The 113,547-nt window shown below is 61.4% G+C and carries 101 protein-coding genes, 1 tRNA gene and 2 pseudogenes (2 of these 104 only partly in view); 53 read left to right on the top strand and 51 right to left on the bottom strand.

The window, feature by feature from the left end; translation table 11 throughout:
• Positions 1–786, bottom strand: partial view of a sensor histidine kinase gene (locus tag ACZ5AC_RS02530; protein WP_464249391.1) — the 5' portion only. The gene continues 228 nt to the left of window position 1, outside the view; only the first 786 of its 1,014 coding nucleotides appear in the window; its start codon is at positions 784–786; the stop codon falls past the left edge of the window.
• A gap of 630 nt (positions 787–1,416) precedes the next feature.
• Between ACZ5AC_RS02530 and ACZ5AC_RS02535 the strand changes: the two genes are divergently transcribed.
• The 3 genes from ACZ5AC_RS02535 to ACZ5AC_RS02545 are packed head-to-tail and all read left to right on the top strand — an operon-like array spanning position 1,417 to position 4,361.
• Complete coding sequence (locus tag ACZ5AC_RS02535) at positions 1,417–2,406, top strand: TRAP transporter substrate-binding protein (RefSeq protein WP_464249392.1); 990 nt, start codon at positions 1,417–1,419, stop codon at positions 2,404–2,406.
• A 12-nt stretch (positions 2,407–2,418) separates the two neighbouring features.
• On the top strand, positions 2,419–2,967 hold the full coding sequence (locus ACZ5AC_RS02540; RefSeq protein ID WP_464249393.1) for a TRAP transporter small permease: 549 nt from the start codon (positions 2,419–2,421) through the stop codon (positions 2,965–2,967).
• Positions 2,964–4,361 carry a TRAP transporter large permease gene (locus ACZ5AC_RS02545; protein ID WP_464249394.1) on the top strand — a complete coding sequence of 466 codons (1,398 nt, stop codon included), beginning with the start codon at positions 2,964–2,966 and terminating at the stop codon, positions 4,359–4,361. The genes ACZ5AC_RS02540 and ACZ5AC_RS02545 overlap by 4 nt, the downstream gene beginning before the upstream one ends.
• Before the next feature lie 95 nt (positions 4,362–4,456).
• Here ACZ5AC_RS02545 and ACZ5AC_RS02550 read toward each other — a convergent pair whose 3' ends face one another.
• From ACZ5AC_RS02550 to ACZ5AC_RS02560, 3 genes are read right to left on the bottom strand one after another with little or no spacing between them, the layout of a single operon-like run.
• Positions 4,457–4,897, bottom strand: coding sequence for a Fur family transcriptional regulator (locus tag ACZ5AC_RS02550; RefSeq protein ID WP_464249395.1), 441 nt, complete (start codon positions 4,895–4,897; stop codon positions 4,457–4,459).
• Positions 4,894–5,703, bottom strand: a complete 810-nt coding sequence (locus tag ACZ5AC_RS02555) for a metal ABC transporter permease (protein ID WP_464249396.1) — start codon at positions 5,701–5,703, stop codon at positions 4,894–4,896. Before ACZ5AC_RS02555 ends, ACZ5AC_RS02550 begins: the two co-directional genes overlap by 4 nt.
• Positions 5,700–6,581, bottom strand: coding sequence for a metal ABC transporter ATP-binding protein (locus tag ACZ5AC_RS02560; RefSeq protein WP_464249397.1), 882 nt, complete (start codon positions 6,579–6,581; stop codon positions 5,700–5,702). The genes ACZ5AC_RS02555 and ACZ5AC_RS02560 overlap by 4 nt, the downstream gene beginning before the upstream one ends.
• A 230-nt stretch (positions 6,582–6,811) precedes the next feature.
• Here ACZ5AC_RS02560 and ACZ5AC_RS02565 point away from each other — a divergent pair, with 230 nt between their 5' ends.
• Positions 6,812–7,651 (top strand): nitroreductase family protein, encoded by an 840-nt coding sequence (locus ACZ5AC_RS02565; RefSeq protein ID WP_464249398.1) that lies wholly within the window; start codon positions 6,812–6,814, stop codon positions 7,649–7,651.
• The gene (locus tag ACZ5AC_RS02570; RefSeq protein WP_464249399.1) at positions 7,648–9,453 is read left to right on the top strand and encodes a bifunctional homocysteine S-methyltransferase/methylenetetrahydrofolate reductase; all 1,806 of its coding nucleotides are present in this window, start codon (positions 7,648–7,650) and stop codon (positions 9,451–9,453) included. Before ACZ5AC_RS02565 ends, ACZ5AC_RS02570 begins: the two co-directional genes overlap by 4 nt.
• A gap of 61 nt (positions 9,454–9,514) precedes the next feature.
• Here the strand turns inward: ACZ5AC_RS02570 and ACZ5AC_RS02575 are convergent, their stop codons facing one another.
• The 5 genes from ACZ5AC_RS02575 to ACZ5AC_RS02595 all read right to left on the bottom strand — a co-directional run bounded on the left by ACZ5AC_RS02575 (position 9,515) and on the right by ACZ5AC_RS02595 (position 15,105).
• Positions 9,515–10,564, bottom strand: coding sequence for a DUF6515 family protein (locus ACZ5AC_RS02575; RefSeq protein ID WP_464249400.1), 1,050 nt, complete (start codon positions 10,562–10,564; stop codon positions 9,515–9,517).
• Between the two features lie 174 nt (positions 10,565–10,738).
• Positions 10,739–12,079 carry a sigma-54-dependent transcriptional regulator gene (locus tag ACZ5AC_RS02580; RefSeq protein WP_464249401.1) on the bottom strand — a complete coding sequence of 447 codons (1,341 nt, stop codon included), beginning with the start codon at positions 12,077–12,079 and terminating at the stop codon, positions 10,739–10,741.
• Positions 12,076–13,386: a sensor histidine kinase gene (locus tag ACZ5AC_RS02585; RefSeq protein ID WP_464249402.1), complete on the bottom strand. Its 1,311-nt coding sequence runs from the start codon at positions 13,384–13,386 to the stop codon at positions 12,076–12,078. Before ACZ5AC_RS02585 ends, ACZ5AC_RS02580 begins: the two co-directional genes overlap by 4 nt.
• Positions 13,387–13,432: 46 nt before the next feature.
• On the bottom strand, positions 13,433–14,224 hold the full coding sequence (locus ACZ5AC_RS02590) for an ABC transporter ATP-binding protein (RefSeq protein ID WP_464249403.1): 792 nt from the start codon (positions 14,222–14,224) through the stop codon (positions 13,433–13,435).
• Positions 14,221–15,105 carry an ABC transporter permease gene (locus tag ACZ5AC_RS02595; RefSeq protein ID WP_464249404.1) on the bottom strand — a complete coding sequence of 295 codons (885 nt, stop codon included), beginning with the start codon at positions 15,103–15,105 and terminating at the stop codon, positions 14,221–14,223. The genes ACZ5AC_RS02590 and ACZ5AC_RS02595 overlap by 4 nt, the downstream gene beginning before the upstream one ends.
• 317 nt (positions 15,106–15,422) lie before the next feature.
• Here ACZ5AC_RS02595 and recQ point away from each other — a divergent pair, with 317 nt between their 5' ends.
• The 3 genes from recQ to ACZ5AC_RS02610 are packed head-to-tail and all read left to right on the top strand — an operon-like array spanning position 15,423 to position 19,785.
• A complete protein-coding gene (gene recQ, locus ACZ5AC_RS02600) occupies positions 15,423–17,690 on the top strand; it encodes a DNA helicase RecQ (RefSeq protein ID WP_464249405.1) in 2,268 nt (755 codons plus the stop codon).
• Positions 17,690–18,835, top strand: coding sequence for a tRNA nucleotidyltransferase (locus ACZ5AC_RS02605; RefSeq protein WP_464249406.1), 1,146 nt, complete (start codon positions 17,690–17,692; stop codon positions 18,833–18,835). Before recQ ends, ACZ5AC_RS02605 begins: the two co-directional genes overlap by 1 nt.
• The gene (locus ACZ5AC_RS02610) at positions 18,832–19,785 is read left to right on the top strand and encodes a TolB family protein (protein WP_464249407.1); all 954 of its coding nucleotides are present in this window, start codon (positions 18,832–18,834) and stop codon (positions 19,783–19,785) included. Before ACZ5AC_RS02605 ends, ACZ5AC_RS02610 begins: the two co-directional genes overlap by 4 nt.
• On the opposite strand, the gene ACZ5AC_RS02615 is transcribed toward ACZ5AC_RS02610, so the two are convergent.
• Positions 19,739–20,203 (bottom strand): hypothetical protein, encoded by a 465-nt coding sequence (locus tag ACZ5AC_RS02615; RefSeq protein ID WP_464249408.1) that lies wholly within the window; start codon positions 20,201–20,203, stop codon positions 19,739–19,741. The two genes, ACZ5AC_RS02610 and ACZ5AC_RS02615, sit on opposite strands and share 47 nt — an antisense overlap.
• A gap of 9 nt (positions 20,204–20,212) precedes the next feature.
• Positions 20,213–20,962, bottom strand: a complete 750-nt coding sequence (locus tag ACZ5AC_RS02620; protein ID WP_464249409.1) for a hypothetical protein — start codon at positions 20,960–20,962, stop codon at positions 20,213–20,215.
• A 190-nt stretch (positions 20,963–21,152) separates the two neighbouring features.
• On the opposite strand from ACZ5AC_RS02620, the gene deoC reads away from it, so the two are divergent.
• From deoC to ACZ5AC_RS02640, 4 genes are all read left to right on the top strand, one after another.
• Complete coding sequence (gene deoC / locus ACZ5AC_RS02625) at positions 21,153–21,917, top strand: deoxyribose-phosphate aldolase (RefSeq protein ID WP_464249410.1); 765 nt, start codon at positions 21,153–21,155, stop codon at positions 21,915–21,917.
• The gene (locus ACZ5AC_RS02630) at positions 21,899–23,140 is read left to right on the top strand and encodes a phosphopentomutase (protein WP_464249411.1); all 1,242 of its coding nucleotides are present in this window, start codon (positions 21,899–21,901) and stop codon (positions 23,138–23,140) included. The genes deoC and ACZ5AC_RS02630 overlap by 19 nt, the downstream gene beginning before the upstream one ends.
• A gap of 9 nt (positions 23,141–23,149) precedes the next feature.
• On the top strand, positions 23,150–24,322 hold the full coding sequence (locus ACZ5AC_RS02635) for an AI-2E family transporter (protein ID WP_464249412.1): 1,173 nt from the start codon (positions 23,150–23,152) through the stop codon (positions 24,320–24,322).
• 78 nt (positions 24,323–24,400) lie between these two features.
• Positions 24,401–24,817, top strand: a complete 417-nt coding sequence (locus ACZ5AC_RS02640; RefSeq protein ID WP_464249413.1) for a response regulator — start codon at positions 24,401–24,403, stop codon at positions 24,815–24,817.
• 106 nt (positions 24,818–24,923) lie between these two features.
• Here the strand turns inward: ACZ5AC_RS02640 and ACZ5AC_RS02645 are convergent, their stop codons facing one another.
• Together ACZ5AC_RS02645 and ACZ5AC_RS02650 are read right to left on the bottom strand one after the other, a co-directional pair.
• Positions 24,924–26,141 carry a TFIIB-type zinc ribbon-containing protein gene (locus ACZ5AC_RS02645; protein WP_464249414.1) on the bottom strand — a complete coding sequence of 406 codons (1,218 nt, stop codon included), beginning with the start codon at positions 26,139–26,141 and terminating at the stop codon, positions 24,924–24,926.
• Positions 26,142–26,143: 2 nt separating this feature from the next.
• Complete coding sequence (locus ACZ5AC_RS02650) at positions 26,144–27,283, bottom strand: SPFH domain-containing protein (protein ID WP_464249415.1); 1,140 nt, start codon at positions 27,281–27,283, stop codon at positions 26,144–26,146.
• Positions 27,284–27,387: 104 nt separating this feature from the next.
• Here ACZ5AC_RS02650 and pyrR point away from each other — a divergent pair, with 104 nt between their 5' ends.
• Complete coding sequence (gene pyrR / locus ACZ5AC_RS02655) at positions 27,388–27,918, top strand: bifunctional pyr operon transcriptional regulator/uracil phosphoribosyltransferase PyrR (protein ID WP_464249416.1); 531 nt, start codon at positions 27,388–27,390, stop codon at positions 27,916–27,918.
• 75 nt (positions 27,919–27,993) lie between these two features.
• Here pyrR and dapA read toward each other — a convergent pair whose 3' ends face one another.
• The 10 genes from dapA to ACZ5AC_RS02705 all read right to left on the bottom strand — a co-directional run bounded on the left by dapA (position 27,994) and on the right by ACZ5AC_RS02705 (position 37,924).
• Positions 27,994–28,872, bottom strand: a complete 879-nt coding sequence (dapA, locus tag ACZ5AC_RS02660; protein WP_464249417.1) for a 4-hydroxy-tetrahydrodipicolinate synthase — start codon at positions 28,870–28,872, stop codon at positions 27,994–27,996.
• Positions 28,873–28,920: 48 nt separating this feature from the next.
• Positions 28,921–29,760 carry a diaminopimelate epimerase gene (dapF, locus tag ACZ5AC_RS02665; protein ID WP_464249418.1) on the bottom strand — a complete coding sequence of 280 codons (840 nt, stop codon included), beginning with the start codon at positions 29,758–29,760 and terminating at the stop codon, positions 28,921–28,923.
• Between the two features lie 74 nt (positions 29,761–29,834).
• Positions 29,835–30,686 (bottom strand): UshA-like (seleno)protein family 2, encoded by an 852-nt coding sequence (locus tag ACZ5AC_RS02670; RefSeq protein WP_464249419.1) that lies wholly within the window; start codon positions 30,684–30,686, stop codon positions 29,835–29,837.
• A gap of 8 nt (positions 30,687–30,694) precedes the next feature.
• Positions 30,695–31,501 carry a MinD/ParA family protein gene (locus ACZ5AC_RS02675; protein WP_464249420.1) on the bottom strand — a complete coding sequence of 269 codons (807 nt, stop codon included), beginning with the start codon at positions 31,499–31,501 and terminating at the stop codon, positions 30,695–30,697.
• A gap of 1 nt (position 31,502) precedes the next feature.
• On the bottom strand, positions 31,503–32,321 hold the full coding sequence (locus ACZ5AC_RS02680) for a GGDEF domain-containing protein (RefSeq protein WP_464249421.1): 819 nt from the start codon (positions 32,319–32,321) through the stop codon (positions 31,503–31,505).
• A 22-nt stretch (positions 32,322–32,343) separates the two neighbouring features.
• Positions 32,344–33,454, bottom strand: a protein-coding gene (gene prfB / locus ACZ5AC_RS02685; protein ID WP_464249422.1) for a peptide chain release factor 2 whose coding sequence is annotated in 2 segments (ribosomal slippage) — positions 32,344–33,378 and positions 33,380–33,454 — 1,110 coding nt in all. Because the reading frame shifts where the segments join, the coding sequence is not laid out codon by codon here.
• A 13-nt stretch (positions 33,455–33,467) separates the two neighbouring features.
• Complete coding sequence (gene lnt / locus ACZ5AC_RS02690) at positions 33,468–35,033, bottom strand: apolipoprotein N-acyltransferase (RefSeq protein ID WP_464249423.1); 1,566 nt, start codon at positions 35,031–35,033, stop codon at positions 33,468–33,470.
• Positions 34,987–35,805: a hemolysin family protein gene (locus ACZ5AC_RS02695; protein WP_464249424.1), complete on the bottom strand. Its 819-nt coding sequence runs from the start codon at positions 35,803–35,805 to the stop codon at positions 34,987–34,989. Before ACZ5AC_RS02695 ends, lnt begins: the two co-directional genes overlap by 47 nt.
• Before the next feature lie 51 nt (positions 35,806–35,856).
• The gene (locus ACZ5AC_RS02700) at positions 35,857–36,903 is read right to left on the bottom strand and encodes a PilZ domain-containing protein (protein ID WP_464249425.1); all 1,047 of its coding nucleotides are present in this window, start codon (positions 36,901–36,903) and stop codon (positions 35,857–35,859) included.
• A 139-nt stretch (positions 36,904–37,042) separates the two neighbouring features.
• On the bottom strand, positions 37,043–37,924 hold the full coding sequence (locus ACZ5AC_RS02705) for a radical SAM protein (RefSeq protein WP_464249426.1): 882 nt from the start codon (positions 37,922–37,924) through the stop codon (positions 37,043–37,045).
• A gap of 131 nt (positions 37,925–38,055) precedes the next feature.
• On the opposite strand from ACZ5AC_RS02705, the gene ACZ5AC_RS02710 reads away from it, so the two are divergent.
• Positions 38,056–39,606 (top strand): DUF2868 domain-containing protein, encoded by a 1,551-nt coding sequence (locus tag ACZ5AC_RS02710; protein WP_464249427.1) that lies wholly within the window; start codon positions 38,056–38,058, stop codon positions 39,604–39,606.
• Entirely contained in the window at positions 39,603–41,006 is a 1,404-nt protein-coding gene (locus tag ACZ5AC_RS02715) for a GTPase/DUF3482 domain-containing protein (RefSeq protein ID WP_464249428.1), read from the top strand. The genes ACZ5AC_RS02710 and ACZ5AC_RS02715 overlap by 4 nt, the downstream gene beginning before the upstream one ends.
• A 14-nt stretch (positions 41,007–41,020) precedes the next feature.
• Here the strand turns inward: ACZ5AC_RS02715 and ACZ5AC_RS02720 are convergent, their stop codons facing one another.
• From ACZ5AC_RS02720 to ACZ5AC_RS02730, 3 genes are read right to left on the bottom strand one after another with little or no spacing between them, the layout of a single operon-like run.
• Positions 41,021–41,743 (bottom strand): 16S rRNA (uracil(1498)-N(3))-methyltransferase, encoded by a 723-nt coding sequence (locus tag ACZ5AC_RS02720; protein WP_464249429.1) that lies wholly within the window; start codon positions 41,741–41,743, stop codon positions 41,021–41,023.
• Positions 41,743–42,825 carry a glycine cleavage system aminomethyltransferase GcvT gene (gcvT, locus tag ACZ5AC_RS02725; RefSeq protein WP_464249430.1) on the bottom strand — a complete coding sequence of 361 codons (1,083 nt, stop codon included), beginning with the start codon at positions 42,823–42,825 and terminating at the stop codon, positions 41,743–41,745. Before gcvT ends, ACZ5AC_RS02720 begins: the two co-directional genes overlap by 1 nt.
• A 32-nt stretch (positions 42,826–42,857) precedes the next feature.
• Positions 42,858–44,570 carry a hypothetical protein gene (locus ACZ5AC_RS02730; RefSeq protein ID WP_464249431.1) on the bottom strand — a complete coding sequence of 571 codons (1,713 nt, stop codon included), beginning with the start codon at positions 44,568–44,570 and terminating at the stop codon, positions 42,858–42,860.
• Between the two features lie 201 nt (positions 44,571–44,771).
• Here ACZ5AC_RS02730 and ACZ5AC_RS02735 point away from each other — a divergent pair, with 201 nt between their 5' ends.
• Together ACZ5AC_RS02735 and mreB are read left to right on the top strand one after the other, a co-directional pair.
• A complete protein-coding gene (locus tag ACZ5AC_RS02735) occupies positions 44,772–45,803 on the top strand; it encodes a GAF domain-containing protein (RefSeq protein ID WP_464249432.1) in 1,032 nt (343 codons plus the stop codon).
• Positions 45,804–45,818: 15 nt separating this feature from the next.
• A complete protein-coding gene (gene mreB / locus ACZ5AC_RS02740; RefSeq protein WP_464249433.1) occupies positions 45,819–46,844 on the top strand; it encodes a rod shape-determining protein MreB in 1,026 nt (341 codons plus the stop codon).
• On the opposite strand, the gene ACZ5AC_RS02745 is transcribed toward mreB, so the two are convergent.
• The gene (locus ACZ5AC_RS02745) at positions 46,841–47,356 is read right to left on the bottom strand and encodes an NUDIX hydrolase (RefSeq protein WP_464249434.1); all 516 of its coding nucleotides are present in this window, start codon (positions 47,354–47,356) and stop codon (positions 46,841–46,843) included. The genes mreB and ACZ5AC_RS02745 overlap by 4 nt on opposite strands.
• Before the next feature lie 32 nt (positions 47,357–47,388).
• Here ACZ5AC_RS02745 and rimI point away from each other — a divergent pair, with 32 nt between their 5' ends.
• The 19 genes from rimI to ACZ5AC_RS02840 all read left to right on the top strand — a co-directional run bounded on the left by rimI (position 47,389) and on the right by ACZ5AC_RS02840 (position 66,248).
• Positions 47,389–47,850 carry a ribosomal protein S18-alanine N-acetyltransferase gene (gene rimI, locus ACZ5AC_RS02750; RefSeq protein ID WP_464249435.1) on the top strand — a complete coding sequence of 154 codons (462 nt, stop codon included), beginning with the start codon at positions 47,389–47,391 and terminating at the stop codon, positions 47,848–47,850.
• 50 nt (positions 47,851–47,900) lie between these two features.
• A complete protein-coding gene (locus ACZ5AC_RS02755; RefSeq protein WP_464249436.1) occupies positions 47,901–48,386 on the top strand; it encodes a peptidylprolyl isomerase in 486 nt (161 codons plus the stop codon).
• A 3-nt stretch (positions 48,387–48,389) separates the two neighbouring features.
• On the top strand, positions 48,390–49,376 hold the full coding sequence (locus tag ACZ5AC_RS02760) for a YheT family hydrolase (RefSeq protein WP_464249437.1): 987 nt from the start codon (positions 48,390–48,392) through the stop codon (positions 49,374–49,376).
• A 136-nt stretch (positions 49,377–49,512) separates the two neighbouring features.
• Complete coding sequence (locus tag ACZ5AC_RS02765) at positions 49,513–50,934, top strand: DegQ family serine endoprotease (protein ID WP_464249438.1); 1,422 nt, start codon at positions 49,513–49,515, stop codon at positions 50,932–50,934.
• 41 nt (positions 50,935–50,975) lie between these two features.
• Positions 50,976–51,860, top strand: a complete 885-nt coding sequence (gene ispE / locus ACZ5AC_RS02770; protein ID WP_464249439.1) for a 4-(cytidine 5'-diphospho)-2-C-methyl-D-erythritol kinase — start codon at positions 50,976–50,978, stop codon at positions 51,858–51,860.
• Positions 51,861–51,953: 93 nt separating this feature from the next.
• A tRNA-Gln gene (locus ACZ5AC_RS02775) sits at positions 51,954–52,029 on the top strand.
• A gap of 20 nt (positions 52,030–52,049) precedes the next feature.
• Positions 52,050–52,994: a ribose-phosphate diphosphokinase gene (locus ACZ5AC_RS02780; protein ID WP_464249440.1), complete on the top strand. Its 945-nt coding sequence runs from the start codon at positions 52,050–52,052 to the stop codon at positions 52,992–52,994.
• Positions 52,995–53,044: 50 nt separating this feature from the next.
• Complete coding sequence (locus ACZ5AC_RS02785) at positions 53,045–53,635, top strand: 50S ribosomal protein L25 (RefSeq protein ID WP_464249441.1); 591 nt, start codon at positions 53,045–53,047, stop codon at positions 53,633–53,635.
• Between the two features lie 79 nt (positions 53,636–53,714).
• Complete coding sequence (pth, locus tag ACZ5AC_RS02790) at positions 53,715–54,311, top strand: aminoacyl-tRNA hydrolase (protein ID WP_464249442.1); 597 nt, start codon at positions 53,715–53,717, stop codon at positions 54,309–54,311.
• A 96-nt stretch (positions 54,312–54,407) separates the two neighbouring features.
• Positions 54,408–54,938, top strand: coding sequence for a CarD family transcriptional regulator (locus tag ACZ5AC_RS02795; RefSeq protein ID WP_464249443.1), 531 nt, complete (start codon positions 54,408–54,410; stop codon positions 54,936–54,938).
• Positions 54,939–55,193: 255 nt separating this feature from the next.
• On the top strand, positions 55,194–56,441 hold the full coding sequence (gene rho, locus ACZ5AC_RS02800) for a transcription termination factor Rho (RefSeq protein WP_464249444.1): 1,248 nt from the start codon (positions 55,194–55,196) through the stop codon (positions 56,439–56,441).
• A 9-nt stretch (positions 56,442–56,450) separates the two neighbouring features.
• On the top strand, positions 56,451–57,353 hold the full coding sequence (nadE, locus tag ACZ5AC_RS02805; RefSeq protein WP_464249445.1) for an NAD(+) synthase: 903 nt from the start codon (positions 56,451–56,453) through the stop codon (positions 57,351–57,353).
• On the top strand, positions 57,353–58,768 hold the full coding sequence (locus tag ACZ5AC_RS02810) for a beta-barrel assembly-enhancing protease (protein WP_464250589.1): 1,416 nt from the start codon (positions 57,353–57,355) through the stop codon (positions 58,766–58,768). The genes nadE and ACZ5AC_RS02810 overlap by 1 nt, the downstream gene beginning before the upstream one ends.
• Before the next feature lie 82 nt (positions 58,769–58,850).
• On the top strand, positions 58,851–59,201 hold the full coding sequence (gene yajC, locus ACZ5AC_RS02815) for a preprotein translocase subunit YajC (protein WP_464249446.1): 351 nt from the start codon (positions 58,851–58,853) through the stop codon (positions 59,199–59,201).
• A 149-nt stretch (positions 59,202–59,350) separates the two neighbouring features.
• Positions 59,351–60,946 carry a protein translocase subunit SecD gene (gene secD, locus ACZ5AC_RS02820; protein ID WP_464249447.1) on the top strand — a complete coding sequence of 532 codons (1,596 nt, stop codon included), beginning with the start codon at positions 59,351–59,353 and terminating at the stop codon, positions 60,944–60,946.
• 10 nt (positions 60,947–60,956) lie between these two features.
• Complete coding sequence (secF, locus tag ACZ5AC_RS02825; RefSeq protein WP_464249448.1) at positions 60,957–62,030, top strand: protein translocase subunit SecF; 1,074 nt, start codon at positions 60,957–60,959, stop codon at positions 62,028–62,030.
• Positions 62,031–62,401: 371 nt separating this feature from the next.
• Positions 62,402–63,661 (top strand): sulfite exporter TauE/SafE family protein, encoded by a 1,260-nt coding sequence (locus ACZ5AC_RS02830; RefSeq protein ID WP_464249449.1) that lies wholly within the window; start codon positions 62,402–62,404, stop codon positions 63,659–63,661.
• A 183-nt stretch (positions 63,662–63,844) separates the two neighbouring features.
• Positions 63,845–64,474, top strand: coding sequence for a hypothetical protein (locus ACZ5AC_RS02835; RefSeq protein WP_464249450.1), 630 nt, complete (start codon positions 63,845–63,847; stop codon positions 64,472–64,474).
• 67 nt (positions 64,475–64,541) lie between these two features.
• Positions 64,542–66,248, top strand: a complete 1,707-nt coding sequence (locus ACZ5AC_RS02840; RefSeq protein WP_464249451.1) for a hypothetical protein — start codon at positions 64,542–64,544, stop codon at positions 66,246–66,248.
• 15 nt (positions 66,249–66,263) lie between these two features.
• On the opposite strand, the gene nadB is transcribed toward ACZ5AC_RS02840, so the two are convergent.
• From nadB to nadC, 3 genes are read right to left on the bottom strand one after another with little or no spacing between them, the layout of a single operon-like run.
• Positions 66,264–67,850, bottom strand: coding sequence for an L-aspartate oxidase (gene nadB, locus ACZ5AC_RS02845; RefSeq protein WP_464249452.1), 1,587 nt, complete (start codon positions 67,848–67,850; stop codon positions 66,264–66,266).
• Between the two features lie 10 nt (positions 67,851–67,860).
• Entirely contained in the window at positions 67,861–68,880 is a 1,020-nt protein-coding gene (gene nadA / locus ACZ5AC_RS02850; protein ID WP_464249453.1) for a quinolinate synthase NadA, read from the bottom strand.
• Positions 68,877–69,749 carry a carboxylating nicotinate-nucleotide diphosphorylase gene (nadC, locus tag ACZ5AC_RS02855; RefSeq protein ID WP_464249454.1) on the bottom strand — a complete coding sequence of 291 codons (873 nt, stop codon included), beginning with the start codon at positions 69,747–69,749 and terminating at the stop codon, positions 68,877–68,879. The genes nadA and nadC overlap by 4 nt, the downstream gene beginning before the upstream one ends.
• A gap of 174 nt (positions 69,750–69,923) precedes the next feature.
• Between nadC and ACZ5AC_RS02860 the strand changes: the two genes are divergently transcribed.
• From ACZ5AC_RS02860 to ACZ5AC_RS02875, 4 genes are all read left to right on the top strand, one after another.
• Entirely contained in the window at positions 69,924–72,527 is a 2,604-nt protein-coding gene (locus ACZ5AC_RS02860; RefSeq protein WP_464249455.1) for a tetratricopeptide repeat protein, read from the top strand.
• A 63-nt stretch (positions 72,528–72,590) separates the two neighbouring features.
• Positions 72,591–74,123 (top strand): glycosyltransferase family 9 protein, encoded by a 1,533-nt coding sequence (locus ACZ5AC_RS02865; protein ID WP_464249456.1) that lies wholly within the window; start codon positions 72,591–72,593, stop codon positions 74,121–74,123.
• A 61-nt stretch (positions 74,124–74,184) separates the two neighbouring features.
• Positions 74,185–74,802 (top strand): DUF8043 domain-containing protein, encoded by a 618-nt coding sequence (locus tag ACZ5AC_RS02870; protein WP_464249457.1) that lies wholly within the window; start codon positions 74,185–74,187, stop codon positions 74,800–74,802.
• Positions 74,795–75,145: a hypothetical protein gene (locus ACZ5AC_RS02875; protein WP_464249458.1), complete on the top strand. Its 351-nt coding sequence runs from the start codon at positions 74,795–74,797 to the stop codon at positions 75,143–75,145. The genes ACZ5AC_RS02870 and ACZ5AC_RS02875 overlap by 8 nt, the downstream gene beginning before the upstream one ends.
• Before the next feature lie 476 nt (positions 75,146–75,621).
• Here ACZ5AC_RS02875 and ACZ5AC_RS02880 read toward each other — a convergent pair whose 3' ends face one another.
• A complete protein-coding gene (locus ACZ5AC_RS02880; protein WP_464249459.1) occupies positions 75,622–76,359 on the bottom strand; it encodes a purine nucleoside phosphorylase YfiH/LACC1 family protein in 738 nt (245 codons plus the stop codon).
• A complete protein-coding gene (locus ACZ5AC_RS02885; protein WP_464249460.1) occupies positions 76,356–76,952 on the bottom strand; it encodes a 5-formyltetrahydrofolate cyclo-ligase in 597 nt (198 codons plus the stop codon). Before ACZ5AC_RS02885 ends, ACZ5AC_RS02880 begins: the two co-directional genes overlap by 4 nt.
• A gap of 66 nt (positions 76,953–77,018) precedes the next feature.
• On the opposite strand from ACZ5AC_RS02885, the gene ACZ5AC_RS02890 reads away from it, so the two are divergent.
• The 3 genes from ACZ5AC_RS02890 to ACZ5AC_RS02900 are packed head-to-tail and all read left to right on the top strand — an operon-like array spanning position 77,019 to position 79,062.
• Positions 77,019–77,687, top strand: coding sequence for a metallophosphoesterase family protein (locus tag ACZ5AC_RS02890; protein WP_464249461.1), 669 nt, complete (start codon positions 77,019–77,021; stop codon positions 77,685–77,687).
• On the top strand, positions 77,684–78,454 hold the full coding sequence (locus tag ACZ5AC_RS02895) for an exodeoxyribonuclease III (protein ID WP_464249462.1): 771 nt from the start codon (positions 77,684–77,686) through the stop codon (positions 78,452–78,454). The genes ACZ5AC_RS02890 and ACZ5AC_RS02895 overlap by 4 nt, the downstream gene beginning before the upstream one ends.
• Positions 78,455–78,492: 38 nt before the next feature.
• Positions 78,493–79,062 (top strand): TetR/AcrR family transcriptional regulator, encoded by a 570-nt coding sequence (locus ACZ5AC_RS02900; RefSeq protein WP_464249463.1) that lies wholly within the window; start codon positions 78,493–78,495, stop codon positions 79,060–79,062.
• A gap of 50 nt (positions 79,063–79,112) precedes the next feature.
• On the opposite strand, the gene ACZ5AC_RS02905 is transcribed toward ACZ5AC_RS02900, so the two are convergent.
• A complete protein-coding gene (locus ACZ5AC_RS02905; RefSeq protein ID WP_464249464.1) occupies positions 79,113–79,463 on the bottom strand; it encodes a DsrE family protein in 351 nt (116 codons plus the stop codon).
• Positions 79,464–79,662: 199 nt separating this feature from the next.
• On the opposite strand from ACZ5AC_RS02905, the gene ACZ5AC_RS02910 reads away from it, so the two are divergent.
• On the top strand, positions 79,663–80,400 hold the full coding sequence (locus tag ACZ5AC_RS02910; protein WP_464249465.1) for an RtcB family protein: 738 nt from the start codon (positions 79,663–79,665) through the stop codon (positions 80,398–80,400).
• A gap of 443 nt (positions 80,401–80,843) precedes the next feature.
• Here ACZ5AC_RS02910 and ACZ5AC_RS02915 read toward each other — a convergent pair whose 3' ends face one another.
• On the bottom strand, positions 80,844–81,533 hold the full coding sequence (locus ACZ5AC_RS02915; RefSeq protein ID WP_464249466.1) for a hypothetical protein: 690 nt from the start codon (positions 81,531–81,533) through the stop codon (positions 80,844–80,846).
• Between the two features lie 935 nt (positions 81,534–82,468).
• Here ACZ5AC_RS02915 and ACZ5AC_RS02920 point away from each other — a divergent pair.
• Positions 82,469–82,611, top strand: a pseudogene (locus tag ACZ5AC_RS02920) (IS5/IS1182 family transposase); the annotation flags it as partial.
• A 59-nt stretch (positions 82,612–82,670) separates the two neighbouring features.
• Here ACZ5AC_RS02920 and ACZ5AC_RS02925 read toward each other — a convergent pair.
• The 4 genes and pseudogenes from ACZ5AC_RS02925 to ACZ5AC_RS02940 all read right to left on the bottom strand — a co-directional run.
• Positions 82,671–83,648: a hypothetical protein gene (locus ACZ5AC_RS02925; protein ID WP_464249467.1), complete on the bottom strand. Its 978-nt coding sequence runs from the start codon at positions 83,646–83,648 to the stop codon at positions 82,671–82,673.
• Positions 83,645–84,742 carry an AAA family ATPase gene (locus ACZ5AC_RS02930; protein WP_464249468.1) on the bottom strand — a complete coding sequence of 366 codons (1,098 nt, stop codon included), beginning with the start codon at positions 84,740–84,742 and terminating at the stop codon, positions 83,645–83,647. Before ACZ5AC_RS02930 ends, ACZ5AC_RS02925 begins: the two co-directional genes overlap by 4 nt.
• Complete coding sequence (locus tag ACZ5AC_RS02935; RefSeq protein ID WP_464249469.1) at positions 84,735–85,895, bottom strand: DUF262 domain-containing protein; 1,161 nt, start codon at positions 85,893–85,895, stop codon at positions 84,735–84,737. Before ACZ5AC_RS02935 ends, ACZ5AC_RS02930 begins: the two co-directional genes overlap by 8 nt.
• 190 nt (positions 85,896–86,085) lie before the next feature.
• Positions 86,086–86,294 (bottom strand): annotated as a pseudogene (locus ACZ5AC_RS02940) (transposase); the annotation flags it as partial.
• A gap of 278 nt (positions 86,295–86,572) precedes the next feature.
• On the opposite strand from ACZ5AC_RS02940, the gene ACZ5AC_RS02945 reads away from it, so the two are divergent.
• From ACZ5AC_RS02945 to ACZ5AC_RS02975, 7 genes are all read left to right on the top strand, one after another.
• Entirely contained in the window at positions 86,573–86,908 is a 336-nt protein-coding gene (locus ACZ5AC_RS02945) for a type I restriction-modification system subunit M N-terminal domain-containing protein (protein WP_464249470.1), read from the top strand.
• Complete coding sequence (hsdR, locus tag ACZ5AC_RS02950) at positions 86,905–89,310, top strand: EcoAI/FtnUII family type I restriction enzme subunit R (RefSeq protein ID WP_464249471.1); 2,406 nt, start codon at positions 86,905–86,907, stop codon at positions 89,308–89,310. The genes ACZ5AC_RS02945 and hsdR overlap by 4 nt, the downstream gene beginning before the upstream one ends.
• Before the next feature lie 12 nt (positions 89,311–89,322).
• Complete coding sequence (locus ACZ5AC_RS02955) at positions 89,323–91,128, top strand: class I SAM-dependent DNA methyltransferase (protein ID WP_464249472.1); 1,806 nt, start codon at positions 89,323–89,325, stop codon at positions 91,126–91,128.
• Entirely contained in the window at positions 91,125–92,270 is a 1,146-nt protein-coding gene (locus tag ACZ5AC_RS02960; protein ID WP_464249473.1) for a restriction endonuclease subunit S, read from the top strand. Before ACZ5AC_RS02955 ends, ACZ5AC_RS02960 begins: the two co-directional genes overlap by 4 nt.
• A gap of 6 nt (positions 92,271–92,276) precedes the next feature.
• A complete protein-coding gene (locus ACZ5AC_RS02965) occupies positions 92,277–92,858 on the top strand; it encodes a hypothetical protein (RefSeq protein WP_464249474.1) in 582 nt (193 codons plus the stop codon).
• Between the two features lie 125 nt (positions 92,859–92,983).
• Positions 92,984–94,207: a DUF4297 family anti-phage-associated protein gene (locus ACZ5AC_RS02970; protein ID WP_464249475.1), complete on the top strand. Its 1,224-nt coding sequence runs from the start codon at positions 92,984–92,986 to the stop codon at positions 94,205–94,207.
• Between the two features lie 15 nt (positions 94,208–94,222).
• Complete coding sequence (locus ACZ5AC_RS02975; RefSeq protein ID WP_464249476.1) at positions 94,223–95,908, top strand: ATP-binding protein; 1,686 nt, start codon at positions 94,223–94,225, stop codon at positions 95,906–95,908.
• Between the two features lie 243 nt (positions 95,909–96,151).
• On the opposite strand, the gene ACZ5AC_RS02980 is transcribed toward ACZ5AC_RS02975, so the two are convergent.
• The 9 genes from ACZ5AC_RS02980 to ACZ5AC_RS03020 all read right to left on the bottom strand — a co-directional run bounded on the left by ACZ5AC_RS02980 (position 96,152) and on the right by ACZ5AC_RS03020 (position 106,608).
• Entirely contained in the window at positions 96,152–99,844 is a 3,693-nt protein-coding gene (locus tag ACZ5AC_RS02980; protein ID WP_464249477.1) for a hypothetical protein, read from the bottom strand.
• Between the two features lie 359 nt (positions 99,845–100,203).
• Positions 100,204–101,802 (bottom strand): nuclease-related domain-containing protein, encoded by a 1,599-nt coding sequence (locus tag ACZ5AC_RS02985; protein WP_464249478.1) that lies wholly within the window; start codon positions 101,800–101,802, stop codon positions 100,204–100,206.
• A gap of 360 nt (positions 101,803–102,162) precedes the next feature.
• Positions 102,163–102,834 (bottom strand): hypothetical protein, encoded by a 672-nt coding sequence (locus ACZ5AC_RS02990; protein WP_464249479.1) that lies wholly within the window; start codon positions 102,832–102,834, stop codon positions 102,163–102,165.
• A gap of 13 nt (positions 102,835–102,847) precedes the next feature.
• On the bottom strand, positions 102,848–103,711 hold the full coding sequence (locus ACZ5AC_RS02995; RefSeq protein WP_464249480.1) for a metallophosphoesterase family protein: 864 nt from the start codon (positions 103,709–103,711) through the stop codon (positions 102,848–102,850).
• Complete coding sequence (locus ACZ5AC_RS03000) at positions 103,708–104,391, bottom strand: metallophosphoesterase family protein (RefSeq protein ID WP_464249481.1); 684 nt, start codon at positions 104,389–104,391, stop codon at positions 103,708–103,710. Before ACZ5AC_RS03000 ends, ACZ5AC_RS02995 begins: the two co-directional genes overlap by 4 nt.
• Positions 104,388–104,657 carry a hypothetical protein gene (locus ACZ5AC_RS03005; RefSeq protein WP_464249482.1) on the bottom strand — a complete coding sequence of 90 codons (270 nt, stop codon included), beginning with the start codon at positions 104,655–104,657 and terminating at the stop codon, positions 104,388–104,390. The genes ACZ5AC_RS03000 and ACZ5AC_RS03005 overlap by 4 nt, the downstream gene beginning before the upstream one ends.
• Complete coding sequence (locus ACZ5AC_RS03010; RefSeq protein WP_464249483.1) at positions 104,632–105,435, bottom strand: DUF6088 family protein; 804 nt, start codon at positions 105,433–105,435, stop codon at positions 104,632–104,634. Before ACZ5AC_RS03010 ends, ACZ5AC_RS03005 begins: the two co-directional genes overlap by 26 nt.
• A 111-nt stretch (positions 105,436–105,546) precedes the next feature.
• Complete coding sequence (locus ACZ5AC_RS03015; RefSeq protein WP_464249484.1) at positions 105,547–106,269, bottom strand: metallophosphoesterase family protein; 723 nt, start codon at positions 106,267–106,269, stop codon at positions 105,547–105,549.
• Between the two features lie 3 nt (positions 106,270–106,272).
• A complete protein-coding gene (locus ACZ5AC_RS03020) occupies positions 106,273–106,608 on the bottom strand; it encodes a hypothetical protein (RefSeq protein ID WP_192624442.1) in 336 nt (111 codons plus the stop codon).
• A gap of 139 nt (positions 106,609–106,747) precedes the next feature.
• On the opposite strand from ACZ5AC_RS03020, the gene ACZ5AC_RS03025 reads away from it, so the two are divergent.
• Positions 106,748–106,975, top strand: coding sequence for a helix-turn-helix domain-containing protein (locus ACZ5AC_RS03025; protein WP_464249485.1), 228 nt, complete (start codon positions 106,748–106,750; stop codon positions 106,973–106,975).
• A 380-nt stretch (positions 106,976–107,355) separates the two neighbouring features.
• On the opposite strand, the gene ACZ5AC_RS03030 is transcribed toward ACZ5AC_RS03025, so the two are convergent.
• The 4 genes from ACZ5AC_RS03030 to ACZ5AC_RS03045 all read right to left on the bottom strand — a co-directional run.
• Positions 107,356–108,471 (bottom strand): tyrosine-type recombinase/integrase, encoded by a 1,116-nt coding sequence (locus ACZ5AC_RS03030; protein WP_464249486.1) that lies wholly within the window; start codon positions 108,469–108,471, stop codon positions 107,356–107,358.
• Between the two features lie 318 nt (positions 108,472–108,789).
• The gene (locus tag ACZ5AC_RS03035) at positions 108,790–109,299 is read right to left on the bottom strand and encodes a hypothetical protein (protein ID WP_464249487.1); all 510 of its coding nucleotides are present in this window, start codon (positions 109,297–109,299) and stop codon (positions 108,790–108,792) included.
• Position 109,300: 1 nt separating this feature from the next.
• Positions 109,301–111,361, bottom strand: coding sequence for a site-specific integrase (locus ACZ5AC_RS03040; RefSeq protein WP_464249488.1), 2,061 nt, complete (start codon positions 111,359–111,361; stop codon positions 109,301–109,303).
• Positions 111,354–113,547, bottom strand: partial view of a hypothetical protein gene (locus ACZ5AC_RS03045; RefSeq protein WP_464249489.1) — the 3' portion only. It continues 197 nt past the right edge of the window; 2,194 of the gene's 2,391 nt are visible here — the last part of the coding sequence; the start codon falls outside the window, past its right edge — the gene reads right to left on this strand; its stop codon occupies positions 111,354–111,356. Before ACZ5AC_RS03045 ends, ACZ5AC_RS03040 begins: the two co-directional genes overlap by 8 nt.

A 113,547-nucleotide genomic window follows, 5' to 3' on the forward strand; every position in this document is an offset into this window, starting at 1 on the left:
CGACAGCCCGAGCGTCACCTCGCCGCCGTTGCCGGTGGCCTCGAGGGCGTTGATGAGCATGTTGACGACGACCCTGCGCAGGAGGGTGTGGTCCGTGAGCACCGGGACATTTTCGGCCGCCGGGTCGAGGGTGATCCCCTTGCCGATGCACTTCGGGTGCCGGCGGAACTCGCCGGCGATGTTGCGGACGACCTCGAGCCCCTGCAGGGTCAGGAGGCTCACGGAATACTCGTTGCGTTCGAGGGCCAGCAGCTGGCGCTGCTTCTGGATTTCGTCCACCAGGGCGAAGAGGGACGAGCGCACGAGGGCGACGATCTCCCTGGACACGTCCGGAACCTCGTCCATGAGCATGTCGACGAGGCTCTGCGCCCCGCCCGCGGAGTTGAGGATGTCGTGGAAGAAGATCCTCTCCAGCACCTGCCTGCGCTTTTCGTGCCCGATGTCCAGGATCGTGGCCACGTAGTAGAGACCGGACTCGGTCTGCCAGGGGGATACGGTGAACTTCAGGTCCATGGCCGCGGTCATGCCGTCGGGGCCCGTGGCCAGGAGCTGACATTCGCGGGTCGCCTTGGCGTGGCCCGTGATCGACTCCAGGATGGCTAGCAGGGCCCCGCATTCGCGGCAGTTTTCGGACGTGCCGCATCCGGCCGGCCCGGTGCCCGCGAAAGCGCAGCCGGCCGCCTCGCCGGGCCGCTTCCCGAGAAACGCGTCGAGGGCGCCTGCGCCGAGCATTTCCATGCAGGCCCTGTTGGCCATGACGATCTGCCGTCTGGAATTCAGAACCATGAGCGCCGCGGGGAAGAACTCGAAGTACGACGCGCAGGGGTGGTTCAGCAGGTCCCGGCTGTCGGTCCGGACCTTGCCTGCGGCGTCCCGGGCGTGGAGGTCGTATGTCGGCGGGAACTGGGGGGGCGTTGCGCCCGCCGGGTCCGCGTTGTCGTCTTCTGGCGTCGTTCCTCGTGCCCGCGCCGGTTTGGCATGAATAAATCACGTTTCGAGAGATGAATCCACCCTCTCTTGTGACGATTCTTCACGCGACATGAAGCAGCAAAGGATCCTAGATAATCGATTTTTCCGAAAAATCGGACACAATGGGGGCAGGCAGGCTGGATATGTATCACTCTACATCATCAAATCAGATTTTGAAAAAATATGCATAGCAGATATACTGTTTTTAATTTTCGTATTGTTTTTACATACCAAGTTAAAATTGTAGAGAAAATTTTTATAATATAGTATAAGTTGCATTTCAATGTCTTTGTAAACACGTCTGATTGGTTGTGCGAACAGCTCAAATGGATGTCTCTTTGTTTTCGCTTGCGAAAAAAAACCGTGATTTTTTCGGAAATTCTTGCGCAGAGATGCTGCAATGGATACACAAGCGCAAACAAATTAACCGTATGGAGGGTATGAGGAATGTTGAAAGTGAAGACCATTCTTGCGTGTGCGCTGGTTGCGGTTTTTCTGTGTGCTGCTTCCGCCTTCGCTGCTCCCATCGTGATCAAGTACTCCCACGTCGTGGCCGAGGACACGCCTAAGGGCATCCAGGCCAACAAGTTCCGCGACCTCGTGGCCGAACGCCTGGCCGGCAAGGTCGTGGTCGAGGTCTATCCCAACTCCCAGCTCTTCGGCGACGGCAAGGAACTCGAAGCCCTGCTCCTGGGCGACGTGCATCTCCTGGCCCCCGCGCTTTCCAAGTTCCAGAAGTACACCCCCCTGCTGCAGATCTACGACCTGCCCTTCCTCTTCAAGGACATGGCCGCCATCGACCGCTTCCAGCAGGGCCCACAGGGCCGCGCGCTGCTCGCCTCCATGAAGGACAAGGGCATCATCGGCCTTGAGTACCTGCATAACGGCATGAAGCAGATTTCCTCCAGCAACCCCATCCGCGTGCCGGCCGACGCCGCCAACAAGAAGTTCCGCATCATGACCTCCGACGTCCTGGCCGCCCAGTTCGAGGCCGTGAACGCCATGCCCCTGAAGAAGCCCTTCGCCGAGGTCTTCACCCTTCTGCAGACCAAGGCCATCGATGGGCAGGAGAACTCCTGGTCCAACATCTACTCCCAGAAATTCTACGAGGTGCAGCCCTACATCACCGAGACCAACCACGGCATCCTTGACTACCTCGTCGTCAGCACCACCGAGTTCTGGGAGAGCCTGCCCGCCGACGTCCGCCCGGTCATCGAGGAGTGTCTCAAGGAGTCCATCGTCGTCGGCAACGAAGTCGCCGCCCAGAAGGACCTCGAAGACAAGCAGAAGATCATCGACTCCAAGCGTTCCGAGATCATCACCCTGACCGAGGAAGAGCGCGGATTGTGGGTCGAGGCCATGAAGCCCGTGTGGAAGAAGTTCGAGGACGCCGTGGGCAAGGAAAACCTCGAAGCCGCCATCGCCTCCAACAAGTAGTCTCCGGGAACCATGAATACCTTCATCAACAAGCTGGAGGAGGGGATCATCTCCCTCCTCCTGGCTTCCATGACGCTTCTGGTTTTCGTGGAAGTGGTGTTCCGTTTCGGCTTCAACGTGGGCATTCACTGGGCGCAGGAGCTGACGCTGCTTCTGTCCGGCTGGATGGTCATGTTCGGGGTGTCCTACGGCATCAAGGTCGGCTCGCACATCGGCGTCGACGCGCTCGTCAAGCTCTTTCCGGGCAATGTGCGGCGGGCCGTGACCTTTGTGGCCGTGCTGCTCTGTCTGACCTACTGCGGCCTGTTTCTCGTAGGCAGCTGGACCTATCTGGGCAAGCTGAGGAGCATCGGCATCCAGCTGGAGGACATCCCCGTCCCCAAGTGGATGGCCAACAGCATCCTGTTCTTCGGCATGATCATGATGGTCATCCGTCTCCTCGACCTCCTCTGGGCGGTCGTGCGGGGCAGGGCCGACGGGTTCAAGCTGCTGGATGAGGCCAAGGAGAGCATGTATCTGGCCCAAAAAGAGGGCACGGCCCTGGATGGAGACGACGAATGACCACAGCCGCCCTGTTCACCCTGCTCTTCCTGTTCATCGCGTCGGGCATGCCCATCGCCATCGCGCTGGGCCTGTCGAGCATCACCACGATCCTGTTCTTTTCCAACGACTCCCTGGCGTCCATCGCCCTGAAGCTCTTCGAGTCGGTTTCCGAACACTACACCCTGCTGGCCATCCCCTTCTTCATCCTGTCGTCCCAGTTCCTGTCGACGGGCGGCGTGGCCAAGCGGATCATCAACTTCGCCCTGGACTGCGTCGGACACGTCAAGGGTGGCCTGGCCATGGCCGGCGTCCTGGCCTGCATGCTCTTCGCCGCAGTTTCCGGCTCGTCGCCGGCCACGGTGGCGGCCATCGGCAGCATCGTCATCGGCGGCATGGTCCGCTCGGGCTACCCCGAGAGCTTCGCCGCCGGCGTCATCTGCAACGCCGGGACGCTGGGCATTCTCATCCCGCCGTCCATCGTCATGCTTGTGTACGCGGCGGCCACCCAGGAGTCGGCGGCCAGGCTGTTCATGGCCGGCTTCATCCCGGGCATCGCCTTGGGCCTTCTCCTGATGGTGGCCATCTATATCGTGGCGCGGATCAAGAATTACCCGTCCCTGGCATGGCCAGGCTTCAGGCAGATATTCCGCTCCGGCGGCAAGGCTCTGGGCGGGCTCATGCTTGTCATCATCGTGCTGGGCTCCATCTACGGCGGCATCTGCAGCCCGACCGAGGCGGCGGCGGTCTCGGCCGTCTACGCCTGGTGGATCGCGGTCTTCGTCTATCGCGACATGGGCCCCCTCAAGGAAGTGCCCCTGCGCAAGTTCGAGGAGAGCGTGGGCTCGGCCCTGACGCGCGGCCTGTGGCAGACCGTCTGGGCCATTCCCCGCTCCCTGACGCACCCCGAGGTCCGGCACGTGGTCCTGGACGCGGCCAAGGTCAGCATCATGCTGCTCTTCATCATCGGCAACGCCATGCTCTTCGCCCACGTGCTGACCACTGAGCGCATCCCGCACATGATCGCTGAGACCATCGTGGGTTGGGGCCTGCCGGCCTGGGGGTTCCTGATCGTCGTCAACCTGCTGCTCCTGGCGGCCGGAAACTTCATGGAGCCTTCGGCCATCACCATGATCATGATCCCGATCCTCTTCCCCATCGCGGTCAAACTCGGCATCGATCCCATCCACCTGGGCATCATCTGCGTGGTCAACATGGAGATCGGCATGATCACCCCGCCCGTGGGTCTGAACCTCTTCGTCACGGCCGGCATCACCAAGCGCGACCTGACCTGGGTCGTGCGCGCGGCCTTCCCCTGGCTGACGATCCTGCTCGGGTTCCTGGTCCTCATCACCTACGTCCCGCAGATATCCCTGTGGCTGCCGGAATTCATCGACAAGCTCAAAGGGTACTGAGGGGTTACCGAACACGAAACAGAGAACCGGGCTCCGCGAGGGGCCCGGTTTTTTTTGGGAGGGATTGCGCCCGGCGCACCGGGCTGGCCGAGAGGCTAGTCGTCGTTTTTGCGGCAGGCCGGGCAGATCCCTTCCAGGCGGATGTCCACGTGGCGGACATCGAGCGAAAGGGCCTCCAGGGCCTTCTGATCCAGGGGGAGTGTGTCGCAGTGCAGGCAGAGGTAGCGGTCGCAGCGCGTGCAGTGGAAGTGCGGGTGCGCGTCGTCATGGTCTTCGCGCAGGCAGAAGCGGCTCGACTTGTCGCCGAGGCCCAGACGGTTCAGCACCTCGTGTTCGACTAGCAGGTCGAGGATGCGGTAGACCGTGACCCGGTTGATGTCCGACTTGGCGCGAACCGCGTCGAGAATCTCCTGCGCGCTGGAGGGGTAGGGGGTGCCGCCCACGGCCATGAGCACGCGCATGCGGTGGTCCGTGGCTTCCAGGCCCGCGGCGGCGAGACGGTGTTCCGCCGCCTTGGCGGTCATTCGGGCCTTCACCCGAGCCTCCGCAGGCTGTGCGCTCCCCAGGCCAGGACATACCCGCCCGTGGCCATGGCGATGATGGACGCCCCGGACGTGATGTCGAAGTGGTAGGACACGGCCAGGCCGGCCAGGCAGAAGACGAGGCTCGCCAGGGTGGCCAAGGCCATCATTTTCCACAGGGAGTTGGTGAAGAGTTCGGCCAGCATGGGCGGGATGGTCAGCAGGGCGATGACCAGGATGAGGCCGGCCACCTGGATGACCATGATCACGGTCACGGCCGTCAGGACCTGCATCAGCGCGTAGAGCAGGCGCACGGGCACGCCCATGGAGCGAGCGAACTCCATGTCGAAGGACAGGGCCAGGAAGTCCTTGTACCAGAAGAAGACCACGGCCAGGATGAAGGCGTTGAGGACCGCCATGAAGACGATGTCTCCGCGGGGGACGGCCAGGATGCTGCCGAAGAGGTAGCTCATGAGGTCGACATTGTAGCCCGGGGTGATGTCCATGAGGATGATGCCGATGGCCATGCCCGCCGCCCACATGATGCCCACCACGGAGTCGCTGCGTTCGGCGCGGCCGAAGGAGGCCATGGCCATGGCCAGGGCGGCCAGGACCGTGAAGGCCACGGCGCAGGGCAGCACGGGCAGGCCCAGGAAAAAGGCCAGGCCCACGCCGCCGTAGGCCGTGTGGGCCACGCCCCCGGCCATGAAGACCTGGCGGTTGACGACCACGAGGGTGCCGATGACGCCGCAGGCCAGACTGGCCAGCAGCCCGGCCAGCAGGGCGTTGCGCATGAATTCCATGCCGAGGATGTCCATCATTTCGCGCTCCTCTGCCCGCCGGCGGTGAAAATCGAGGACATGCCGCGGATGTACTCGTCCAGGGGGCAGGTCGCGTCGTGGGTGCCGTAGATGAGTTCGAGCATGGTCGGCGTCAGCTCGCGGCCGCGGTTCTGGATGAGGCGGTTGTTGACCACGGCCACGCTGGTGATGCGCGTGGAGGCCGAGATGAGGTCGTGGCTGACCATGACGATGGTGATGGATGAGCTCAGGGCCGACAGCAGGTCGAAGAGGCAGACCTTGCCCTGGGGGTCGATGTTGGAGGTGGGCTCGTCGAAGAGCAGCAGGGCCGGGTCCGAGATCAGGGCCCGGGCCACGAGCACGCGCTGCTTCTGGCCTCCGGACAGGGCGTCGAAGCGCCGTCCGGCCAGGTCGGCCATGTCGACCATCTCCAGTGTGTCCAGAGCTTTGCGCTTTTCCTGCGCCGAGTAGCCGGGCCAGCGCCGGGTGGAGAAGAACCCCTTGCCCCGCCGCAGCCCCAGCAGGACCACGTCCCGGACCGTGACGGGAAAGCTCGGCTGGACAAGGGCGTGCTGCGGGACGTAGCCCACGGCGGGGCGCACGACGGCCGGGTCGGCCCCGAGGACGCGCACGGTGCCGCGCGCGGGCCGCAGAAGCCCGAGGATGATCTTGACCAGGGTCGTCTTGCCGCCGCCGTTGGGTCCGATGACGGCCAGGAAATCCCCGGCGCCGACGCTCAAGGTCACGTCCGAGAGGACCTCCCGGTCAGCGTAGGCGAAGCTCACGCCCGAGACCTCGATGACGGGGCCCCCGGCCAGCAGGCGTTGGAAGCGCGGTCCGGGCACGGACGTGTGCTCGTGGCCGGAGCAGGAGGAGCAGGTGTGGTCGGGTGAATGCATGTGTTTCCTTGCGGCCGGTTTGCGCGCCGGGAGGTGGGGCAGGGCCGCCGACGGCTCGGCTGACGGACCCGGATCGATTTTTCCCCATGATTTGGAATCGATATTTATGCAACAGGATTGCATGTCGTCAAGGGCCGCCACCTTGGCCGGCGGCCCTTGTGCATCGCCTCTTCAGGTCGTAGGAAAAGGGGGCGGCCGCGCCAAGGGCGGCCCGGATTTCAGGAGGTACCATGCTCGATTTTGCCATAGACGAGTCCCGCTGCATCCAGTGCGGCGAGTGCGCGGCCGACTGCCCCGTGCGCATCATAGACATGAGCCAGGGGCTGCCGCGCATCAGCGAACAGCGCCAGGGCCTGTGCATCAGGTGCCAGCACTGTCTGGCCGTCTGCCCCACGGCGGCCCTGTCCATCCTCGGAGTGAACCCGGACGAGAGCGCCGAGATCCTGCCGCCCTCGCCGGACGGCCTGGAGAACCTGATCAAGAGCCGCAGGTCCGTGCGGCGGTACCGGCCCGAGGCCGTGGAGCGGGCCGTCCTGGACCGCCTCATGGACGCCGTGGCCTACGCCCCCACGGGCAAGAACGAGCGCAAGGTCCGCTTCACCCTGGTGGACGACCCGGAGGTCATGGCCCGCATCCGCGTCCTGACCATGGAGGGCATCCGCCGGGCCGTGGACGAGGACGGCCTGCCCGACGGCATGGAGTTTTTTGCCAAGTTCCTGACCGCCTGGGACCAGGGCCGCGACATCATCTTCCGCGAAGCCCCGCACATGCTCATCGCCTCCTCGCCCCGGGAGGCCACCTCGGGCGAGGCGGACCCCTTCATCGCCCTGTCCTATTTCGAACTCATGGCCGCGAGCCTGGGCCTGGGCACGGTCTGGTGCGGGTACGCCCGCTGGGCCCTGCAGAGCGTGGTGCCGGAGCTTGGCCGCAGGCTCGGCATCCCCTCGGACCACCGCTCCATGTACGCCGTCATGTTCGGCTACCCGGCCGTGCGCTACGCCCGCGCCGTGCAGCGCGAGGTGCAGGGCCTGCACCGCGTCAGGCCGGCAGACCTGGAGGGCGGACTGTGAGGCGCGGCATTCTCGATGTCCTGCGCGAGCGCGTGGTCGTGGCCGACGGGGCCATGGGATCGCTCCTTTTCGAGCGTGGCGTGGACAGTTCGTCCTGCTACGACGCCCTGAACCTGACGGACCCGGCCCTGGTGCGGTCCATCCATCAGGCCTATGCGGCGGCCGGGGCCGAGGTCCTGGAGACCAACACCTTCGGCGCCAACAGGGTCAAGCTCGGCCGTTTCGATCTGGGCCACAGGGTTCGCGAGATCAACCTGCGCGGAGCCGAACTGGCCAGGGCCGAAGCGGGCGAGGGCCGTTGGGTGGCCGGGGCCATGGGCCCCCTGGGGCGCCTGGGAGAGGAGGCGGCGGAGCCGGGAGAGATCGAGGAGATTTTCGCCGAGCAGGCCCGGGCTCTGGTCGAGGGCGGGGTGGACTTCATCATGCTCGAAACCTTCGCGAGCCTCACCCTGCTCCTGTCGGCCCTGCGCGGGGTCAAGGCGGCCGTTTCCGTGCCCGTGGCCGCGCAGATGGTCTTCACCCAGCGCGGCCGGACCCATTCGGGCCGCTCGGCCCGCGAGTGCTTCGAGGCTCTGGCGGCGGCCGGGGCCGACATGGTCGGCCTCAACTGCGGCATCGGCCCCAAGAATTCCCTGGAGGTGGTCCGCGCCCTGGGCCCGGTACCTGTGCCCCTGTCGGTGCTGCCCAACGCGGGCTTTCCCGAGGCCGCGGGGGACCGTCTCATGTACGCCTCGTCGCCGGAGTATTTCGCGCGGCAGACCGCGGCCTGCGCAGCCCACGGCGCACGCCTGCTGGGCGGGTGCTGCGGGACCGGGCCGGAGCACATCACGGCCCTGGTCAAGGCGCTGGGTTCGGCTTCGCCCGAAGTGCGGATCGAGGCCCCGTCGACCGAGGAACTCACGGCCGGGACTGCCGTCCCGACGCGCCTGGCGCGCAGGCTGCAGGAGGGCAAGGTCGTCCTGGTGGAACTCGACCCGCCCAAGCATCTCGACACGGAGCCCGTGCTCCGGGCGGCCGAGGCCCTGGCCGCGGCGGGCGTGGACGCCATCACCATCGCCGAGAACCCGCTGGCCGTGCCGCGCCTGTCGAACATCACCCTGGCCGGCATGGTCCGGTTCAGGACCGGCGCGGACGTGGTCGTGCACCTCACGGGCCGCGACCGCAACCTCGTGGGCATGCAGTCGACCATCATGGGCCTGGCCGCATCGAACCTGCACAACGTCCTGGCCGTGACCGGCGACCCGCCCTCGGCCGGCAGCGCCGAGCGGGTCTCGGGCGTCTACGACCTGCGCTCCATGGAGCTCATCTCCCTGCTGGCCGGCTTCAACCGGGGCCGCAACCACTACGGCGACGACATGCGCCTGCCCGTCAACTTCTGCATCGGCGCGGCCTTCAACCCCAACACGCGCAACATGGCCCTGCAGGTCGGCCGCATGGAGAAGAAGATGGCGGCCGGCGCGACCCACTTCCTGACCCAGCCGGTCTATTCCCGGTCCAGGGTGGACGAGATTCTGGCCGCCACATCCCACGTCAAGGCGCCCATCGTGCTCGGCATCATGCCCCTGGCCAGCCACCGCAACGCCGAGTTCCTGCACAACGAGTTCCCGGGCATCGAGATCCCCCTCGAAGCGCGCGAACGTATGGCCCGGGCCGGGGAGGCGGGGCAGCGGGAGGGCATCGAGATCGCCTGGGAACTGCTCGAGTACGCCTGGCCGCATTTTGCGGGCGTGTACATCATCCCGCCGTTCAACAGGTATCAGATGGCGCTCGAACTCATGCAGCGCCTGGGACTGAAACGCTGAAGGCCTGCTCCGGTTTGTGGGAGCAGGCCTTCAGCGCTGATTCCGAGATACAAGAGGGGGGTCAGCCCCGGCCGAGGTCCGTCGACACGTAGCGCTCCATGACCCAGCCGCGCATGTCCTCCCCGTCGATCTCCACGTACAGCCAGCCCGGGGCGCTGCCGAGGACGTTCAGGACCGTGTAGCGGCCCGCCTGGGCGATGACTTCCTCGCTTTCGTCGGGCCCGTAGCGCAGGTTCAGGATATCCGTGACGACGGCCACCTGGGCCGGCCACTCGCGGCCCGGGGCGCGGATGGGTTCCACGACTTCGTAGCCTGCGGGCACGCGCCGGTAGTAGACGTCGCCGAAGACGTAGAAGGGGATGCCCGCCGAGATGACCGTGCGGCTGCCCAGGGGCAGGCTCAGCACGATGAGCCCCAGCGGGGGGCGCACCAGCACGAAGCCGGCGTCCCACGGCCGGTAGAACCGCCCGCCGTGGTAGTGGTAGCGGTCGCGGCCGTGCAGGATGACCGCATGACGGGACGGCAGATGGTGCACGACATGCTTGACATAATGGCGATCATTTCTGCCGCGTCCCTTGGAGTCGTGCCATTTGCGGGAATCGTGACCCCAGTTCCGGTACTCGCCGCGGCGGTCGAACCGCTCGGGAGGGGTGCTGAAATGTCCGGGACTCCGGTAGAAGTCGTTTCGGCGCAGATCATCTCCGGAGCGTCCGCGTCTGCCGTCGTCATCGATGCGTTTGAAGTTCCCCCGGGAGTTGTCCCCGCGTCGTCCGTCGTGACGGAAATCGTCGCGCCCCCTGCGGCCGTCATCCGATCTGAAAGAGTCGTGCCCCCGCCGTCCATCCTTTCCGCCGTCGCGTCCATCGCGGCCCCGCCTTTGGCCGTCGAGGCGGAAGAGGTCGTCGTTGCCCCTGCGGCCGCCATCAAGTCTGAACAGGTCGTCGCTTCCTCGTCCGCGGCTGTCGAGGCGGAAGAGGTCGTCGTTGCCCGCGACGGTCAGGGCGTCGTGCCGCGGCCCCCGAGGAGCGTTGTCGCCGCCGAGGGCCGGCGCGCCCCAGGCCAGGAGGGCGAAAAGTGCCATCACTATGAGTTTGGGTATATGCGAGTTCATGTGTTTCCTCCGTGGGATGATTCGTGTCCGAACAGGCAAGGTGCGTGCCATTCTTGACGAATCTCCGCAGCGGCTGTCTCTGGGGCCGCCCCGGTCCGTCCGGGGGAATCCGGGGAATCTGCCGTTCTTGCCCGTGGCGGACTGAGCAGTCTTTTCACAACGGGCTGTGCAGCGTCATCCCAATCCCAACCGCTTCAATTTGTATATAAGCCCGCGGCGGGTGATGCCAAGGAGCTGGGCCGCGTGGGTGCGGTTGCCGCCGGTCTGCTTCAGGGCCGCGGCCACGGCCTCGAATTCCTGCTGTTCCAGGGTCTTGGTTTCCTCCGGACGCAGGTGACGGGCTGCGGCGGGCATGTCCGGGGTTGCCTTGGCCGCGGACTTGCGTACCGCCGGGGGGAGATGTTCGGGCAGGATGACGTCGGTCTGGCTCAGGAGGCGCACATGGGCCATGGCGTTGGCCAGTTCGCGCACGTTTCCGGGCCAGGGGTGGCTCTGCAGGGCCTGCACCGCCGCGCGGGACAGCCGCCGCGCCTCGGCGGCCCCCCTGTTCAGGAAGAACCTCGCCAGGGGGGCGATGTCCTCGGGGCGTTCGCGCAGGGGGGGGATCTCGATGGTGATGACGTTCAGACGGTAGAAGAGGTCCTGGCGGAAGCGGCCCTGAGCCACGTCCTCCTCCAGGTTGCGGTTGGTGGCGGCGATGAGCCGGCAGTCCACGGCGACCTCCCGGTCCGCGCCCACCGGGGTGATGCGGCCCGTTTCCGTGGCGCGCAGCAGGGACGCCTGCAGCTCCAGCGGCATGTCGCCGATCTCGTCGAGAAAGAGGGTGCCTTCGTGGGCTTCGCGGAAAAACCCCTTGCGCTTGGCCACGGCGCCCGTGAAGGCGCCCTTCTCGTGGCCGAAGAGCTCGCTGGCCAAAAGCGTCGGTGCCACGGCCGCGCAGTTGACCGTGACGAGGGACTTGTCCCGCCGTGCGCTGATTCGGTGGATGAACTGGGCCACGACCTCCTTGCCGCTGCCGCTCTCGCCCGTGAGCAGCACCGTGGCGTCGCTGCCGGCCACTCGCCATGCGTCGCGCAGCACGGCGCGCATGGCCGGGCTCTCGGCCACGATGCCTTCCAGGGCCGAAGCCGGCACGTCCGCGTCTCCGTCCCCGTGCACGCCGAGGGCGTCCCGCACGGCGGCCAGCAGTTCGTCCAGGTCCACGGGCTTGGCCAGATAGTCCACGGCGCCGAGCTTGAGGGCGTCCACGGCTTCGCGCACGTCGGCGTAGGCCGTGACCAGGAGGAAGGGCAGGCCCGGCTGGTCGGCCCGGGCGCGGCGCAGGAGGTCCAGCCCGCTGGCGCCGGGCATGCGCACGTCGCTGACGACCATGGCCGGCGCATCCTTCCCGATGGCCTTCAGCGCGGCGGCGACGTCCTCGGCTTCCAGGACATCGAACCCGGCGTCCCGCAGCACGCGGGCATAGAGGTCCCGGTAGCGGGCCTCGTCGTCGACAATCAGGATGGTCGTGTTCATGCGCGCTCCTGGGCGTTTCTGATTCCGGAAATGGCCATGGCGGTACCTCCGGCCGGGATGGACGACGCCTGGATCTTCCAGCCGTGGGACTCCACCAGACGCTTGACGATGGCCAGCCCCAGCCCGTGGCCCGAGGCCGAACCCGACACGTAGGGCTTGAAGATGTTGGGGAGCAGCTCCGGCGCGATGCCCGTGCCCTGGTCCTCGACGATCAGCTGCCACCGGCGGCCCTGGCGCTGCATCCGGATGCGCACGACGGTGCCCGCGGGCGAGGCGTGCAGGCTGTTCAGCAGCAGGTTGACGAGGATCTGGCGAAGCAGGGCCTCGTCGGCCAGGATGACGGCCGCGGGCACGACCGACTCCAGGCCCACCCCGGCGAGATCGAAGTCCGGTCCCATGACGTCCGTCAGCTCCCGGCACAGCCGGTCAACGGCCACGGGACCCGGGTTCACGTTGCGCTGCCTCGCGAAGTTCATGAAGTTGCCGAGCCTGGAGGTGGTCTTGTCCACCTCGTCCATGATGTGTTCGAGCATCGTCCGGCTTTCGGAAGGGATGTCGGGACGGGCCGCAATCTGCTGGGCCATGCCCATGATGATGCCCAGCGGGTTCTTGGTCTCGTGGGCCAGGCCCGCCGCGGCCAGGCCCAGCTCTTCCAGGTGGGCGCTGTGCAGGCGTTCCGCGGCAAGCTCCCCTGCCAGAAGCCTGCGCCGGTTGCCCGCGATCCACGCCGCCGTGACGGCCAGGATGCAGACCATGGCCAGGGCGAAGATGGGCGCCTGGCGCTGCCAGTACCAGGAGGTCGCGAAGGTTTCGCTGCGGCTGCGGAAGCCCAGGTACATGACCGGGTTGCTGCGCATCCAGAGCCCCAGGCCGAAATGCGGTGATTCGAGGGCCTCGGCCCAGGTGGACGGCAGGTTGACCTGCTGCAGCGGGGCCCAGACGATGAGCATGGAATCCGTGTCCATCTCGCCGCTGTCGCCGCCGGTCACCAGCAATTCCGGGACGTCGCCGGTCTGGACCAGCCGTCCGTGCCTGGCTTCGACCACGACGAAGGCCGTGCGGGAGTCGCGGGTGATGCTGGCAAGGACGCGCTCGATCTGCTGCCAGTCCGTCAGCACCCCATTGCTCATGGTGGCGATGATGGCGTTCAGGGTCTGGAACGTCTCCTGGGCGCGTTGCCGACGCCACTCCAGGGACCGTTCGCTGTAGCCCTGCCAGGACCACAGGCCCCAGAGGGAAAGGGCCAGGATCATGGCCGCCGCGGCCAGCAGGGGCGCGCGGTAGATGCTGCGGGTGGCGTGCTTCATGTTTCCTCCTTGCGGGCATTCGCCAAGCAAAGAGCGTGCTGGATGTTCAGCCCAGGAGCATGCGGTCCGAAATTTCGGCGTCTTCCTGGCCGTGGAATTTCTGCAGCAGGTCCTCGACCGTCAGGGCCGCCTTGTCCTGACCGCGCACGTCGAAGATGATGCGGCCGCGGTGCATCATGATCAGCCGGTTCCCCAGAGCCAGGGCCTGCTGCATGTTGTGGGTGACCATGAGGGTGGTCAGGCCGCCGGCCGTGACGATGTTCTCGGTCAGTGCGAGGATCTGGGCCGCGGTCTTGGGGTCCAGGGCCGCCGTGTGCTCGTCCAGGAGCAGCAGTTCGGGGCGCACCAGGGTGGCCATGACCATGGTCAGGGCCTGGCGCTGGCCGCCCGAGAGCAGCCCGGCCCGGTCCTGGAGGCGGTCTTCGAGGCCCAGGCCCAGCACCTGCAGGCGCTCGCGGAAGAGTTCCCGGTCGGCGGGCTTGACGCCGCGCGACAGGCCGCGCGACTGGCCGCGCCTCAGGGCCAGGGCCATGTTCTGGGCGATGGAGCCGCCGGCGCAGGTGCCCATAAGCGGGTCCTGGAAGACGCGGCCGATGAAGCGGGCGCGCCGGTGCTCGGGCCAGCGGGTCACGTCGGTGCCGTCGACGGCGATGGTGCCCGAGTCCAGAGGGTGGGTCCCGGACAGGCAGGACAGGAAGGTCGACTTGCCGGCCCCGTTGGAGCCGATGATGGTGATGAAGTCGCCCTGCTCGATGTCGATGGACAGGTCCCGGATGCTGTGCACTTCGTTCACACTGCCCCGGTGGAAATACTTGTTCAGTCCGGCGGCGCGGATCATCTCGCGAACCTCCTTTTGAGCATGGGGGAAGTCAGGGCGATGATGACCAGGAAGGCGGTGATGAGGTTCAGGTCGCTGGGCGTGAAGGAGAACCCGCCGAGATCGAGGCCCAAGGCCAGGGCGATGGCCGTGCGGTAGGCCACGGAGCCGACGATGACGGCGATGCAGGCCCGGGCGATGGTCGCCTTGCCGCAGATCGTCTCGCCGAGGATGACCGAGGCCAGGCCGGCGACGATGGTGCCCACGCCCATGTTCACGTCGGCCGCACCCTGGTTCTGGGCGATGAGGGCGCCGCTGAAGGCCACCAGGGCGTTGGACAGGCCCACCCCGAAGATGATGACGTTGTCCGTGTTCACGCCCAGGGCCGTGATCATCTGCCGGTTGTCGCCCGTGGCCAGCATGGCCTGGCCGTATTCCGTGTGCAGGAACCAGATGAGGGCCGCCGTGACGGCCGCGGCCACGAGGAAGAAGAAGACCGGCGTGACCTGGAAGAGGGGCAGGCTTAAGGCCTCCAGGTCCGTCAGCACCGAGGGCGTGCCCAGCAGGGCCACGTTGGGGCCGCCCATGATGCGGATGTTGATGGAGTAGAGCGAGATCATGGTCAGGATGGAGGCCAGCAGGTGCAGAATCTTGAGTTTGGTGTTCAGGAGCGCCGTCACGGCCCCGGCCGCGAACCCGGCCGCCGTGGCCAGGGCCAGGGCCAGGTAGGGGCTGTGTCCGGCCGTGATGGTCACGGCGCTGACCGAGGCCCCCAGCGGCAGGCTGCCGTCCACGGTCAGGTCGGGGAAATCGAGGATGCGGAATGTCAGGTACACCCCGAGGGCCATGATGCCGTAAAGGAATCCCTGTTCCAGGGCGCCGAGCAGTGCGTAGAGGGTCATGTCGCGTCAGTGGTAAGAATGATACGGGAAGACGCCGCGCGTCCGATGTGCGGCACATACATGGGGCCGGCGGCGAGGACAAGCCGCAGGGTGGGGTGGCGGCAGATCTGCGCCTCGCCCGCGTTCTTCCGGCGGGGAGGCTACGGCTTCTGTCGCCGCCGCCCGCCCCGCGAACTCCGGCCGACTCCCGAGCCGGAGGCGGCCGTACGTCAGGTCGCATCGGCATTTTTGGAGCGCGCCGTCTGCCCGCTTTGACAGAGGCTTCGCGCTTCCTGTAGGCCAAGGCCCGATCCCAACAGTCTTCCCGAGGTTTTTCCATGCCCACGCCCCTTGAAGTCCTCCGTTCGGTTTTCGGCTACGACGCCTTTCAGGGCCCGCAGGAGGCGGTCATAGAGACCGTCCTGGCCGGCCGGGACGCCGTGGTCCTCATGCCCACGGGCGGGGGCAAGTCCCTGTGCTACCAGATTCCGGCCCTGGTCCGTCCCGGCACGGCCGTCGTCGTCTCCCCGCTCATCGCCCTCATGCGCGACCAGGTCCAGGGCCTGACCCAGAACGGCGTGCGCGCGGCCTGCCTCAATTCCTCCCTGGACCCGGCCCGAGCCCGCGAGGTGGAGGCCGAGCTCATGGCCGGTCGTCTCGACCTGCTCTACGTCGCCCCCGAGCGCGTCTTCGCGCCGGGCTTTCTGGACCGCCTCGCGCGCGTCCCTCTGGCCCTTTTCGCCATCGACGAGGCCCACTGCGTGTCCCAGTGGGGCCACGACTTCCGGCCCGAGTACACCCGCCTGGGTGGGCTGGCCGACCTCTTCCCCGGAGTGCCGCGCCTGGCCCTGACGGCCACGGCCGACGACATGACCCGCGTGGACATCATCCGCCAGCTGCGCCTGGACTCGGCCCGCGTCTTCGCCTCGGGCTTCGACCGGCCCAACATCCGCTACCTCGTGACCCTCAAGGACCGGCCCGAGCAGCAGCTCCTGGCCTTCCTGCGCTCCCGTCCGACGGGGGAGGCCGGCATCGTCTACCGCATGTCGCGCAAGAAGGTCGAGGCCACGGCCCAGGCCCTGGCCGGGGAAGGGTTCACGGCCCTGCCGTACCACGCCGGCCTTTCCGCCGCCGCGCGCGAGGCCAACCAGGAGCGGTTCATGCGCGAGGAGGGCGTGGTCATGGTCGCCACCGTGGCCTTCGGCATGGGCGTGGACAAGCCCAATGTCCGTTTCGTGGCCCACGTGGACCCGCCCATGAGCCTGGAGGCCTATCACCAGGAGACGGGACGCGCCGGCCGCGACGGCCTGCCCGCCGTGGCCTGGATGACCTACGGCCTGGGCGACATCGCCATGCTGCGCCGCCTGGTGGCCATGGACGACGCCTCCATGCCCGCGGTCCAGGGCGACGGCGAGGCCCGCAAGCGCCACGAGCGCCTCAAGCAGCAGAAGCTGACGGCTCTGCTGGGCTACTGCGAAACGACCGGCTGCCGGCGTCAGGCGCTGCTGCGCTACTTCGGCCAGGATCTCCCGCAGCCCTGCGGCAATTGCGACACGTGTCTGGACCCCGTCGAGACCTGGGACGGCACCGTGGCGGCCCAGAAGGCTCTGTCCAACATCTTCCGCGTGCGGGAAGGCTTCGGGGTGGGGCACCTGGCCGACGTGCTGGCCGGCAAGGCGACGCGGGCCGTGGAGCGCTGGGGGCACGCGCAGCTCTCGACCTTCGGCGTGGGCACGGAGCTCTCGCGGGCCGAATGGCTGAGCGTCTACCGTCAGCTGGTGGCGGCGGGCCTGGCCGACGTGGACCTCGAAGGCTACGGCGCATTGAAGCTCAACGCCCGCAGCTGGGAGGTCATGAAGGGGCGTCTGCCGGTTCCCCTGCGCCGTGACCCGGTCCCGGCCGCACGGAGCCGCAGGGGGGGAGCCGCGCAGGCCGGCCAGGCCCCATCCGGCGAGTCGCCGGCCGGAGGGGCGCAGCCTGCCTCAGAGGAGGAACGGGCGCTGTGGGAAAACCTGCGCGCGTTGCGGCTGCAGATATCCAGGGAGCAGGACGTGCCGCCCTACGCCGTGTTCGCGGACAAGACGCTCCTGGAGATGGTCAGGTACAGGCCCGGCAGCATCGACGATCTGCTGTGCATCGCCGGCGTCGGCCGCATGAAGCTCTCGGCCTACGGGGAACGCTTCGTGGAGGCCCTGCGGCGGCACGAGGACGGGCACGGCCGCCCGGAAGGGCTCCCGCCTCTGCCTGCGCCGCGCGTGGAGAAGGTCCGCGTCCGGGAGGAAGGCCTCTCCTCCACGGAGCAGGCCAGTCTGGACTGCTTCCGGCAGGCCGGGTCCGTGCAGGGCGCTGCGGACCTGCGGGGGCTCAAGCCCGGCACGGTCTACGCCCACCTGACCAAGGCCGTGACCCTGGGGCTTGCTTCGGCCGCGGAGGTCACGGGGTTGACCAGGGGACAGTTATCCCGCATCGAGGAAGAGTTGGAGTCCTCGCGGGGCAAGGGTTTCGGGGGGCTGACCCAGGTGGCCGAGGCCCTGGGCGGGGAGTTCGATTTCGACGTCCTGCGCTGCGTGCGCGCGGGAATGCAGCGGGAGCGCGCGGAGGGCTGATGCGGATCTATCTCGTGGGCGGCGCGGTGCGCGACAAGGTCCTGGGGCTGGCCCCCGTGGACCTCGACTACGTTGCCGTCGGCGGGACCGAGGCCGAGCTTCGGAGGCGCGTCCCGGGCCTGACGAGGGTCGGGCAGGGCATCCCCGTCTTCGTGCGCGGCGGCAGCCAGTTCACGATCTCCGAATACTCGACCATCGAGGAGGACCTGGCCTCCCGCGACCTGACGGTAAACGCCCTGGCCGAGGACGAGGACGGCCGTCTCCTGGCCCATCCTCTGGCCCTGGCCGACCTTCGCGACGGCATCCTGCGTCCCGTGTCCCAGGCCAATTTCCTGGCCGACCCCCTGCGCGCCATCCGTGCGGCCCGGTTCGCCGCCGCCTTTCCCGGTTTTTCGGTCCACGCGGATCTTCTGGCCGCCATGCGGACCGTTGCGCCCGATCTGGGGCGGGTTGCGGCCGAGCGCGTCGGGCAGGAGGTCTTGAAGGCCTGCGCCGCGCCCGCGCCGGGCAATTTCCTGCGCGTCCTGCGCGACGGCGGCTGTCTTGCGCCGTGGCTGGCCGAATTTCAGGCCGCCGACGCCATCCCCGCCGGTCCTCCGGCCTTCCACGACGCGAGCGTGCTGGAGCACACGGCCCGCGTCATGGACCGCTGCGCCGGCGAAACCCTGGCCGCGTGGATGGGCCTCTGCCACGACCTGGGCAAGACCCTCACCCCGCCGGACATGCTGCCGCATCATTTCGGGCACGAGGACACGGGCCAGGAACTGTCCGAAGCCCTGGCCCTGCGCCTGCGCCTGCCGAACCGTTTCCGCGCGGCGGGGCGCCTGGCCGCGCGGTGGCACATGGCCGCGGGGCGCTACGGGGAACTCCGGGCGTCCACCAGGGTGCGGATGCTCCTGGAACTGGACAAGGCGGGGATCGTGGAACCGTTCTTCAGACTGGCCGCCGCCGACGGCGGCGGGGACGTGCGGGCGCGGGCCGTGAGGGAACTGCATCTGATCAGGGCCGTGCGGCTGCCGGAAAAGCATCGCGACCAGGGCCCGAAAAGCGCCGAGGTGCTGCTGCAGCTGCGCTGCGAGGTCCTGGCGCGATCTGCCGGCGGCGAAGACGACGGGCAGGGATTGCGTTCGGGGGAGGAGATATGAGCGTGAGAATGGCGAGTCTGTTCATTTCGTGGCTGGCCTGTGCAGGCCTGCTGGCCTGGCCGGGTGATGCCCGCGGCGGCTCGGGGGCGGAGCGGGACGTGCTGGCGTTCGCCCGCGCGGGATCTGTCTGGGTTTGCACCGGTGACGGCGGCGGCAGGCGGGAGCTCTGTCCGGGTTTCCTGCCGGGAGTCGGACCCGACGGTCGTAACGTGGCGTTCTTCAGGTCCGGCGGCAAGGGCCAGGACTCGGCGGACGAACTCTGGCTGCACGACCTGGTTTCGGGCGGGGAGCGCAGGTTGGCCTCCGGCCTTGCAGCGTACTCGCCGCCGGTCTGGTCCGGGGACGGACGGACCATCTCCGTCCTGGCCCGCGACGGGCAGGGCATGACGCAGATCGTGACGGTGCGTTCCGATGGTTCGGGGAGGCGTATCCTTTTTGCCGAAGGGGACAGCGGCGCGGGCTTTCTCTGCTCCCTTTCCCCGAGCCCGGACGGCGCCCTGGTGACGCACGACATGGTCGCGGCCTACTGGATCGGGCCGGACGGGAAGCTGAAGGAGCGGGTGCCCCTGGAGGAGATCATGGGAAGCCTCGCGGGCGGGGTCACCAGCGCGCACCGCCTGGCCGTCTGCCCGACGGACCCCGGCCTGCTGGTCTTCGGTCACAGCGCACCCGGTACGCCGCGGTTCGAGCGCGTCATGCGCGAGCCGAACTCGGCCCTTTCCGTCCATGACCGCTGGACCGGCAAGGGCAAGAACATGCGCATCACCCCGCCTGAAATCACGGCCTTCGACCAAGTCTGGTCCATGGACGGCAAGCGCGTCTATTTCATCGGCTACAGGGATGCGCAGGCCGCCGAGGCGGATCTGTTCAGGGTCTGGCGGGTGGAGCGTTTCGGGGGCGGGCTCAGGGAGTTGACCCTCGGGGAGAACGTGAGCGCCGGCGCGAGGTGAGGCTCGGGCCTTTGACGGCCGCGAAGCACAGCAGCGCTCCGGCGGCCACCATGACGGCCTTGCCCATGTCAGGGCGGGTGTCGCGTTCGAGGGCGTTAACCCAGGGCAGTGCCGGCAGGTAGTGCACGATGGCAGGGCCTTTGGCGATCCCGGCACTGTAGGATGATCCGATGACCTTGGTGTTCCCGTGCACCACCGTGCCGCCGGGCAGGGCGAACTCGTAGCCGACGGACCAGCTGTAACGGTTCGGCATCGGGTCCTGGCGGTCGCCCAGCTCCCGGCGCACCGTGGTGATCTCCGCCTCGGTCCGTGTCCCTGCATACGGCAGGAGGGGCATGACGACACCGTAGAGGACGAAGGCCGCTCCGACCAGGAAGAGCATGGACCGCGCCGCCAGATTTTTCACTCCCGAGGACATGGAATGCCCCTAGCGCTGGTAGACCCTGGGCATGGGCAGCTTCCACTTTTCGTAGATGGGCAGGAGCATCCCCTGTTCCGCCAGGGCGCGCATCCCCTGCTCGAAGGCTTCCCGCAGTTCCCGTCCGCGCGGGCTGGTGGAGAAGACGGGGGCGTATTGCCGGAAGCCGACGGACTCGATGCGGTAGTTTCTGGCGTCGAGGGGCGGCTGGAAGGCGTTCACGGTTTCCGTGATCAGATGGTAATCGTCGATGTAGCAATCCGAGGATTCGCGGATCACCCGCTTCAGGGCCTCGATGCCGGTCATGGTTTCGTCGAACTGCACCGGAACCGGAAAATCGTCCGGCGAGTAGTAGCCCAGCCGCCACACCAGCCGCTTGTTCACAAGGGACGTCACGCCGCTCCAGTTCGGAAAGGTCCTGCTCAGGAACAGGGCGTGGAACTCCCCTTCGTACATGGGCACTCGCGCGAGTTCGAGCCCGTCCTCGGCCTTGGTCTGGCAGGTGTAGATATCGGCCTGGCCTTCACGCACCATGAGCAGCCCTCTCTTGGCCGGCACCTCCAGGTGCCTGACCGTGTCCCCGCGCCGGGCGAAAACGGCGTTCATCAGTTCGTGGTAGAGCCCCTGGCCGTCGGGGCCGGTAAAACCTTTCCAATACGGCGAGACGGTAATCACCTCCCCGGCCAAGGCGCTGAACGCGGGGATCAGGGCGAACAGGACGACGGTCAGGAACAGGGCGTGGAGGCGTGGTCTGGTCATGGGACGAGACCATACCCGACCGTGACGCCCCGAACAAGTGAAAACAAGACGTTCGGCGCGGGATGTGCCCGGGGCTTGCGCCCGCGGGCGCTCCGTGTTTTTGTCGTCTGAGTCGGTCAGGACTTGGGTGGATATGAGAAGCCTTGTCGTCCCGACCTGAGAAATCAACCTGACGCCCGGGAGGGCATGCATGCGGGACAGATATGAGCGGGCCGTGCAGATTGTATCCCTGTTGGACTTGACATCGCTCTCCGGGGCCGAGAGCGTGGCGGATATCGATGCGCTCTGCGCCAAGTCCGTCGGGCCGTGCGGCCATGTGGCCGCCCTGTGCGTTTTCCCCAAGCACCTGCCGCGCGTGCTGGAGAACCTGACCCGGATGGGCCTGAGCGGCGTCGAGGCGGCCACGGTGGTCAATTTTCCTGCCGGCCGGCTTGATCCGGCGGCGGTCGCTGGCGAGATCCGCGCAGCAATGGGACTCGGCGCCACGGAAATCGACCTCGTCTTTCCCTTCTCCGTCTTTCTCGAAGGACGCGAGGCCGCCGTGCGCGGCTTCCTGGCCGAGTGCCGCGCTGCCTGTTCCGTGCGGCTCAAGGTCATCCTGGAGAGCGGGGTCCTGGCTCGGCCGGAGGTGATCCGGGCGGCGAGCCGCCTGGCTTTGGACTGTGGCGCGGATTTCCTGAAGACCTCCACGGGCAAGGCCGCGGTGCACGCCACGCCCGAGGCGGCAAGGGTCATGCTCGAAACCATCGCCGAGAGGGGTGGCGCTGCCGGCTTCAAGGCCTCGGGCGGCCTGCGCACGATGGCCGACGCCATGGTCTACCTTGAGCTGGCCGAGGACATCCTCGGTCCCGGCTGGGTCGGCCCGCGCACGTTCCGTTTCGGGGCCAGCGGCCTGCTGGACGACGTGCTGGCCGTGGCCGCCGGGGGAGGGGCTGCGTGCGCCGCGCCTGCCTGATCGTGCTCGACTCCCTGGGCGTGGGCGGAGCCCCCGATGCAGCCCGGTTCGGTGACTTGGGGGCCGACACGCTGGGTCACATCGCCCGGGCCTGCGCCCGCGGGCAGGCCGACGAGGGCCGTTCGGGCCCCTTGCGTCTGCCGAATCTGTGCGCCATGGGTCTGGGATTGGCCGCCGAGCTCGCCACGGGAGCCGTCCCCGACGGCCTGGCCCCGGCCGGTCCCGTCACGGCCGCGTACGGCTGCGCCACCGAGATCAGCCGCGGCAAGGACACACCCAGCGGGCATTTCGAGATGACGGGGGCTCCCGTGCTCTTCGACTGGGGCTATTTCGCGCCCGCCGAAGAGTCCGTGCCGCAGGCGCTGCTGGACGAACTCTCGTCCCGCGCGGGCCTGCCCGGCGTGCTCGGCAACTGCAAGGCCTCGGGCACCGAGATTCTGGCCCGCCTGGGCGAGGAGCACCTGCGTACGGGCAAGCCCATCGTCTACACCTCGGCGGACTCCGTCCTGCAGATCGCGGCCCATGAAACCCGCTTCGGGCTGGAACGCCTCCTGGAGGTCTGCGCCGTGGCCCGGATCCTGGTTGACGAGTTGCGCATCGCCCGCGTCATCGCGCGTCCCTTTGTCGGCGAGGACGCGGCGACGTTCAGGCGCACCGGCAACCGCCGGGATTTCTCCATCCCCGCCCCGACACCGACCATCCTCGACGGGCTGACCGAGGCCGGCGGAACGGTCTTGTGCGTAGGCAAGGTTGCGGATATTTTCGCCCATCGAGGCGTGACGAGAAGCATTCGCGCCCACGGCCAGGACGGCCTCATGGACGCGACGCTCGCGGCCTGGAACGGGGCCGGGGACAGGACCCTCGTGGTGACGAATTTCGTTGATTTTGATTCCGTTCACGGCCATCGTCGGGACGTGGCCGGGTACGCACGCGCGCTGGAATCCTTCGACGCCCGCCTGCCCGAGCTTCTCCGGCGGCTTGCGCCCGGCGACCTGTGCATCCTGACGGCGGACCACGGCTGCGACCCGACCTGGGCCGGTACGGACCACACCCGCGAGCGGGTGCCCGTTCTGGCTTCGGCCCCGGGGCTAAAATCCGGAAGCATCGGGGTTCGCCCCACCCTGGCCGACATCGGCGCAACCCTGGCCGGTTTTCTGGGCCTGGCCGGCACCGCTTACGGCAGGCCGTTTCTCGACGGAGACGGCCGGCACATACTCCCTTGAGGTATATTCATGAACTTGCAGTGCAGTCCCGACCCGTGCAGCCTCTCCGAGAGGGCCAAACCCACGCTCATCAGGGTCATGGTCTGGGGCGGCGTCTTCGGGGTGGTCTTCATCCTGCGGTCCTTCTTCCTGCTGCTCTTCCTGACCTTCGTCTTCGGCTACGTGCAGAACCGCGGCGTGAACCACCTGCAGAACCTGATCCCGCACCGCGCCACGCGCGTGGTGCTGGTCACGACGCTGTTTCTCGGCGTGCTGGTGGCCGTGGGCGTCTTTCTCGTGCCCCGCGCCAAGGAGCAGACGGTCCTTTTCGTCACGCAGCTGCCGCAGTACGTCCAGCGCCTGGACCAGGAACTCGGGGCCCTCGGCGAACGCTATCCGCTCATCGCCAACGCCATTCCGGAACTGGGGACGAGCGGGGAACACGGCGCGCCGGTCATGGGCAAGTCCAGGGTCGCGGCCCTGCTGCAGCAGGTCTTCAACCTGGCCGAACACCCCGACGGACAGAACAAGGTCAACCAGCTTCTCGACCTCGTGCGCGGCGTGGGCGGGCGCATCGCCGCCATCGCCTCGGCCTTTCTCCTGGCCCTGCTCTTCTCCTTCCTCATCGTCCTCGACCTGCCGCGCCTGAGCGCCAGCGTCCGCTCCCTGGAAAAATCCAGGCTCGATTTCGTCTACCGGGAGGTGGCGGGCAGCATCCGCGATTTCGCCACGGTTCTGGGCAAGTCCCTGGAGGCGCAGTTCGCCATCGCCGTGCTGAACTCCATCCTGACGGCCCTGGGCGTGTCCCTGCTGGGGCTTGGTTCGAGCATGGCCTTTCTGACGGTCATCGTCTTTCTGTGCAGCTTCATTCCCGTCCTGGGCGTTTTCATCAGCTCCGTGCCCATATGCCTCATCGCCCTGCAGGCATCGGGCCTGACGACCATGCTCCTGGCCATCGTCATGATCACGGTCATACACCTGATCGAGGGCTATGTGCTGAACCCGAGGATCTACGGCTCCTACATGCGCATCAACCCGGTCATCGTGCTGTTCATCCTGACCATCGGGGCCAAGCTTTTCCACATTTGGGGGCTGGTGCTGGGCGTGCCCATCTGTACATACATCTTCGGGCATGTCATCCAACGTTCAGAAGCCGCCGGGCAGGTTGCCGAGGCGGGGGCCTCGGAGTCGGCGAAGGGGTGAATCCCCGGTAATGACACGGTCCCGTCCGGCGTGCGCCGCGGACCGCAAGGAAATGTACACGATTTGCAGGAGGAGAGCGTGAACAAGGGGCCCATCATCGTGATCGTCGAGGAGGCGTGCCTGTCCCGCAATGTGCTGGTCAAGGCTCTGCGGACCTGGGGTTTCGACTGCGCGGTGGCCGAGTCCGAGGAAACGGCCTGGTCCGCGCTCAGGGCCGCCGCTGCACCGCGGGTCGTCCTGGCCGACTGGCATGCCGACTTTCTGGACTGCGAGGAGTTTTTCGGCCGCCTGCGCTCCGACGAGTCCCTGCGGGACGCCTTTGTCATGGGCGGCGTGCCGCGCGGGGCGGTGGGCGCCATAAGGGCCTGCATCACCGCCGGAGCCGACGACTACGTCTCCAGACCCTACGATCTCGACGATGTTCGGCTACGGTTGCACAACGCCTCCAAGATGATGGGACTGTCCCCCCGGGATCCTGTTTTCCCGGAAGAATAGTGGCGATGTCCTTCACGCGGGGGCTGTCCGGGAATTCGGGCGGTCACGCCGCGCTTTCGCTTGTCGTGGAAAAAGCGCTCCGGAGTCGTGCCGGGGCGCTTTTTTTTCAGAGCGTTGCAGACCAGTAGAGGGCGTTTTTCTGAATGGCCATGTTCATCTCCGGCTGGATGAGTTCATGACCCGCGTCGACAAAGGGCAGGTATTCGATGCTCGCCTCCAGGGGTTGCAGCGAGCCGCCCTGGATTCTGGGAAAGAGGTTCTTGCGGGCCGGGGCGAGGCGGCCGAGGACCACGGGGACTGCCTGGAAGGCCTCTTTCTGCGGCAGCGTGACGGGATGCAGCGGGGTCTTCGGCAGCGTCTCCAGTTCCGGGGCGTCGGGCTGGTAGAGGCTGACCTGGGCGCTCAGGTTCAGGAAGAGTTCCGGTCTGATCTTGAAGGCCGGGACCCGGAAGGAGAAGGCCGTGGATTCCATCCAGGGCAGCAGGGCCCGCGGCAGGTTGGTCAGCCGGATCAGGTCGGCCCAGGTTTGCAGGCGGAAGCCCTTGGCGCGGAAGTGCAGGTTCCAGAAGGGCAGGTACAGGGCCGGCTGCTCCGACGTCTGCAGGAAGTGTGGCGTGACGCGCGTCCCGCCCTCGGGGCCGGGCTCCCAGGCCGTGTCGCAGTGGGGGCAGGTCTGGACCAGGCTGCTGCGCTCGCCGACCAGGTCCCAGCCGCACTGGGGGCACAGCGTCGAGGAGAAGCGCAGGTGGCTGCCCGCCTTTTCGAGTCGGGTCTCGTCGATGCAGGCCGGACCGAGGAGCTTGCCCGTGAGGCCGTCCACGAGGTTCTTGCCCTGGAAGACCGGCAGGTGGATCAGGGACATGACGTCGCCGACGCAGGCCGTGAGGCTGGGCCCCGACGACGCGGCCAGGCCGGGAACGGCCTTGAGCAGGCGGGTCTTGAAGTCCCCGTTGTCGAACGTCGGGGGCAGGAAGAGGCCAGGCGTGGTCGGCTCGACAAAGGACAGCTTCATGGCCTGGGTGCGCAGGCCCAGGGACGGGGGCAGGGCCGGGATGTCCACGGCCAGCAGGCTCGAATCGAGAATCTTGTGGCGCATGGCCTGCGGGTCGAGGACGAAGGCGTTGCCGCGGAAGCGCCAGTACGGGACGTAGACGAGGGTGTCCGGGCTTTCGATGCGCGGCTTCAGGAAGTAGCGGAAAGGGCCGCCCGAGTGGATGAAGAGGCGGACCTGACAGAACGGACAGGCGAAGATCCTGTCCGTTTCGTCAAGCTCGACCGGCGCGCCGCACTGCGGACATTGATGGGAAAGCAGGGCCTCGGTCATGCTCAGGCCATGCGCTCACCGCAATGGTTGCAGAACGTGGACGAGGCCAGGTTCTCCTGCCCGCAGGACGGGCACTTGACCGTCTCCCGCGCGCTTCCGGCCTGCTGGCCGCAACGGGGGCAGAAGCGCGTGCCCGGCGCCAGGTTCTTGCCGCAGCCGCGGCACTGCTCGAAGACCACGAGCTGATGGCCGCAGGACGGGCAGAACCTGTCGTCCTGGCGGATGGGCTGGCGGCACTCGGGGCACTGCAGGCCCGGGGCCTGGGACGCCTGGGGCGCCTGCGACGCCTGGCCCGCCAACTGCATGGCCTGGGCCATGAGGGCCGGCATCATGAAGCCCACGCCCATGCCCATGGAATCCCCGGCCGCGCCGGGGTTGGCGGCGGCCTTCTCCATGGCGCTGGCGGCCTTGAGCTGCATGAGCTTGTTCATGTCCTCGAACATGCCGAGCTTGGTCTTGTCGTCCATGGCCTTCTGGACTTCGGGCGGCGGGGTGATGGCGTTGATGTAGAGCTGGTTCAGGGACAGGCCGAAGTGGCGGAAATCATCCTGCAGGCGCTGGCGCAGTCCGTCGGACCACCCCTCGTAGCGGCTGGGCAGGTTCAGGATGGTGTCCATGTTCTCGCCGAGGAAGTCGTTGAAGCGCGAGACGATGACCTTGCCGAGGTATTCGCTCAGGTCGGCCACGGAGAAGGAGGCCATGGTGCCCACCAGGGAGTTGATGAACAGCAGGGGCTGCACGACCTGGATGTTGAACATGCCGTAGGCCCGCAGGCGGATGAGGCCCAGCTCCGAGTCCTTGAAGGCCACGGGCTCCCGCGTGCCCCACTTGAGGTTCGGGAAGACTTTGGTGTTGATCATGTAGGCCTCGGCCCGCAGGGGGCTTTCCAGGCCCCAGGGTATGCCCATGATCTTGTTCAGGATGGGGATGTTGGCGGTCTTGAGGGTGTGCCGGCCGGGGCCGAAGACGTGCACGGCCTTGCCGTTGTAGAAGAATATGCCTGCCTGGGACTCGCGCACGACCATCTGCGCGCCGTATTTGATCTCGCCGGACCCTTCCTGGGGGAAGCGGCGGGCGATTTCCTGTCCGCTGTCGTCAAACCATTCGATGAGTTCAAGAAAGAAGACATTGTTGGCGCCCATGCGTCCTCCGTGGCTGCGGTTTCGATCGGGCTTCCTTAGGACGAATCCCTTGCAATTACAACTTGGGACCCTTACTGAACAGGGCACAATCCACGGAGGTCCCCATGCACAGCGGCAAGGAAATCATGTCCGCGGCCGACATCGAGCGCTGCCTCGATCGCCTGGCCTGCCAGATCCTGGAGCAGGTTCCCGAACACGAATCCATCGCCCTGGTGGGCATCCAGCGCCGCGGCGCGGACCTCGCGGCCAGGCTCTGCCGCCTGCTTTCGGAGCGGGCCGGACGGGCCCTGCCCTGCGGCGAACTGGACATCAACCTCTACCGCGACGACTGGACCACGTCCAAGTCCACCCCGAACATCAACGCCACGCGCATCGACTTTCCCGTCGAGGACAAGACCATCATCCTCATCGACGACGTCCTCTTCACCGGCCGGACCATCCGCAGCGCCCTGGAGGCCATCCTCGATTTCGGCCGGCCGCGGTGCGTCAAGCTTCTGGTTCTCGTCGACCGCGGACACCGCGAACTGCCCATCCAGGCCGACTTCACCGGCAAGACCGTGTCCACCGAGCGCGACCGCCAGATCAACGTCTTCCTCAAGGAGCGGGACGGCCTGGACCAGGTCGTGCTGAACTGACCCCCGCCGCCGTCAAAAACGAAGGCCGCCCTCCCTCGCGGGAAAGGCGGCCTTTTCTGCGTGGAACCGATCTGGCTAGATGAGACCCTTGCCGGCCAAAAAGGCGCGCAGGCTCTCGGCGTTGGCCGGGCTCATGGGCACCAGCGGCAGCCGCAGCTCAAGCTTGATGCGGCCCATGAGGGCCAGGGAGGTCTTGGCCGGGATGGGGTTGGTCTCCAGGAACATCATGCGCGAGAAGGGCGCCAGCTCGAAATGCAGCTTCTGCGCCGTGGGCAGGTCGCCGGCGAACCAGGCCGCGCACATGCCGCTCATCTTGTCCGGCAGGATGTTGGAGACCACGGAGATGACGCCGCAGCCGCCCACGGACAAAAGCGGCAGGACCGTGAAGTCGTCGCCCGAGAGGACCTGGAAGTCAGGGCCGCAGTATTCGAGGACCTGGGAGACCTGGTTCAGGTCTCCCGTGGCCTCCTTGATGCCGATGACGTCCTTGATGTCCTTGTTCAGGCGCGCCACGGTGGCCGGCAGGAGGTTCACGCCGGTGCGGCCGGGCACGTTGTAGACGATGAAGGGCATGGAGACTTCGGAGGCGATGCGCTTGAAGTGCTGGTACAGGCCTTCCTGGGTCGGCTTGTTGTAGTAGGGGGTGATGAGGAGCGCCCCGTCGGCCCCGGCGTCCTTGGCGAACTGCGTCAGCTCCACCGCCTCGGCCGTGTTGTTGGACCCGGCCCCGGCAAGAACGGGCACCCGGCCTTTGACCTGGTCCACGCAGATGCTGATGACGCGTTTGTGCTCCTCGTGGCTCATGGTCGCGGATTCGCCGGTGGTGCCGCAGGGCACGACGCCGTTGATGCCGCTCTGCACCTGCCATTCGATCAGCTGCCGGTAGGCTTCCTCGTCGATCTGGCCGCCTGAGAACGGCGTGACCAGGGCTGTGAAGGCTCCTTTGAATTGCATCGTTTCCTCCCGGGTTTGGGCTGTGGTTGTTGCGTGTGCCTGGGGGCTTCAGAGGCCCATGGCGGCGGGGCTGAACTCGCCCTGGTAGACGACGGTGGCCTTGCCGCGCAGGAAAATGTCCGATCCGTTCACGGTGATTTCAAGAATCTCGCTGCCCGAGGTGGTCACGCGGGCCGTGGCCTCGCACAGACCCAGGGCGTGGGCCACGGCCACCGAGGCCGCGGCGCCCGTGCCGCAGGCGTAGGTCTCGTTCTCCACGCCGCGCTCGTAGGTCCGCAGCAGGAGCTCACGGGGGCCGACCACCTGGATGAAGTTGGCGTTGGTTCCGGCCGGGGCGAAGCGCTCGTGGTAGCGCACCTTGGCGCCCAGGCCCCTCACGTCCAGGGCCTTGACGTCGTCCGTGACGATGACGGTGTGGGGCACGCCGGTGTTGGCGAAATGGGCAGTCCAAGGCTCGTCGCCGAGCTGCAGCGGGAAGCTCAGGGTCAGGTCCCGGGCAGGGGTCAGCTGCACCTCGACCTCGCCGGACTCGGCGAAGACCCGGGCGCTGACGGGGCCGGCGTCCGTGAGCATGAGGTGCTCGGCCGGGGCCATGCCCAGGCGGTGGGCCAGCAGGGTCGCGCAGCGCGAGCCGTTGCCGCACATCTCGGCGCGCGAGCCGTCGGCGTTGAAGAAGTGCCAGCGCGTGGCGGCGCGGCCCGAGTCGTCCGCTTCGAGAAAGATGATGCCGTCGGCGCCGATGCTGAAGGCATGGGGGCACAGCACCTTGGCCCAGAGGGGCATGACGTCGGGGGATATGGAGCGGGAGCGGTTGTCGATGACGATGAAGTCGTTGCCGCTGCCCTGCATCTTGTAGAAGGGCTGGGTGGGCCCGGAGAAAATGGACATGTCGTATCCTTGGGGCAATCTATTATTGGTTTCCCGTTAGGTGGAATCGGCCGAAAATGCAAGAAATTGGCGTGTTACTGGGTGAAGATGGCCTGGATGTCCGGGGCCGAGGCGATGTTGTCGCCCAGGGGCTGGGCCAGGGTCCTGACGGACTGCTCCGGCGCCCACACGACCTTCTCCCCGGGGGCGGGCAGGGCGGGGATGGTCACGGTGTGCACGTTCTTGCCCTTGGTGAAGGCGCGCACCCACAGCACCCGGTTGTCCCGCAGGTACAGGCCCGAGTAGCCGGGACCTTCGCCCGAGCCCAGGATGATGTCGAAGACTGGGTCGCTCGCGCCGATGAAGGCGTTTTCTCTGGCCGCGCCCCAGGTGCTCACGCCGATGACGAGGTTGTACTTCCCCTTGGCCCGCAGTTCGCGGGCATAGTCGACCAGCCGCTCCTCCATGGCCGGATCGGTCCGGCCGGTGTCGGGGAAGAGGACGAAGGCCAGGCGGCCGCCGGGCACGTTCCGTTCGACCAGGGCCGGCTCGTCGAGGGGCGGCTGCCATGCGCGCGGGGCCTGCATCTTCGTGCCGCTCAGCACCGCCGCATCGGTCGGGCTCAGCAGGAAGATGTCGTAGCCCAGCATGCCGTAGGCCCGCTTGAGCTGCTCCACGGCCGCAGGTTGCCTGTCGCCCTCGGTGCCGGGAAGGGCCAGTTCGTATCCGCCGCCGATGAACACCGCGCCGCCGTTCTCGCGAACGGTCTTGAAGAAGGTGGCCCGCCGGGCCAGCCCGCCGTACGACTTGCCCCCTCAGGAGGGGCAGGGCGAATGTTCTCCGAAGGTGTTGGCGGTGAAGATGAGGGCGGTTTCGGTTCCAGCCCGGGCCGGAATAGGGGAGAGCGCCAGGGTCAGGAGCGAAAGGACGAGGATGAGATATTTCATGATGTGTTTCACACGTTCGATTTGAGGATTGGGCTGCGGGCGATGAGGTCCTTCAGCCGGCTTCTGCGTTCCGAGATTTTCCGGGCGATCTCGCGGATGTCCCGGGCGGCCTGGCAGTTGGGGGCGAATTTGAGCAGCGGCACCTGGTGCCGCACGGATTCCGTGACCATGGGGTCGCGGTGGACCATGCCCAGAAAGTTGACGGGCAGGTTCAGGAAGTGCTCGCAGGCCTGGGCCAGACGGGTGAAGGCGTGTTTGGCCTCCTTTTCGGACTCGGCCATGTTGACGATGATCTGGAAGTTGCGGATCTGATGCTGGGTGCAAAGCACCTTGATGAGGGCGTAGCTGTCCGTCAGGGACGTGGGCTCGGGGGTGATGACCACGATGCGCTCCTGCGGCATGGCCGCGAAGGACAGCACCGTGGGGCTGATGCCGGCCCCGAGGTCCAGGATGAGGTAGTCGTACTGCCGGAAGAGGGCGTCGAGCTTGCCCAGGAGCAGGCTCTGCACGTCCTCGTCCAGTTCGACCAGTTCGGCCACGCCCGAGGCCGACGGCAGGAAGACGAACCCGTCCTTGGCCAGGGGCACGACGACGCTCTCGGCGCTCGTGCCGCCCAGGAGGTCCTGGATGTTCTTTTCCGGGGAGAGGCCCAGCAGGACGTCCAGGTTGGCAAGGCCCAGGTCCGCGTCCAGGAGGACCAGGGTCTGCCCCAGTTCGTGCAGGGCGAAGCCCAGGTTCAGGGCCAGGTTGGTCTTGCCCACGCCGCCCTTGCCGCTGGCCACGGAAATGCTGAAAGTCGTGTTGGAATCGGTCATGTCAGCCCCTGTCCTCCCCGGCAAGCGGGGACGGAGCGAAGAATGAGGAAAAAAGGAAGCGCTTCTCGTTCTGGTGGACCAGGGAGCGGTCCTCGCCCAGGGCGAGATCGAGGATGGGCGCGGCCTCGATGCGGTTCTTTCCCGCCCGTTTGGCGCGGTACATGGCCTGGTCCGCCTCCTCCATCAAGAGGGCCGCGTCCGGGATCTGCTTGCCGCGGTAGCTGGCCACGCCCATGGACATGGTCACGGACAGGTCCTTGTCGCCGCAGCGGATCCGGGCCTCGACGACGGCGGCCTGAATCCGCTCCAGGAGCTTGCAGGCCCGGAGCAGGCCCGTGCCCGGCAGAAGGATGGCGAACTCCTCGCCCCCGATGCGGGCCGCCGTGTCGATCAGGCGCGTCTCGGCCTGCAGGACCGAGGCGATGGTCTTCAGTACCGTATCCCCGCAGACGTGGCCGTAGGTGTCGTTGACGGCCTTGAAATCGTCGATGTCCATGACGCACAGCGTCAGCGGCGTCCTGAACCGTCCGCTGCGTTCCGCCTCCAGGGCCATGGCCTGGTCGAAGCCGCGGCGGTTGACCAGGCCGGTCAGCGGGTCCTGGCCCTGCAGCGCCGTCAGTTCCTCCATGTGCCGTTTGAGCTCTGCCAGCGCCGTGTACGCGCCGTCGTTCAGGGGCAGCACGAACCACTGTTCCATCCGCCTGCTCCTGAGCACCTGCGGCCAAGCCGGGTCCGAGCGGATCAGGCGGACCAGGGCCGAGACGTCCCCGCCCGCGGCGTGCAGCCGCAGTTCCCTCTCCAGGGTCTCCAGTTCGCCCAAGAGCGCCTCGTCCGAGGGCAGCTCAGGCAGAGGCATGGAGGTGGAGGAGGTAGTTGTGGATGAAGGCGTCGATGTTGCCGTCGAGCACCGCGTCGACATTGCTCGTCTCCGTGCCCGTGCGGTGGTCCTTGACCAGCCGGTAGGGCTGCAGCGTGTAGGTCCTGATCTGGGAGCCGAAGGCGATGGCGCCCTTGGCCACGTACTCGGCCTGCCGTTCGTTCGCTATCTTCTGCAGTTCCAGCTCGTAGAGGCGGGCCTTGAGGACTTTCATGGCCGCCTCCTTGTTCTTGTGCTGGGACTTCTCGTTCTGGCACTGGGCCACCAGCCCCGTGGGGATGTGCGTTATGCGCACGGCCGAGTCCGTGGTGTTGACGGACTGTCCGCCGGGGCCGCTGGAGCGGAATATGTCCACTCGGATGTCCTCGTCGCGGACCTCGATCTCGATGTCCTGTCCCGCGTCGGGGTAGACGTCCACCGAGGCGAAAGACGTGTGCCGCCGGCCGCTGGAGTCGAAGGGCGAGATGCGGATCAGGCGGTGGGTGCCCTTTTCGCCCTTGAGCTGGCCGTAGGCGTAGGGGCCGTGGATGTGCAGGGTCACGCTCTTCACGCCGGCCTCGTCGCCGGGCAGCAGGTCCAGCAGTTCGACCTTGAAGCCGCTGCGCTCGGCGAAGCGGCGGTACATGCGCAGGAGCATCTCGGCCCAGTCCTGGGACTCGGTGCCGCCGGCGCCGGGGTGGATCTCCAGGATGGCCTCGCTGACGTCCTCGGGGTCGCTCAGCAGGGTGCGCATCTGCGCCGCCTCGAGCTTGGACTCCATTTCCGAAAGGGCGTCCTCCAGGGCGTGGAGCATCTCCTCGGTCTGCTCGGAGGCGGCCATCTCCAGCCACTCCTGGGTGTTGTCGCGGGCGCGCGCCAGAGCTTCCCATTCCTCCACCCGGCCTTCGAGCTGGGTCTTCTCCTGCAGGACCGGGGTCAGCAGGTCGGGCTTGTCCCAGGCGCCGGGCGAGGAGAGCTGTTTTTCGATCTGCGCCAGGCGCTCCTTGTGGCCGCGAAGGTCAAAGACGCCTCCAGAAGTCGGTGAAGCGTTCGTCGAGCTGGGCGGCCTTGGCCTTGAGTTCCGAATATTGCAACATGGTGTGTGTCCGATCAGTGTTGTTTTCTGCCCCACTTGAGCCAAGCCAGGGTCAGCAGGACCAGGCCCAGGGCGGGGAAGGCGGTGTGAATCAAAAACATATGCTCGTGGTAAAAGGTCGTCTCTGTCAAGAGCGGCACTGCCGGGTCGTGCACGACCAGGGTGGCGAACAGCTCGGACGGGGCCTTCAGGCTCCCGTCGGGGCCGATGACGACGCTCACGCCCGTGTTCGTGGAGCGGATGATGGCGCGGTTCTGCTCCACGGCGCGCAGCACGGCCATGTGCAGGTGCTGCAGCGGGGCCGAGGAGCGCCCGAACCAGGCGTCGTTGCTGATGTTGACGAGCACGTTGGCCCCGGACTCGACCCTGGCCTGGGCCAACTCCGGAAAGATGGCCTCGTAGCAGATCAGAAGGCCCATGGCCGAGGCGCCCGATGTCAGGGGCGCCGAGTTGATGCCCGGCCGGAACTCGAACTGTCCCGGCACCAGCTTGGTGATGAAGGGCAGCCACTCGCCCAGGGGCACGTACTCGCCGAAGGGCACCAGGTGCTCCTTGTCGTACCAGGAGACGACGTCGCCCCCCCGGTTCAGCAGGTAGGCGCGATTGTGCAGCACGTACTGAGGAGCGCCGGGCTCCGTAGGTACGGAGTAGGCCGGGGAACCGGCCAGGAGCGGGACGCCTGCCTGTTTCACGGCCGCGCGCACGGCGGTGGAGAAGTCCGACGGGTCCTGGAAATAGAAGGGCATGGCCGTCTCGGGCCAGACCACGAGGTCCGGGGCGCTGCGTTCCACGGCTTCCCGGGTGAGCTTTACGTAGGTCGACAGGATGGAGGTCTGCAGGCTCTCGTCCCACTTGAGGCTCTGGTCGATGTTGCCCTGGATCATGCTTACCGACGTCGTGCCCGCAGGTTCGGCCGGCGCGCGCAGGTAGCCCGGCAGCAGGACCAGGGCCAGGAGCGGCAGGAAGGCCAGGCCGGTGCGCACGCGGCCCGCCGCCAGGACGTGGCCCATGGCGGCGACGACCCCGGACAGGCCGAAGCCGCCGATCCAGGCCGCCAGGCCCAGCGTCGCCGGCCACGGGGCCAGGGCCGAGGCCAGGGTGATCCAGGGGAAGCCCGTCAGGAGATGGTTGCGAGCCAGTTCCAGCGCCGCCCAGAGCAGACCGCTCAGCAGCACGGCCAGGGGCGTGTGCAGCCGCGTGCGGACCACGTACATGGCCATGCAGAAGAGTCCTGCGTAGGCGGCAAGCACGGCGCCCACGAGGACAGGGCAGGGCAGGGCCAGGGCCCAGGGCAGGCCCCCGTGGTCATGGACCGGGATGGCCAGCCAGTACAGGCCGGCCGCGTACCCGGGCAGCGTGGTCAGCAGGCCCGTGCGGAAGGCGTGTCCGTAGCCCCGTGCCCTGGAGACCGCGAGGATCAGGGCCGCGGGCAGGAGGAGGACGGCCGGCGGGAAGTGCGCCAGGGGGTTGGCGAAGCCGAACCACGCGCCGATGAGCGCCAGGCCCGCCGGTCCGAAACGGTACAGGAGGGAATCAGGATGACGGCCTGGTGACGAGAACCCACTGGATCTGTTTGACATCGGCTTCCTTGATGAGAAACGTGTGGCCCTGCAGCTCCAGGGATTCGCCGGCCTCGGGGACGCGGCCGAGCTGTTCGCTGATGTACCCCCCGACGGTTTCGACCTGTTCGGATTCGAGCCGGATGCCGCATTCCTCGAAGAGGTCCTCCAGGCTCGTCCGCCCCGAGACGAGGTAGGAACCATCGTCCGCGGGCTGGATGTCCTCGGGCCGGACCGGGTCGTATTCGTCCTCGATGTCGCCGACGATCTCCTCCAGGACGTCTTCCAGGGTCAGCAGGCCGGCGGTTCCGCCGTACTCGTCCAGGACGATGGCCATGTGCTGCTTGTTGGTCTGGAAGTCCAGGAGGATGTTTTTGACGTTCTTGGTCTCCGGGATGAAATAGGGGGTGCGCAGGACCTCGCTCAGGCTTCTGGGCTGCTCGTCGCCCACGAAGAAGCGCAGGAGCTCCTTGCAGTGCAGGATGCCGACGATCTGGTCCTTGGTCTCCTTGTAAACGGGCATGCGCGAGTGCCCGCTCTCGAAGAATTTCTTGGCGACATCGGTGATCGTCTCGTCGATTTCCGCGCAGACGATGTCCGTGCGGGGGATCATGATTTCGTAAGCCTGTTTGTCATCGAGCTGCAGCACGTTCAGAAGCATGGACATTTCGTCGTTCTGCAGTTCGCCGTCGTTCTTGGCCTCCTGGATCGCCTCTTCGAGATGGCATTCGCCTCTGCGCGAGAAGAAGCGCCGTAGTGCGGTCCAAAGTCGACTGTCCGAGCCCTCATCCATAAATACGTCGTCCTCCCAAAATCAGGTTTCAGAGTGAAAAACGTCTGGCCTCTAAACGATTTCGCGTTCCCGGTAAAGCTCCAGATGCCGCTTGAAAACCCAGGTGACCAGCTCGTCGATGCCGTTCTCGGGCTCGATCTTGACCCAGTCGATAGTCTCCCCGCCGTCGGAGGAGCAGCACTCCACGAACTCGTAGCCGAGCATGAACTGGCCGTTGTCCACGTCCTGGGTCTTGGTGCGCAGGCGCGCGGCCAGGAAGTAGGGGGGGACGGACAGCCCGCCGGCGGGTTCGAGTTCCAGGCGCATGAAGAGTATGGGGTGCTTGGAGACGAAATCCTCCAGTCCCGCGTAATGCGCCGGGTCGAAGGAGAGCTTGATGCCGCCGCCCGAGAGGTCCAGCACGTGCATTCCGGCGTGTTCGCCGCGGGTGTACGTTGCCAGGGGGGCGGGCCAGTTCTGCGGGTCGGGCTCGAAATGGAAGGAGCCGTCCTCGGCGGCGGGCCAGACCCGAAAATCCTTGATGTCCCGGGGCGGCAGCTCCAGGCGCAGGTGGCGGCGCTTCTGGCCCAGTTCGACCTTGGGCGGGGTTTCGAGCACCAGGTGATGGAACTCCCCTTTGCGGTGCACGGCCCGCACCGCGGACACGAACGTGTAGAAGTAGGGCTCCCTGTTTTCGCGCGGGATGCGGAAATAGCAGGCCATGAGCCTGCCGATCCAGCTTTCCGACGGCGTCACGCCCAGGGGCATCTCGAGCGTCACGCCCTCGGGGGAGAGGTCGATGAGGGAGCAGGAGATGGTCTGGCGGGAGGTGGCGATGGGGTGGAAGCTCGCATCCACGCGGCTGCGCATGAGCAGGGCCTTTTCGAGGATGGCCGAGATCTCCCGCGGCGCCGTGGTGGTTCCGGACCGCTGTCCTCCGCCGCCCGCGCCTCCCCTACGCCGCAGGAAGGCGTAGCCCAGGAAGGCCGCGGCCACCAGCGCGGCCGTGGTCATGAGGAAGCTCCCCTCCGGCTGGTGTCCGCCGGGCTCCATCGCGTTGGCGGGAAACTGCCGCATCAGGCCGTCGGTCGAGGCCTGGAGAAAGTTGATGTCGATCATCGGTGCATGCTCGCTGGAGGTTGTGCGGTCCGGCGGTCCGGCTGTTCGCCCGAGGGCGCGTTTTCATCGTCTACATGAAGGTTGGCCGAAGCGAAAGAGGCCATCTGGGCGTCCCCCGGATTATCCATTGTCCGTCATCTCAGAGCAGGGACGGCATGGGCCCGGGGCCGGAAGCGTCCAGGACGCCGCACCCCAGCAGTTCGTCGAGTTCGGCCAGCAGGGCCTCCCGGTCGCGGGGCATCCGGCCGGCCATGGGCAGGACGTTCGAGCCGTGGTCCGCCCGGAAGACCGTGCGCCGCAGGTCGAGGCCCGCCAGGATGGCGCGCGCCTCGCGCACCGCCTCTTCCTCGGTCAGCTGCCGGAACCTGCCGCTTGCGATGCGCCGCTCAAGGGGCGTGCCCGGCACCGGGACCAGGCGCAGGAAGGACAGCAGGTCCGGCTGCATGGCGTTGACGGCCGCGGCGGTCTCCCGCGCGTGGACCGCGGACAGGTCCCGGCCGCCCAGACCCACGAGCACCATGACCGACACGGTCAGGCCCGCTTCCCGGGCCCGCCGGCAGCCCCGGACCATGTCCTCGATGGTCCCGGCCTTGGCCATGTTCGCGAGCACCTGCGGCGAACCGCTCTCCAGGCCAAGGTAGAGGGTGTGCAGGCCCGCGCGCTGCAGGCCGGCCAGTTCTGCGTCCGTTTTCGCCGCCAGGGCCTGGCCCGAGGCGTAGCAGTTGACGCGGGCCAGCCGCGGGAAGGCCGCGCGCAGCGTGCCGATGATGGTGTCGAGGGTCGGCGCGGGCAGGGCCAGAACGTCTCCGTCGGCCAGGAAGACGCGCCGGGCACCTGGCTGCAGGAAGGCCGCCTGCGCGACGGCCCTCTCGATCTCCTCCGCGCCGTGCTCGCGGTAGGGCACGCCGCGGTACATGGCGCAGAAGGCGCAGGAGTTGTGGGGGCAGCCGTCGGCCACGCGGATGAGGACGCTGGCGGCTTCGGCCGGTGGGCGGAACATGGTGTGTCCGGAGTTCGTCATGGCATCGTCCGGTCCATGCGGCCGCGGCATCGGCGCGGCACATGACCATTTTCGGGATTTGGGTTCCTTCGGGGTTGAGCCCCTCCGGCAGGGCCGTGCTAGCGGTTCGCGCATGCGTTGACAAGGTCCGGATGGCGCGCCTTCCCGTCTTTTGCCATCCCGGCCCGGTGCTGGTATGGCTGACCGTCATGAAACACGGCATGCGCCTCGGCGACTTTCTCGATCTGGAATGGTTCCTGGAGCAGGACAGGCTGGCCGACCCCGCCGCGACCCTGCAGCGCGACCGCAGGCTCGGGCTTGAGGCCCAGGCGGCCTCCGTGCCCGCGGAAGGCTTCGGCATGTTCTGGCTGCGCCGACGCCGCGCCGGCGCCGGGACGACGCCCGCGTCCGCCCTGGCGTCGGGCCTGAATGTCCTGCGCCTCGTCCTGGCCGTCGCCGGCCTGCTCGCAGGGGCGTCGCTGGTCCGCGGCCTGCTCGCGTATTCCGGCGCGGAGCCCGTCAACGCTTCGGTCTTCCTGCTTCTGGCCGTCTTCCCGCAGGCGGCGCTCTGCCTGCTGGCCGCGCTGCTTCTTGCGGCCAGGACCATGGGGATGGGGCAGTTCCGCATCCCCGCCCGTCCGCTGTTCAGCCTGCTGTGGCGCAGGCAGGGGCGGCTCGGGGCGCAGGCCGGCTTCCTGCGCTCCCTTTTCCTGGCGCAGGGCTGGCCGGCGCGCATGCTGGCCTGGGAATGCCTGGGGCTCCTGCACCTGGGCGGGCTGTGCCTGGCCGTGGGCTCCTTGGCGGGGCTGCTGGTCGGCGTGACGGTCACGGACCTGGCCTTCGGCTGGCAGTCGACCCTGCAGGTCGGTGCGCAGGGCATGCACGCCCTGGCGTCCCTGCTTGCGCTGCCCTGGTCCTGGCTGCCCGCCCAGTGGGGGCTGGCGCCGACCCCGGGGCAGGTCGAGGGCAGCCGCATCGTCCTCAAGGAGGGCATCTCGACCCTGGCCAGCGCGGACCTCGTCGCCTGGTGGCCGTTTCTGGCCATGTGCCTGCTGACCTACGCCCTGCTGCCGCGGCTCGTCCTGCTGGCTTTGGCCCGCCACGTCCTGCGGCGGCTGGAAAGGGGCTTTGCCCATCCCGCACTGGGGCGCATCGCGGACCGCATGCGTTCCCCCCTGGTCGGAACCCCGGATTCCGCGGAGCCCGTGTCCAGGCCGCTGCCCCTTCGGACCGCGACGGCCGGTGAGGCGGCTGCGCCGGCCGGCCGGGCCGGGGTTGACGAGGCCGGGTGCGTGTTCCTGCTGCCGCCGGAACTGGAGGGGCGCGTCGCCGGGGAGGATCTGGCCGCCACGGCGCTGCGCGTCGGCGGCGAGCGGCCGGTGCGCGTGGTTGCGGCGGGCCTGGAGAGCGGCGACGTGGGGCGGGTCCTGGGCGAGTGCGCCGGGCTGGAATGGACCGGTGGGCGCGAACGCTACATCGTCCTGGTGGAGGCGTGGCAGCCGCCCATCAGGGAAAATCTCCAGGCCCTCGAAACCCTGGGGCGCGACGAGACGGGAGGTCGCAGCCTGACCCTCGTGCTCTGCGGCCGGCCCTCGCACGGCCGGTGGCTGACCGCGCCGTCCGCCGTGGACCGGGAAGTCTGGTCCACGGCCGTCGAACGGCTCGCCCCCCTTCGCGTCGACATCTTCGGAGCTGCAGAATGAGCGACATTCCGGTATTCGCGGTCATCGGGCACCCCAACGAGGGCAAGTCCTCGGTGGTGGCCACCCTCGTCGAGAACGACGCCATCCGCATCAGCGCCCGGCCCGGCGAAACCGTGGCGGCCAAGGCCTACCCGGTGTCCATCGACGGCCGCGAGGTCATCGCCTTCGTCGACACGCCGGGGTTCCAGAACCCCGTGCAGACCCTGGGCTGGTTGCGCAAGTTCCCGGGCCCCGAGTCCGAGCTGCTGCATGCCTTCCTGGCCGAGTTTGCCGACGACCCGGGCATGGCCCACGAATGCGAACTCCTGACGCCGGTCATCGCGGGCGCCGGGATCATCTACGTCCTCGACGCCTCGCGGCCCATGCGGCAGGTCGACAAGGCCGAGATGGAGATCCTGCGGCTGACGGGCCGTCCGCGCATGGCCATCCTCAACTGCAAGACGGGCGAGGAGGAGTTCCTGGAGGAATGGAAGGCCGAGCTGCGCCGACATTTCAACATGGTCCGCGTCTTCAACGCCCTGCGGGCCACCTTCGCCGAGCGCCTGCGTCTCCTGGAGAGCCTGCGTGCCCTGGAGCAGGATTGGGAGGGGGCCCTGGGCCGGGTCGTGGACGCCTTCGCCCGCGACTGGAAGCGCCGCAACGCCGAGTGCGCGGCCCTGACCGTGGACTTCCTGCGGCGCGTCCTGACCATGAGCGAGTCCGCCCCCCTGGCCGAGGACGAGGACCGGGCCGCCAAAGAGGCCGTGCTGGCCAGGCGGCTGGAGGAGCGCATCCGGGCCGAGGAGGGCCGCCTGCACGACCAGGTCTGCCTGCAGTTCCGCCACGACAGGCGCTCCTTCGCGCTGCCGGAGCAGTCCGTGCTGCGCGAGGACCTGTTTTCGACCACCACCTGGACCGTCTTCGGCCTGGGCAGGACCCGGCTCGTGGCCGCGGCCGTGGCCGCCGGCGGCGCGGCCGGGGCGGCCCTGGATCTGGCCACCCTGGGTCACAGCCTGGGGCTCTTCGCCGGCGTGGGCGGCGCGGCGGCGGGGCTGGCCGCGCTGTTCAAGGGGGAAGGGCTGGTCAGGGGGCGTCTCATGGGCATGGGTATCGGCCGGCGGCGCGTGCAGGTAGGGCCCTTGGGGGCGGTGCAGTGGGTCTACATTCTGCTGGACCGCTTCCTCATGCACTACTGGTACGTCATCCACTGGTCCCACGCCGTGCGCGACAAGGATTTCCTGCCGGTCCCGGCGGACGGCGGCAAGCAGGGCCTGACGGGCACGTGGGACCGCGAGGCCAGGGCCCTGTGCGCTGAGTTCTTCAAGGCGGTCAGGGACGGCGGCACGGACCGGGGCATGGACCTGGAGGAGGATCTGCGCAGGCTGCTGGAGGGGGAACTGGACCGGATGTCGAGGCTGTAGGGCGCGGCGGGGGATTATCTTCCGCTGGCGGCCCAGAGGTGCAGGGACAGGACGAAAGTCGCGGCGGTCTCGAAGCGCAGGATGCGGGGGCCCAGGCCGACCGGGGTGAAGCCGTGCTCCATGAAGGCGCGGGCCTCCCTGTCCTCCAGTCCGCCCTCGGGGCCCAGCACCGCCACGCAGCCCTGGCGGGTCGCCAGCGCGTCGGGATCGACGAGACGCGCGTCCTCCCTTTCCCAGCACAGCACTTTCGAAGCCATGCCTTCGGCGGCCCGGACGACGTCGCCGGGACCGGCGAAGGTCCGGATTTCCGGCAGCCACACGGCGCCGCACTGCTTGGCCGCGGCGATGAGCTGTCGTTCCCAGGCTTCCTTCCCGTCCTCCGGGACCTCGCCCTGGGACCTGGCGGCCTGCCAGAACCACACGGCCGACGCGCCGAGCTCCACGGCCTTTTCCAGCAGAAACCCGCGCCGCAGCCCCTTGGACCAGCCCACGGCCAGGACCAGGGGGAAGGCCGGCGCGGGCTCAGCGTGCTCTTCCAACAGACCCAGGCCCGCATCCCGCTTGCCGATCCTCTCGATGCGGAAGAACCCCCATCGCCCGCGGCCGTCGAAGAGCCGCACCGTGTCCCCGACCCTGGCGCGCAGCACGCGGGTCAGGTGGCGGGCCTCCTCGCCGTCCAGAACGAAAGGCTCCCGCCACAGGGCGGGAGCCAGATGGAAGGAGTTGAGGCGCGACATCAGCCCAGCTTTCTGCGGGCCGTGCCTGCGGTGAAGAAGGGCATGTCGACGCGTACGGCCTCAAGGCTCGTCCGTGCGCCCTTGACGGTGAAGGACGTCTCGTCGGCCATGTCGGCGCGCACGTAGGCCATGGCCACGCAGCAGCCCAGGCTCGGCGCGATGGAGCCGCTGGTGACCGTGCCGACCCTGGTCTCGCCGACGAATACCTCGTCGTAATGGCGGGCGCTGCGGCGGCCGTCGATGCGCAGGCCGATAAGCTTTTCTCGCACCGTTTCCAGGCCGGCCTTGCCGATGAAGTCGGCCTCGCTCTTGAGCATGGCCCCGTAGCCCGCCTCGACGGGCGTGTGTTCGGTGTCCAGGTCCTGGCCGTAGAGGGGCAGGCCCACCTCCAGGCGCAGGGTGTCGCGGGCGCCGAGGCCCGCGGGCCGCACATCGGGGTCTGCCATGAGGCTGTCCCACAGGACCTGCGCCTTGGCCCAGGGCAGGTAGAACTCGTAGCCCAGTTCGCCCGTATAGCCCGTGCGGCTGACGATGAGCCGAAAGCCCTCGAACTCCGCCTCGCGGAATCCGAAATAGCCCAGGGTCGCCCAGTCGCCGGGGATGACCCTGGACAGGACGTCGAAGGACGCCGGGCCCTGCAGGTCGATCTTGGCGATGCCGAAGCTCTGGTTGACGAAGGTCAGGTCCTTGGGGATGCGCGAACCGATCCAGGCGAAGTCGGAGTCGATGCAGGCGCCGTTGACCACGAGCATGTACTTCTCCGTCTCTAGGCGGTAGACGATGAGGTCGTCCAGCACGCCGCCCTTCTCGTTCAGAAGGAAGCCGTAGCGGCATTTGCCCGGGGCCAGGGTGGCCAGGTTGTGGGTCACGACCCGGGCCAGGGCGTCGGTGGCGCCGTCCCCGGCGAGGAGAAACTCGCCCATGTGGGAGATGTCGAAGATTGAGGCGGCGGCCCGGGTGTGCTTGTGCTCCTCGAGGATGCCCACGTACTGGACCGGCATGTCCCAGCCCGCGAAGGGGACCATCCTGGCGCCGTTTTCCTTGTGCCAGGCGTGAAGGGGGGTGGTCAGCAATTCGGACATAGGTGTATCCCGCTGTTAAAGGATGAGGAAAATCATGCTTCGGCCCTTGTTTTGCGTATGGCCTTCAGTTCGTCAACAAGGGAGACGAGCCTGCGGTAGAGCTTCTTGATGCGCAGGCCGTTTTCCGTGAGATCGTCGTCCTTTTCCCGGACGTAGGTCCGGATCAGGTAGCGGTCGTTGAGCATGGCCTCGGCGAAGTGGATGGCCTGGCTGATGAGGGGCTTGAAAAAGGTCGCGAACTCGAACTTGAGCTCCGAGATGAGCGCCGTGGCCAGGGTCAGCGTTTCGAGATACGAGATTCTCCTGCCCTTGTGGAGCCGGTCCTTGAGGTCTTCGAGCTGCTTGATCTTGCGGGCCTGCTTGATGAAGCTGTAGGAGCCCCAGACCTCCTGGTAGAGGTCGCGCAGGTCGTCGAACTCGTCGGTCAGTTCCGGGTCCGAGAGGTAGCCGTCCAGGACGTGCACGATCTCGGCGTAGAACTCGTCGGAGTAGGCGATCATGCGCCGCTGGTGCTTGCAAAGCCACGAGTGCAGGAACTTGAGCCGGTTCGCGTGGCTCTCGGTGTTCTCCACGAGCTCGTTGCGCTTGTAGACGGCCGTGCCGACGAACTCGCCACGCACGATGTCGTTGAGCTTGAGGCTCATGGTGTAGGTGTCCTTGACCAGGTTGACCGACGTGCAGACCCGGCCGGTCAGGGGGTGCACGATCTCCTGCCGCAGCACGGACAGGGCGCGGTCCTGGCGGACGTTGTTGGGGTCGAACTTGTGCTGGCTGTAGACCACGCGCAGGATGACCACCCGTTTCCTGCGGTCCAGGAAGAACCCTTCGCTTTCGAGAAAATCGAGGGTCTCCGCGGCCCTCGTCTCCACCGGCACCAGGGCGACCTTCTCCACCTGCGGGTAGGGCTGGCCCGGCCCGGTGCTGAAGATGGAGGTCAGGGTGCGGTCCGACTGGCCCAGGGCCTTGATAAGGAAACGCTCGCCCATCTTGTGCAGGCGCCGGGCGAAGATGGCGGCCGAGGTCTTGCGTTCCGAGGAGATGGGGTAGCCGTACAGCTCCATCAGGAACTGGTACACGAAGTCGCGGTTGCGTTCGTAGAGGATGTTGTCGTCGGGCCGGAACTTGCGCGCCTTGAGCCCGAACCGCTTGAGTTCCGTGTCCAGGTCCGAGGGCAGGGACGCGTAGATCCCCGAAAGGTAGAACTGCCCTTCGCGGTCCAGGGACATGACATGGGCGCGGTCCATGCGGGAGAGATAGCCCACGAGCAGGCTGTAGCTGGCGATGTCCGAGATCTGGCGGTCCTGGGTGTCGGCCCGGAACTCTTCGCGCAGCTCCCGGGGCAGGTGGGCCAGGAACGCGTCCAGGTTGCTGACGTGCAGGGGGCTCTCCAGGACGCAGCTGTCGCCCGCCACCCGGAGGTCGGGGTCGCGGCAGGTGTGCAGGAGGTCGAACTGGAAGACCTCGTTGAAATAGTCCAGGGGGCGTTCGAAGGCGACCATGGAGAAACCCGGGAGCTCCGGGTATTCCGTCAGGTTCGGTTCGAAGGAGGGGAGCAGGTCGCGGGCGTCGACGAGGGGATAGGCGCGCTGTTCCGCATAGGGCTTCAGCAGGCAGTGCCTGATGTGCACGTAATCGAGAAACGTCCGCAGCTCCCCCAGGCTGCGCAGGGGGGATTTCGGCAGCAACTGCCCGTTTTTCAGGGCTGCCAGGGCGGGAATTTTCGAGAAAGCTTTGTGCCAGGACATGCGGACGGCCAACTATCCCATTGTGTTTGTTACCGTTGTGTGTAGACTGTGTGGCATGTTTTGCCCTGTCCGTAAACTGGATTTTCCAGATGACAAGACCCGTGTCGGCACTGTTGCCGCCGGTCACGTTTCCCTCTATGTCCGTCTGACCGGATTCGCGTCCGGCTCCGTCCCGGACCGCAGCAAGAGCGCACGCATCACATGACCACGACCAAATACCCGTCCCTGAACAGGCTGCTGGAAAGCATAGGAAGCGTCTTCGACGCCTATTCCGTCGTGCTGTTCTGCCGCAATTCCGAAGGCCGCTTTGACCTGAGCGCGTCATTCAGCCTGGGGGATTCCATCCGCAAGGACTTGTGCATCGACCCGGGCTACGGCCTGGTCGGCTGGATCCTGAAGAACAACGCGCCCCTGGCCGTGGAGAAGTTCGACGAGAAGAACACGTTCCTGGGCTACTACGGCTCGGAGCAGGAAGAACAGATCAAGGTCTTCGTGGGCTGCCCCCTGCCCGGAGGCATGGGCGCGCTGTGCATGGACAGCAAGAAGACCTACGCCTTCACCTCCAAGGACCAGCGCGTGCTGTCGCTGTTCGCCGGGGTGGTCGCGGCCATCGTCGACGACGTGGGCGCAGCCGGCGTCTCCAGCCGCGAGCAGGCCCTCTACGGCGTCATGCAGCAGGTCCACGCCCTGCGCGAGAAGCACCCGCGGTGGTCGGATTTTCTGAACCGCTACCTGGCCCTGCTGGCCGGGGCCTGCGGCTACGAGTACTCCTTCCTCGTGGTCAGTGACGAGTGGGGCGACAACTACCTGCTCGAAGGCAGCAACAAGCCCTTCATGCCCGAAAACGTGGCCGCCCGGCAGACCTTCAGCACGGGCAGCGGCCTCCTGGGCTGGGTCTTCAAGAAGAACCGGTCGATCTTTTTCGGCGACGGCAAGAGCGAACTGGGGCGCACCCCGCTTTTCGGCCGCGACGTCCCGGGCCCGGCCCTGAACACGCTGCTGGCCCTGCCCCTGAAGGTGCACCGGCGCTGCCGCGGCGTGCTCGTCTTCGGCGACCGCGAGTGCCGCGTCATCGACGAGGAAATCCGCGCCTTCGCCAGGATGGCGGCCGACTACCTGGCGCTTTTCCTGGAGAACCTGTATTTGAAGAACAAGGTCAAGCAGCTCGCCCCGCCGATCCTGGCGGAATTCGACGAGCCCTCCGAATCCGACAACCCCGACTCACATCCGTAAGCAGGTAGGGCCTTCATGTTTTTCAGCAAGCTTTTCGGCTTTCTCGGCAAGAACCTGGCCATGGACCTCGGCACGGCCAACACGCTCCTGTACTCGCCCAAGGACGGCATCGTGCTCAACGAGCCCTCGGTGGTGGCACTCGACGTGCGCAACGACTCCATCCTGGCCGTGGGCCGCGAGGCCAAGGAATACCTCGGCCGCACCCCGGACCGCATCAGGGCCGTGCGCCCCTTGAAGGACGGCGTCATCGCCGACTTCGAGGTGACCAAGGCCATGATCTCCTATTTCGTGCGCAAGGTCATCACGGGCATGCGCATCGTCAAGCCGCGCATGGTCATCTGCGTGCCCGCGGGCATCACCCAGGTCGAGAAGCGGGCCGTGGTCGAGTCGGCCCTGCAGGCTGGCGCGCGTGAGGTCAAGCTCATCGAGGAGCCCATGGCCGCGGCCATCGGCGCCGGGCTGCCCATCCACGAGCCGCGCGGCAACATGGTCGTGGACATCGGCGGCGGCACCACGGAAGTGGCGGTCATCTCCCTCTCGGCCGTGGCCTACTCCGAGTCCGTGCGCATCGCCGGCGACGAGCTCAACGACGCCATCCAGCGCTACGTGCAGGACGAGTTCCAGCTCCTGATCGGCGAGAACATGGCCGAGGCGGCCAAGATCCAGATCGCCTCCGCCGTGCCCCTGGCCGAGCCCCTGCAGTACCGCGTGGCCGGCAAGAATCTCGTGGACGGCAACCCCAAGTCCGTGGTCCTGACCGACTCCCACGTGCGCGAGGCCATCAGGGAGCCCGTGGCGGCCATCGTCGCCGCCGTGCGCCGGGCCCTGGAGAAGACGCCGCCCGAGCTGGTGGCCGACATCGCCACCAACGGCCTCCTGCTGGCCGGCGGCGGGGCGCTCCTCAAAGGCCTGGACAAGCTCATCACGCAGCAGAGCGCCCTCATGGTCCACATCGACGACGACCCGCTGACCACGGTGGTGCGCGGCACGGGCCGTTCCCTGGAGGACGAGGCGACCTTCTCCAAGGTCTACATCAACTAGGCGCGTTCGTGCAGGCGGGTCCGCCAGACCGTCAGCAGGTCCGGCGAGAGCTGTTCGGGGAAGGAGAAGACCAGGGCGTCGAGTTCGTCCCGGTCCACGAAGAGGAAGGAGAGGTCCCCGGCGAGGGCCTGCACGGCCTGGTCCGGCAGTTCGGCCTCGAAGATTTCGACGATCTCGGCGCCCGTCCCGGCGCCCTCGGCCAGGGTGCGTACATGCCGCAGACTGTCCCCGAGATCGGCCGCGGCCGCGGGCAGACGGTTCTGGGCCGCCTCCTCGGCCGCCTCGTCGGCGCCGACATGCCCGCTCCCGGCCACGTCCCAGCGCCCCGGGTGGAGGGGGTGGTCGGCCGGCAGCCTGCGCAGGGCGAGGCGTCCGCGGCGGTCCGTGATCAGCAGCAGGACCCCGCGGTGCGCGAGTCCCTGCGCATGGACCTCCTCGGGGGACATGACGGCCAGGGGGCGGTTCTCGGCATCCACCACGTAAATCCTGTCCGGACTCGATTCCGTCGACATGGGCACCCGCACTTTTTTCAGGATTGAACACGATGCTCGACACCGGCCTGCACACCCGCCCGCTCGGACCCGGCGACGCCCTGGCCCTGGCCGGCCTGGAAGCCGCCGTCTTCGACGACCCCTGGGACGCCGGGCGGTTCGAAACCCTCCTGGGACAGGACCGCTTCTTCGCGGCCGGGGTGTTCGAAGGCCCGCGCATGGTCGCCTATCTGACCGCCTACATCGTGGCGGGCGAACTGGAAATAGTCAATGTCGCCGTGGACACGTCCCGCCGCGGGCAGGGCATCGGCGGGACGCTCTTGCGGTACTGCCTGGAGCGGGCGCGCATTCTGGGCGCGCAGCGCGCGGTGCTGGAGGTGCGCAGCGGCAACGCGGCGGCCCGGGCCCTTTACAAAAGCTGCGGTTTCACGCAGGCCGGGCTGCGCAAGGGCTACTACGCCGACAGCGGCGAGGACGCCCTGGTGCTGGAGTGGCCGGCCCCGCACGCTCCCTGAGGCGCCGGGTCGGCGTGCAACGAATGAAACACATCCAAGGAGAAACCATCATGATAGTCATGGAAACGTCCATGGGGACGATGAAGATCGAATTGTTCGAGGACAAGGCCCCCATCACCTGCGAGAACTTCCTGAACTACGTGCGCGACGGGTTCTACGATGGGACCATCTTCCACCGCGTCATCCCGAACTTCGTCCTGCAGGGCGGCGGCATGACCGAGGGCATGCGCGAGAAGCAGACGGGCAAGCCCATCAAGAACGAGGCCGACAACGGCCTGAAGAACGTGCGCGGCAGCCTGTCCATGGCCCGCACCCAGGTCGTCGACAGCGCGACCTCCCAGTTCTTCATCAACCTGCGCGACAACGCCTTTCTGGACCACGGCGCGCGGGACTTCGGGTATGCCGTGTTCGCCCGCGTGACCGAGGGTCTGGAGGTCATGGACGCCATCGCCGCCGTGCCCACGGGCAACCACGGCTTTCATCAGGACGTGCCCAAGGAGCCGGTCCTCATCACCCGCGTGTACGTAGAGGAGTAGGCCGTGGTGCGGCTGCGGACCGCCTTCCCCTTTTCCAGCGGCCACGTGCAGACGCTTTTCCCCCACGTTTTCCGGGTCCGGGCGCGGGTGCCGTACGAGCGCCAGCGCCTGGAAACGTCGGACGGGGATTTCGTCGATCTGGACTGGTCGCGGACGGGGTCGGACCGGCTGGCGCTCATCCTGCACGGTCTGGAGGGGCACTCGCGCAGCAAGTACGTGCTCGGCATGGCCAGGGCCGCCCGGCATCACGGCCTGGATGTCCTGGCCATGAACCACCGCAGCTGCGGCGGCGAACTCAACCGCAAGCCGACCATGTACCACTCGGGCTGGACCCGGGACCTGCATGAGGTCCTGCTCATGGTCGAGTCCCTGGGGCGCTACCGCAGCGTCGACCTGGTGGGCTTCAGCCTCGGGGCCAACGTGGTGCTCAAGTACCTGGGCGAGGACCCGGCGCAGGTTCCGGGCATCGTGCGCCGGGCGGTGGCCCTGTCCGTGCCGTGCGACCTGGAGGACGCGGCCGGGGCTCTGGAGCGCCCCGAGTGCGCCATCTACATGCGCTATCTGCTTGACCTGCTGCGAAAGAAGATTATCCGGAAGAGTCGGGTTTTTCCCGGTGTCTTCGACCTGACGGACATGCGCAGGCTGCGGACCTTTCGCCAGTTCGACGACAGGTTCACGGCGCCCATGCACGGTTTCCGTGACGCCCTCGATTACTGGCGGCGCTCCAGTTCCAGGCAGTTCCTGTCCCGGATCGAGCGCAGGACATGCCTCATCAACGCCGTCAACGACCCCTTCCTGGGTCCGCACTGCTTCCCCGTGGACGAGGTCCGCGCCAACGATGCCGTTTCGATGGTCATGCCGGAGACCGGCGGGCACGTCGGTTTCGTGGGTTCCGGGAGCCCCGGGTGGATGTACTGGTCGGAGTGGATGGCCATGCGTTTTGTGCAGGATCCGGACTGTTCCGATGTGCAAAATTGTGCCGTTCATTGATGTGCCGGCGCGTTCTTGTGCATTTTCGTGCACGCATGTGTACGCAGACCGTCCCGCTGCATAGCGCGGCCGGGGCGGCACGCCGGGTGGCACGGCTCATGCTTTTGCTTTCTCCTCGTAGCAACGGAGGTATCTCATGAAATACGCAATTCGTTCCCTGGCCTTGCTTTGCCTGTTCCTGGCGTCGGCCGCCACGGCCGCCCAATTGCCTGACTTCACGGACCTGGCCGAGACATCGGGCCGGGCCGTGGTCAACATCAGCACGGTCAAGGTGGTCAAGGGCCAGCCGGACATGCAGCAGTTTTTCCGCCAGGGGCCGCGCGGCCAGCACCCCTTCGGCGACTTTTTCGACCAGTTCGAGCGCTTCTTCGGCGAACAGGGGCGCGTGCCCCGCGAGCAGCGCTCCCTGGGATCGGGCTTCGTCATGTCGCCCGACGGGTACATCGTGACCAACAACCACGTCGTCGAAGGCGCCGATTCCATCAAGGTCAATCTGCGCGCCGACGGCAACGGCGAGGTGTCCTACGACGCCGAGATCGTGGGAACGGACAAGGAGACCGACCTGGCCCTGCTCAAGATCGCGCCCAAGGGGACCCTGCCGTACCTGGCCTTCGGCGATTCCGACGCCCTCAAGGTCGGCCAGTGGGTCATGGCCATCGGCAACCCCTTCGGCCTGGACCACACCGTCACTGCCGGCATCGTCAGCGCCAAGGGCCGGACCATCGGCGCAGGCCCCTACGACAACTTCATCCAGACCGACGCCTCCATCAACCCCGGCAACAGCGGCGGGCCCCTCATCAACCTCGACGGCCAGGTCATCGGCATCAACACGGCCATCATCGCCTCGGGGCAGGGCATCGGCTTCGCCATCCCCAGCCGTCTGGCCCGGCAGGTCATCGACCAGCTCAAGGAATACAAGACCGTCAAGCGCGGCTGGCTCGGCGTGTCCATCCAAGACGTGGACGCCAACTCCGCCAAGGCCCTGGGCCTCAAGGACGCCAAGGGCGCGCTCGTGTCCTCGGTGACGCCCGGCGACCCGGCGGACAAGGCGGGAATCAGGGCCGGTGACGTCATCACGACCGTGGAAGGGGTCGAGGTGGCCGACGCCGGCGACCTGACCCGCAAGATCGGCGACCTGCTGCCCGGCGCCAAGGTCGGCGTGACCGTGTGGCGCGACGGCAAGACCGAGAAGCTGATCCTGGTCCTTGGCGAGCGCAACGCCGAGAAGGTGGCGCAGGCCCGCCCCGGCGGCTCTCCCGAGGCCCCCGGTGAAGCCGTGCTGGGGCTGAGCGTGCGGCCCGTGACCGAATCCGAGGCGGGAGCCCTGGAACTGGGCCGGGCCATGGGCCTTTTGGTGGTCGAAGTGGCCGACGGCTCCCCCGCGGCTCAGAACGGCCTGGCCGCGGGAGACGTCATCCTGGAGGCCAACGGCAAGGCCGTGAACACGGCCAAGGCCCTGCAGGACGTCATCTCCGGCGACGCCAAGGAAAAGGGCGTCGTCATGCTCCTCCTCAAACGACAGGGACGCAACGTGTTCCGGACCATCCCGCTGTCATGATCCAAAAGCGCCCGGAAGGGCGCTTTTTTGCGAGGGCTAACATGTCGCAGGAGCTTACGGCCGGCTGTAAGGTCAACCTCTACCTGGACATTGTCGGGGTGCGGGCTGACGGGTATCACGAGATCGAAAGCCTCTTCTACCCGCTGCCCTCGCCCTGCGACGTCCTGACGCTGGCCGAGGGCGGGGAGGGCTTTCGTCTGACCTGCTCGGACCCTTCACTGGCCGCGGGCGAAAACATCCTGACCCGGGCCTACGAACGCTTTGCCGGGGCCACGGGTTTCGCACCCGGCCTGGCCGTGCACCTGGACAAGGGAATCCCCATGGGCGCGGGCCTCGGCGGGGGCAGCAGCGATGCCGCCACGCTGCTGCGGTGGCTCAACGGCAGGGCCGGAGACAAGGCTTTGAGCTCTGGGGAACTGGCGGACCTGGCCCTGTCCCTGGGGGCCGACGTGCCCTTTTTCCTGGACAACGTCCCGGCCTGGGTAACGGGCATCGGCGAAGTGCTTGAACCCGTGCCCGCGAGCCTGGACGACTATGTCGTTCTGGTCGTCTGTCCGCAGGTGCACGTCAACACGGCTTGGGCCTACAGGCGCTACGACGAGATGCTGGCGCAGGGACTGGTGCGTCCAAGAAAAGAGTTGACACTGAATTTTAGCCCTATTAAGAATCTTTGCTTCACGAAACCGCCCGAGCTCTGGAACAGCTTTGAGGAAGTCGTTTTTCAAGAATTTCCAGTGCTTTACGGTATCAAAGAGCTGATTCTGGATGGTTTTGCCGATGCATGTGTCATGAGCGGCAGCGGCTCCAGCTTCGTGGCTCTTTTTTCGTCTTCCGAGAATGCCGCGCGTTGCGCCGGCAGGCTGCGCTCCCTCGGGCACGCCTGCTTCGGCATTCGTTCCGGGAGGCCCGTGCGGCTGGATTCGTGAGGGTTTTCTGGTCGGGCTGCGGGTCGACAAACCTGGCGGTCTTTTTGTTTTACTCGGGGGAGCCGTAGGTCGGACAGGCCGGGCGACCTGTGTTGGGGCGTCGCCAAGCTGGCAAGGCAACGGGTTTTGGTTCCGTCATTCGGAGGTTCGAATCCTCCCGCCCCAGCCATACATTTTCAAGGAAAGACTATGCCACGCGTCGGTGAACTGAAAATCGTCACGGGGACCGCAAACCCCGCCCTGGCCGCCCGCATCTGCGATCATCTGGGCTGCAAGATCACCCCGTCCTTGGTCGACGTTTTCAGCGACGGCGAGATTCGGGTCGAAATGGGCGCCAATGTGCGCGGCGACGACGTGTACGTGGTTCAGTCCACGTGCGCACCGGTCAATCACAATCTGATGGAACTGTGCCTCATGCTGGATGCCTTGAAGCGTGCCAGCGCCGGCCGCGTGACCGCTGTGGTGCCGTACTTCGGGTACGCCCGGCAGGACCGCAAGGTCGTGCCCAGGGTGCCCATCAGCGCCAAGCTGGTCGCCGACTTCATCTCCGCGGCGGGCGTGGACCGCGTGCTGACCATCGATCTGCACTCGGGCCAGATTCAGGGATTTTTCGACAAGCCCGTCGACAACCTGTACGCCGCCCAGGTGCTGCTCGAATACATCCGCAAGCTCGGCGACAACCTCATCGTGGTTTCGCCGGACGCCGGCGGCACGGAACGGGCTCGGGCGTACGCCAAGCGACTCGGCGTCGGCCTGGCCATCGTCGACAAGCGTCGCGAGGGCCCCAACAAGGCCCACGCCATGCAGCTCATCGGCGACGTGAAGGGCAAGATCGCCGTGGTCCTGGACGACATGATCGATACTGCCGGCACCATGACCGAAGCCGGCAACCTGCTGGCCGAGAACGGAGCCGAGGATGTGGTGGCCTGCGCCACGCACCCGGTCCTGTCGGGTCCGGCGGTGGAGCGCCTCATGAGCTCGGCCTTTTCGCAGGTCATCGTCACGGACACCATCCCGCTCAACCCCAAGGCCGCGGCGAGCGACAAATTCAAGGTTATTTCCGTTGGCAGTCTTATTGCCAAGGCAATTCACAATATCCATTCCGAATCGTCGGTGAGCGTGCTGTTCAGCTGAACCTGTTCGGAACAGACCTATTTTTTAGTTGATGAATAAAGGAGAAAAGCATGTCTGAAGTCACTAGTTTGCAGCTGAAGCAGCGCGAGGAAAGGGGAAAAGGCCCGTGCGCCCGCTTGCGTTCCAATGGGTTGGTTCCCGGTGTTTTCTACAACTCCAAGGGTGAAAACATCTCCTTTACCGTAGACAACATGGCTTTGGGCAAGGCTTTCGAGAAGGTCCGCTACTCGAAGATGCTCGAACTGCACATCGATGTCGACGGGCAGGTGGAGAAGCGCAACGCCCTGTTCAAGAAGCTGGTCTCCCACCCGGTCAAGCGCCGCTATGATCACGTGGACTTCATCGGCATCGACCTCGACAAGGAAGTGCAGGTCACCGTTCCCGTCGAGACCGTCGGTCGCGCCAAGGGCGTCGTCCTGGGCGGCAAGCTCGAGATCCTCGAGGAGCGCGTCATGGTCCGCTGCCTGCCGACCATCATCCCGGACTCCATCGTCATCGACGTGGCCGATCTGGACATCGCCGAGAAGGTCTTCGTCGAGCAGCTGGTGCTGCCCGAAGGCGTCAAGGCCGTTTACGACCGCAACTATCCTGTCGTCACCATCCAGGCCGGTCGCGGCGCAAAGGCTGGCGAGGAAGAATAGTCCGTTCATTCCGGAGGCCCTGCCCGGCAGGGCCTCCATTCTCTCCGCCCTGTCCATTTCTCTCCCCTGACGGTTCCCCATGACGTACGACGGCCTGATTGTCGGGTTGGGCAACCCGGGTCCAAAGTATGCCCGGACCCGCCATAATTTCGGTTTTCTCCTTGCCGACCGCCTCGTGGCCCGTTGGGCCGCCGAGCCCGGCGCGTCGTGCGAGGCCAGGGGCGTGCGCGCCAAGGCCGAAGTGTGGGACGTGAGCGAGAATTACGGGGCCAGACGCTGGCTGGTGGTCAAGCCGCAGACCTTCATGAACCTGAGCGGCCAGTCGGTGGGCGAGATCTGCCGCAAGAACGGCATCGCACCGGAACGCGTCCTGGTCCTGCACGACGAGCTGGATCTGCCCCTGGGCACGGCGCGCTTCAAGTTCTCGGGCGGGCTTGCCGGGCATAACGGCCTCAAGTCCGTGGCCGCACATCTCGGGACACGTGATTTCGCCCGGCTTCGGCTGGGCATCGGCCGGCCCGAAGGCCCGGAGGCCATGGCCGACTATGTGCTGAAGGGATTTCTTCCCGCCGAGTGGGAGCAGGTAGGCCAGGTTCTCGATGCCGCCGTGACGGCGGTTCTGCAGTATTGCGGCGAAGGCCTGGACGCCGCGACGGCGCGTCTGCACGCGCGCTGACCTCTGGCTGACTTCAGAGCTTAGTGGACGCCGTTTCGATTTTGCGCTAATCTTTTTTTTCCATGCAGTCCGATTTCGTTATTGTGGAGGTCGCTTGTGTTTTCAGTTGATGAACTTGTCGTCTATCCCGCGCAGGGGGTCGGTAAGGTCGAAAGGATTGAGACCCAGGAGATCGGGGGCGTCGCCACGGAACTCATCATCGTGCGTATTCTGAGCAATAACGTCACGCTGATGGTCCCCGTGCGCAATGCCAAGAATGTCGGGCTGCGCGGCGTCTACACCTCTGCACAGGCCGAGGAGATCCGCGAGTACCTGCAGGACCGCTCCGATTTCACGGGCTATTCCGGCCAGAACTGGAACCGCCGCTACCGGGAGTATTCCGAGAAGCTCAAGAGCAGCAACCTGAAGGATGTGGCCTACGTCCTCAAGGAGCTCATCCTCATCGGCAAGGACAAGGAACTGTCCTTCGGCGAGCGCAGGCTCCTCGAACAGGCCATGGGCCTCATTTCCCTGGAACTCTCCTTTGCCCTGCAGCAGGAACAGGCCGAGGTCAAGAAGTCCATCGAGGCCCTGTTCGCCGACATTCTCCAGGCCAAGGCAGAAGAAGATGAAGCCGAGGGCGATTAACCGCCCCTGGGCTCTTGTTTTTTTCGATTCATTCAGATATTCCGTTGTTCCATCCCTGCCAGACACTACAAGTCCTCAAGCAGAAACACATATTGTCCGTGCGATCTCCTGAAAGGGTTTTTTATATTCATACCAGAGCACTTTTCTGACCCATCATTTTTCGAAATTCACAATACATAATTTTCGACCTTTTGGTCTGTTCCTTATCTCCTACGGTCACAGGCATAAGCCATTTCATTGTTACGAGGTTTCGTTATGAATCTTTCCGAGTTGAAAACCAAATCCATGGCCGAACTCATGGATATCGCCGCGGAGTATCAGATCGAGAACGTGAGCGGCCTGCGCAAGCAGGAGCTCATCTTCGCGCTACTCCAGGCCTGCGCTTCCCAGAACGGGTCCATATTCGGCGAGGGTGTCCTGGAGATCCTGCCCGACGGATTCGGTTTTCTGCGTTCGCCCACGTCCAGCTACATGCCCGGTCCGGACGACATCTACGTCTCGCCCTCCCAGATCCGGCGCTTCGCGCTGCGCACTGGCGACGTCGTCTCCGGCCAGATCAGGCCGCCCAAGGAGGGCGAACGCTACTTCGCGCTGCTGCGGGTCAAGGAGATCTGCTTCCGCGAGCCCGAGGAGGCCAAGCGCATCGTCCTCTTCGACAACCTCACGCCCATCTACCCTGACGAGCAGTTCCGCCTGGAGAACGGCGACAAGAACTACTCGACCCGCATCGTCGACCTCATGACCCCCATCGGCAAGGGCCAGCGCGCCCTCATCGTGGCCCCGCCGCGCACCGGCAAGACCATGCTCATGCAGGCCATCGCCAATTCCATAAGCGTCAACCACCCCGACGCCTACCTCATCGTCCTCCTGATCGACGAGCGTCCCGAGGAAGTCACGGACATGGAGCGCACGGTCAAGGCGGAGGTCATCAGTTCGACCTTCGACGAGCCGCCGACCCGTCACGTGCAGGTGGCCGAGATGGTCCTGGAGAAGGCCAAGCGGCTGGTCGAGCGCAAGGTCGACGTGGTTATCCTACTCGACTCCATCACTCGCCTCGGCCGGGCCTACAACGCCACGACCCCGTCCTCCGGGCGCGTGCTGTCGGGCGGCCTGGACGCCAACGCCCTGCAGCGGCCCAAGCGCTTCTTCGGCGCGGCCCGCAACATCGAGGAGGGCGGCAGCCTGACCATCATCTCCACGGCCCTGGTCGACACGGGATCGCGCATGGACGAGGTCATCTTCGAGGAGTTCAAGGGCACGGGCAACTGCGACATCTATCTCGACCGTCACCTGGCGGACAAGCGCGTCTTCCCGGCCATCGACCTGAACCGTTCCGGCACCCGCAAGGAAGAGCTGCTTCTCGAACCCGACATCCTGAACAAGGTCTGGATCCTGCGCCGCATCATGGGCCCCATGAACTCCGTGGACACCATGGATTTCCTGCTGGACAAGATGCGCGGCACCAAGAGCAACAAGGATTTCCTGGACATGATGAACTCATAGGGAGGAGGCATGGCCGCTTTGCCCCGCATGGAATGTCCCTGCGACGACGATTTCGATCTTTGGCTGGAGCTTCTGGAGGTCAAGGCCTCCGAGGGGCTCCTGGACGCCTTGGGCGATTTTCTGCAGGACTATCTGCGGACATCGGGCCGCAAGCTCTACGTCATGGGCCTCTCGGGGGGGATCGATTCGTCCTTCCTGGCGGCCCTGCTGCATTCCAGACGCATTCCCTATCTGGGGTTCTGTCTGCCCATCGCCTCCAACACCCCGGCCGAGATCGAGCGCGGGACGCGCGTGGCCGAAGCCTACGCCATGGCGCCCGCTAGCGTGTCTCTCACCCACAAGCATGACTTCACGGAGCTCTACCGGAAGATTTCCGCTACCTTCGCGGGCATCTACCCGGAAACCACGCCCGTGGCCGAGGGCAACCTCAAGGCCCGCACCCGCATGCTCTTCCTGTACCACGTGGCCCAGCTTCACGGCGGCTGCGTCCTCTCCACGGATCAGCTTGACGAACTGCTGACCGGCTTCTGGACCCTGCACGGCGACGTGGGGGACGTGAGCCCCATCCAGCTCATCCCCAAATCCTCCGAGTACGACCTGGCGCGCATGCTCTGCGCCCGTCTGGCCGATCCGGCGCCCCTGCAGGCGGCCATCGAGGCCGTGCCCACGGACGGGCTCGGGATAAGCAGTTCGGACCTCGATCAGCTGGAGGCCGAATCCTACGCCCAGGTCGAGGACATGTTCCGCGAGTATTTCCGCCTGCGCCGCGACGAGCGCGACCGCGGCCTGACTGCCGAACAGGCGGCGCGCAAGGTCGCCCTCGAAGGCTCGGGGCCGGTCCGCCGCTTCCTGGCCAGCGGGTTCAAGCGCAACGGGGCGGTGCTGGTGGACCCGAGAGGTGCCCTGGCGTGATGCGCACCCGCGGCGCGAGGGCGGCTGCGTGGCTGCTGGCCTTCCTCATCGCCTGGACCTGCCCCCGAAGCGCCGCGGACGCGTTCGGCGAGTTCACCATCCGTGACGAACTCGAATTGGCCCGCAAGTTCGACCTCATCATCGAGACGCGCTTCCCCGTCATCGAGGACACGCGCATCACGGGCTACGTGCAGTCCCTCGTCGACCGCCTCGTGGCGGCCATGCCGCCGCAGCCCTTCCCCATCAAGGTCACCGTGGTCAGAAACGGGGCCCTGAACGCCTTCGCCTCGGCCGCGGGCCACATCACGATTTTCACCGGCCTCATCACCAACTTGGCCAGCGAGGACGAACTGGCCAGCGTCATCGCCCATGAACTGGCCCACGTCTCCGAGCGGCACATCGCCAAGTCCATCGAGCAGAGCCAGCTGGCCGGCGCCGGGTCGCTGCTGGGCATTCTGGCCGCCGTGCTCGTGGGCTCCCAGGGGGGAGGCGAGGGGGCCAGCGCCCTGGCCCTGGGCTCCGTGGCCGGCGCCAAGGCCATGCAGCTCAAGTACACCCGCGAGAACGAGACCGACGCCGACCAGTACGGCCTCGGTTACCTGGTGGATGCGGGTTTCGGCCCGAGCGGCATGGTCGGGGCTTTCGAGAAGATCCGCAAGCTGCAGTGGATGTCCGGGGGAGGGGATGTGCCTTCGTACCTGTCCACCCACCCGGGCGTCGACGACCGGGTGGGCTACATGCAGGAGCGTGTGTCCAGGCTCCCCAAGACGGTGCGCGAGAGGCGCTCGGACAATGCGGAATACGAGCGCGTGAAGATGCTCGTCCATGCCTGGTACACGGATGCGAATTCGGCCCTGGCCCTGTTCTCGGCGCCTGCCAGGTCGACGTGTCAGGATCGTCTTGGCCGGGCCATCGCCCTGAGCCGACTGGGGCGCGCCGAGGAGGCCGGCAAGGGCTTCTCCGAGGCCATGGCGTGCAACCCGTCGGATACCCTTTGGAAACGAGAGTACGGCCGCTACGCCTTCGAGTTCGGCGACCTCGCCACGTCGGCCAGGCTGCTGCAGGAAACGGTGCTGCGGGACCCGGACGATCTGTACGCCCTCTTTTTCTACGCCCGGGCCGTGGCCGAGCAGGGCAACTACGCGTCCAGCGTTTCGGCCATGGAGCGCGTGGCCAAAGCGGTGCCGCGGGACTCGGAAGTGCTTGAGAATCTGGCCCGCTACCAGGCGGCCCTGGGCAGAGGGTTCGACGCGCATCTCAACTACGCCAAGGCCTTCGCCTACAAACGCCAGTTCAAGAAGTACGCCTTCCACCTGGATAAGGCCGAAGCCTTGGCCGCCGGCGGCAAGGACCTCGAAAAGATCGTCCAGGTGCGGAACGAGGTCGCAGAGTACCGGGAGATTCTGGGTATCTAGACGGTTTGGTCTTGAATTTCTGGCTGCCGCGGGGTAGCCAACGCGCGAAACAACGCGACATCACGTAAACGGAGGAACCATCATGTTTTTCGAAAGTATCGCCCACGCCATGGGACAGGCTCCCACGGCCGGAGGCCAGCCCGGCGGGCCCCTCATGACCTTCATGCCCCTCATCCTCATGTTCGTCATATTCTACTTCCTGCTCATCCGCCCGCAGCAGAAGAAGCAGAAGGAACACAAGCAGATGCTCGACAACCTGTCGCGCGGCGACCGCGTCATCACCGCCGGCGGCCTGTACGGCCGCGTGGTGGAGGCCAAGGACGACATTCTGACCCTGGATCTGGGCAACGACATCCAGGTGCAGGTCGGCCGCGCCTTCATTTCGGCCGTGATCACCGCCGACGCCGGCAAGGCCAAGGACAAGAAAAAGTAGCCTTTTCACACGTCCTACGATAAGGCAGGCCTGTTTCCGCAACCGGGAACAGGCCTTGTTTTGTACGCGTAGCCGGAGGTTTCGCCCCCGGTGCGTGTTTTTTGTCGACGACACACCTAACCTGTTTGCCTTGGATAAGGATGACGCTCATGGGTAGTTTGCGCTGGAGGGCATTGCTTGCCGCGTTCGTGATTGTGGTGGCCTTGATTTACGTCCTGCCGTCCATTCCTTCGGTTCGCACTTCTTCGCTGGGGGCCCTGCTGCCGTCCGACGAAATCAACCTCGGTCTGGATCTCAAGGGCGGCATTCATCTGACCTTGGGCGTAGACCTCGACACCGCTCTGTCCAACGCCATCACCAGCGTCGGACAGGATCTGAGGGTCGAGGCCCGCGAAAGAAAGGTGCCCGTTCTGCGGCCGCGTCAGCTGGGGACGCGCCAACTCGAGTTCACACTCCTCAAGAAGGAACAGCAGCCGGAGATCGACGACCTGCTCAAGGCCCGCTTCGGCAGCTTCGAGGTGACCACCCGCGAGGACGCCGGAAACGGCCAGATGCGTTACGTGCTCACGGCTACGGAAAGTTACGTCAAATATCTCGAAGACCTGACCATGGATCAGGCCTTAAAGACCATCCGCAACCGCATCGATCAGTTCGGCGTGGCCGAGCCCGACATCCGCAAGCAGCTGGACAACCGCATCATCGTCCAGCTGCCCGGCCTCGACGACCCCAAGCGGGCCATCAACATCATCGGCCGCACGGCCCATCTCGAATTCAAGCTGGTCGACGAGGGCGCTGACGTCCAGGCCGCCGTGGCCGGCAAGGTGCCCGCCGAGAGCGAGCTGGCCTATCTCGTCGACAAGCGCGGCGGGGCCGAGGTCAAGACCCCCATCGTCCTCAAGACCGAGGTCGTGCTCACGGGCGAGTACATCACCGACGCCAACGTGCAGTTCGACTCCTACGGGCAGGCCTATGTCGGCATGAATTTCAACGCCCGCGGGGCCCGCATCTTCGAGGACGTGACCGGCGCCAACATCAAGAAGCGCCTGGCCATCGTGCTCGACGGCACGGTTCACTCCGCCCCGGTCATCCAGGACCGCATCGGCGGCGGACGCGCCTCCATCACAGGCCAGTTCACGACCGAAGAGGCCCACGACCTGGCGGTCGTCCTGCGGGCAGGCTCCCTGCCCGCGCCCGTGACGATCCTCGAAGAACGCACGGTCGGCCCCTCCCTGGGGCAGGAATCCATCGACGCCGGCATGATCGCCGCGCTGATCGGCGGCGTCTTCGTGGTGGTCTTCATGTCGGTCTACTATCGCAGGGCCGGTCTCATCGCCTCCTTCGAGGTCGTCCTCGACATCCTGCTGATCCTGGCCGGCCTGGCCGCCTTCGGCGCTACCCTGACCCTGCCGGGCATCGCCGGCATCATCCTCACGCTGGGCATGGCCGTGGACGCCAACGTGCTCATCTACGAACGCATCCGCGAGGAATTGCGGCACGGCGAATCCGTTGCCTCGGCCATCCATAACGGCTTTTCCCGCGCGACCGTGACCATCCTCGACTCCAACCTGACCACGGTCATCGCCGCCGTCATCCTGTACCAGTTCGGCACCGGGCCCGTGCGCGGCTTCGCCGTGACCCTGACGCTCGGCATCCTGGCGTCAATGTTCACGGCCATCTTCGTGTCCCGCATCTTCTTCGACGCCTGGCTGGCCAGACGGCAGCCCGGAACCCAACCGAGCATTTAAGGAGCCGACCATGTCCTTTGAACTCATCAGACACGACACGAGCATAGATTTCGTCGGGCTGCGCAAATACGCCTACGTCCTCTCCGCGGTGCTGCTCATCGCCGGTACCTTGTCCCTGCTTTTCAAGGGCGGGCCGCAGTACGGCATCGACTTCGCCGGCGGTTTCAACGTCCAGGTCAAGTTCAGCCAGGATGCCGAACTCGACAAGGTCCGCGGTGCGCTGAACAGCCCTGTCCTGCCCGGCCTCGTCGTGCAGGACTTCGGCGACGCCGCCGATCACGAGGTGCTGCTGCGCGTCTCCTTCGCCGACCAGACCACCAACCAGGTCCGCGACGCGGTTTCCGCCGGGCTCGACGCCCAGTTCGGGGCCGGGACGCACGAGATCCAGCGTCTGGAAATGGTCGGGCCCAAGGTCGGCGCCGATCTGCGCGAGAAGGCCCTGCAGGCCATCTTCTACGCGGTCCTGCTCATCGCGACCTACATTTCCGGCCGCTTCGAGCAGAAGTGGATGGTCGCCGGACTCATGGCCGCCGGTCTGTCCACGGTCGTCTACGTCCTCGATTTCCTGAACGCGCCCACGAGCATCTCCGTCATCGCCGCCACCGTCGCCACCCTGGTGCTGTGCGTGGTGCTGCGGCTCAAGTACGCCCTCGGCGCCATGGTCGCCCTCATCCACGACGTCATGATTCCGCTGGGGTTCTTCTCCATCATGAACAAGGACGTTGACCTGACCATCATCGCGGCGCTCTTGACCATCGTCGGCTACTCCCTGAACGACACCATCATCGTCTACGACCGCATCCGCGAGAATCTCCGGGCCAAGGTCTCTCCCTCGCTGGACACGGTCATCAACCGTTCGGTGAACCAGACCCTGTCCCGGACCATCATCACCTCGGGCACGACCTTCCTGGCCGTCCTGGCCCTCTACGTCTTCGGCGGCGGCGTGATCCACGACTTCGCCCTGTGCATGCTGCTGGGCGTCCTGGCCGGAACCTACTCCTCCATCTACGTCGCCGCCCCCGTCCTCGGGTTCTTCAAGCCGCGCGTCGACGTGGAGGATGCTCCCAAGCCGGCAGCAGCCTGAACCCTGCTCGGACAGTCAGCACAAAAGGCGCTCTTCGGAGCGCCTTTTTTGTTCGGAAAACAAGGTTGTTACGATCCAAGATGGTGCTTTTCGATGGGCAGAGCGGCGATATGGCAACCGCACTTGTGAAAAATTTAACTAAATCGGGCGCGGAAAGACAGGAATCAACGATGTCTTTTGGTGAAAAACGTGACAAAAGGTGCAAGGGCTGTGGCGGAAAGAAGTAAGTTGCCAATTTTTCGCTGATGGTGATACAGGGGCGGAACAATTTTCGAGTGTTTTCGTCTCCAAAGGCGCTCTGTCGACGATGGCGAGGAAAATTTCCGGTGAAGAACCACATCTTTGTACAACGGGAGAGAAAGGGAGGTTTTATGAAACGTTTTTATGTCATGATCGTGACCGCACTTGTCGCCTTGGCGTGTGTATCCGCGCCCCTGTGGGCCCAGGACAACGCTTCCGCCCCGCAGGCCGCCCCCGCGGCAGAGGCCCCCAAGGCCGTGGAACAGGCCGCCGCTCCTGCCGCCGCCCCCGCCGCTGAAGCGCCCAAAGCCGCCGCTCCTGCCGGGAACAAGCTGCAGCAAGCCATTGCCAAGGCCCCCGTGGGCACCGAAAAGGGCCAGATCGACCCCGCCAAGCCTGCCGGCTTCCTGGGCATCCCCGGCGGCCCGCAGGTCAACGTCATCCTGGCTCTGATCTGGGCCATCTGGGTCGGCTGGATCTTCTCCACCGTCGGCGCATTCGGCGGCGTCATGGCCGGTGTCGGCCACATGACCGTTTTCGGTCTCGGCGCCTACGCCAAGACCTTCAAGAGCACCGCTCCCGAACTGAACAAGACCGTCACGGACTCCATCCGCGCATCCAACCAGTTCCTGGTCGGTCTGTCCGCCCTCATCTCTTCCATCAACTACGGCAAGATGGGCCGCCTCGTGTTCCCTCTGGCCATCGCTCTGGGCGTCGGCTCCCTGCTGGGCGCCTGGGGTTCCGCCACCCTGACCGCCGGCAAGGTGTCCTTCTCGCAGTACCAGGGCTGGTTCGGTCTGTTCGTCCTGGGCCTGGGCATGTTCCTGTTCTGGGATACTTCCGCCGCGGGTCAGGCCAAGAAGAGCAAGGCCAAGCAGGCCGCCAAGGCTTTTGAAGACGCCGTCAAGGCTCAGAAGGCCGGCAGCGGCGCGGCCCCGACCGGCGTGAAGATTCTCGGCATGAGCATCGCCAAGGTCGACTTCACCTTCTGCGGCGTCGAGTTCAGCTTCAACCCCATCCTGCCCATCGTCGGCGGCGTCGTCATCTCCGCCGTGGCCGCGTTCCTCGGTGTCGGCGGCGGCTTCCTGCTGGTGCCTTTCCTGACCGCCATCACCGAACTGCCCATGTACCTGGCCGCCGGCACCTCCGCCCTGGCCGTTCTGGTCAGCATGATCACCAGCATCGTGACCCTCATGACCAAGGGCACCCCCATCGACTGGGCCCTGATCGGCACCGAGATGGTCGGTATCGCCATCGGTTCCATCGTCGGCCCGTACACGTCCAAGTACCTCTCCGACAAGCTGCTCAAGCGCATCTTCATCGTGCTGGCCCTTTACGTCGGCATCGATTACGTTCTGCGCGGTTTCTTCGACATCAAGATCTTTGGTTAGTCGATTCCCTCTTGCAGGCTGTCGCGAAGGCCCCGGTTCACGCCGGGGCCTTTTTTTCTCCCTTTTCACAATTGTCGAGGCCGTCGTAGTCGGATAAGGCTTTGGGTCGAAGCATGGCGGGACCGTCCTCGCACTTTATCATCAAGGACTGACGAACCTATGGGTATGTTCCGGGATTTTCTTGTGGCCCTCGATCCTTTTGTGGTCTGGGCATTCCGCGTGTCCGACGAACCCTGGGCGGGTTTCCTGATCGGGTCCCTGATTCTGAACCTGGCGTGCGTGATGCTCGGCGACGTCACTTCCATTCTGGCCCGCAGGCTGAACAGGAAGGTCTACGGCGCCTATCACGACGAAATGGTCAAGCATCACAACCTCTCGGTCAAGGCGCTGCGCAATTCCGACAAGGACGCCTACAAGGCCGTCAACAAGCAGGCCCACGAAGCCTTCGGCAAGTATTTTTTCAGTCAGGCCGGAGCGTTCGCCCTGTCCATTTGGCCCCTGCCGTTCGCTCTCGCCTGGATGGAGATGCGTTTCGGCGGCATCCCCATGGAATTGCCCTTCTCGATTCCGGGAGTGGGGAAGAGCGTTTTCTACCCGTTCTTTTTCATACCGATCTACATTTTCGCGCGCATCGCCTACGGTAAGCTCATGCGCCTGTCGCCCGCCTACCGTCGGGTCCTCGAATGGACCAAGCACGGCAAGGGCGAGGAGATGCTGTCCTTCGTGGATCTGCTCAAGCCTTCGCCGGATCAGGATGCCGACGAGGCGGGCGTGAAGGGAACGGATGGCCCGGAGGGGAAGGAAAAGCCATGAGGCGGGGGATCGTGAACGTCCGGTGCTTTGCTGCGGGCCTCGTGTCCGGGCGGGGCGGGGAGGGATGATGGGCGATTTCGGCCTCTTCTCCCACTGGACCTTCGAGACGTTCGCGCCCGGCTCGATTCCCCGGGTCAAATACAACGCATTCCGGGACATCCAGAGGCAGTCGGCGTTCTGCTTCTCACTGCTGGCCTACTACGACGATCTCCTGGCGGGCGACAGGGTCGTGGACTGGAGCATGATCTCGAAACTGACCGGCAGGCTGACCATCGCCATCCGGAAACTCGTGGACCTCCTGCAGGCCATGAACCCCGTGGAGTTCATGGATGCGCACGACTGGTACGCCAAACTCGCCTTCTACGCCAGAATGTCCACGGAACATGCGCCCATCGCGGCGACCCCTCCCTATCTCGCAGCCATCCCCGATGTCCGTTCGGGGCACCCGCTGGCCTGGGTCCGCATGCACCTTCCTGATACGGCCGGTGAATCCGGGCTCGTCATCACGCCCGCCCTGTACCAGTATCTCGTCGAGGCCAACGATCTGCGTCCGCGGCTCGACGCCCTGCTGCGACAGCTTGATCTCGTCGACGACGCCCTGGTGGAGGCCGTGAGCGAGAAGCTCGTGTCCATGGTCTTGTCCGCAGACCTGCCCGAACGCCTGCGCGCGGAACTGGAGATCGAGGCCATGGAACTGGCCAGGGGCAGCGGGTTGCTGGAGGTGCTGGTGCTCGCCGGCAGCGGTGAGGACGCGGTGCTCATCGGCAGGCAGGGCGGGGTGCGGGCGGCCGACTTCTTCACGGCCTGGATCGGAGCGGTGTGCTGCAAGTTCTCGCCGTCGGCCCTGACCCTGCGCCTGGGCCTGGGCCTTGCCGACGAGGAGCACCCGCTGACGGTGCTGGTCTACCCCGGCGGGAAGGAGGCCGCGAATTCCTGCGACCTGTGGCGGGGAGACCCCGACGCCGGGGCCCTGTTGCGCCGTCTGGGGCAGGTTGTCCCGCGAATCAGCCAACTGCACGTCTTCCGCGCCCAGGGCGAGGCGCTGCGGCCCGAACAGTGCCGGTCCCTGCACGATCTGGTCTGCCTCTGCCTGGAGCGCGGCCTTTCCCAGATTTTCGCCTTCGCCGGCGAGCCCGCACGGGGCCTGACCGGCATCAAGCAGATGCGCCTTGAGATTCCGGTCGTCATCAACGCCTTCAACCTCGGCGGCGGCCTCTTCCCCACGGCGGCGGAACGTGCGGTCATCTCCATGGAGGACGTGCGCTCCACCCCGGCCTGGTCCTTTCTCCTGGGGCTCGTCAACCCGGTCGTGACCTGGCCCGTGCCCGAGCACGGCGAAGCGCCGCACGGCGAGGCTTCTCCCATGCCGCACTACAGCAGCTACGCGGTCCTGGCCCAGTGCTTCATGCACTGCACCCTGCGGCTGGAGCAGAATCTGTATGTCGTGGAATGCCGGTGCGACGACGAGGTGCCCGGCTATATCCAGTTCCGCTGCATGTTCGGCGGGGAGGGCAGCAGGGAAAGGGTCCGGCGGGTCGAGATCGTGCGCGCCGTCCTGGAGGCGGAGGGGTTCGCCGTGGACTCGCGGGGCAACTACCTGACGGCCACGCGCAGCGGCGGGGAAGACGTGTACATCCAGCGCAATCTGGTCGGTCTGGGGCTGCTGGTGGCCTGGTTGCAGGTCAGGGGCGCGGAGGTGGCCTCCATGGAGGCCGGGGAGGGGGCGTCGGCCTTCCGCCGCCTGGTCGGGGAAGCGCGCTCCAACCCCCTCTGATTTCTCCGGTCCCGTCTAATCCTTGCGGTAGTGGCAGCCGCGCGTGGTCTTGTTGCGAAGCGCCGCCGTGGTCACGATGTAGGCCGTCTGGCAGCCGTGGAACAGGTCCACGGATTCCTTGCACACGCGGATGGAGCGATAGAAGGTGTGCAGCCTCTTGTTGAGGTTGCGCAGGTCCTCGAAGGCGCGTTCCAGGCGCGGCGTGGTGCGCACGATGCCCATGTAGTTCCACATGGTGCTGCGGATGGTGGCCCAGTCCTGGTTGATGAGGGCCGGGTCCTCCATCTCGGTCTTGCCGGAGGTGATCCAGTCCGCGATGGAGTCCTGCAGGCGCTGGCACAGGGCGCATGAATTTTCCGCATAGCGCCGGTTGATGTCGTCGGCCGCGCTCATCCCCCACAGCACTCCTTCCAGCAGCGAGGTCGAGGCCAGACGGTTAGCCCCGTGCACGCCCGTGCAGGCGATCTCGCCCGCCGCGTACAGCGCCTCCAGGGTGCTGCGCCCGCGCCTGTCCACCAGCACGCCGCCGCAGGAATAATGCGCCGCCGGGACCACCGGGATGGGGTCCTTGGACATGTCGATACCAGTCTCCTTGCATTTGGCGTAGATGGTCGGGAACCGCTTACGCAGGTTCTGGTCCACGTAGTTGGCCGCGTCCAGGAAGACGCAGTCCTCACCGCTTTTAAGCATCTCGTCGACGATGGCCCGGGCCACGATGTCGCGCGGGGCCAGTTCCATGCGTTCGTCGTAGCGGGCCATGAAGCGCTCGCCCTTGACGTTGAAGAGCCTGGCTCCTTCGCCGCGCACGGCCTCGGAGATGAGGAACTTGCGGTCCGAACGGTGGAAGAGGGCCGTGGGGTGGAACTGGATGTACTCCAGGTTCATGACCGTGGCCCCGGCGCGGTGGGCCATGGCCATGCCCGAGCCGATGGACGAGGAGGTGTTGGTCGTGTGCAGGAAAATCTGTCCCAGGCCGCCGGTGCACAGGACCGTGAAGTCGGCCAGGATGGTGTTCGGTTCGCCCGTCTCGCCGTTGAAGACGTAGGCCCCGACGCACTGGTTGTTCAGCTGGTAGCGGTACTCGAGCTTGGTGGAGTGGTGGCGCGTGGCCAGCAGGTCGATGGCCGTGCGGCGGCACAGGACCCGGATGTTGGGGTGGGCCAGCACGGCCCTCGCCAGGCTGTCCTGGATGGCCCGGCCCGTGTAGTCGGCGCAGGTCAGGATGCGGTGCACGGAGTGGCCGCCTTCGCGGGTCAGGTAGAAGTCTCCGCTCTCGGTGCGGTCGAAGGGCACCTGCACGCGGTCCAGGAGAATGCGCTCCACCGCCCTCGGTCCTTCCTCGCAGAGATGGCTGACGGCGTCGGCGTAGTTGAACTCCCACCCGGCCTTGGTGATGTCCCGCGCCAGCTGTTCCGGGTTTTCCTCGGGGTTCTTGTAGATGATGCCGCCCTGGGCCAGGGCGGTGTTGCCGTTGTCGAGGGAGGCGCCGGAGGAGAGCAGGGTCACCTCCCGCCCCTTGTCGGCCAGGCACAGGGCCGCGGTGCAGCCGGCGATGCCCGATCCGATGACCAGGACTTCGGTCTTCATGCGTGAGGATGTCATGGCATGTGTCCTATCGGCAGGCGTCGAGCATGCGCTGCAGGGCGATGCGCGCGGGCTGGGCGATGTCGTCGTCGACCCGCACGGGTTCGGCCGTGTCCAGGGTCGTGAGGGTGCGGGCCAGGTTTTCTTCGGTGATCTTGGCCATGTTCGAGCACAGGGCCGTGCGCAGGGGGCGGACGGTCCTGTCGGTGTGGCGCAGGGCCAGCCGGTTGACCAGGTTCCACTCGGTGCCGACGTAGATGGTGCTGCCGGCAGGTGCCTCGGCCACGGCCTTGATGAGGTACGAGGTCGATCCGGCCCCGTCGGCCATGGCCACGACCTCGGGGCTGCATTCGGGGTGGACGAGGATCAGGGCGCCGGGTTCGTCGCGGCGGACGGCCGAGACATGCTCCGTGTGGAACAGGGCGTGGACGGCGCACAGGCCGGGCCAAAGATAGATGCTCGTTGTCGGGTCGGCGGCCGCTACGTGACGCCCCTGCCCGCGGACGTCGAGGCGCAGGGTGCGGGCAGGGTCGATGCCCAGGGCGTGGGCCGTGTTCCGCCCCAGGTTGGCGTCGGGCATGAACAGCACGCCGTCGCCCTGGTTCAGGGCCCACTTCATCATGGTCTTGGCGTTGGCCGACGTGCAGACGCTGCCTCCGTGCCTGCCGCACACCGCCTTCACGGCGGCCGAGGAGTTGACGTAGGTCAGGGGGATGATGCGCGCCCCGTCCCGGTTGAGGGCCGCCAGGACCTTCTCCGCCAGGGCCGCGGGCACCATGTCGGCCATGACGCAGCTGGCGTCCTCGTCGGGGATGTGCACCTTCTGTCCGGGCCTGGCCAGGATGGCCGCAGTCTCGGCCATGAAGTGCACGCCGCAGAAGACGATGTGCTCGGCGCCCAGCCCGTCGATGCGCCGGGCCAGTTCGAGGGAGTCGCCCAGGATGTCGGCGTGGCGGACCACGTCGTCGGCCTGGTAGTGGTGGGCCAGGATGCAGAGCTTTGCGCCCAGGGCTTCCTTGCGTTCGGTGATGATTCGGGTCGGCGTCATGCGTGCCCCCTGTGGGTTGATGTCAGGCGCATGGAAAAGTCCGCCACGGGGGCGGAGTGGGTGATGGCGCCGGTGGAAATGAAGGTCGGCCGCAGTTCGGCCAGGGCCCGGATGGTCTTGAGCGTGACGTTGCCGCTGATCTCGGACTCGATGTGGGCCGGGATGAGGGCCAGGGCCCGGGCGGCCGTGTCGGGCGGCATGTTGTCGAGCATGATGCGCTCAGGTGCCAGGGCCACGGCTTCGCGCACGTCCTCGATGGTCCGGCACTCGATCTCAAGGGGCGGGCAGAGGGCGTAGGCCTCCCTGACCCGGCGCACTGCCTCGGTGATGGAGCCGGCCTGGTCGATGTGGTTGTCCTTGAGCATGATCATCTCTTCGAGGTTGGCCCTGTGATTGTGGCCTCCGCCCATGCGCACCGCGTACTTTTCCAGGTAGCGCTGTCCGGGCGTGGTCTTGCGCGTGTCCAGAACCCGCACGCCCGTGCCCTCGACGGCCTGCACGAAGCGCCGCGTCGCCGTGGCCACGCCCGAGAGATGGCAGACGAAATTCATGATGACCCGCTCCGCCTTGAGCAGGATCGGTGCCGGGGCCAGGATACGGGCCACTTCGCGGCCGCTCTCCACGGTTTCTCCGTCGGACGCCAGCATGGTCACGACGGAATCGGCGCAGCCCATGCGCCCCAGCACCACGGAGATAAGGGGCAGGCCCGCCAGCACGGCGTCCTCCTTGGCCACGATGGAGGCCTGGAGCATGGACGCCGGCGGGAACAGGGCTTCGGAGGTCAGGTCCCGTCCGTCCTCCTCCAGGGCTAGGTCCACCAGACGGTGCAGCATGGTCAGGCGTTCGTCGCGGAAGAATCGAGAAAACATGCGCGTTCCTTGCATGGAGGGTGTTGCGGTCAGGGTTTTTGACTAGGAAAAGCGCCCCCCGCCGTCAAGCCGCAATGGGTCAGCGGGTTGCGCTCGGCGTGACCGCGTGTCATGTTGGCCCATGGGTTGTGTCCGAATGAACCGGCCCCGCAGTCCACGCAGCTGGAGGAGCGCATGACCTGCATCGAATCCCTTCTGACCAGGGTCACGAAAAGCGTGAAGCCAAGGCTTCTCTGCAATGGCTATGCCTGCTGGCTCGTGCACGCCCAGGCCGTGCCCGCAAGCTTCTTCCAGTCCCTGACGGACATCGGGGGCTGGTCCCTGGCGGCGGAGAACACGCAGTCCCTGTGGTTCTTCCCGGCCCCGGAGGTCATGCTGGGGCTGGCCCGGCTGCACAACTGGGCCCGGCTGCACCCCATGGCCACGGCCATCACGGTCTTCGAGGCCAGCCTGGTTGTGGATGAGCATCTGGAGCAGTCCCTTAAGGTCAAGTCCGAGCTGCAGCGCCTCTGCGCGGAGTTCCCCAAGCGCCTCACGGTCCGCGTCAGCGCCCGGCTGCGGGAGGTGGGGCGCAGTCTGGCCGGCCTGTCCTTCAAGCATGTCCAGAACCCCGACGGCCTGACCGGTGACTGGTTCGAGCTGGACGCCAACGACCAGGTCAGCGTGTCCTTCAGCATGAGCTGGCTGTGGGTCATCCGCCCCCAGGGCGTGCGGCAGGACAAGCTCTTCTCCAAGGGCTGGCGCGGGTATTTCGAACGGCTGGAGACCGTCCTGTCGCAGCTCAAGATTTCCTTCCTGCACGCCGAGGACCAGAACGTCGTCCTGCGCGTCCAGTCCCCCCGGGCCATGGCCCGCCTGACCCAGGAACTCCTGACCCTGCTCGAGGACAAGGAGAACCCGCCGTGGCCGTGCCAGTACATGGCCGTGGAGGCGGGGGACCAGTCCTTTTCGCCGGATTTCGCGTCCAAGGTCCGCTATATGCTTGAGCCCCTGGAAGCCAACACGCTGCACCTGCCCCTGTCCACGATCTACCAGATCGCGGATCCGCGGATCACCCCCGGGGACTCGCGGCAGTCCATGGACAGCTCCAAGCTCTCGGATCTCTTCCAGGTCCGCTTCCAGTCGGGCAAGGGCGGGCGCAGGCACGGACGCCTGAACATCTTCCTGCCGACCAGCCTCGTGTCGGGTTCCGAGAGCCCGTGTTTCTACTGCGGCCTGCGTTCGCACATGCCCCGCAAGTGCCCGACCAGGACACTGCAGCCCGGGAATGTTCACGTGTCCGAAATGTCCCGCTTCGCGCGCATCGACCTCAACGCCCTGCCGGGCATCATGTCGGCCCTGGAACAGCAGCTTGCGCCCGACGTCCTGCGCGGGCTCACGGCCCTCGTGGCTGAAAAGGGCGATCACGCCCTGACGGTGCAGGCCCTGTTCGAAGTCAATCTGGTCTGCCAGCTGCGCATGATGGCCATGGTTTGGAAGGCCAGGGGCAAGGAGTGGCCGCGCGGCATCGAGGACCAGCGCCCCCAGGTCGACGAGGACCTCCGCGACGCCCTGGACGGCATGCGGGCCGGGAACCAGGAGCGCGCCATGGAGAAGCTCGACCGCTTCGTGCTCAAGTCCGCCAAGAACTATCAGCCCCGGATTCTGCTGGGCTTCATGGCCATGGAACGCGACGAGTTCAAACGCGCCGCGGGGTTCTGGGAGGAGGCCGAAAGCCTGGCCTACACGGGGTTGCAGCGGTCCTACATCCAGGTGCTGCAGGGCCGCCTGCGGGAGGTTTCGGGCGACTTCCGGGAGGCCATCAGGCTCTACAGCCGGGCCTGCAACGAATCCCCCGGCCTGACCAGGGCCAGGTACCGGCAGGCCGTCTGCCTCATCAAGTCCGGCTATCTGAACGAGGCCCAGGCCGTGATCCGCGACCTGCTCAGGGACGACCCGGACTATTTCAGCGCCGTCCTGCTGGACCCGGAGCTGGAGTCGGGCCGATCCCACCTGCTGGGAGACCTGTGGGAGGTGTGGGACGAGGCGCGGACCAAGGCTGCCGAAGTCATCGGTTCCGTGGAGCATCTGCCGGACCTTCTGGCCAAGTGGCTGCCCGTGGACCACGACGCCTACCAGTCCTTCCACGAGCGCATCGAGGAGCTGAACAGCTACGCCGGGGTCAACAACTACGCCTCCATGGCCAGGCTCCTGCGCGGCACCATCGTCATCCGCGCCGACATCCAGGCCAGGGTCAAGAAGGACATCCAGGAACTGTCGGCCCGGCGCAAGACCATCCTGGAGCGGCTCAAGTCCATCCAGCGCGAGGCGTCCTGGTTCCCGTTCCCGTCGATGCTCGGGTCCTTCAGCAAGCTGTTCAACGCCTGCGGGGAGAAGCTCAGCCTCATCAGCCACCTGGACCTGTATGTGCCCGAGAAGTTCCGGCAGGGGCACGAGGCCATGCGCGAGGCCGAGCAGGGGCTCGCCGCCCTCGAGAAGAAGCTCCTCTTCCTGCAGGGCGTGCGCAACGGCATCCTCTTCATGCTTCTCTCGGGCAAGTACCTGCTGATCTTCGAAATAGCGGCCCTGGTGCTGGCCGGCGCCCTGTCCGCCGCATTCTACTACCTGGTGCCCGACCAGAACTTCATGGGCCGCGACCTGCGTCAGGACAGGTGGCTGATCCTGAACATCTCCCTTATCTTCTTCTCGTTCCTGGCCTTCGTCGGCACGGCCGTCCGGGCCGCGTCCCGGTTCGAAGCCTACAAGAACGAGGTCCTGGACAAGGACGAGGCCGGGTAGGGCCGTCCTGCCCCCGGGCAGGGGAGTCGACGTCTTGGCACGCCTTTTGTTTGATCCCACCGCATGCACACCCAGGTCATCAATCTGACCCGGTTCGGCGATCTCCTGCAGACCCAGCCCGTTTTCAGCGGGCTCAAGGGTCGCGGGTCCAGAACGAGCCTGGTCTGCCTCGACGCTTTCAAGGGAGCGGCGGCATTGCTGCGCGATGTCGACGGCGTTCACCCGCTGCCCGGCGCCAGGCTTCTGGCGCGCCTGGGCCAGGACTGGACCCTGGCCGCGGCCGAGTTGTTCGCCTGGCTGGACTTGGCCGGGGCCGGCGCGCCGGACAGCGTCCTGAACCTCACGCCGACCCTGGCCGGCCGCCTCCTCGGTCGGGCCTGCCACGGCGGCGACGTCCAGGGCTTCGGCCTGGACCGCGACGGCTTCGGGCAGTACTCCTCGCCGTGGGCCGTTTTCCTGCAGGCGGCCTCGACCTATCGCGGCTGCAGCCCCTTCAACCTGGTGGATCTTTTCCAGCGCGTGGCCGGCCTCGAGCCCGGCGAATACCGGCTTCGGACTCCGGACGAGGACGCCAGGGCCCGGGCCGCCGACCTGCTGGCGGACGCAACGGGCGGCCATGTGGCCTTCCAGCTCGGGGCCAGCCAGGACTACCGGCGCTGGCCCGTGGAGGCCTTCGTCCGGGCGGGGCGCGTGATCCGGTCCCGCACGGGCCGCACGCCGGTGCTGCTGGGCACGGCTGCGGAAGGGCATCTGGCCCGCCGGTTCGCGGAACTGGCCGACTACCCCTGCACGGACCTGACGGGCCGCACGGACCTGCCGACCCTGGCCGCGGTCCTTTCGCGCATGGACTTCCTGCTGACCAACGACACGGGCACCATGCACCTGGCGGCCGGCCTCGGCGTGCCGGTCTGCGCGGTCTTCCTGGCCACGGCCCAGCCCTTCGACACGGGCCCCTATCTGGAGGGCTCCATCAGCCTGGAGCCTGACCTGCCGTGCCACCCGTGCTCCTTCGGCGAGCGCTGCCCCCGCGGGCTGGCCTGCCGGGAGGCCGTGGACGGCGGGGCCGTCGGCGAACTGCTGGCGTCGGCCATGTCCGGCGAGAGGACGGTTCCGGCCGGGTTCCCCGCCAGGGTCTGGACGGCCCGCCGCGACGGACGGGGCTACATGGACCTCGTCTCCCTGTCCGGGCATGGGCACGAAGACCGCAGCCTCTGGATCGGGATTCAGCGCGACGTCTATCGTCAATTTCTTGACCGGAGCCAGGATGAAATCTGTCCGGTCTGGCCCGGCCGGGACTCAGACTTCCGTCGCAGCCTGGCCGCGGAACTGGAACGCTGCGTCCTCATGCTGACCCTCCTGGAGGAGCAGGGGCGGCTCTTGGCCCTGCGTCCGGATTCGCCCGTCAAGGCCAGATTCCTGGCCAACTGCCGCAATCTCGAGGATATTTTTGCCGGCAGCCCAGCTCTGGGCGTGCTCAATCCCATGTGGCGCTACCAGTCGCGGGACCAGGCCGCGGACATGCCGGCCTTCCTGGCCCAGTGCGCGGCCTACCGCGAACTCCTGGCCGTCTTCGGTCGCCGGCTCGCGCTGGCATGAATGTTGATTAGCCCCAAGGCATCCGGAAAAATTATCCCCTGTCACTGCGGAGGACAGAACAATGATCATCGTAGACGGCCAGCGCACCCCCCTCGAGGTCCACAATTTCGAGAACCTCGAACAGATCATCGAAAAAGTCATGGCGGACACGTCGATGCACAGCCGCATCGTGACGGACGTCCTGGTCAATAACGAGGCATTTTCGGAGATCTACCCCCATCAGGCCGAGGACATGGAAGCCTCGTACATCGACCGGGTCGAGATCATCTCCGTGCACACGTCGGAAATGGCCCAGAGCATCACCCGCGAACTCTACAAGGTCGTGTCCCTCATGGCCACGGCCGGACGGCAGGTCGCAGACCTGTTCCGGCAGGCCGACGACGCCCAGGCCCTGGAACTGTACTCGGACCTGCTTGAGGTCAACCGCGACTTCATGAACATGGTCGGCGTGCTCAGGAACGAATTCGTCGCCGATTCGGCGATGGATTTCGACGTATCCTTGGGCGATCTTTCCTCGCTCTTCTCGGAGATGATCGAGATCCAGGAGAACGAGGACTGGATCCTGCTGGCGGACCTGCTGGAATACGAGTACCTGCCCCTTGTGGAAAAGACCAAGGCCATCGTGGCCCAGCTGCGCGAGTCCGTGAAGGCCTCGGTCAAGAAGAACAGCCATGGCTGAGGCAGGCGACGGCTACGAACGCATCATGGGGCTGTGCCGGGAAGAGCTGGCCAGCATCGGGGAGCGGGACACGGAGCGTCTGTGTTCCGTACTCCTTGAACGCGAGCAGGCCATCGGCATGTACGTGAACGACGAGTCGGCCAGGCAGGACGAGGCGTTCCTCGGCAAGCTGGAGCAAATCCGGGACATGAACGCCATGTTGCGCCACGAGGCGCGCAAGCTGCATCAATCCCTCAAGGAAGAGCTTCTGCAGCTGCGCCGGGAGAACAAGCGCATCACGGGCTACCGCAACGGCGCCATGGTCACCCCCCTGGGACGCAGCGTGGTCAGCCGCAAAGGCTAGGCTACCGCTGAAAATCCATTCTGGACTGCGTTGCTCCCCGATTTTGAAGGACTCATGTAGTCGGCTACACTTCACCCTTCAAAATCGGCTCGCGCCTTGCCAGAATGAATTTTCAGCGGTAGCCGCGGGATGATGAGATCGGCGTGCTCAATTCGAAGCCCCCAAGGATAATGACATCCGAGGGGGCTGAGTTTTTTGCGGGGAGCGCGTTCCGTCGCGGGCCGGGCAAGGTCTGCCGGCTGTCCGACCGAGCCAGGCATCGTTTGCTTCCCGGCCGTCAAACGCCCAACGCGCCCCTCTGCCCAAAACTCAAGGCCGGGAAGCATTACGAGGCCCGCGAGGAAGTTCCGGCAGCCCTTGCCCGGCCCGCGACGGATCGCTTGGGGTGGTGCGGAAGGTTTGAGGAAAGAAAGAGATGAAAGGGGTGCAGGGGACGAGTCCCCTGCCCGCCGGAGGCATCTTTTCCGAAACAGTGGCTATTCGATCCAGATGATGCCGGCTTGGCGGCCTGTGATCTTGTCCCTGCGGTAGGAGAAGAACTGCGGGGACGAGGCGGTGCAGATGTCCAGGGCGAAGATGTTGCCGGGTCTGACGCCGGCGGCGGCGAGCTGGTCCCGCGTAAGTGCCCAGAGGTCCATGCGCCGGGTGGCGGGGTTGAACCAGGGGGTGAAGGTTGGTCCCCATTCGGTTTCGAAATTGACGAACTCGCTGTGGCCCGGGCCCAGGCTTGGACCGCGAACAACGAGCACGTCGGCGGGCGAAAGGTTGTAGCGTCCGCAGAATGCGCCCACGCCCGTCGCTGGAAAATTGACGGCGTTCCCCCTCCACCCGCAGTGCAGGGCGGCCACGTGGCGACCCGTTGTGTCCGCCATGAGCAGGGCCTGGCAGTCTGCGGTCTTCATGACCAGGGCATGTCCGGGCCTGTTCGTGCACAGGCCGTCCCCCTCCAGGACCGCACCCCCGATGAAGTCGTCCTCCAGGTCGAAGTGGATGGCCTGGCCGTGCACCTGTCGCAGTTCCTGCCAGACATTCAGACCCAGATTCCGACGCAGTTCCTGACGGTTGGCACGCACGGCAGCCTCGTCGTCGCCCACCTCCAGGGAGAGGTTGGCAGACGCCCAGGGGCCGGCGCTGCGGCCGCCGTCTCTGGCGGTGAAGACGCAGCGCACCCGGTCCAGGCCGGGGAAACGAAAATCGATGTGGTCGATGCTCATTGATGGGGCTCCGCGAGGGTGTGGAGAGTTTCCTCCGGGGTGACGACGAGGTGGACCGGATGGTCCCAGGGCTCCGTCGGGAGCGTGTCCACGAGCTGGAAGGCGTAGGCCGGGCCGACGAGCAGGGGGCGGCATGCCAGGGTGGGCAGGAAGCGGTCGTAGTAGCCGCCGCCGAAGCCCAGGCGGTAGCCGCGCCGGTCGAAGGCCAGGGCCGGGACGAGGATGATCTCGGGCTGCGGGTCGGTCACGCGCAGGGCCGCCTCGGGCAGGGGCTCCACCAGGCCGAAGCAGCCCGGGCCGAGCTCGGCCGGCGAGGACACGGCGAAGGCCTCCATGACGCCCTGTCTGCCGTCGCAGCAGCGCGGCAGCAGGACTTCGCTCCCGCGCGCCCAGAAGTGCTCCAGCAGAGGCCAGGTGTCGACCTCGTTGCGGGCGGGCATGTAGAGCATGACGGAACGGGCCAGCCGGATGCGGTCCTCGGACATCAGCCGTTCGAGGATGCGTGCGCTGTCCGCCCGAACCGTCTCGGGAGGAAGGTTCTGGCGCCGTCCGAGCATGTCGGCGCGCAGGAGGTTCTTGCTGGGCTCTTGCATGACGCTGTCCGCTCCTTTACCATGTTGTGCGCATGGACACGTACTCAAAGTGAGGATGGGAGGCAAATGGCAAACCGGTTCTGGATCGTTTTCGGCGACATTCATGAGCGCATCTCCGCCGTGGAGCGGATTGACGATATCGGTCGGGCGGACGGCGTCTTCCTGTCCGGCGACCTGACCAACCTGGGCACGCGGGAGAGGGCGGCCGGCATCGTCGACGCCGTGGCGGCCATGAACCCGCGCGTCCTGGCCCAGATCGGGAACATGGACACCCAGGTAGTGGACCGCGTCCTGACCGAGCGCGGCCTGAACGCCCACAACCGGGTCACGGACCTGGGCGGGGGCGTATGTCTGGCAGCAGTGGGCTATTCCACGCCGACGCCCTTCGGCACCCCGTCCGAGGTCGACGAGGCGCAGATCTGCCAGTGGGCCCACGACGCCCTGGAGGGGGCCGGCGCCTTTGCGCATGTCATCCTCATGATCCACACCCCGCCGCGCGGCGAGGTGGTCGACAGGCTGCCCTCGGGCGCCCATGTCGGCAGCCCGGGCGTGCGCGCCCTCATCGAGAAATACCAGCCGGCCGTGGTCGTCACGGGCCACATCCACGAAGGCGTCGGCGAGGAGCGGATCGGCCGCTCCCACGTGCTGAACCCGGGGGCCTTCGCCGCCGGCGGCTACGTGCGCATCGACGAGACCGAGGGCGGCCTCGTGGCCAGCCTGCGGGGCGTGTCGTGAGCCTGCGCCTCTATTCCTGGAACGTGAACGGGTTCCGCGCGGTCCTGGGCAAGGGCTTCGCGGACTGGCTGGTGCGCACCGCGCCCGACGTCCTCGGGCTACAGGAGGTCAAGGCCGACGAGCACCAGGTGGGTGCGGACCGCCTGTTCGACGGCTACCGCTGCTACTGGAACGCCTCGCGCGGCAGGAAGGGCTATTCCGGCACGGCCTGCTATTCGCGCATCGAGCCCCTGGCCGTGCATTTCGGCCTGCCCGATGCGCGCTATCAGGGCGAAGGGCGCGTCATCCGCCTGGAATTCGAGAAATTCCACTACTTCAACATCTACTTCCCCAACGGCCAGATGAGCCAGGAGCGCCTGGACTTCAAGATGGGGTTCTACGACGCCTTCCTGGCCCATGCCCAGGACCTGCGCCGTCACAAGCCCATCGTTGTCTGCGGCGATTTCAACACGGCCCACCGCGAGATCGACCTGAAGAACCCCAAGGCCAACGAGAACACCTCGGGCTTTCTGCCCATCGAGCGGGCCTGGATGGACCGTTTCATGGCGCACGGCTACCTGGACACCTTCCGCCTGCGGCACGGCGACATCCCCGACGCCTACTCGTGGTGGACCTACCGCTACGGGGCCAGGTCGCGCAACGCGGGGTGGCGCATCGACTACTTCTTCGTGTCCGAGGAACTGCGCGGCGCGGTCCGCGAGGCCTGGATCGAGTCCGAGGTCATGGGCTCGGACCACTGCCCGGTGGGCCTCGAACTCGACGTGTAGGGGGCGGGGATGCACATTTTCGACAAGGATGGACGCTCGTGAGCAAACGTGACGAGATTCTGGCGGCGGCGCAGGCCCTTTTCGCCGAGTACGGGTACGCCGGGACGACCATGCGCATGATCGCCCAGAAGGCCGGCGTGGCCTTCGGCCTCGTTTCGCACTACTTCGGGAACAAGGAGAAGCTCTTTCTCGTGGCCGGACACGAGATGATCGACGCCATGCTGGCCCTCATCCGCAAGGACATGGAGCGCGCCCGCAACGGCCTGGAGGCCGTGGACATTTTCGTCGCCTCCTACCTGGGCTACACCCTGGCCAACCGCGACACCTTCCCGACCCTCATCCGCTGTTCGCCCTTCAGCGACGACAATCCCCACCTCGACCGCCAGAAGATCGGGGCCAAGTTCCGGGAGCTCATCGAGGAGATCGAGAAGATCCTCGAACGCGGCATCGCCGACGGGACCGTCGCCGAGGTCCCTGTCCGGGACTGCGCCCTGATGATCTACGCCGCCATGGTCGGCGCGGTGCGCACGGTCTTCCTCAGCCCCTTCGGCGACCCGGCCCTGTTCGACGAGACCCGCAGGTTCATCCTGCGGTCGCTGCGGAGATAGGCCTTTAGCCGCGCGGCCACGGTCGCCCGGAAGCCGGGGCGGCGTCCCTCCTAGAAGTTGAACACCTTGGACTCGGCCGCCATGTCGATGAGGTGCGGCCCGCCGTCGAGCATCATGTTCGGGTGGAAGCGCGCCTCGTCCAGGCCGCGGTTTCTGGCGCAGGGCGTGCAGACGCCGATCTCGACCTCGGATTCCACCAGATAGGGCAGGTAGTCCGCCGGGCAGTCGCCGGTGGCGGTTTTGACCGTCAGGTCGCGGGCAGTGTCGGCCCACGTCACGCCGCCGTCGATGAGGAACAGGTTGACGTGATGCCCCTTGCCGTGGGCGATGCGCGCGAACTGGAAGCAGCGCGTGGCCGCCTCGTTGTCGTCCCTGCTCAGGATGAAGAGAAATTTCGCCATGTGGTCCTCCCTGGTTTCTTCGCCATAGCCTCACTAGAATGATTCGTTCGGAAGATCAATATGTTCGGAGAATGACCGTTTGTCGCGACCGCATTTTGTCGTTTGTCGTTCGGTGACCGTTCGCAGACTGAATCCGGCCCGGTTTTCCATCCCGGTGGATTGTCTTGGAGAAACGGGAAAAAGGGGCTACACTTCCGCCATGTCCGCCAAGCGCAAACAGAACGACCTGCCTTTCCGGCTCGCAGCCCTGGGCATCCCCGAGGAGTTGCTGCCCGTGGTCCGCGGGTGCGTGCGCGAGCTGGAGGAAGAGGGGGTGCGCGGCAAGGCCCTGCGTCGCCTTTTCAACCGCCTTGCGGACAGGCCCGAATCTTTCGCCGACCACCCCGTCCTGGGGGCCCTGGCCGGGATGCTGCGTTCGGGAGCGTCCCGCGGGGCGTCCGGGGATGGCGTCCCGGCTGCCGCCGCGCGCGTGGAAGAAGCCCCCTGGCAGTCCTGGGGTGAGGACCTCGACCCCCAGGCCGTGAAGCAGATGCGCGACGGTGCGAGCCTGCCCGTGGCCGTGTCCGGGGCGCTCATGCCCGACGCCCACGTGGGCTACGGCCTGCCCATCGGCGGGGTCCTGGCCGTTGACAACGCCGTCATCCCCTACGGCGTGGGCATGGACATCGCCTGCCGCATGAAGATGAGCGTCTTCGCCGTGCCGCCCGACCTTGTCGACGGGCATGTCGACGATCTGGCCCTGGCCCTGGAGCGCGAGACGTGCTTCGGCGTGGGCGGGAAATTCACGGCCCGCAAGGACCACCCCGTCATGCACGAGGACTGGGGCTTTTCGCCCGTCACCGCGCGCATGCGCGACACGGCCTGGGGGCAGCTCGGCACGAGCGGGTCTGTTTCCCTGATTGAGAAAAAAGTAGTCAAAAATTGTCAATTTTCCTGAAGGAGCCAATGAGGTTTTATTGTCTTGCGGGATGACAATCAGTGTTGTTCGTTTCCAACGAAACCATCCTTTGGCGGATATGGGTCGTTGCCATGGCTGCCTTTGTTCTGAATCTTCCCGTCCTTACCATGGATGAAGAACTCGGTGACTTGGCACTAGCTGATCTTCTGTCCGGCATCAACGGCATCGATCTGAGAAGAATTTCAATTTCACATCTGGAACGGATTTATGAAGATAAAGGCACCAAGTGTCCAGATTGTACACCATCTACGAAGTCGTCCGCCCAGGAACGCAGATAAGCTTTTTTATCCCAAGGAGTACGAATTCAATTCCATCTTTGAAAATCGTTGTCATCTCTTATTCATCCCTTACGAACGCCCTGGCATTCGCCTCCTCCTTGCGCGGTGTCAGGTGCAACGCCTCGTTAGGCGCCAAACATTTTGCTATAGGAACCACTCTCTTAGGTGTTCCGCGTTACCCAGTTCGTTCTGAAATACGACCTCCAAATGATCAGCGCCCCTCAAATCGACATCCAGTTCTGCGTATAGGCCTTCGATTTTCTGGTCATTCGTAATCATTACAGACCCGGCTCGCCGGAGGTGATGGGGCAAGTGAGAGGCTAGCCAGGAAGCCTCGACATTGTGAACTCCTCGATTCCCACCAGCATTCAGGATCAAGTCGGCCGCCGACTCATGGATACGGTCAAGGCGAAAATTCGATTCGTCGGTGACATAGAGAATAGCGTTTGCCTGGCTTTGCATCATGCCCTCGAAAGCGGCAGTGGTCATTGCGCCGCCGCCGAAAGCTGAACCTGTAACTCGTTGAGCCAAAGTGACGTAAAGCTGCCCCAGCCGCCGCGTTGCCTCGCGGAGTTCAGCTCTGGTCGCAATATCATTGGGGAGGATCGGCGCTTCCGAAAGTTTGGCATGGAAGAGGGCACAGCGGCTCGCACGATATTGCTCCTTGATGAAACGATTGTAAGGGTTTCCACCCGCTCCGCCGACGTACTGCGCTAAGTTAACTGAATAGCCCTCGCACACATGCTTGAGTGCCGCTCGGATCCACGCCGCCTCACCCATGGCATAGTCCCAAGGGTACACATGACTAAGGAGCGATTCCAATGCCAAGAACATATTACGATACGCCTCGTGCAGACTATCAGTGGCCTGCGATCGTCGGAAGTATGCATGCGACGGGTGCCACGCAATAGGCGGGGTTGGTGGTTGCTGACGCAAAGCTCCACTTGGGTCTCGAACTTCTGCAACTGACCGCATTCGGACACCAAGCCTTGCTGTTGTCACAATTCGCAACGTAGTGGCGTTTGCGCTCCGTAGCCACATACCATGCTCTCGGAGCGGATCATCAAGCGTATTTATGCGGAATGAGTTGGCGGCCAGCAGGTCTAGCATACGCTCGGCGACAGTGAATGCGTCCTCCAACGGGCTACTGTCGACGCTTGAAAGGGACACCGTAAGCGTCCCGTCAGCGCCAATGTCGACCCGGTGATTGTCAACCCTATAGCAAGCTTCGTCGAGCCGCATGGTCAAGCCAAAGACAACACCCCACGGAAACTCGTCCGCCCAAGGAGGCAGTCTGATGGGTAAGACGCGCGGGTGGCGATCCTCCAACTCGTTGAGGTCCTCCAAAGATATGGACATTTCTTTGATGACGAACGAGTCACCTGCCTGTACTTGAAGCCCCCGCTCAGGATGTCGGGGCAGAGGTGGGGGCACACGGCTGCGACCCAATGAATCGAGGGGATTGTTAAAGAATCTACGGATACTCCGGCCAATTTTAAGCATGTTATGCACCATCGCAACCAACACTTGCTAGGGTCGCTTCTACCCAAGAATTGGGCGGCGTGAGCTGCGTGACGCAATAGAGTTTTTCAACCTCTCGCATAGCACCTTCACACTCGCTGTTCGGAGTTCACTTGTTAGCAATCTCGTCTGCCAAAGGCACCTCACAAGAAACCCAGTCAATAAAAATAGTTAATGCCACTTGCCCGTTGACGCTTGCTGGTCGGAGAGTTGGCTGTGAAATGTTAACAACTTAGGGCTCGGATTAATATCTCAAAGGCCAAGACGGCGACTCCGTGAATCTGTTCATGGCCTCTGTTGCGTTCAATTTCCGGAAGTTCATCCGGATTCTGTGTTATTGCGCCTCAAATTCCTTGGGCACATACTTCTACCCAATGTTCAGCCAGTATAGGCTTGGTCTGACGTGGCGTTTTAACAGTTTTTCAGGATCGACTAAGTATAATCGTTTTGCTATGATAATTTGAGGTGAGGTCCTATATAGCCGATATAAATAAGTTTAGTCCGATTGTCTGGAAAGAAATGAAGACGGTAGCCACTACTGAGTTTTATGTGGTTTTCGAAATATTTTTTCCGTCCTTCAGGTAGCCAAAACTCGCGCAGTTCCTTTAGGCGGGGGGTTTGAGTCACAGTTGCAGACTCGCCACTAACTTTATGATTAAGCCCAACTTCGCGCAAAAATTCATGATGATAACTGTCGTATACTCCATCTATCCATTTATCACAAAATAAATTTAAACTTGAGAGCGACTCTTTTACTTGGTCAAGCACCGTTTTACTGCCAGACCAGATGTTGAGTTGTTGGGATGCTTGGTCACAGAAAACAATGTTTGGGAAAAGTTGTCGCTGTTTGTCTATGAGTTCTTTGCCAGAATTGATTAAGGAATGTTTCAGCTGACAAAGTTTGATTGCTTCACTCTCAAAAATTTCTAAAGAATAGAAATTCAAAATATTGAGTTGTTGGCTTAAAATGTTTCCCGCTTCATCGAGAGTGTCGACTGTGACCTGCAAAGGAGATTTCATCCAAGGACAACGCGTTGGGAGGCTGATAAGAGGCGCTTCGTGCCAAGCGGCCGCTCGGACTGCTGATAAAGATGAATCCCCATCGAACGTTACATCAAAGAGTTCGGCGCCGTTCTTAACATCTTCTGAACTAAAAAAAGGCTGTCTCGTGGCGAGACTCCGGAAAGCTCTGATGATGTCTCGGTTTTCACCCCGAATATTTTTTTCATGCCAGTCTTGCCAAAAATAGCCTGCGGATAATTGAAGCCTGAACCAGTCACGATCCACCGTTACATCAACTAAAATTGTAGCAAATCCCATGTTGTGAGATTTGATGCAGATTTTCAAAAAGTTAGTGATGGCATTGTCAGCAGTTTCTGGCGTTGTAAACGGCAAACAATGATGGTTAAAAACAATGCAATCTGTCACAAAAGCTTCTCCAATAGTATGTCTGTTTCATCAAAGAAGCCTTTTGGCCACTTGTCAATTCTTCCATTTCTGTCAATTTTTGGAGAAATAACAATGCTTTCGTGTGTTAAAGTTCCTCGCTCTAAGAAAAAGAGTTTTACCATATTCTCAGAAATTATTCCATTTTTGACAGCTACTCTAATTCCATTAAGAAAATGATCAGAATGAGATTCGATGAAGAGTTGTACTCCGTTTTTTGCAGCTATTGCGCAGAGTTTTCCAAGGACGGATTGTCCTCCAGGATGTAGGTGAGCTTCTGGATTTTCAATAATTAAAAGATCATTGGGCTTTGCCCGTAGGATTGCCAATAAAACAGGAAGAACAAAAGTGAGGCCAAATCCAACATTCTGTGGTTTAAAATCTGCTGTTACATCTTTCCCATTTTCAAAGGCGTAGCTCAGCGCTACGCTATTCATCGCTTGGTGGAGTTTTGCATGAATTCTAATCCCTGGCGATATTTCAGACATCCATTTGTCAAGGTTGTCTAATAAGCCTAAAGAAGGTGCATTGGGATGTTGTAGTGCTTTTATAGTAATCGATGACAGACTGTTTTCAGAAATATAGTGTGCTGCGTATTCGCCGTGATTTCCAATAGAATTTAAATCATTAATATGGTAATCTGAAGCCTCGTAAGCAGTTTTCGGACTAATTCTGTCTGCTGATAGATACTGAAACTTTTTATTAAAAAGGCTTGTACTTTTTTTTGGTAATTTTATTTCATTTTGAATGGGTTGTAAGTCCGATTTGCTTGAATAATTAAAAATAAAATGAACAGGTTCCTCATTGTCCCATACTAAAGTGAATTCAATAGTCTCCTTTTCTGCATGCTCAGATAATATGTCTTGACCAGTCCCCACAGAGACATATTCTCCTTTAAGCAATAATCCTTTTGTCCTGAGTGTATTTTGTTCATGAGATTGTCGAAGTAATAGTAATGTTTGGATTAAGGATGATTTTCCCATCCCATTTAAGCCGCTAAACAAGTTTAATGAAGAAAGAGGGAAGCTGGCATCATTTAATGATTTAAATCGCTGGATTCTTATAAAATCAAGCATTGAGAACCTCTTTAATTATTTTTGCAACACTATCCCTTCGGATTCGAAAATGATCCTTTTTCTGAGTTGAGTAGGTTATCGCCTTGAAATAATCATTATTTTCGCTCATCATTTTTAAATCTTTTTGCAGTAGTTCTTCTTTTCGATTATATAAAATTTCAATTTCAGATTCTGAAAGTGCAGCAAGTGCATTTGTCCAAACTTCAAAAAGTGTAGAATTTTTACGTCGTCTTCTGGATTCTTGGCCATCAACTCGCTTTTCAAAAGCGGCAACTCCAAAAATGCGCCAACAACGGTAAATAGCAACTTGAAAGGATTTTCGATACTTTTCCAATTCAGCAGCTGATGCATTTTTTAGTTTGTCGATCATCTCATCAAGAAAATTTGAGATGTTTTTTTTGCTTTGCTCATAGTCCATAAACCGAAATGCTAAGTAGCGCAGTACAAGCTCTTGGTCTACCATCCTGCGAGATTGATCGCCAATTGTCTTTTTTAAGTACTCATAAGAAGCAAGGTTTTCTAGGTATTCACGTATAGATGGTTTCGCCATGGCGTTTCTAATTTCTTGATCAGTAAGAACGAGGCCTCCTGTATTAATTCTGCGAAAAATGGAATATTTTACAGCCTCTGGAGTGCCTGGTTGAATTAAAAAAAGTGTAATAGGACATTCATCAATTCTTCTTGTATACGTTCTATGCAAATCATTGTATTTCATTCCTTCAAAGTCAGTAAGATATTCTAGACCTCGAAGAGCAAGTTTTTTATCTACAACAAATTTTTTTATCGCAGATAAACGTTGAAGTCCATCGACAATAAGCCACTTATCATCGTTTGATGCGTCAAAGTAAAACGCTGGAAGGGGAAACCGAATGAGGATTGACTCAATAAGTCTAGACATTTTTTGGTTTGTCCACAATTCAGCGTGTCGCTGAAAGTCAGTATTCATGTCAATCTCGCCAAGTCTTAAACGTTCTATAATATTGTGCAGAGTGTCTGGTTTGGATATAATGTTTATTTCTGAGGGATTAAACGGATCCTGCATACCAAGATCTGTGACATCGTTTTCTTCGTCGTCTTCTGGTCCAGGCGTCGTATCAGGATTTTCGATCTCAATGATTTCATCATCGAGAAGTTCATGTCTATTTTTCGTCATGCGTTACAACCTTTGGTTTTGAAAATCTGGGGTTAGGTACAGAATTTTGAAGTAGCGCCACGCTTTTGAGTTGATTTTAATCGTTTTAAATAGTGCAAGCCTGATGAGGTTGCAACATGCTCTTGAGGGCCGCTAAAATTGGAGGTTGGACGGATTCGCTGTAGAATTGCACTCTAATTAGAGCTTGTCAGCGGGTGATCAGTGTGCGGCCATAATAGCCACTGTGATAGCCCAGACGCCATCTGTCCGTTCCCCTTTGGTTGCTCCAAGGGCCGCGTCCATCTCGGCTTCCAACGTTTGCTGGACGACAGAACGAACGAGTTCTTTCAAAATTCCCTTGTCGTCCTCAAGAAGCCTTTTAAGTTCAGATGCCAATACGATAGAGTTCTTCTTGGCTATGGCAGATTTCTCCGGGAGTTGTGGTTTGGTGGTACAGCCCACATATACCATGTTCTTTTTTTGCTAAAGATCCCGAACACTACCGGGATTTATTCTTTTCCGTGTCCAAGCGCTGGGCAAAGAGGCCGACGCGTTAATAACCTACAACTATCCGAAATTATGTCTTGTGTCATACACTGACCCTGCGCTATGAACCTGAAAGTTTTTTTAACAGCGGGGCATTGACAGCGCCGTTGTTTGCTTTGAACAGCATCATTATTCCCGAAGAGTGACTTTCCATGGCTCTATCCCAAAAAGATGACACTAAGCTCACGGCCAATCTTGGCTTACAGGCCAAGCTCTGGCTCGCAGGACAAGCCGCGCAACAACATGGACGCTGCAGAAACAAACTAGTTATCTTTGGGCTAATCTTCCTCAAATATATATCACACACTTTTGAGGAGCATCGAGTCAAATTGATCGCTGATGAAAACGATTATGCGGGCGAAAACGCGATAGGTCCGGATGAATACAAGACCGTAAACGTCATTTGGGTTCCTACAGATGCCCGATGGTCATACCAATTTCGCCTGGGTACTGCACTTCATCTACTACCTCGCAGCCTAACATCATGAACGAAGCCGACACATGTAGAAAATACGTCGTCCCATTGCTTCAAACTGCAGGGTGGGAAAATGCGCCGTTCAGCATCGCGGAACAGCGAATCTTCACCAATCCGAAGGGCCGCATCCGCGTCGTGGGCGGGAAAATCATTCGTGGAAAACCGAAACGCTCGGATTACCTCCTGCGCTACCGTGCCGACTTCCCGATCGCGGTCGTTGAGGCAAAGCCAGACTACAAAACTCCCGGCGCAGGCCTCTCTCAAGCCAAAGAATACGCCGAGATTCTCGATTTGAAATTCGCCTATTCCACAAACGGCAAAGGCATCGTCGAGTTCGACTTCACCACAGGGATTGAGCGAGGCATCGATAGTTTCCCAACCCCTGACGAACTCTGGGCACGTCTGAATGGCGCCTCGCCGCTGTCCACGCCCGCAGTCGAGAGGATTCTCGCGCCCTTCTACCACGACACCGAACGCCCGCCGCGTTACTACCAGCAGATCGCAATCAATCGTGCCGTCGATGCCATCATGCGCGGGAAAAACCGGGTGCTTATCACCATGGCGACTGGCACAGGAAAGACCGTAGTCGCGTTCCAAATCAGCTACAAACTTTGGTCCACCCGCTGGAACCGGAGCAACAATCCGGTCAAACGACCAAAAATCCTGTTCCTGGCCGACCGGAACATCCTCGTGGACGATCCGAAGGACAAAACCTTCATCCCGTTCGGAGATGCACGCCACAAGATCGAGAACGGTGAAGCCATTAAAAGTCGGGAGATGTATTTCGCCACCTACCAGTCCATCGCCGAGGACGAAAACCGGCCGGGACTTTATAAGGAATACGAGCCCGACTTCTTCGATCTCATTATCATTGACGAGTGCCATCGTGGCAGCTCGCGGAAGGAAAGCAACTGGCGGGAGATTCTGGAACATTTCTCGCCCGCCGTGCAAATCGGCATGACCGCCACTCCGCTGCGTCGTGACAACAAGGCGACCTACCGCTACTTTGGAAACCCGATTTTCCAATACAGCCTCCGCCAAGGTCTCGCCGACGGATTCCTCGCTCCCTACCGCGTGCATCGCATCGTCTCATCCGCCGACGCAACCGGCTGGCGTCCGACCAAGGGCGAGCTCGATAAACTGGGCAGGGAGATTCCCGACAAGGAATACCACACTCCTGATTTTGAACAGCGTCTCTCACTTCGTCCCCGCTCCGAGGCTATTGCGAAGCACCTGACGAACTTCCTGCAGCGCACCAACCCATACGACAAGACCATAGTCTTTTGCGTAGATCAGGAGCACGCCGACGAAATGCGGCAACTGCTCAACAATCTCAGTCCCGACATTGTCAAGAAGCACCCGGACTACGTCTGCCGCGTGACCTCAGACGAGAAAGCCATTGGAAAAGGTCATCTCGGCCGGTTCCAGGAACTTGAAACCGAGACGCCCGTCATCCTCACGACATCCCAGCTTCTCAGTACCGGCGTGGATGCTCCGATGGTCAAAAACGTCGTGCTCATTCGCGTCATCGGCACCATGACCGAGTTCAAGCAAATCATAGGGCGTGGCACACGACTCCGCGAGGACTACGGCAAATTCTACTTCAACATCCTTGACTACACCGGCACGGCGACCCGACACTTTGCCGACAAGGAGTTCGATGGCGACCCCGAGTTTGTTTCCGAGGAAGAAATTGATGGCGAAGGCACGGCCACTACGATCACCGTGATTGACCCAGACTCCGAGCCTACCGACGGTGAAGGCGGAGATGACACCGGTGAAGAAGTCATCGTCGATCCCGAACCGCCTGTCATCATCGATCCACCCGAACCCCCCACTAATCCGCGCAAGTTCTACGTTGAGAAAGGCAAGGTCACCATCTCCACTCACCTGACGCAGGATCTCGACGCAGAGGGAAAGCAGCTCCGCGCCGCCGAGTTTCGAGATTACACGAGCGAGGTTGTTCGGTCGCTCTTCATGGATGTTGCCGAGTTCCGCCACGGCTGGGCCGACCCGTACCGCCGCGCCGAAATCCTCGCCGAGTTGGAGGCCAAGGGTATCAGTGCCGCCGAAGCCGGGGAGGCCTTTGGGAACCCCGAGGCTGATCCCTTTGACTTACTCTGCAACATCGCTTGGAATGCACCAGTGATGACCCGCAAGGAACGCGCCACTCGTTTGCGCAAGGCTGCCCCGTCCTTCTTCGAACAGTATGGCGAACAAGCCCGCCAGATTCTTGATGCACTGCTCGCGAAATACGCGGAACACGGCCCTGCCGAGTTCAGTATTCCCGACTCATTAAAAGTTCCGCCACTTTCCGACCTCGGAAACGTCTCTGAAATTACCCAGCGCTTCGGAGGCGCGGACCAATTCCGCACCGCCGTCGCGAAACTCCAAGAACTCCTTTACGCTGCCTAATAGAGCCCATTCATGCCAAAGACATCTTCGACGAAAAAAGCCCCGCGCCAAAAGAAAGCCGCCCAACCAATGACCACCGCTCAGCGGCTCGGTTCGCTTATCAAGTCCGCCCGCCAGATCATGCGGAAGGACAAAGGGCTCAATGGCGATCTCGATCGCCTTCCGCTTTTTACCTGGATTCTCTTTCTCAAGTTCCTCGACGACATGGAAATCACCGCCGAGGAGGAGGCAAAACTCAGCCGAAAAGAATATCAGCCCGTCATCGAGCCGCCGTATCGTTGGCGCGATTGGGCAGTGAATGCCGACGGCATCACCGGCGATGAGCTACTCAAGTTCATCTCGCAGGATGAAACCATGCGACCAGACGGCACCAAGGGCGCTGGTCTCTTCGCCTATCTGCGCGGTCTTCAGTCCGAGTCCGGCAAGGCCCGGCAAGATGTCATCGCCAACGTGTTCCGAGGCGTTACCAACCGCATGGAGTCCGGCTATCTCCTGCGCGATGTCATCAACAAAGTTTCTGGTATCCACTTCACTGCCAGTGAGGAGATGCACACCCTCAGTCGGCTTTACGAAAACATGCTGCGCGAGATGCGTGACGCCGCTGGAGATAGTGGCGAATTCTACACTCCGCGCCCGGTGGTGAAATTCATGGTCGACGTCACTGATCCGCAACTTGGCGAGACCGTGCTTGACCCGGCCTGCGGCACAGGTGGTTTTCTGGTGGAGACATACGAACATCTTGCCACGTCGTGCAAATCCGTCGCCGACCGCACCAAGCTCCAGCAGGAAACGCTTCTCGGGCAGGAGGCTAAGTCGCTGCCGTACATGCTGGTGCAGATGAACCTCCTGTTGCACGGGCTGGAATACCCAAACATCAAATACGGCAACACCTTGGCCGTGAAGGTCACGGAGATTGGCGATAACGATCGCGTGGATGTCATCCTCACCAATCCGCCCTTTGGCGGCGAGGAGGAAAAGGGCATCCTCAACAATTTCCCCGCTGACAAGCAGACCGCCGAGACGGCACTTCTCTTTCTTCAGCTCATCATGCGCAAGCTCAAGCGCCCATCCCGGGGCAAACCGGGCCGCGCTGCCGTGGTCGTGCCCAATGGCACACTCTTTGGCGATGGCATCTGCGCCCGCATCAAAGAAGAGTTGCTCAAGGAATACAACCTCCATACCATCGTCCGCCTGCCCGAGGGCACCTTTGCGCCCTACACAGACATTCCAGCGAATCTCCTATTCTTTGATCGTTCCGGCCCCACGGAGACCATCTGGTACTATCAGGTGCCACTGCCCGAAGGGAGGAAAAAATACACCAAAACCATGCCCATGCAGGTGGAGGATATGGCTGCCTGTAAGGCGTGGTTCACCGCCCAGCAGCGTGAAGAAAACGAGCAGGCCTGGAAGATTGATTTCAAGACCCTACTCGACAAAGCCATCGCCGCAGCAACCCCGCATTGGGAGGCCGCCAGAGACGCCAATACCCGTGCTCACAAGCTGGAACGGCAGGCCAAGGAAACGAAGGACGAACTGCGCGGCAACGGCAAGGACGTGGCACAAAAAGTCAAGCTCCAAACCCAACTTGAAGAACTCGAAACCGCCGCCGCCAAGGAACGGAAGATTCAGGCCACTGAGCAGGCCGCCGGGGACGCCATCTACTGGCCGCTCTTCAATCTCGACCACAAAAACCCCACCAGCCCCGACGCCCTCGAACACCGCTCGCCGGATGAACTCATTGCAAGCATCATCGAAAAGGAGCGCGAACTCCTCCGCCTTATGGAAGAAATCCAAACCGAGGTGGAGGCGCTGGCATGAAGAGGGGATGGAGTGAAGTTGCACTTGGAGAACTGTTGAGTCCACGCAATGAGGTTTGCTCAATCGTGCCAGAGCGAGAGTATCAGGAGGTCACAGTCAGTCTCTGGGGCAAAGGCACACGTTTACGCAGAAAAGTCTCCGGTTCAGAGATCGCGTCACAAAAGCGCAACGTTGCGCGGACTGGCGATTTTATCGTTTCGAAGATTGATGCTCGAAATGGTGCCTACGGCTTCATAACACATGACTTGGATGGCGCGGTAGTGACTAACGACTTTCCTCTTTTCGGTGTGGTCGAGAAGCATATTCAACCGCGCTGGATGTATTGGGTGTGTCGGTCAAAGTTCTTCGTGGATCTTTGTCGTTCAGCAAGTGAAGGCACGACAAACCGAGTTCGACTCAAAGAATCCAAGTTTGCTAAAATGCGAATCCCCCTGCCGCCGCCGGGGGAACAGCAACGAATCGTCACCCACTTGGACGCCATCGAATCCCGCCTCACCCGAGCCCAAAAGCTCCGGGAGGAACAAGAGAAAGAACTCAACGCCGTTCTCAACGCGGCCTTCCATAAGCTCAAAGCCAACGCGGATTGGGTAGAGATGGGGGAAGTCGCGCCGCTGTATCGACGACCAACAGAGATTGCAATCGATGGAGAATACGAGGAACTCGGCGCAAGGTCCTTTGGGAAAGGCATATTCCACAAACCAACGCTACGCGGCGGGTCACTGACTTGGCAAAAGCTATTCCAAGTCCACACCGGCGATATCGTAATCAGCAACATCAAGGCATGGGAAGGTGCTATTGCCGTAGCTGGTGAAGCTGACCACGGGCGTTACGGTTCTCATCGGTACCTAACCTGCGTCGTAGATCCCAAACGCGCACTGCCGGAATTCATTTGTTTTTATCTTCTCTCTGTGTCCGGACTTGAGCAAGTAGGCTTGGCTTCTCCTGGCAGTGCTGACAGAAATCGGACATTAGCGGTGGACCGCCTGCACAAAATCAGAGTCCCGGTCGTACCGCTTGCGGAACAACTTGAGTTCAAGAAGCTGCTCGGCCTCCAGAGCCGAATACGTACAGAAGCCATGCGGTCAGCCCAGCGCAGCAATGCCCTTCTTCCCTCGCTCCTTGACCGCATCTTCCACGGGTAATCAGCCATGAACGCGCCAGCACTAGCTTTGGACACGATTCAAGTAGACGTCGCCTTCTACGATGCCGCCGAGAAGGCAAAGCTGATGGCCTATCCCACCGCTTCCGTCATGGAGGAGCTGGTAACCAAACCACTAGAGATTCCCAAAGCCGAGTTCCTGACTTACTACCTGTTCCATCGCATCAAACTCGGTACGGAAGACTACCGTAACTACAGCAGCGTCGCTAAAAAAGTCCACCGATGGCTCGGTGCCATCGGGGAGTGTATTGACTATGAAAACGGAAGCGTCCGCACACCCCGCGGAGCCACACGGCAGCTCAACGAGGTTTCCGAACATGTCGGCGAAGCCATCGGCCTATCCGTGATGAACCGCATCCACGGCCTGACCGAAGCAGATTGGACGACTATCCCCGAAGAACAAGGCCGCAACGCCAGACCATCGTTCGACTTCCAGATTGCCAGCGATGGAATACAGTTCGTGCAGGTGGAGACGAAAGGCAGTTCTGTGACGGACAATCACGTCCTGTCCGATGCGGTGAAGGCTCAAAAGCAAGAATCGACTCAAAGAAAGTCAAACTCACTGCCTTAAACTAAGTGCAGCTCCTGAGAATCGATCCCCGTAAAATATTGTCATGCCGAAATACACAAATATTAATGTATAAAGTAATAGTGCTGCATCGAATTATATAAAACTAAAAAATAACTGGGCATAAAATGACTAATAGAAGTGCAGTTGACACCATACGTGGTTATTTTTACCAATTTGACATGTCAATTCTCAGTGTCTTAAATCTGAATTCGCCGGACGATTCCATCGAAATCGAATGTATTGAGGATGTCGATATCCGAACAGCAACAGATCTGACAGCCACACAGTGCAAGTATTACGCGAAAACAGAATACAACCATTCCGTAATCAAAGACGCGATCAAGCACATGACATCCCATTTCAAGGAAAGCTTGATGGGAACTAAGCCAACAGTTTCTTATGTCATTAAAGGGCACTACGCCTCGGGCCAAGAAAAATTGGATGGCGGAATAGACGTTGATTTTCTGAAAAAACACTTCCTCACGTACTCAGAGAAGCAAGGCACTGGCAAAATCACACGCTACCATCATTCCGAACTTGGTCTTTCCGATGACGACCTCAGGGAGTTCCTTAAACGTCTTTCCGTCGATGTTAGAGCGAAAGAGTATGACGAACAATACAGAGAAATACTCGGAACTATCCAATCTATTTTTAAGTGTACACCATTTTCAGTCGAATACTTCTATTACAACAACTCGCTGGCCGTTATCCGCGAACTCTCGATTAAAGCTGAACCAACGGATCGGAAAATCACGAAGAAAGAGTTCCTAGCTAGGATAAACACATCCACTATCCTATTCAACGAATGGTTTGTAGAAAAAAAAGGCAAGAAAGCACATTTTGCTTCACTCCGTAAGGAATTTTTCACTGAGGTCAACGTTTCTCCGTTTGAGCGCTTCTTCCTAGTAGAAGTGGACGCTGGATCTTATACCCGGAGTGAACTCAAGGAGCTCATCTTTGATCTTTCAAGGAAGTGGGCCAAGCTGTCTGCACGGGAGCCATCCCCATTCTGCCCATACATCTACGTCCACGGCGTAGCGAAGAGCGAACTGATCGAACTGAAGGGAGAGCTCTGTACGGAGGGCTTCAGACTGATAGACGGGCACGATTTCCTAGGAGCGGACTTCAACGTGAGCTCAATTATACAAAATGCAACGCATGGAAATGGCATTAAGATCAAAGTCGTAAACAGCCTTTCCAATGTTGAGCTAGCTCTAAATTCTATTAGCAAGACAAGACGCATATACCAGTTCCACTTAGGACGCAGTTATTTTGACTATGAAAATCCTGCAGTTCAACATGTTAAAATTCAGATAGAGCATTTAGCTGATATCAAGTCCATCATCTAATCGCAGGCAAGTGATATGACACACACTCAGAGAAAAAGCCAAATCAACGCTCAAGTAATAGCCGTCTTCCCAGATAAAGTCCGCATTGTCGTAGAGGATCTAGAAGACTTCAAAATAGCGGAAGAGTCTCTGAAGGTCGGCTCTTACGTGAAGATCGCCGACAATGAAAACGCGATACTAATCGCCATTATCGAAAATTTCCAAATCGCAGTCAGTGCGGAGGGGAACCGAGAGCACATCATTGAAGCCTTTCCGCTTGGCATATTAAGGGACGGAAAATTCGAACGTGGCGGTGACTCACTCGCGATTCCACCGAAAGAAGTACAGCCAGCTACGATTGCCGACATCAAGAAGATTTATGATGATTCAGTACCTGAAGTGGCGCGGTTCCGTTTTGCGAAGTTGGCGTCAAACCAGAACGTTCCGGTCCCCGTCGACGGAAACAAGTTTTTTAACAAGCACATCGCCGTCGTTGGTTCCACTGGTTCCGGCAAATCTCACACTCTGGCAACAATTATCCAAAAAGCAATCTCTGAGAAAAACGACAATTTCTCGCTCAACAATTCGCACGTAATCGTTTTTGACATCCACTCAGAGTACAAGTCCGCATTCCCTTCAGCTAACCACATCGATATTTCGAATCTAACCTTACCGTACTGGATGTTGAATAGTGAAGAGCTAGAAGAATTTTTCATCGATACTGAATCTAACGATCACAATCAGCGGAATATTTTCAAGGAAGGAGTCATCAGGAGCCGTCGTGAAAAGTTTAGCGGATCTGAATCTGAAAAGCAAAAAATTCATTTAGACACGCCAATCTTGTTCGACATTAAAGATGTACTTGCTTACGCAATTGCAAAAAATGTAGAAATGATCGATACTGGAGAAGTTTACGCATCGACCAACAAGGAAAAGGCCGGTCAGCCCAAATATACTCAAGGCAGTCTTCACGGGAAGTTGACAAATTTTGTGAATAGACTCGAAAACAAGATAAACGACAGTAGGCTCGACTTTTTCTTAGGGGAAGAGTCAAAGAATATTACGTTTGAATCTACACTCCAGGCGCTGCTCGGGTATACTTCGCGCAAGAACTCGAATGTAACCGTCATCGACCTTAGCGGAGTGCCATTTGAGGTACTAAGTATAACGGTCTCACTCATCTCTCGTCTCGTTTTCGAGTACGGGTATATCTACAAACGTATACGTTGCGCCAAAGATCCTAACGAAAAGATCAACAACGACGTTCCAATTCTGCTTGTTTACGAGGAAGCACACAAGTACGTCCCGAACAGTGAACTATCCAAATACCGCTCATCAAAATTTTCCATTGAACGGATTGCGAAGGAAGGACGGAAGTATGGTGTTACCTTGTTACTCGCTAGCCAACGGCCCTCCGAGATATCAGAAACAATTTTCTCTCAATGCAGCAACTTTATTGCAATGCGTTTAACCAATCCCGCGGACCAAGGTTACGTCAAGAAACTGCTTCCAGACTCGCTTGGCTCGTTGATCGACAAGATGACCTCATTCCGGCAGGGCGAAGCTTTGCTGGTGGGTGAATCCATAATCCTTCCGTCAATCGTCCAAATCGATCCTTGCACCGACGCGCCATCCTCTAACGATATTCCGTACTGGCAGCTCTGGAAAGAGGAGTGGAAAGATATGGACTTCACTGCAATCAAGACAGAGTGGTACAAATAACCTCCGAGAGAACAAGGGGTCTTGAATTTTCTTTTATTCTGACCCCACTCTTATTTCCATGAAACTCCAACTCCGCACTTTCTCGAAACATTCCGCTCTTCCCAAAAGCGAACACGCATAATCCATCCCCCGCAGCGCCAGTCCTCACACCTATCACTAACCCATGTCCCGCATGCCTAATACGCTACAGTTGCACTCTACGGACACGGTGGCTGAAGCTGGGATGCTCTCGATAAAGGAAAATTAGCGGAGGCTTCGTCGGCAAACCGCGAATGTGGTGTCTGCGACGATCTCCATCGCAGCCTCCCCTAGGTCTTCGTAGCGCTTCAATATAGCGAGGTCTTCGCGCTTCCCGTTGTGCGCGAGAGCGAAAGCAATGAGATTCAATGCTTCAAGAGAACGCCGTTGCTCAAGCCATGCCGCCATTGACGCGAGGATGTCACCCCAAGCCACGCCTGCCTTGAGGAAGTCATCTATGCGGTGGTCAAGCCAAATCCAATGCTTTTTCTTGAGCATGTCGTCGAGCATTGCTGCAGCCTTGTCGGGATCCCACCAGCCCGGTGCGCCAATGGCGGGAATATATTTGTCTAAAATTTCGCGCCGCAAATTGCCCCACCCCTTTTCATTGCAGACATGCCACAGCTCTCTGATTTCCGAAGATGCCAGTAGGGAGAAATAGGGTGCGAGGGCCATCAATTGCTCTTGTCTCGTGACGCCGGGGCGACCAGAAACTCTGAAGCCCCAAAGCATGCCGAGATGCTCAAATAGGCGTGCGGGTTCGGGGCATTTCACGACGGCGACCTTCACCAGTTCTTGGAGAAACGGTGTTGCGGCATACAGTGCTGCCTGGATAAACTCAGGGGTGAAGCGAAGGTGATGCCAATGCCTGACAAGGAGTGCCTCTGCATCCGGTACAGGCATACGAACGACAAGCTCTGACGTTATCCAATCTGAGCGAGAGGAGGCCCACCAGCCCAAATCCCCAATTTTGCGCCCTCTGTCTTCAAGATGCTGATCTAGAACTCTAGTGAGTTCTGGAGCCCAGAGATATCTCCCAAACTGCCACCAATATTCGCTGTTTGTCGCGAGTTCCAGTTGTTGAACTAACTTCGGTATTGCCTGTCGGTCCCCCAGTTTCAGGCGCTGCGCCAGAGCTTGCTCGAAAAGATCATCTGAAGGGACGACCGCTTGCAGGGAGGATAAATCATCTGTGTACGTCGTTGCTGCCCATATAGAAAACGAAGCCGTACGCAAATGCTTGTCATTCGCACAGTGCTGCCAAAGCGCAAGCAAAGCATCACGGGAAGCTCTGGACATCGGATGCCCATTCTTCTGTGCCCTTCGCCAGTCATCAGCAGCTAGTAGGCAAAACGGTGAGAAGGAGTCGCTCCCTTCGAGACGTCGCTGGATTCCTGCAAGTTCATGGACCACAAACAAGACCGCTGCTGGGTGGTCAATCCCATGGAGCATGTACGTGATAGGCCCGCGTAGCTCTTCCTTCTGGGCGCGACAGATGAAGTAATTAATCGCGGACAACGGCGGCCATTTCTGGAAGGCCCAGCGAAGTTCGTGTGCAGCCAAACTGTCTCGTGGGGACGGAAGTCCTTCCCGTTCAGGTTCATCAGACAGTGTCGCCCAAGCTTCACAAGCTGACTCCAAGTGTCGGTCAGGATCAGCCCCACAGCACTCTGCTGCTGCCCAAAGATAGTCGGCAAGATAGTTGACGCGATCCAGATCGGTTGCCCAACTGGCCTCAATGGCATCCGCCAGGGTATGGTCCGCAAGATGACCGGCCAACCGTAATGCTCCGACTGTTGTGGTCTTCTCCCGGTCGGACTGCCTGAGCACCTTCGCAACATCTTCGACAAGCGTCCTGTCATAGCGCAGTTTGGCGTGCTCAATTTGGATATCTCGCCACGGCGCACCCATGCCTGGTCCCACATTAAGGCAGAGTTCAATCCCACCCGAAAGGTCACCGTTCCGGAAGCGCGCCAATTGGCTGCTGTATGTGCGATCCGGAAATTCTCGTACGAGGGTTGGCACGTCAGTGGAATCCGTTCTTGCCAAAACGTCGAGCGCCTCCCTCCTTAAATGGGAGTTCGCGTTGTTATGCAGGTAGGAGGAATTGAGCCACGCTGTAATCTGCTGAAGGATCGCCTGCTGCCGCGAGCTACCCATCTGACAAGTGAATTGAAACGCGTGGAACAAGGCCAGTGGGTTCGCAAGCGCAACCCGTTCCAGCATGTCCTCCCAAGCGATGCTGTGAGCCAATGCGCCCCCAAGCACCTCTGCGAAGTATGGCTCAGCAACGAGGTCGTCACAAAGGCGACCTGTACGATGGAGCTCAGTTACGCCATCCGCCAGAAGCCAGTCCCGAACACGATCATGACGGAAGATGAGCCGCTGCTCTCTGGATGTGCCAGCAAGAAGAAGCAATTCGCCTTTCCGGGCGATTCGGGCAATCAGCACCGAGAACTCTCCGGCGTTGTTCGACCAGCCTTTGACTTCAGGCCAATCGAGTTCGATTTGGCGACGCAGGAGCATTTCACAGGCAAGGATGCGCAGTGCCTGACTGAAATCTGCGGGGGTATGGTCATGATCGTCTGCGGCGGTACGTACAAGAGAGCGCTCGATGTACTCTGCGATGACGAGATCCGATTTGGGCTTCTCTTTCGGATCATGCAGAGCGATCAGGAGTGGATCATGCCCGAGGGCAGAAGCGATCTCTTGGGCGCGCAGCCTGCTAAGTGGATGTCTGGCGAGGTGGGCGCGCGCCAAGACGGCGTTCGTCCCCTCCTCTTCGGTAAAGCCCTTGGCCATAACGCACAATTGGCTGATGCGGTCTCTGGCTTGGTCTCGAACAGCAGCCAGAGACTCGGGCCAGACAGGACAAATGAGGCGCCAGGATGCGGTTGGAGCATGGTTCGTTTTCTTCCCAGCTGAATCGTGACTCCAGTTGGCAAGTTTCTCCGCCAAACGTGGAGCTTCTTGACCTGATTGGTTGATATCCTCGACAATCAACAAAATAGGGTGGTCCGGCGAACAGAATTCAAGCGCCGATGGACCGCGAGGCGACAAGGGCGGGTGGAGTCGGCGTAGCTCCAACATGACAGCCTGTTCAAGGCTAATTGAGGTAGCGATGGTGTCATGGGACAGGATTAACCCAAAGCCACCTCTTTCGACATGTGCAGTAACTAGGCGGTGGCAGGCAACGGATTTCCCAAGCCCCGATTCGGCAACCAAAAAGGTCACATCACGGAGCAGGCTGCTCCTGAGTGTGTCGTCGAGCGCACGGTCTACCCAAACGTCTGGAGGCTCATAGGGCTGGTTCAACGAGAGGTTCTTCGATGACAGCTCATGGAGCAGCTCCGGGGAGAGCAACTCCTGATCAATTCCAAGCAACGACGCACGTATCCACTGACCAGCGGGGTTATTATCAAGCACATGGCTGAGGCGTGAACGAGACCATATGTCGATCAGTAGACATCGCTCACGAGCGGCGGCAGCAACATCACGGACCAATTCCTCGTCTGGCTCCTCATTCGTGGTGAGAATGAGCGTGGCCAGCAATGCTGGAGTTCGCCCCCTTTCTTTCGCGATGATTTCAGCTGTCTTGATGAGATCGCCTGGAGGGGCAGTGGGTCTCTTGTCCTTGCGAGGAGTGACAAGAATGGGATCATGAAGCCATTTATTTCTTAAACCACTTGAAGCTGTCGTGGTGTGATGCACAGAAACCATATGAGGCGGATCTGCACCTGGAACAAAACATATCCCATCCAAAGGTGCCTTCACCGTTTTCCCTAAGGCATTTACGCCAGGATGCGAAAGGCCGCGACAAAACGGACACGCTTCGCGCAATACCGCTGTCGCTATGCGCTCAAAAAGCCCCTCGTCTGTGATGGCTGCCAGTGCCTGTGCCGTGGTCAAATAATTCATATTGGCACACCTATTTTTTTATCGTCTAACTGGCAACTCAAGGGCCACATGTTGATTCGAGACATGCCGACGAGAAAAGGTTGTTAATCCTCAACCCCCTAAGTATTGTTACCGAGTTGCGTTCATTACTACGTTTAAGCCACTGTATGACACAATAGCACGAGCACGCATTGCTGCAACGCGAGCCTTGGCGGGGACTCGGATTAAAATGATGTATATGGCGTAGCAGCCCGTTTTGATAGGGTGATGTCATCCTTGTTAGCAGATATGGCCTCCCGGATTTTTTTGAGAATCAATCTTAACCATACCGGAACGTTTTCAACAGGTTCATGAAATTAGCCTAACAACTTGGTTGGCAACTATAAGGTACTGGAAGGCTTAAAAGCATTATTCACCAAGGCCTTTGTTTCAGACAAGGAGCTAGGGACCCCATGTTGAAAAAGCAAATTTGTCGAAGCTAGAAACTTCGAGACAGTGCCTTGCTTAGGCGAAGAACTCAATACTGTTCTGGCCTTACGTGTATCCGTATTTTCTCCAAACAATTCATCGAAACCTCCCCATGAAGGACCGCTTACGATAAGGAACGCCATTTCTCCCTCAGGGAGCATGCTCGTAAGCTTCTCTCTAGATCGCACACAAGCACGCAAAATGAGCTTTTTTGATTGCGGATTGAACAGTATCAGGATGACATTTTGACCCCGATCTTCCTGGAAAACAAAGGGAATAGCATTTTTCACGTCTTTGGCAGCAACCGCGTGAGTCAGCGGGAAGTCCGCAGATGGACCTTGACGTGTTGGGTCGGGCTGGGCTTGAATTACTGGCAGTGAACTAGAAGAGCCACCACTGGGGGGCTGATTGGCTTGCGGGGGCGTGAAGATACTGGTCACGGTGGCCTGCATGGTTTTGTAGGCACCTATCAACAGGAGCGCGGCCAGAGCGCAAGCTGCGAATTTGAGCGTCAGCACAGTCCATTGAATTTGTTGGGTTGCCGATTGTTTGTGCTGCGAATCCTGGCCGGAAAGAAGGGCTTGCAATGTCGTGGTTAAGCCCTTGGGGGTTGCTGCCTGGGCGGACGTGCTGTCGTGAGGTGAATTCGTCTGGACGTGGGCGTAGATGACGCCGCATTTCGGGCATTCGCCCGCGCTAAAGTGCAGATCGTCGTTTTGTGTGCGCTCATGAAAACATTTCGGACAGACAATACCGCCGGTCTGGGACTGAGGGACCATTGGGCTAGGTTGCGCTGCCTGGTCGGACAACGCAGCGGCCAGCAGGGGGATGATTTGATCTCTTGTCTGGGCTGGAAGGCTCCCGTGCTGCGAGAGAATGTACGGTCGCAGGTAGCGGATGTTCAGCACCTGCGTGCCTCGTACAGGTCCGCGAATTTCAACAAATCCCCGCGAGAAGCAAAGGATTGGCTTGATCGACAGCCCTTCAAGTCTCTCCGCGCCCAGGTGGTCCCGGAGCGAGTAGGTCTGGCTCCAGCATTGATTCAAAAAATCCTTGAAGAATTTACGCCCGTTTCTGAGCAGGATGTCGTTTTTTTTGGTTATGTTCCCTTTTTGGCTCTTGGTCTCCACCAGGAAAATGCCGTTGGGGCCGAGCACGACATGGTCGATGTTGAAGCCGGAAAATTCGAGGTCATGGAATACGAAGTAATCGTCAGGGAGTTTATGCAGGGCTTCGGCGACAGCAAGCTCGGCTTTGGCCCCTGTGTCGGCGTGGAAGATGCGCTTTTTGAGCTTGAGCCCGGCTTCTTCAAGCGATTTGATGGAGACGACATAGATACCAGCGACCACGACACCCCAGAAAAAATGGCCACGGGTCAACATATAATATCCGACTGGTATCAACAGCAGCAACGAAAGCATGGGCAGGGCGATGCGAGAAAGCATATCATCATATCGTGAGTCCCCCATGGCAAAGGCGCTTTTGCCCGCTGATCCGAAAATTTGAGCCATCCCTTCCAAATCCTCCTAATTCATGAGCACTCGCAATGTTCTGCACATTTTAATGCAGCCATTCTGGTAAGCCTCACCTGCGTAAGAGTGTCAAGAATTTTAGGATGTAAGACAGCTGATCGATGTTATTTGATACTTGTCAAAAACTGGCATTTGTCAGACGAAAGACAAAACAGAGTGTTTCTAATACGCGTTTTCACGACCTTTTTGTCTTGAATATTGGGCATAGTCCCAGGCTGTTGGGACGATCATGCGAAAGCTTTGCGGTGCTTTTCTGGTTGGTAAGCAATATCGATGAGGGGCCGTTTCGATTTCTCTCGGGAGTCTTTTTATTGAAGATCCTTGAACTATCTGAGAATGCTAGTCATGAGACGATGCGTCGTTCATTGCATCCAACTCAGCAACCGCATCCTTGGTGGCGTGGTAGCCCTTCGCCATCAGATATTTTCGCAGGATCAGGCGCTCCTCTGGCGTCACCTTGAGATCCGGGTGAATCCGTGTGCGATCGTCTTCGATATCGCAAGGATACTTCCGCAGTATGCGGTTGATCGTAGCCACTTCCTCGGGATCAATCGGGTTCTTTGGAGGCTTCACCTTTGAAAAATCATAAACCATCGTACGTATGGAATCATTGGGCTTTTGCGCCGGTTCTGTGTTTGCCAGTAATGTCTTCATCTTTTTCGAGTAAACCTTGCCCACGCTCAGTCCGTCAACATCGACCCAGTTCATGTGCGGGAAGTCGGGCGGGAGGTGTCCGTGTTCGGCGGCGGTGTGGGCCACAGTGTAGCCGTCGAAATCTGCCAGGTCCCATCTGTTGAATTCAGGGGGGAGGGAGCCGAGCATGGCCGCTTCATGGGCCACGGTCCAGCCGTCCGCGTCGCGGATCTCCCAGCGGGTGAAGTCAGGAGGCAGGTGGCCGGTTCTGGCCGCCTCGTGGGCCACGCTCCAACCATCTGGATTTTTCAGGTCCCATTGGTCAAAGTCGTGGGCCAGACGGCCTTCGCGCGCCAGTTCGTGATAATCGATGCCCATGGGTGCTCTCCTGTTATAGACACTTTGATCTCTTCAAGAACGTTTCAAGAATCACAGTGCCTTCTTGCTGCAAAGCGTTCAGGTCGGGTGCCGTAAAACTTGTACACCCTTCCAGATCGACGAACTCGCCTCGGAACATCTTCCTTTTCCGGTCATATCCAGTCGCTAACATATTGCCGCCGGGATAGGCGGCAAGCCAGAAGAGCCCATCCCTTGGCTGCAGCCATTCGATCATCATGCCCGACATTCCCACTCCGGCGACTCGGACGCCTCCATCAATCATGGCGTCATAACGCTCGTGGTGATGGCCGTGAACGTGAATTCTGGCTTTGAGGGCGCGGACTACATCACCCAGAATCCGATAGCCAAGTCGATGGGACTCCGGGGCTTCGTGACTCACGAGGACATCGACACGGGTCTTGCTAACAAGGCGGGCCATGAAGTTCAGGTCTTCCGGAAAGATGCTCGTATGGTCCTGCGGGGCAAGCTTTTTGTCCTTGCGGATCAGAGCCAGGCTTTGACGAGTGTCCTGAGGACGGACCTGGGGCAGGTCGTTCAAGGTCGTCTGACGATCAACGCCCAGGATGTTGGACCGGAAGGTGCCGCCGAGGCCGGCGATGCGCAGGCCATCGATCTCTACCACACGGCAGTGCAGGTTTCTGTCGGCCATGGCTGCGTGATGCGTCAGGTATTCGGGATCATCACTGTCATGATTGCCAAATATCCACCATGTCTTTGCCGCTATCTCCGGACCGAGGATGGACGCCAGATTGTCAAGCGGTTCCTGATCACCCAAAAGGATGACTGCCGTGGCTGATGCCGCTGCTTCCAACATGGGTTCGAAATCTCCGTGGGTGTCCCCAACGAAAAGGATCATGACTGGTCTCCCAGGCCTTGGCATAGCCTGAAAAAACCTTCGGGTGTCCTTGCCATCCCGAGACCTTCCACGCGAACTCCGCCGTCCAGGATGGCGCTGTAGCGCTCATGGTGGTGGCCGTGGACCAGCATTCTGACGCCCATGGCGCGGGCGATGTCGCCGATAAGCTGGAAGCCGAGCGGATGGCTCTCTGGGGCCTCGTGCGTGACCAGCACATCTACTTGGCCCGCCATCGCCAGCAAGGATTTCAGATCGTTTGGAAAGATTGAAGTGAAGTCTGCAGGGTGCGCTCGCCCGCTGCGCCGCAGTTTGACCCATGCTTCCCGGTAGTCCTGTGGGCAGTCCAGATTCACTTCGGCCAGGCGCGAGGTCTGGTCGATTTCGAACTTCTTTGCACGGAACACCCCGCCCAGGCCCGCGATGCGCACGCCCTCGATCTCGACCATCTGGCAGTGCAGGTTCCGGTCGGCCATGGATTTGTGATTTTCAAAGTAGTCCAGGTAATCGCTGTCGTGGTTCCCGTAAATCCACCGCGTCTTCTGGGCCACGCCAGGCCCCAGCTCCGCGGCAAGGTCGTTCAGCGGCTCCTGGTCGCCCAAGAGCACCACAGCCGAGGCCTCGCCGGCCTCCTCGATGACAGGGACGAAATCTCCGTGGCAATCGCCAGCAAACAGAATCATAATCCCCCGCAGTGTTTCAGATTTGGCCCCCAGGACTCCCTTTCTGGATCCTGCACCCATTTCCACCATTCCCGGTAAACCAGATCGTCAAAGGGACTCGCCAAGTTCTCCTCATAGCTTGCGATCTTGCTCACCCGCTCCATGATATCCTGATCATCGAGCGCAGCTTGTCGCATCTCATCCCAATCCTGTTGACGCCCTCTGGTGATGCAGGAGTCAACAGCCGCCGGGGTCCACAGTTCATGATTCAAATTTCTGTGCTTCATTTCTTCTTTTCTTCCACCGCCGTTCCCACGCTCTATAAGTCCGTCTAGGTCCAACCAATTTCCATTTTTTAAAATTTGGCAAAGCCTTATCAACGCCAACAAAATATTCAGTCTTCGGATTCAATGTTTTGCGAAGCATTTCGCTCAAGTGCAGATGCTTCTCAATTTCAAATATCGCACCAAGCAAAGCCCGTACCTGCGGAGGATATTGCAGTCCGTACTTCAAAAGATAACCAAGATGCTCGATCGCTACGTGCTGTTTGAAGAGTAAAAAAAGTTGATTCACAACGTGATTTGGTGACGAATCACTGACGTGACGTATTTCTTTGAGTGCATCAAGAATCATAAGCGCCAGCCTTGACGCATGCACCTTCGGGATTTCTTTAATTGTAGATCGTATATAGCGCACTTTCTGGTATCCAAAACGCCTCTCATGCGTCCAGATAGGCGTCGCAATAGTCAAGACCATTGGGACTTGCGTAGAAAGCCCCAGTTCGTTGTGCGCCCAGGAGCCGGCAGGATAGCCCACTTCCAAGGCCTCGCGCAGCAGCTCGCGGCCAAAAAGCCCCATAGGGCCGAAGCGGTCCGACACCCTTGGCCGGTAGAACCGGCCCGGGTATGCCCGCCGGATCTCCTTGTCTTTGACCATCTGTCCCAGCGTGCGTGAGAGCGCCCTGTGCCTGGTCTGTGCCAATTCCCCGAAATCAGCGAAGCCGAAGCTCTGAGCAATCGGTATCTGCTCGACCATCTGCCTCACGGCATCGATGACGCTTTCCATTCTCATGCCCTTAGCCCGCCTTTCACCGTAAAGAAGAAGTACGGTAACGCCATATTTTGGCGCTAATGTACTTCACGTAGTCCCGTAGTGCCATGTTTTGGCACTACAGGACTACATCCCCAACCCCACCCACCACTTGTCGCCGAAGCCCTCGGCATTCATGCAGCGCCAGGAGCAGCCCTGGTCCTCCCCATGCGCGATCAGATGGAAATGCCCGAAGAACCATTGCTTCGGTCGAAACTCCTCCAGAACCTCGTCCAGTAGGGCCGCAGTAGGGTCTTTCAGTCTGACTTGGTCAATCTTGTTCTTTGGGAGATGTCGCAAGAACGCCGTGGGGGCCGTGTGCGAAATGACAATGTCCACGCGCCCGCCGTGGGCCTGCACCTGCGCCCTTGCGTGCTCCAGATCCGACTGTGTTGGCACTTCACCCGCCCACCAGGAATCGCCCTCGGTGCGTCCTTCCTTATCAGTAGACGCTGCGCCACCAAAGAAAAGCACGCTTCTCCCATCTGGGAGTGTCAAAACCGAGCCGCGGGGCATGTAAAAGCAGCCTTGGACCGGAATTTCAAGCGGCTGCCCAGGGGCCGCTTTAACGCGTTCTTGTAGGTCGTCGTGGTTTTCATGGTTTCCGTCCGCCCAAAAAATTTTAGTGCCCTGCAGCTTGATGGCGTACTGATCGAAAAAGTGATTCCTTCCGATCCGCTCGACCAAGTGGCGATGTGGCCACCAGCCGAAGTCGCCGCATTGCAATATGATTTCGGGCCGCTTCCTGTTGATGAATCTGTTGAGCGCTCCAAAATCTGCGTGTATGTCGCCCATGACGATGATTTTCATATTTTATTTTTTTAGTAATTTCAAATATCCGAAATAGTGAGCATGATATGCATCGTGCAGTTTGTTCATATCTTCTTGTATTTTTATATGATAATTCCCTTCTATCATATTTTTAATATTATCAATGCAATACTCAATAGCAGTATTCAATATTTCAATTTCTTGATGCAATTTATCTAGTTCAAGCCTTGGGTTTATATAAAGGCTTAACAACGAATTGAGTCTCCAATAAACTCCGCCGAGTTCGGTTCCGCCGGGATTATCCCTAATTTTTGGGTACAAAATACGCAACGACTGCTCAATCATATCTGCAGCTTCGCTTGTTTTCATAGCCTCCATAACAATACCTCCAATAACAATAACCCATCAAAAACACTGCCAACCCCGTCCAATCACACGTTAACGTAATATATTACGATGGGCTAGTCAATAAATTTCCGGTAATCTTACTCCAAACATCCAGGATGGTGGTAAGATTATGTCAATTTACGATATTCGATCGGAAACAAAAGGAATTACAAGTAATGTAAAGCAGATTATGGGAGAAAAAGGGGTGTCAATTGTGACGCTTTCTAATGAAACAAAATTATCAACAAAAATTATCGAGCGGGCACGGACAGATAAAATAAAACTATGCAAACTTGAAACACTTGCTATAATTGCGAAAGGGCTTAATGTAAAAACTAAAGATCTTTTCGATGAATGAAGTCAGTATAGTTGTAGTTATGTATTGCATAATTCGCAGATATATGATTTTAACATTTATTCCATAGTTACATAATTATCTCATGATTATAGTTGTGTTGTCGTGACCAGCCGGGAAACTTTGAATCACTCAATTTTTTAGATTTTTTTCACGGTTCAGGTTTATCAGGCAGCGGACAGAAGTGTTCGGGCGGAATTTTTAAGAAGACGGGAAGCAAAATATTGTTAGATATTTGTAAATATTCAATATATTGCAGTATGCTGTGCTTGCTAATATTGTCAGTTTGTACGATGTGGCCCTCCAAAAAATATCAGAGGTCTGAGCCGCCTTCAGATTCGAATTTTGGTACCATCCCGGCAGACGGGTTGCTTTTGATCAGGTTACGAATCGCAAGACTCCTCTGATGCCTTAAGCAGTTTCTCTAACTCGGAGGCCGCTTCGTCAACTACGCCTGATAGAGATGCGATTAATTCTGGCGTCCTGCTTGAAATTTTGAACTGACAGCTATATTCTTTGAGTATGACGCGTAAAGAGTCAATTACGTTCTTACCCTTTATTAGATTCATTGTATTCTGAAAGTTAGATTCAGCTTCAAAAGCAAGATGTATGTAACGATCGAGTGAGTCAATGTTGCTGTGCCCAGTCCATTCCATCACTTTGAGCTTTAACGTTTCAGTTGAAAGGAGAGCGCTGCGGAGATCTCCTTCGCTTTGGTAGCGATGAGTTTTGATAAGATTGCGGAAAATGTTCGTTATATAGCGGTGTCTGAACGCGTGTAGGCATGCTTCTTCATCTATGATGCCTGCTGCCTTTCTCAATAAATAGAATTCCGTTCCAAGCGTATCAATTTCAAGAGGTAGGCCATTATCATTATTAATGAAGAGCATGCTATGGTCATTAGTGTGGCCAATGGTTTTTCGAATCACCCTTTGTCGGTAGTGTTTTATGAAGGACTGTAAGTCTTTTAGGTCAGTTTGCGTAACAGGCACGAAGCGATAGGCCTCATGCCGAGATTGCTTTGCGCTGAATAACTTCAATTCGCCGGTCTTTATAGCCTCTTCGATGTCTTTAACCTTTATTTGGGATATTTCAATGCGTCGACCACCAGTAATTTCAAGTAGGCGAAGCATGATGTATCGTCGTCTGGATACAAGTGGCGTTGCGTTAAGTGTCACGTTTGCTTCGTAGAGTCGATTCACCGCCGATGTTGAGATGGGCTGACGCCGTCTGGTTTTTCTGTGACGCGGTACGCACTCATGCACCCAGCTTGTTCGATTGATTGTCGTGCCGCTCCTTCCGGTCATGATTTTAAATGTCTTTTGCTCTGCCCGAATCCGTCCAGTAGGTCCAAGAAGATTTAAGCCAGGATATTTACCATCAAGAAACGCAAGGAAATTTAAAACGGTTGAGCAGATGATCGTTACCTGTTGCTCTGAGCGTCTTTTTTCAGAGGGTTGCTCGGTATCCTTCTCAATGAGAAGAGTATTGATGAACATTTTAAAATGACTATCCGTAAGATCTATAAAATCAATTTTGTTTTGGTAGCACCATCGAATCAAGTGGCTCAGATTTTTTGCCCAAGTCAATAGCGTTCCCCCTTTGTTCTTCCTGGAGCGTCCTTTCCGGTATCCGTTTAGCAAGAAGATATTCGCTAGCCAACAGATAGTCCCATCTGGCCATAAAAGTTGGGGAATGTCGTGTGCGGGATAGGTAACGACACCGCCTTGTCCTGCGTGCAACGGTAGGCGGCAATCTCCAGAAGTTACGAGGTAAAGTTTGCTCTGAGGAGTCACTGTGGATTAAGTGTCAATTGTTTAAAATTTTCGTAGCAACTCGTCACGTTGCTTTTGAAATTCATCTAGCATACTTGCCTCTGCGGCCATCTGCTGCGCAAGCGCCAGGACTTCATCGAGACGCTGGCTCATGAGTGCGATGTCATTAGCCATCCTGATAAGTTTTTCGTTCTTCTCTGCCAGTGCAATCCTGTACCAATTAATTGTCCCTCGTCCGGGACATTCTTTTCTTCGCTCAAACTCCCTTAGCTTTTGGAGAGCAGTCCTCCGGTATTCGTTTAAGGTCTTGTATCCGCCTTCGATGACTTGTTCGGCGATTGCCTTGTGCGTGTTCAGAGACATCCCGACGATACCTGTATCGAAGTGTTCAAAGGCTGCAAGGCCGCTTTGCGAGGCTAAAGCTGGGGTAATTCTATCCCGTAGAGTCTGATCGACGGATTCTGGTGCGCGAACTAATTTTTGAAGCAGTTCATATTCCTTGCGTACTGATGCAGACTTAGGGAAGGATGTTTCATGCAGCTGTCTTGTCATGTCAGTCCTCAAATTTTTGCTTCACTTTATCGATAATCCTATAAATGATACGGTATTCCTCACCATGAGGGCCTTCGATGAACTCAGGTTCCACTTCGGCGTCGCCTGAGGCAATTAGGTCTTCGACGTAATCGACCACATCTCGTTCCGGAAGTATGTGTAACTGGTTTATTGTGAGTCCGTATCTCTCGCATATTAGTTGGGTAAGTCCTGCAGTTGCCTCATGGTTGGCTCTAATCATGTCTTTGGCCACGGTGGCTTTCACTCGCCTGAGAATTTTACCCGGAATGGATTCAGTCACATAGTAATAAGTCATCGAAGGTTTGGTGTGTCCTAGGAAGTGTCGAAGTACTTCTACACCTCCAAAAGACCCTTTCCAGAAGAACAACAAGGCAAAGTTTCGACGAAGTTGATGTGGGCGAACGTAGTACCTGCGACTTTGTTCGTCTGTAGGGGTCTCAAAATAATCACAGAACCGGGTGAAGCAGCGTCTGATGTCAGGTTGGCCGGTACCATAAAGGGAGGAATTTGGGAAATATGCACTAAAGGGAAAACCGAATAGAGATTTGTCGATTTTGTAGCCAAGCTTTTGTAGGGTGTTAGATAGTCTTGCCAAAAGTTGTAGGGCTTCGGCGCCAATATGTGGAAGAGGGCGGAGCGCTCGTTGCCGGTGCTCAAGAACGTTCGCTTTTCTCAAATTGAAAGCAAGGAAATATGAGTCATTTTCTTTTACAATGCATTCCTGGGTAAGTTCATCCAGTTCGGAAGCTCTTCTGGCCATTAGAGTGTTCACCAGTATGCCAATGGCTCCGTACAGCACCTCAAGCATGTTGTAGAGGTTCGTTCCGCTCCGGAGTTGGTCGAAGAATTCAGCTGGTGTATCGGCTGGTAATCTCCAAGCGCAGATTCCCAGTTTTTTCAGTTTGCTTGGGACAGGTTTGGGTAGTTCGCGGATGTTGCCGCCTGTGGTAGCCAATGCAATGTAGTAGTTTATTAAATCTTCTCCGTATTCAATGTAAAATTCAATTGACTTTCCAAGTACGCTATTAGCGACATCAAAAGGAAGCGTCGTAAATCGTGTTCTTTCTTTTGTTCGCTCGTTTTCAAGTAATTCCGTATCGTCTATCACATTTAAAACATGATCAGAAATAATTTTTATTCCGTGTTTAGATGCAATTTGCATACTTTTTAATGCACTGGTATAGAGAGCAACATACTCACTGGAGGCTCGTTCGTCTTCATCGAGATTGCTGACAGGAACGCCCGGAAGTTCTTGGAAAGAGCAGTGGCCGGGAGCAACATCTAGCCCCTCTAGCCGGAGTTTCTTGAATGTTAAGTTGCCGAGGACCCGGTTTCCAATAATATGTCTTAGCAATTTATGCCGTTGCACACGGAATTTGAATTCGCGAGAATTTTTTTTGATCGCCGTCTTATAGTAATTGTGGATTTGTAGCCATGCCCTGGCATTAATAAGCTGATCTTTTGGAAGCAGGAAGTCTGAATTCAAGCTCTCCACTTCGAAGAGGTCAGGATATGTCGCCCTTGTCCATGCCAGCTCTTTAGGAGATACTTTGACATTTTTCAGGAACGAAATAATCCATTTCTTTGGCTTGTAAATGCTGATTTTGATGGATTGATTTTTTGTAATTGTGTCGACAAACATAACAATGTCATCTCTTGTTACATTACGAAATCCGTTTGCTGAAATATTAAGATAAGATCCTATTAGTAAAAAGTAGTCAACAATTTGTAGCGCTATTGTGATTCGCTGCATCGCAGTTTTTGGAGCTACGGAAATGCTTCCAGTGAGTGCTGGGTGTGTTTGCAGACATAAGAAACGTTTAATATGATTGAGTAGAACTCGATTCTTTGGAGTTGTCAGTAAGTTCCCGTCATGGAGGACCTTCCGGAAATCGATGATGGTGAACGTTTTGTGACCGAATGAGCATTCCCATTCATCAGCGTCAAAGTCTGAGATGCGCCATTTGGCATACTCCAAGTCATGGTTTGAGATCCGGAATTGTTGGATGAAATCTAGTTCTTTTGGAAGTTGTCTAGTCACGAACCACCTCAATGAAGTTTGCCGAGTTGACGTTGGCTGAGGCGGCACACATCATCTGTTTGATGCTATGGTCGTGAAAAGCATCACTCTCGATATGCGCCCTCAGTCTTTGCGCGAATTCCGACCAGTAAATGGCTTGCGGCGATAATCGGATTCCCTGTTCGACCACTTGTCTTGAGGCTTCGGAAATGGATAAAAGTGTGGCAAATATTCCTGGGCTTGCTGCAACCATTAGTTCGTCTGCTTTTCGTTTAGAATCAGCATCAGTCGAGGCATCCGAGAGTTCTCTATTCGTTGGAATGAGCGGAATTACAGCGTGATTCTTTAGGAACTCGTCCATTTCGGCAGCGGTGCTGAAGTGTAGGGCTTTTTGCATGTAATGAGTATCTCTGGTGGCCTCGACGATGAGTAGGTTTTGGAAAATTCGTATCCAGCGCGTTGTGAAGTATTCCCAGAGCGAATCAGGCAGGTAATTTCTCAGAGATGTCTCGTTTGTGTTGCCCAGTTCTTTAGCCATTTTTGTGAGGTTCATACTTTCAAGAAAAACGAGAACGCCACGGGTAGAGCGAATGCGTGGGATGGTCACTTGACTTGCTAGTTTTCCTAGCCGAGATTCAGCTTTCAATGCAAAATTCCGAAAAGTGGAGTTAATGTTGCTAGTTCGGGTGAAGTGTGCAGGAGAACCTAACGGTCTTCCCGTGTAGATAATCAGGTTTTGCCAACCACGTACACCATTGTTGATCATATAATTCCGTAGTGGAGTTGTGACGTGAATCCAGCGCTTGACAAGTGCACTTGTTTTTCCTTTAAGGATTACGTCATGCCAACCGTCACCTGCGTCGCGTTCTTTCAGTACAGTGAGAATTAAGCCAGCGTCGGTTTCAACAGCATTAATTCGATTGCCATTGCTATCGAGTAGTTTAGCGGTCGCTATAGCTGATTCAGAGAATCGACCATCTTGTGACGCTAGGAATGCCATAAACGCCATGGCCTCCTGGCGGCTTGGTATCCCGAGGTAACGCGAAAGGTGCTCTTTAGAGACACGGGTACGCGCAGCTAAGTCTGGGTAGACGGGAGTTGAAAGGCGGGAAGTATCCGTATATCCGCCATGCGCTTCCTTGAAATACTTGATGGCAAGCGGTAATCCATCTTTTTTTGAGTTAGACCTTGTGGCTTGTTCAATTTCGTCGTCTGTCGGAAGTTCTAGCACTTCTGACGCCAGTTTGTGACCAGTTTCGTAGTCATCGAAGAATGAATTGAGATGGTCGCGGAGCCATGCTTGAACCCTAATGAAATCGCTCTTCAGTTGTTCGAAGATAAGCTTTGTGGCTTCTTCATCAGTGATGTGGAGCGGGACGGCGGTGATGAGCTTTTCTGTAGTGATTGTGGTATTTCCATCTGTATCCGTATTGACTTTGCGGTGTCCGATCGAATTGTCTGACAGTAATTTCGGGTTACCAGAGGGAAAGGCATTCATTGGGGAGGCTACGATCTTTTGAGTGGCAAGGGAGTTCCAATAGATTCTATAACGGCTCCACAATTTTTGAAGCGATCCAATGGTTGCTTCTTGGACAGCAGTCTTGCGACGCGTCATTTTCATGAAGTGATACTCCATAAAATCGACCAAGAGTATTTGGACATAGGATGGGTCAGCAAGAAGCTTTGGTGAAATAGGTTGATGATTGGCGGCTTTATGACTAACGAATTTGGCAAAAGTTGTTCCAAAGTCTCTGAGTGCGGCATCCTTGGCTTTGGATCTAGCGATTGTTTTTAGGCCATCGAGGAATGCATTTGTAAATAATTCGCCCAGAATGGGAACCATATCGTTGAGAAGGACGTTGTATTCGGTCCCGGATTTGCTAGTCAGGAGATATGGGCGTAACTTATATACCTGTGCATCATTGAATTCAATTTTATCGAAAGCCTGTACCAAATCTTCTGGGATTTGCCCTACTCCCTTTGGCTTATGGTTTGCGAACAGAACGGGAGTTTTAAGTCGTTTGAGCACCTTGTAGAAATTATACGCCATGGCGACTCGGCTAGCGTTGGCGAAGTTGATAAACCGTTTAGAGCCAAGGGCTCCATAAAACAGGGTTTGCAAGGTCCGAAAACGGACTGTAAAAAAATCACTGGCGGACGATATGGGAGGGGCATCAAGAACCCTCAAGAAGCAGTCGAATAACAAG

Source organism: Desulfomicrobium aestuarii (assembly GCF_055385525.1).

Coding starts and splice junctions, on each gene's coding strand:
- ACZ5AC_RS02535 (WP_464249392.1), top strand. CDS start 1,417: ATGTTGAAAGTGAAGACCATTCTTGCGTGTGCGCTGGTTGCGGTTTTT.
- ACZ5AC_RS02540 (WP_464249393.1), top strand. CDS start 2,419: ATGAATACCTTCATCAACAAGCTGGAGGAGGGGATCATCTCCCTCCTC.
- ACZ5AC_RS02545 (WP_464249394.1), top strand. CDS start 2,964: ATGACCACAGCCGCCCTGTTCACCCTGCTCTTCCTGTTCATCGCGTCG.
- ACZ5AC_RS02555 (WP_464249396.1), bottom strand. CDS start 5,703: ATGATGGACATCCTCGGCATGGAATTCATGCGCAACGCCCTGCTGGCC.
- ACZ5AC_RS02560 (WP_464249397.1), bottom strand. CDS start 6,581: ATGCATTCACCCGACCACACCTGCTCCTCCTGCTCCGGCCACGAGCAC.
- ACZ5AC_RS02565 (WP_464249398.1), top strand. CDS start 6,812: ATGCTCGATTTTGCCATAGACGAGTCCCGCTGCATCCAGTGCGGCGAG.
- ACZ5AC_RS02575 (WP_464249400.1), bottom strand. CDS start 10,564: ATGAACTCGCATATACCCAAACTCATAGTGATGGCACTTTTCGCCCTC.
- ACZ5AC_RS02580 (WP_464249401.1), bottom strand. CDS start 12,079: ATGAACACGACCATCCTGATTGTCGACGACGAGGCCCGCTACCGGGAC.
- ACZ5AC_RS02585 (WP_464249402.1), bottom strand. CDS start 13,386: ATGAAGCACGCCACCCGCAGCATCTACCGCGCGCCCCTGCTGGCCGCG.
- ACZ5AC_RS02590 (WP_464249403.1), bottom strand. CDS start 14,224: ATGATCCGCGCCGCCGGACTGAACAAGTATTTCCACCGGGGCAGTGTG.
- ACZ5AC_RS02595 (WP_464249404.1), bottom strand. CDS start 15,105: ATGACCCTCTACGCACTGCTCGGCGCCCTGGAACAGGGATTCCTTTAC.
- recQ (WP_464249405.1), top strand. CDS start 15,423: ATGCCCACGCCCCTTGAAGTCCTCCGTTCGGTTTTCGGCTACGACGCC.
- ACZ5AC_RS02605 (WP_464249406.1), top strand. CDS start 17,690: ATGCGGATCTATCTCGTGGGCGGCGCGGTGCGCGACAAGGTCCTGGGG.
- ACZ5AC_RS02610 (WP_464249407.1), top strand. CDS start 18,832: ATGAGCGTGAGAATGGCGAGTCTGTTCATTTCGTGGCTGGCCTGTGCA.
- ACZ5AC_RS02615 (WP_464249408.1), bottom strand. CDS start 20,203: ATGTCCTCGGGAGTGAAAAATCTGGCGGCGCGGTCCATGCTCTTCCTG.
- ACZ5AC_RS02620 (WP_464249409.1), bottom strand. CDS start 20,962: ATGACCAGACCACGCCTCCACGCCCTGTTCCTGACCGTCGTCCTGTTC.
- deoC (WP_464249410.1), top strand. CDS start 21,153: ATGCGGGACAGATATGAGCGGGCCGTGCAGATTGTATCCCTGTTGGAC.
- ACZ5AC_RS02635 (WP_464249412.1), top strand. CDS start 23,150: ATGAACTTGCAGTGCAGTCCCGACCCGTGCAGCCTCTCCGAGAGGGCC.
- ACZ5AC_RS02645 (WP_464249414.1), bottom strand. CDS start 26,141: ATGACCGAGGCCCTGCTTTCCCATCAATGTCCGCAGTGCGGCGCGCCG.
- ACZ5AC_RS02650 (WP_464249415.1), bottom strand. CDS start 27,283: ATGGGCGCCAACAATGTCTTCTTTCTTGAACTCATCGAATGGTTTGAC.
- pyrR (WP_464249416.1), top strand. CDS start 27,388: ATGCACAGCGGCAAGGAAATCATGTCCGCGGCCGACATCGAGCGCTGC.
- dapA (WP_464249417.1), bottom strand. CDS start 28,872: ATGCAATTCAAAGGAGCCTTCACAGCCCTGGTCACGCCGTTCTCAGGC.
- dapF (WP_464249418.1), bottom strand. CDS start 29,760: ATGTCCATTTTCTCCGGGCCCACCCAGCCCTTCTACAAGATGCAGGGC.
- ACZ5AC_RS02675 (WP_464249420.1), bottom strand. CDS start 31,501: ATGACCGATTCCAACACGACTTTCAGCATTTCCGTGGCCAGCGGCAAG.
- lnt (WP_464249423.1), bottom strand. CDS start 35,033: ATGTCAAACAGATCCAGTGGGTTCTCGTCACCAGGCCGTCATCCTGAT.
- ACZ5AC_RS02695 (WP_464249424.1), bottom strand. CDS start 35,805: ATGGATGAGGGCTCGGACAGTCGACTTTGGACCGCACTACGGCGCTTC.
- ACZ5AC_RS02700 (WP_464249425.1), bottom strand. CDS start 36,903: ATGATCGACATCAACTTTCTCCAGGCCTCGACCGACGGCCTGATGCGG.
- ACZ5AC_RS02705 (WP_464249426.1), bottom strand. CDS start 37,924: ATGACGAACTCCGGACACACCATGTTCCGCCCACCGGCCGAAGCCGCC.
- ACZ5AC_RS02710 (WP_464249427.1), top strand. CDS start 38,056: ATGGCGCGCCTTCCCGTCTTTTGCCATCCCGGCCCGGTGCTGGTATGG.
- ACZ5AC_RS02715 (WP_464249428.1), top strand. CDS start 39,603: ATGAGCGACATTCCGGTATTCGCGGTCATCGGGCACCCCAACGAGGGC.
- ACZ5AC_RS02720 (WP_464249429.1), bottom strand. CDS start 41,743: ATGTCGCGCCTCAACTCCTTCCATCTGGCTCCCGCCCTGTGGCGGGAG.
- gcvT (WP_464249430.1), bottom strand. CDS start 42,825: ATGTCCGAATTGCTGACCACCCCCCTTCACGCCTGGCACAAGGAAAAC.
- ACZ5AC_RS02730 (WP_464249431.1), bottom strand. CDS start 44,570: ATGTCCTGGCACAAAGCTTTCTCGAAAATTCCCGCCCTGGCAGCCCTG.
- ACZ5AC_RS02735 (WP_464249432.1), top strand. CDS start 44,772: ATGACCACGACCAAATACCCGTCCCTGAACAGGCTGCTGGAAAGCATA.
- mreB (WP_464249433.1), top strand. CDS start 45,819: ATGTTTTTCAGCAAGCTTTTCGGCTTTCTCGGCAAGAACCTGGCCATG.
- ACZ5AC_RS02745 (WP_464249434.1), bottom strand. CDS start 47,356: ATGTCGACGGAATCGAGTCCGGACAGGATTTACGTGGTGGATGCCGAG.
- rimI (WP_464249435.1), top strand. CDS start 47,389: ATGCTCGACACCGGCCTGCACACCCGCCCGCTCGGACCCGGCGACGCC.
- ACZ5AC_RS02755 (WP_464249436.1), top strand. CDS start 47,901: ATGATAGTCATGGAAACGTCCATGGGGACGATGAAGATCGAATTGTTC.
- ACZ5AC_RS02765 (WP_464249438.1), top strand. CDS start 49,513: ATGAAATACGCAATTCGTTCCCTGGCCTTGCTTTGCCTGTTCCTGGCG.
- ispE (WP_464249439.1), top strand. CDS start 50,976: ATGTCGCAGGAGCTTACGGCCGGCTGTAAGGTCAACCTCTACCTGGAC.
- ACZ5AC_RS02780 (WP_464249440.1), top strand. CDS start 52,050: ATGCCACGCGTCGGTGAACTGAAAATCGTCACGGGGACCGCAAACCCC.
- ACZ5AC_RS02785 (WP_464249441.1), top strand. CDS start 53,045: ATGTCTGAAGTCACTAGTTTGCAGCTGAAGCAGCGCGAGGAAAGGGGA.
- pth (WP_464249442.1), top strand. CDS start 53,715: ATGACGTACGACGGCCTGATTGTCGGGTTGGGCAACCCGGGTCCAAAG.
- rho (WP_464249444.1), top strand. CDS start 55,194: ATGAATCTTTCCGAGTTGAAAACCAAATCCATGGCCGAACTCATGGAT.
- nadE (WP_464249445.1), top strand. CDS start 56,451: ATGGCCGCTTTGCCCCGCATGGAATGTCCCTGCGACGACGATTTCGAT.
- ACZ5AC_RS02810 (WP_464250589.1), top strand. CDS start 57,353: ATGCGCACCCGCGGCGCGAGGGCGGCTGCGTGGCTGCTGGCCTTCCTC.
- yajC (WP_464249446.1), top strand. CDS start 58,851: ATGTTTTTCGAAAGTATCGCCCACGCCATGGGACAGGCTCCCACGGCC.
- secD (WP_464249447.1), top strand. CDS start 59,351: ATGGGTAGTTTGCGCTGGAGGGCATTGCTTGCCGCGTTCGTGATTGTG.
- secF (WP_464249448.1), top strand. CDS start 60,957: ATGTCCTTTGAACTCATCAGACACGACACGAGCATAGATTTCGTCGGG.
- ACZ5AC_RS02830 (WP_464249449.1), top strand. CDS start 62,402: ATGAAACGTTTTTATGTCATGATCGTGACCGCACTTGTCGCCTTGGCG.
- ACZ5AC_RS02840 (WP_464249451.1), top strand. CDS start 64,542: ATGGGCGATTTCGGCCTCTTCTCCCACTGGACCTTCGAGACGTTCGCG.
- nadB (WP_464249452.1), bottom strand. CDS start 67,850: ATGACATCCTCACGCATGAAGACCGAAGTCCTGGTCATCGGATCGGGC.
- nadA (WP_464249453.1), bottom strand. CDS start 68,880: ATGACGCCGACCCGAATCATCACCGAACGCAAGGAAGCCCTGGGCGCA.
- nadC (WP_464249454.1), bottom strand. CDS start 69,749: ATGTTTTCTCGATTCTTCCGCGACGAACGCCTGACCATGCTGCACCGT.
- ACZ5AC_RS02860 (WP_464249455.1), top strand. CDS start 69,924: ATGACCTGCATCGAATCCCTTCTGACCAGGGTCACGAAAAGCGTGAAG.
- ACZ5AC_RS02865 (WP_464249456.1), top strand. CDS start 72,591: ATGCACACCCAGGTCATCAATCTGACCCGGTTCGGCGATCTCCTGCAG.
- ACZ5AC_RS02870 (WP_464249457.1), top strand. CDS start 74,185: ATGATCATCGTAGACGGCCAGCGCACCCCCCTCGAGGTCCACAATTTC.
- ACZ5AC_RS02875 (WP_464249458.1), top strand. CDS start 74,795: ATGGCTGAGGCAGGCGACGGCTACGAACGCATCATGGGGCTGTGCCGG.
- ACZ5AC_RS02880 (WP_464249459.1), bottom strand. CDS start 76,359: ATGAGCATCGACCACATCGATTTTCGTTTCCCCGGCCTGGACCGGGTG.
- ACZ5AC_RS02885 (WP_464249460.1), bottom strand. CDS start 76,952: ATGCAAGAGCCCAGCAAGAACCTCCTGCGCGCCGACATGCTCGGACGG.
- ACZ5AC_RS02890 (WP_464249461.1), top strand. CDS start 77,019: ATGGCAAACCGGTTCTGGATCGTTTTCGGCGACATTCATGAGCGCATC.
- ACZ5AC_RS02905 (WP_464249464.1), bottom strand. CDS start 79,463: ATGGCGAAATTTCTCTTCATCCTGAGCAGGGACGACAACGAGGCGGCC.
- ACZ5AC_RS02910 (WP_464249465.1), top strand. CDS start 79,663: ATGTCCGCCAAGCGCAAACAGAACGACCTGCCTTTCCGGCTCGCAGCC.
- ACZ5AC_RS02915 (WP_464249466.1), bottom strand. CDS start 81,533: ATGTTCTTGGCATTGGAATCGCTCCTTAGTCATGTGTACCCTTGGGAC.
- ACZ5AC_RS02930 (WP_464249468.1), bottom strand. CDS start 84,742: ATGCTTGATTTTATAAGAATCCAGCGATTTAAATCATTAAATGATGCC.
- ACZ5AC_RS02935 (WP_464249469.1), bottom strand. CDS start 85,895: ATGACGAAAAATAGACATGAACTTCTCGATGATGAAATCATTGAGATC.
- ACZ5AC_RS02945 (WP_464249470.1), top strand. CDS start 86,573: ATGGCTCTATCCCAAAAAGATGACACTAAGCTCACGGCCAATCTTGGC.
- hsdR (WP_464249471.1), top strand. CDS start 86,905: ATGAACGAAGCCGACACATGTAGAAAATACGTCGTCCCATTGCTTCAA.
- ACZ5AC_RS02955 (WP_464249472.1), top strand. CDS start 89,323: ATGCCAAAGACATCTTCGACGAAAAAAGCCCCGCGCCAAAAGAAAGCC.
- ACZ5AC_RS02960 (WP_464249473.1), top strand. CDS start 91,125: ATGAAGAGGGGATGGAGTGAAGTTGCACTTGGAGAACTGTTGAGTCCA.
- ACZ5AC_RS02965 (WP_464249474.1), top strand. CDS start 92,277: ATGAACGCGCCAGCACTAGCTTTGGACACGATTCAAGTAGACGTCGCC.
- ACZ5AC_RS02970 (WP_464249475.1), top strand. CDS start 92,984: ATGACTAATAGAAGTGCAGTTGACACCATACGTGGTTATTTTTACCAA.
- ACZ5AC_RS02975 (WP_464249476.1), top strand. CDS start 94,223: ATGACACACACTCAGAGAAAAAGCCAAATCAACGCTCAAGTAATAGCC.
- ACZ5AC_RS02980 (WP_464249477.1), bottom strand. CDS start 99,844: ATGAATTATTTGACCACGGCACAGGCACTGGCAGCCATCACAGACGAG.
- ACZ5AC_RS02985 (WP_464249478.1), bottom strand. CDS start 101,802: ATGGCTCAAATTTTCGGATCAGCGGGCAAAAGCGCCTTTGCCATGGGG.
- ACZ5AC_RS02990 (WP_464249479.1), bottom strand. CDS start 102,834: ATGGGCATCGATTATCACGAACTGGCGCGCGAAGGCCGTCTGGCCCAC.
- ACZ5AC_RS02995 (WP_464249480.1), bottom strand. CDS start 103,711: ATGATCCTTTTCGTTGGGGACACCCACGGAGATTTCGAACCCATGTTG.
- ACZ5AC_RS03000 (WP_464249481.1), bottom strand. CDS start 104,391: ATGATTCTGTTTGCTGGCGATTGCCACGGAGATTTCGTCCCTGTCATC.
- ACZ5AC_RS03005 (WP_464249482.1), bottom strand. CDS start 104,657: ATGAAGCACAGAAATTTGAATCATGAACTGTGGACCCCGGCGGCTGTT.
- ACZ5AC_RS03010 (WP_464249483.1), bottom strand. CDS start 105,435: ATGGAAAGCGTCATCGATGCCGTGAGGCAGATGGTCGAGCAGATACCG.
- ACZ5AC_RS03015 (WP_464249484.1), bottom strand. CDS start 106,269: ATGAAAATCATCGTCATGGGCGACATACACGCAGATTTTGGAGCGCTC.
- ACZ5AC_RS03020 (WP_192624442.1), bottom strand. CDS start 106,608: ATGGAGGCTATGAAAACAAGCGAAGCTGCAGATATGATTGAGCAGTCG.
- ACZ5AC_RS03025 (WP_464249485.1), top strand. CDS start 106,748: ATGTCAATTTACGATATTCGATCGGAAACAAAAGGAATTACAAGTAAT.
- ACZ5AC_RS03030 (WP_464249486.1), bottom strand. CDS start 108,471: ATGTTCATCAATACTCTTCTCATTGAGAAGGATACCGAGCAACCCTCT.
- ACZ5AC_RS03035 (WP_464249487.1), bottom strand. CDS start 109,299: ATGACAAGACAGCTGCATGAAACATCCTTCCCTAAGTCTGCATCAGTA.